Source organism: Vibrio sp. McD22-P3 (genome assembly GCF_021568915.1).
Taxonomy (GTDB): domain Bacteria; phylum Pseudomonadota; class Gammaproteobacteria; order Enterobacterales; family Vibrionaceae; genus Vibrio; species Vibrio mediterranei.
In genome coordinates this window covers 171,365-286,707 of the sequence record NZ_JAKGTN010000005.1, presented here as the reverse complement: position 1 = coordinate 286,707, position 115,343 = coordinate 171,365, and the positions used below count along the sequence as shown (strand labels likewise).

Annotated in this window: 98 protein-coding genes, 1 pseudogene and 1 other annotated feature (2 of these 100 running past the window's edge); of the genes and pseudogenes, 55 read left to right on the top strand and 44 right to left on the bottom strand. The window is 44.7% G+C overall.

The genetic code is table 11. The features are described 5' to 3' along the window. Positions 1–523 (bottom strand): annotated as a pseudogene (locus tag L2W36_RS08315) (IS5 family transposase); it reaches 385 nt to the left of the window's first position. 196 nt (positions 524–719) lie between these two features. On the opposite strand from L2W36_RS08315, the gene L2W36_RS08310 reads away from it, so the two are divergent. From L2W36_RS08310 to L2W36_RS08280, 7 genes are all read left to right on the top strand, one after another. Then, positions 720–2,216 (top strand): ATP-binding protein, encoded by a 1,497-nt coding sequence (locus L2W36_RS08310; RefSeq protein ID WP_236109780.1) that lies wholly within the window; start codon positions 720–722, stop codon positions 2,214–2,216. Further along, positions 2,213–4,918: a Z1 domain-containing protein gene (locus tag L2W36_RS08305; RefSeq protein WP_236109779.1), complete on the top strand. Its 2,706-nt coding sequence runs from the start codon at positions 2,213–2,215 to the stop codon at positions 4,916–4,918. Before L2W36_RS08310 ends, L2W36_RS08305 begins: the two co-directional genes overlap by 4 nt. After that, entirely contained in the window at positions 4,911–5,861 is a 951-nt protein-coding gene (locus L2W36_RS08300; protein ID WP_236109778.1) for a PD-(D/E)XK motif protein, read from the top strand. Before L2W36_RS08305 ends, L2W36_RS08300 begins: the two co-directional genes overlap by 8 nt. Before the next feature lie 2 nt (positions 5,862–5,863). Continuing rightward, entirely contained in the window at positions 5,864–7,930 is a 2,067-nt protein-coding gene (locus L2W36_RS08295; protein ID WP_236109777.1) for an AIPR family protein, read from the top strand. A 139-nt stretch (positions 7,931–8,069) separates the two neighbouring features. Then, positions 8,070–9,614: a DNA cytosine methyltransferase gene (locus tag L2W36_RS08290; protein WP_236109776.1), complete on the top strand. Its 1,545-nt coding sequence runs from the start codon at positions 8,070–8,072 to the stop codon at positions 9,612–9,614. Between the two features lie 154 nt (positions 9,615–9,768). After that, the gene (locus L2W36_RS08285) at positions 9,769–9,990 is read left to right on the top strand and encodes a hypothetical protein (RefSeq protein WP_236109775.1); all 222 of its coding nucleotides are present in this window, start codon (positions 9,769–9,771) and stop codon (positions 9,988–9,990) included. Between the two features lie 279 nt (positions 9,991–10,269). Beyond that, positions 10,270–11,973, top strand: a complete 1,704-nt coding sequence (locus L2W36_RS08280) for a class I SAM-dependent methyltransferase (RefSeq protein WP_236109774.1) — start codon at positions 10,270–10,272, stop codon at positions 11,971–11,973. A 92-nt stretch (positions 11,974–12,065) separates the two neighbouring features. Here the strand turns inward: L2W36_RS08280 and L2W36_RS08275 are convergent, their stop codons facing one another. Continuing rightward, complete coding sequence (locus tag L2W36_RS08275; RefSeq protein WP_236109773.1) at positions 12,066–13,646, bottom strand: diaminopimelate decarboxylase family protein; 1,581 nt, start codon at positions 13,644–13,646, stop codon at positions 12,066–12,068. 438 nt (positions 13,647–14,084) lie between these two features. Here L2W36_RS08275 and L2W36_RS08270 point away from each other — a divergent pair, with 438 nt between their 5' ends. The 6 genes from L2W36_RS08270 to aphA all read left to right on the top strand — a co-directional run bounded on the left by L2W36_RS08270 (position 14,085) and on the right by aphA (position 21,292). Then, the gene (locus L2W36_RS08270; RefSeq protein ID WP_236109772.1) at positions 14,085–15,461 is read left to right on the top strand and encodes an aldehyde dehydrogenase EutE; all 1,377 of its coding nucleotides are present in this window, start codon (positions 14,085–14,087) and stop codon (positions 15,459–15,461) included. Between the two features lie 565 nt (positions 15,462–16,026). Further along, a complete protein-coding gene (locus L2W36_RS08265) occupies positions 16,027–17,112 on the top strand; it encodes an ABC transporter ATP-binding protein (RefSeq protein ID WP_006071538.1) in 1,086 nt (361 codons plus the stop codon). Between the two features lie 22 nt (positions 17,113–17,134). Beyond that, positions 17,135–18,190, top strand: coding sequence for an ABC transporter substrate-binding protein (locus tag L2W36_RS08260; protein WP_206379135.1), 1,056 nt, complete (start codon positions 17,135–17,137; stop codon positions 18,188–18,190). Positions 18,191–18,285: 95 nt separating this feature from the next. Beyond that, complete coding sequence (locus L2W36_RS08255) at positions 18,286–19,530, top strand: ABC transporter permease (protein ID WP_236109771.1); 1,245 nt, start codon at positions 18,286–18,288, stop codon at positions 19,528–19,530. 4 nt (positions 19,531–19,534) lie between these two features. After that, positions 19,535–20,386: an ABC transporter permease gene (locus L2W36_RS08250; protein WP_006071541.1), complete on the top strand. Its 852-nt coding sequence runs from the start codon at positions 19,535–19,537 to the stop codon at positions 20,384–20,386. Positions 20,387–20,584: 198 nt separating this feature from the next. Next, on the top strand, positions 20,585–21,292 hold the full coding sequence (gene aphA / locus L2W36_RS08245; protein ID WP_006071542.1) for an acid phosphatase AphA: 708 nt from the start codon (positions 20,585–20,587) through the stop codon (positions 21,290–21,292). 157 nt (positions 21,293–21,449) lie between these two features. Here the strand turns inward: aphA and L2W36_RS08240 are convergent, their stop codons facing one another. The 8 genes from L2W36_RS08240 to L2W36_RS08205 form a co-directional block, all read right to left on the bottom strand. Beyond that, the gene (locus L2W36_RS08240) at positions 21,450–22,421 is read right to left on the bottom strand and encodes a LacI family DNA-binding transcriptional regulator (protein ID WP_236109770.1); all 972 of its coding nucleotides are present in this window, start codon (positions 22,419–22,421) and stop codon (positions 21,450–21,452) included. Beyond that, on the bottom strand, positions 22,411–23,145 hold the full coding sequence (locus tag L2W36_RS08235; RefSeq protein ID WP_236109769.1) for a copper homeostasis protein CutC: 735 nt from the start codon (positions 23,143–23,145) through the stop codon (positions 22,411–22,413). Before L2W36_RS08235 ends, L2W36_RS08240 begins: the two co-directional genes overlap by 11 nt. A gap of 77 nt (positions 23,146–23,222) precedes the next feature. After that, entirely contained in the window at positions 23,223–24,017 is a 795-nt protein-coding gene (locus L2W36_RS08230) for a transporter substrate-binding domain-containing protein (protein ID WP_006071545.1), read from the bottom strand. Then, positions 24,007–24,963 (bottom strand): N(4)-(beta-N-acetylglucosaminyl)-L-asparaginase, encoded by a 957-nt coding sequence (locus L2W36_RS08225; protein ID WP_006071546.1) that lies wholly within the window; start codon positions 24,961–24,963, stop codon positions 24,007–24,009. The genes L2W36_RS08230 and L2W36_RS08225 overlap by 11 nt, the downstream gene beginning before the upstream one ends. Next, complete coding sequence (locus tag L2W36_RS08220; protein WP_006071547.1) at positions 24,963–25,697, bottom strand: amino acid ABC transporter ATP-binding protein; 735 nt, start codon at positions 25,695–25,697, stop codon at positions 24,963–24,965. Before L2W36_RS08220 ends, L2W36_RS08225 begins: the two co-directional genes overlap by 1 nt. Before the next feature lie 10 nt (positions 25,698–25,707). After that, complete coding sequence (locus L2W36_RS08215) at positions 25,708–26,379, bottom strand: amino acid ABC transporter permease (RefSeq protein ID WP_038228041.1); 672 nt, start codon at positions 26,377–26,379, stop codon at positions 25,708–25,710. Positions 26,380–26,381: 2 nt separating this feature from the next. Continuing rightward, positions 26,382–27,047, bottom strand: a complete 666-nt coding sequence (locus L2W36_RS08210; RefSeq protein WP_110165287.1) for an amino acid ABC transporter permease — start codon at positions 27,045–27,047, stop codon at positions 26,382–26,384. Between the two features lie 376 nt (positions 27,048–27,423). Continuing rightward, positions 27,424–28,452 carry an AraC family transcriptional regulator gene (locus tag L2W36_RS08205; RefSeq protein ID WP_236109768.1) on the bottom strand — a complete coding sequence of 343 codons (1,029 nt, stop codon included), beginning with the start codon at positions 28,450–28,452 and terminating at the stop codon, positions 27,424–27,426. A gap of 167 nt (positions 28,453–28,619) precedes the next feature. On the opposite strand from L2W36_RS08205, the gene L2W36_RS08200 reads away from it, so the two are divergent. The 4 genes from L2W36_RS08200 to L2W36_RS08185 all read left to right on the top strand — a co-directional run bounded on the left by L2W36_RS08200 (position 28,620) and on the right by L2W36_RS08185 (position 34,495). Then, a complete protein-coding gene (locus tag L2W36_RS08200) occupies positions 28,620–30,101 on the top strand; it encodes a coniferyl aldehyde dehydrogenase (protein ID WP_236109767.1) in 1,482 nt (493 codons plus the stop codon). Positions 30,102–30,194: 93 nt separating this feature from the next. Continuing rightward, a complete protein-coding gene (locus tag L2W36_RS08195) occupies positions 30,195–31,757 on the top strand; it encodes a long-chain-fatty-acid--CoA ligase (RefSeq protein WP_236109766.1) in 1,563 nt (520 codons plus the stop codon). After that, on the top strand, positions 31,744–33,378 hold the full coding sequence (locus tag L2W36_RS08190) for a GMC family oxidoreductase (protein ID WP_236109765.1): 1,635 nt from the start codon (positions 31,744–31,746) through the stop codon (positions 33,376–33,378). Before L2W36_RS08195 ends, L2W36_RS08190 begins: the two co-directional genes overlap by 14 nt. Before the next feature lie 205 nt (positions 33,379–33,583). After that, positions 33,584–34,495, top strand: coding sequence for an alpha/beta fold hydrolase (locus L2W36_RS08185; RefSeq protein ID WP_124940935.1), 912 nt, complete (start codon positions 33,584–33,586; stop codon positions 34,493–34,495). On the opposite strand, the gene L2W36_RS08180 is transcribed toward L2W36_RS08185, so the two are convergent. Next, positions 34,473–35,516, bottom strand: coding sequence for an AraC family transcriptional regulator (locus L2W36_RS08180; protein ID WP_124940936.1), 1,044 nt, complete (start codon positions 35,514–35,516; stop codon positions 34,473–34,475). The genes L2W36_RS08185 and L2W36_RS08180 overlap by 23 nt on opposite strands. 219 nt (positions 35,517–35,735) lie before the next feature. On the opposite strand from L2W36_RS08180, the gene L2W36_RS08175 reads away from it, so the two are divergent. From L2W36_RS08175 to phnE (L2W36_RS08145), 7 genes are all read left to right on the top strand, one after another. Continuing rightward, entirely contained in the window at positions 35,736–37,709 is a 1,974-nt protein-coding gene (locus L2W36_RS08175) for a sensor histidine kinase (protein WP_236109764.1), read from the top strand. After that, positions 37,706–39,061, top strand: coding sequence for a sigma-54-dependent transcriptional regulator (locus tag L2W36_RS08170; protein ID WP_236109763.1), 1,356 nt, complete (start codon positions 37,706–37,708; stop codon positions 39,059–39,061). Before L2W36_RS08175 ends, L2W36_RS08170 begins: the two co-directional genes overlap by 4 nt. A 287-nt stretch (positions 39,062–39,348) precedes the next feature. Then, positions 39,349–40,566, top strand: coding sequence for a glycerophosphodiester phosphodiesterase family protein (locus L2W36_RS08165; protein ID WP_236109762.1), 1,218 nt, complete (start codon positions 39,349–39,351; stop codon positions 40,564–40,566). 238 nt (positions 40,567–40,804) lie between these two features. After that, entirely contained in the window at positions 40,805–41,845 is a 1,041-nt protein-coding gene (gene phnD, locus L2W36_RS08160; RefSeq protein WP_236109761.1) for a phosphate/phosphite/phosphonate ABC transporter substrate-binding protein, read from the top strand. Positions 41,846–41,973: 128 nt separating this feature from the next. Beyond that, positions 41,974–42,744: a phosphonate ABC transporter ATP-binding protein gene (gene phnC, locus L2W36_RS08155; protein WP_006071560.1), complete on the top strand. Its 771-nt coding sequence runs from the start codon at positions 41,974–41,976 to the stop codon at positions 42,742–42,744. Next, on the top strand, positions 42,732–43,529 hold the full coding sequence (gene phnE / locus L2W36_RS08150) for a phosphonate ABC transporter, permease protein PhnE (protein ID WP_006071561.1): 798 nt from the start codon (positions 42,732–42,734) through the stop codon (positions 43,527–43,529). The genes phnC and phnE (L2W36_RS08150) overlap by 13 nt, the downstream gene beginning before the upstream one ends. Further along, on the top strand, positions 43,529–44,332 hold the full coding sequence (gene phnE, locus L2W36_RS08145; protein WP_236109760.1) for a phosphonate ABC transporter, permease protein PhnE: 804 nt from the start codon (positions 43,529–43,531) through the stop codon (positions 44,330–44,332). Before phnE (L2W36_RS08150) ends, phnE (L2W36_RS08145) begins: the two co-directional genes overlap by 1 nt. A gap of 50 nt (positions 44,333–44,382) precedes the next feature. Here phnE (L2W36_RS08145) and L2W36_RS08140 read toward each other — a convergent pair whose 3' ends face one another. Beyond that, positions 44,383–45,165 carry an HAD-IIB family hydrolase gene (locus L2W36_RS08140; RefSeq protein WP_063605560.1) on the bottom strand — a complete coding sequence of 261 codons (783 nt, stop codon included), beginning with the start codon at positions 45,163–45,165 and terminating at the stop codon, positions 44,383–44,385. A 315-nt stretch (positions 45,166–45,480) separates the two neighbouring features. Here L2W36_RS08140 and L2W36_RS08135 point away from each other — a divergent pair, with 315 nt between their 5' ends. The 7 genes from L2W36_RS08135 to fucO all read left to right on the top strand — a co-directional run bounded on the left by L2W36_RS08135 (position 45,481) and on the right by fucO (position 53,180). Continuing rightward, positions 45,481–46,251 (top strand): DeoR/GlpR family DNA-binding transcription regulator, encoded by a 771-nt coding sequence (locus tag L2W36_RS08135; protein WP_063605559.1) that lies wholly within the window; start codon positions 45,481–45,483, stop codon positions 46,249–46,251. Between the two features lie 79 nt (positions 46,252–46,330). Then, complete coding sequence (gene fucP / locus L2W36_RS08130) at positions 46,331–47,641, top strand: L-fucose:H+ symporter permease (RefSeq protein WP_236109759.1); 1,311 nt, start codon at positions 46,331–46,333, stop codon at positions 47,639–47,641. A 29-nt stretch (positions 47,642–47,670) separates the two neighbouring features. Then, positions 47,671–49,422: an L-fucose isomerase gene (gene fucI, locus L2W36_RS08125; RefSeq protein WP_062460847.1), complete on the top strand. Its 1,752-nt coding sequence runs from the start codon at positions 47,671–47,673 to the stop codon at positions 49,420–49,422. 38 nt (positions 49,423–49,460) lie between these two features. Beyond that, a complete protein-coding gene (gene fucK, locus L2W36_RS08120; protein ID WP_107306773.1) occupies positions 49,461–50,909 on the top strand; it encodes an L-fuculokinase in 1,449 nt (482 codons plus the stop codon). Then, positions 50,902–51,342, top strand: a complete 441-nt coding sequence (fucU, locus tag L2W36_RS08115; RefSeq protein WP_236109758.1) for an L-fucose mutarotase — start codon at positions 50,902–50,904, stop codon at positions 51,340–51,342. The genes fucK and fucU overlap by 8 nt, the downstream gene beginning before the upstream one ends. Before the next feature lie 2 nt (positions 51,343–51,344). Beyond that, entirely contained in the window at positions 51,345–51,992 is a 648-nt protein-coding gene (gene fucA / locus L2W36_RS08110; protein WP_006071569.1) for an L-fuculose-phosphate aldolase, read from the top strand. 39 nt (positions 51,993–52,031) lie between these two features. Then, positions 52,032–53,180, top strand: a complete 1,149-nt coding sequence (fucO, locus tag L2W36_RS08105) for a lactaldehyde reductase (RefSeq protein ID WP_006071570.1) — start codon at positions 52,032–52,034, stop codon at positions 53,178–53,180. Between the two features lie 75 nt (positions 53,181–53,255). On the opposite strand, the gene L2W36_RS08100 is transcribed toward fucO, so the two are convergent. Continuing rightward, a complete protein-coding gene (locus tag L2W36_RS08100; RefSeq protein ID WP_031494634.1) occupies positions 53,256–54,137 on the bottom strand; it encodes a LysR family transcriptional regulator in 882 nt (293 codons plus the stop codon). A 155-nt stretch (positions 54,138–54,292) separates the two neighbouring features. Here L2W36_RS08100 and L2W36_RS08095 point away from each other — a divergent pair, with 155 nt between their 5' ends. From L2W36_RS08095 to L2W36_RS08035, 13 genes are all read left to right on the top strand, one after another. Continuing rightward, on the top strand, positions 54,293–54,691 hold the full coding sequence (locus L2W36_RS08095) for a RidA family protein (protein ID WP_006071572.1): 399 nt from the start codon (positions 54,293–54,295) through the stop codon (positions 54,689–54,691). 78 nt (positions 54,692–54,769) lie between these two features. After that, positions 54,770–56,230, top strand: a complete 1,461-nt coding sequence (locus L2W36_RS08090; RefSeq protein ID WP_236109757.1) for an aldehyde dehydrogenase family protein — start codon at positions 54,770–54,772, stop codon at positions 56,228–56,230. A gap of 82 nt (positions 56,231–56,312) precedes the next feature. Continuing rightward, entirely contained in the window at positions 56,313–57,302 is a 990-nt protein-coding gene (locus L2W36_RS08085) for a membrane dipeptidase (protein WP_006071574.1), read from the top strand. Between the two features lie 132 nt (positions 57,303–57,434). Then, positions 57,435–59,003: a BCCT family transporter gene (locus L2W36_RS08080; RefSeq protein WP_423250089.1), complete on the top strand. Its 1,569-nt coding sequence runs from the start codon at positions 57,435–57,437 to the stop codon at positions 59,001–59,003. 98 nt (positions 59,004–59,101) lie between these two features. Beyond that, entirely contained in the window at positions 59,102–60,820 is a 1,719-nt protein-coding gene (locus L2W36_RS08075) for a hypothetical protein (protein WP_236109756.1), read from the top strand. Positions 60,821–60,830: 10 nt separating this feature from the next. Further along, positions 60,831–61,562 carry a DUF3726 domain-containing protein gene (locus L2W36_RS08070; RefSeq protein ID WP_006071577.1) on the top strand — a complete coding sequence of 244 codons (732 nt, stop codon included), beginning with the start codon at positions 60,831–60,833 and terminating at the stop codon, positions 61,560–61,562. Between the two features lie 196 nt (positions 61,563–61,758). Continuing rightward, complete coding sequence (gene yhfZ / locus L2W36_RS08065) at positions 61,759–62,667, top strand: GntR family transcriptional regulator YhfZ (protein ID WP_006071578.1); 909 nt, start codon at positions 61,759–61,761, stop codon at positions 62,665–62,667. A 26-nt stretch (positions 62,668–62,693) separates the two neighbouring features. Further along, positions 62,694–63,578, top strand: coding sequence for a phosphotriesterase-related protein (locus L2W36_RS08060; RefSeq protein ID WP_236109755.1), 885 nt, complete (start codon positions 62,694–62,696; stop codon positions 63,576–63,578). An 18-nt stretch (positions 63,579–63,596) separates the two neighbouring features. Continuing rightward, positions 63,597–63,959, top strand: coding sequence for a DUF2620 domain-containing protein (locus L2W36_RS08055; protein WP_031494231.1), 363 nt, complete (start codon positions 63,597–63,599; stop codon positions 63,957–63,959). A 2-nt stretch (positions 63,960–63,961) separates the two neighbouring features. Next, complete coding sequence (locus L2W36_RS08050; protein ID WP_236109754.1) at positions 63,962–65,266, top strand: YhfT family protein; 1,305 nt, start codon at positions 63,962–63,964, stop codon at positions 65,264–65,266. A 51-nt stretch (positions 65,267–65,317) separates the two neighbouring features. Beyond that, positions 65,318–65,677 carry a hypothetical protein gene (locus L2W36_RS08045; RefSeq protein WP_006071582.1) on the top strand — a complete coding sequence of 120 codons (360 nt, stop codon included), beginning with the start codon at positions 65,318–65,320 and terminating at the stop codon, positions 65,675–65,677. 63 nt (positions 65,678–65,740) lie between these two features. Further along, the gene (locus L2W36_RS08040) at positions 65,741–66,880 is read left to right on the top strand and encodes a YhfX family PLP-dependent enzyme (RefSeq protein ID WP_006071583.1); all 1,140 of its coding nucleotides are present in this window, start codon (positions 65,741–65,743) and stop codon (positions 66,878–66,880) included. Next, on the top strand, positions 66,873–68,090 hold the full coding sequence (locus tag L2W36_RS08035; protein WP_236109753.1) for a phosphopentomutase: 1,218 nt from the start codon (positions 66,873–66,875) through the stop codon (positions 68,088–68,090). The genes L2W36_RS08040 and L2W36_RS08035 overlap by 8 nt, the downstream gene beginning before the upstream one ends. A gap of 86 nt (positions 68,091–68,176) precedes the next feature. On the opposite strand, the gene L2W36_RS08030 is transcribed toward L2W36_RS08035, so the two are convergent. Next, positions 68,177–68,674, bottom strand: coding sequence for a peptidylprolyl isomerase (locus tag L2W36_RS08030; protein WP_236109752.1), 498 nt, complete (start codon positions 68,672–68,674; stop codon positions 68,177–68,179). Positions 68,675–68,860: 186 nt separating this feature from the next. Between L2W36_RS08030 and L2W36_RS08025 the strand changes: the two genes are divergently transcribed. Beyond that, entirely contained in the window at positions 68,861–69,079 is a 219-nt protein-coding gene (locus L2W36_RS08025; protein WP_038228109.1) for a VF530 family DNA-binding protein, read from the top strand. A gap of 53 nt (positions 69,080–69,132) precedes the next feature. Here L2W36_RS08025 and L2W36_RS08020 read toward each other — a convergent pair whose 3' ends face one another. Next, complete coding sequence (locus tag L2W36_RS08020; protein WP_031495002.1) at positions 69,133–69,372, bottom strand: RNA recognition motif domain-containing protein; 240 nt, start codon at positions 69,370–69,372, stop codon at positions 69,133–69,135. Positions 69,373–69,566: 194 nt separating this feature from the next. Between L2W36_RS08020 and L2W36_RS08015 the strand changes: the two genes are divergently transcribed. Beyond that, complete coding sequence (locus L2W36_RS08015) at positions 69,567–70,097, top strand: GNAT family N-acetyltransferase (RefSeq protein ID WP_038228113.1); 531 nt, start codon at positions 69,567–69,569, stop codon at positions 70,095–70,097. A gap of 26 nt (positions 70,098–70,123) precedes the next feature. Here L2W36_RS08015 and L2W36_RS08010 read toward each other — a convergent pair whose 3' ends face one another. After that, positions 70,124–71,122: a substrate-binding domain-containing protein gene (locus tag L2W36_RS08010; protein ID WP_006071589.1), complete on the bottom strand. Its 999-nt coding sequence runs from the start codon at positions 71,120–71,122 to the stop codon at positions 70,124–70,126. A gap of 319 nt (positions 71,123–71,441) precedes the next feature. On the opposite strand from L2W36_RS08010, the gene L2W36_RS08005 reads away from it, so the two are divergent. From L2W36_RS08005 to L2W36_RS07995, 3 genes are all read left to right on the top strand, one after another. Beyond that, entirely contained in the window at positions 71,442–73,556 is a 2,115-nt protein-coding gene (locus L2W36_RS08005; protein ID WP_236109751.1) for an alpha-galactosidase, read from the top strand. A 278-nt stretch (positions 73,557–73,834) separates the two neighbouring features. After that, positions 73,835–75,208, top strand: a complete 1,374-nt coding sequence (gene melB, locus L2W36_RS08000) for a melibiose:sodium transporter MelB (protein WP_006071592.1) — start codon at positions 73,835–73,837, stop codon at positions 75,206–75,208. Positions 75,209–75,549: 341 nt separating this feature from the next. Beyond that, positions 75,550–77,046 carry an ArnT family glycosyltransferase gene (locus L2W36_RS07995; RefSeq protein ID WP_124940954.1) on the top strand — a complete coding sequence of 499 codons (1,497 nt, stop codon included), beginning with the start codon at positions 75,550–75,552 and terminating at the stop codon, positions 77,044–77,046. Between the two features lie 75 nt (positions 77,047–77,121). On the opposite strand, the gene metR is transcribed toward L2W36_RS07995, so the two are convergent. Then, positions 77,122–78,033 carry an HTH-type transcriptional regulator MetR gene (gene metR / locus L2W36_RS07990; RefSeq protein ID WP_006071594.1) on the bottom strand — a complete coding sequence of 304 codons (912 nt, stop codon included), beginning with the start codon at positions 78,031–78,033 and terminating at the stop codon, positions 77,122–77,124. A 197-nt stretch (positions 78,034–78,230) separates the two neighbouring features. On the opposite strand from metR, the gene metE reads away from it, so the two are divergent. Continuing rightward, the gene (gene metE, locus L2W36_RS07985) at positions 78,231–80,510 is read left to right on the top strand and encodes a 5-methyltetrahydropteroyltriglutamate--homocysteine S-methyltransferase (RefSeq protein ID WP_236109750.1); all 2,280 of its coding nucleotides are present in this window, start codon (positions 78,231–78,233) and stop codon (positions 80,508–80,510) included. Between the two features lie 54 nt (positions 80,511–80,564). Here metE and gspS2 read toward each other — a convergent pair whose 3' ends face one another. The 12 genes from gspS2 to L2W36_RS07925 all read right to left on the bottom strand — a co-directional run bounded on the left by gspS2 (position 80,565) and on the right by L2W36_RS07925 (position 91,632). Next, positions 80,565–80,969 carry a GspS/AspS pilotin family protein gene (gspS2, locus tag L2W36_RS07980; RefSeq protein WP_107306760.1) on the bottom strand — a complete coding sequence of 135 codons (405 nt, stop codon included), beginning with the start codon at positions 80,967–80,969 and terminating at the stop codon, positions 80,565–80,567. 9 nt (positions 80,970–80,978) lie between these two features. Then, a complete protein-coding gene (locus tag L2W36_RS07975) occupies positions 80,979–81,275 on the bottom strand; it encodes a YciI family protein (protein WP_006071598.1) in 297 nt (98 codons plus the stop codon). Between the two features lie 73 nt (positions 81,276–81,348). Further along, a complete protein-coding gene (gene yciA / locus L2W36_RS07970; RefSeq protein WP_006071599.1) occupies positions 81,349–81,750 on the bottom strand; it encodes an acyl-CoA thioester hydrolase YciA in 402 nt (133 codons plus the stop codon). 85 nt (positions 81,751–81,835) lie between these two features. Beyond that, positions 81,836–82,408 carry a septation protein A gene (locus L2W36_RS07965; RefSeq protein ID WP_236109749.1) on the bottom strand — a complete coding sequence of 191 codons (573 nt, stop codon included), beginning with the start codon at positions 82,406–82,408 and terminating at the stop codon, positions 81,836–81,838. Between the two features lie 179 nt (positions 82,409–82,587). Then, positions 82,588–83,253 (bottom strand): hypothetical protein, encoded by a 666-nt coding sequence (locus tag L2W36_RS07960; RefSeq protein WP_236109748.1) that lies wholly within the window; start codon positions 83,251–83,253, stop codon positions 82,588–82,590. Positions 83,254–83,382: 129 nt separating this feature from the next. Beyond that, entirely contained in the window at positions 83,383–84,618 is a 1,236-nt protein-coding gene (locus L2W36_RS07955) for a dicarboxylate/amino acid:cation symporter (RefSeq protein ID WP_236109790.1), read from the bottom strand. A 351-nt stretch (positions 84,619–84,969) separates the two neighbouring features. Beyond that, positions 84,970–85,788 (bottom strand): tryptophan synthase subunit alpha, encoded by an 819-nt coding sequence (gene trpA, locus L2W36_RS07950; RefSeq protein WP_006073853.1) that lies wholly within the window; start codon positions 85,786–85,788, stop codon positions 84,970–84,972. Then, complete coding sequence (gene trpB / locus L2W36_RS07945; RefSeq protein ID WP_006073854.1) at positions 85,788–86,978, bottom strand: tryptophan synthase subunit beta; 1,191 nt, start codon at positions 86,976–86,978, stop codon at positions 85,788–85,790. The genes trpA and trpB overlap by 1 nt, the downstream gene beginning before the upstream one ends. Positions 86,979–87,024: 46 nt before the next feature. Continuing rightward, positions 87,025–88,389, bottom strand: a complete 1,365-nt coding sequence (gene trpCF / locus L2W36_RS07940) for a bifunctional indole-3-glycerol-phosphate synthase TrpC/phosphoribosylanthranilate isomerase TrpF (protein WP_236109747.1) — start codon at positions 88,387–88,389, stop codon at positions 87,025–87,027. Positions 88,390–88,417: 28 nt separating this feature from the next. Next, positions 88,418–89,416, bottom strand: coding sequence for an anthranilate phosphoribosyltransferase (trpD, locus tag L2W36_RS07935; RefSeq protein WP_006073858.1), 999 nt, complete (start codon positions 89,414–89,416; stop codon positions 88,418–88,420). Positions 89,417–89,455: 39 nt separating this feature from the next. After that, complete coding sequence (locus L2W36_RS07930) at positions 89,456–90,061, bottom strand: aminodeoxychorismate/anthranilate synthase component II (RefSeq protein ID WP_236109746.1); 606 nt, start codon at positions 90,059–90,061, stop codon at positions 89,456–89,458. Positions 90,062–90,066: 5 nt separating this feature from the next. After that, positions 90,067–91,632 (bottom strand): anthranilate synthase component 1, encoded by a 1,566-nt coding sequence (locus tag L2W36_RS07925; protein WP_107306758.1) that lies wholly within the window; start codon positions 91,630–91,632, stop codon positions 90,067–90,069. A gap of 126 nt (positions 91,633–91,758) precedes the next feature. Further along, positions 91,759–91,861 (bottom strand) — a sequence feature (Trp leader region). Between the two features lie 135 nt (positions 91,862–91,996). Here L2W36_RS07925 and rnm point away from each other — a divergent pair. The 3 genes from rnm (at position 91,997) to rluB (ending at position 94,654) form a co-directional block, all read left to right on the top strand. Next, a complete protein-coding gene (gene rnm, locus L2W36_RS07920; RefSeq protein WP_062460918.1) occupies positions 91,997–92,890 on the top strand; it encodes an RNase RNM in 894 nt (297 codons plus the stop codon). A gap of 71 nt (positions 92,891–92,961) precedes the next feature. Then, the gene (locus L2W36_RS07915) at positions 92,962–93,582 is read left to right on the top strand and encodes an L-threonylcarbamoyladenylate synthase (RefSeq protein ID WP_062460921.1); all 621 of its coding nucleotides are present in this window, start codon (positions 92,962–92,964) and stop codon (positions 93,580–93,582) included. Between the two features lie 139 nt (positions 93,583–93,721). After that, positions 93,722–94,654 (top strand): 23S rRNA pseudouridine(2605) synthase RluB, encoded by a 933-nt coding sequence (gene rluB, locus L2W36_RS07910; RefSeq protein ID WP_236109745.1) that lies wholly within the window; start codon positions 93,722–93,724, stop codon positions 94,652–94,654. Between the two features lie 161 nt (positions 94,655–94,815). Here the strand turns inward: rluB and L2W36_RS07905 are convergent, their stop codons facing one another. The 6 genes from L2W36_RS07905 to L2W36_RS07880 all read right to left on the bottom strand — a co-directional run bounded on the left by L2W36_RS07905 (position 94,816) and on the right by L2W36_RS07880 (position 103,597). Continuing rightward, on the bottom strand, positions 94,816–96,171 hold the full coding sequence (locus L2W36_RS07905; protein ID WP_236109744.1) for a patatin-like phospholipase family protein: 1,356 nt from the start codon (positions 96,169–96,171) through the stop codon (positions 94,816–94,818). Then, the gene (locus tag L2W36_RS07900) at positions 96,171–97,004 is read right to left on the bottom strand and encodes a hypothetical protein (protein ID WP_236109743.1); all 834 of its coding nucleotides are present in this window, start codon (positions 97,002–97,004) and stop codon (positions 96,171–96,173) included. Before L2W36_RS07900 ends, L2W36_RS07905 begins: the two co-directional genes overlap by 1 nt. Before the next feature lie 54 nt (positions 97,005–97,058). Continuing rightward, positions 97,059–98,255, bottom strand: a complete 1,197-nt coding sequence (gltS, locus tag L2W36_RS07895; RefSeq protein WP_236109742.1) for a sodium/glutamate symporter — start codon at positions 98,253–98,255, stop codon at positions 97,059–97,061. A gap of 201 nt (positions 98,256–98,456) precedes the next feature. Continuing rightward, complete coding sequence (locus tag L2W36_RS07890; RefSeq protein ID WP_236109741.1) at positions 98,457–99,131, bottom strand: hypothetical protein; 675 nt, start codon at positions 99,129–99,131, stop codon at positions 98,457–98,459. 318 nt (positions 99,132–99,449) lie between these two features. Continuing rightward, entirely contained in the window at positions 99,450–102,509 is a 3,060-nt protein-coding gene (locus L2W36_RS07885) for an efflux RND transporter permease subunit (protein ID WP_236109740.1), read from the bottom strand. Continuing rightward, on the bottom strand, positions 102,509–103,597 hold the full coding sequence (locus L2W36_RS07880; protein ID WP_236109739.1) for an efflux RND transporter periplasmic adaptor subunit: 1,089 nt from the start codon (positions 103,595–103,597) through the stop codon (positions 102,509–102,511). Before L2W36_RS07880 ends, L2W36_RS07885 begins: the two co-directional genes overlap by 1 nt. Before the next feature lie 216 nt (positions 103,598–103,813). Here L2W36_RS07880 and L2W36_RS07875 point away from each other — a divergent pair, with 216 nt between their 5' ends. After that, complete coding sequence (locus tag L2W36_RS07875; protein WP_236109738.1) at positions 103,814–104,188, top strand: hypothetical protein; 375 nt, start codon at positions 103,814–103,816, stop codon at positions 104,186–104,188. 198 nt (positions 104,189–104,386) lie between these two features. Further along, positions 104,387–105,742, top strand: coding sequence for an MATE family efflux transporter (locus L2W36_RS07870; RefSeq protein WP_236109789.1), 1,356 nt, complete (start codon positions 104,387–104,389; stop codon positions 105,740–105,742). A 7-nt stretch (positions 105,743–105,749) separates the two neighbouring features. Here the strand turns inward: L2W36_RS07870 and L2W36_RS07865 are convergent, their stop codons facing one another. From L2W36_RS07865 to pspF, 9 genes are all read right to left on the bottom strand, one after another. Then, positions 105,750–106,700, bottom strand: a complete 951-nt coding sequence (locus L2W36_RS07865) for a LysR family transcriptional regulator (RefSeq protein WP_236109737.1) — start codon at positions 106,698–106,700, stop codon at positions 105,750–105,752. A gap of 136 nt (positions 106,701–106,836) precedes the next feature. Then, positions 106,837–108,267 carry a DUF3943 domain-containing protein gene (locus L2W36_RS27425; protein ID WP_329605666.1) on the bottom strand — a complete coding sequence of 477 codons (1,431 nt, stop codon included), beginning with the start codon at positions 108,265–108,267 and terminating at the stop codon, positions 106,837–106,839. A 286-nt stretch (positions 108,268–108,553) separates the two neighbouring features. After that, on the bottom strand, positions 108,554–109,486 hold the full coding sequence (locus L2W36_RS07850; protein ID WP_062460951.1) for a LysR family transcriptional regulator: 933 nt from the start codon (positions 109,484–109,486) through the stop codon (positions 108,554–108,556). 170 nt (positions 109,487–109,656) lie between these two features. After that, positions 109,657–110,442: a peptide ABC transporter ATP-binding protein gene (locus L2W36_RS07845; RefSeq protein WP_006073870.1), complete on the bottom strand. Its 786-nt coding sequence runs from the start codon at positions 110,440–110,442 to the stop codon at positions 109,657–109,659. Continuing rightward, positions 110,439–111,434, bottom strand: a complete 996-nt coding sequence (locus L2W36_RS07840; RefSeq protein WP_006073871.1) for a peptide ABC transporter ATP-binding protein — start codon at positions 111,432–111,434, stop codon at positions 110,439–110,441. Before L2W36_RS07840 ends, L2W36_RS07845 begins: the two co-directional genes overlap by 4 nt. Then, positions 111,434–112,321: an ABC transporter permease subunit gene (locus tag L2W36_RS07835; RefSeq protein ID WP_006073874.1), complete on the bottom strand. Its 888-nt coding sequence runs from the start codon at positions 112,319–112,321 to the stop codon at positions 111,434–111,436. Before L2W36_RS07835 ends, L2W36_RS07840 begins: the two co-directional genes overlap by 1 nt. After that, positions 112,308–113,270: an ABC transporter permease gene (locus L2W36_RS07830; RefSeq protein WP_038228144.1), complete on the bottom strand. Its 963-nt coding sequence runs from the start codon at positions 113,268–113,270 to the stop codon at positions 112,308–112,310. Before L2W36_RS07830 ends, L2W36_RS07835 begins: the two co-directional genes overlap by 14 nt. Then, the gene (locus L2W36_RS07825) at positions 113,271–114,890 is read right to left on the bottom strand and encodes an ABC transporter substrate-binding protein (RefSeq protein ID WP_006073878.1); all 1,620 of its coding nucleotides are present in this window, start codon (positions 114,888–114,890) and stop codon (positions 113,271–113,273) included. It abuts the gene before it with no gap. A gap of 140 nt (positions 114,891–115,030) precedes the next feature. Further along, positions 115,031–115,343, bottom strand: the end of a protein-coding gene (pspF, locus tag L2W36_RS07820) for a phage shock protein operon transcriptional activator (protein ID WP_236109736.1). 707 nt of this gene lie beyond the right edge of the window; only the last 313 of its 1,020 coding nucleotides appear in the window; the start codon falls outside the window, past its right edge; its stop codon occupies positions 115,031–115,033.

Genomic DNA, 115,343 nt, shown 5'->3' with positions numbered 1-115,343 from the left:
CTTCGGCGTCTGTCACACCAGATAAACTCAACTCTGCAGCAACGATCTCATTAGTGGAAGTATCGACGGCTAGGTGAAACTTGCGCCACATTCTACGCTTGCTGTCGGTGCCATGCTTTTTAACTTTCCATTCACCCTCCCCATAAAACTTCAGGCCCGTTGCATCAAAGGCTAGGTGTTGTATTGGTCCGCGAGTAGAGAGTTTGAATGAGACCTCAACATCCTTTGCTCGGGGGCTGATGTAGGTATAGTGTGGGCATATTAAAGGAACATTGGCCAGACTAAACACCGAGTCAATAAAGCCTTGTAAAGCTCTCAACGGCATAGGGAACAAACATTTCACCATAAGCGCTGTCGTGATTGCGAGGTCGCTAAATATGCGAGGTCTACCGCACTTGCCTTACTTTGATTGTTTCCAGTCTCTAATAGACTCTTCGTCGATCCAAAACGTGAGCGAACCTCGATTAATCAATGAATTGTTGTACTGCCGCCAGTTCTTGGTTTGAAAGTAGGGTTTGGGCATGAGAGCATTTTTGTGAGTGGATTTTGCTGATCTGATCGTAATATCCTGATTTAGTTCACTCGAATTGTGCAGCAAAGCTTGGGATCTCATTACAGGTATTCGCGTTGATGATATCTACCTGAAAATTTTGGTCATACGCAACAAAGGTGATAGTCTCGTTGGTGAATAATATACCCATAAAAAAAATATAAGTACTATGACGCTAAGTAAACTGCATGAAGCTCGCTATATAGATGCTGCTCCCTATGCTTCAGCACTTATTGAGGGGCACCGGGACTTTGGCTACAGTCTCAAAACTGCTTTGGCTGACATTATAGATAATTCTATTTCTGCCAGTGCTGATCGAGTTAACCTAGTGGTTGATACTATTTCAAATTCTCCATCAGTTATTATCGCTGATAATGGTTGTGGAATGAGCAAAACTGAATTAATTGAAGCGATGAGGTTAGGTAGTAAAAACCCCACGTTTGACAGGTTGCCTTCTGAACTTGGACGATTTGGCTTAGGCTTAAAAAGCGCTAGTTTTTCTCAGTGTCGCTCACTTACTGTAATAACTAGGCAAGATGGAATTACATCATGTGCTCGCTGGGATTTAGATCTAGTAGCCAAAACGAATGCATGGACATTAGAGCTGATTGAAGATTTTGAAGATGAGTTAGGCTGTGACTTGCTCGATGAGGTAGGAACGGTTGTTATTTGGAAAAAATTAGATCGACTAGTCGGTGAAATTGATACACCGGGGAAAAAAACTGAGCATATGAATGCCGAGTTCTCTCATGCTGAGAGACATTTAAGGCTTACTTTTCATCGATTTTTAGATGCTCCTAAACCACAGTTCCAACTAAGTATCAATAATCGACAACTAACCCCGCTTGACCCTATGGCTTCTTTTCATCCATCGACTCAAAAGGATCCTGACGATAACATTCGTTTATCTAGTGGTCATGTTCGTATACGCAGTTATACCATTCCACACTACAAAAAAATGAGTCAACATGAATGGGACGAGCTTGGTGGACCAGAAGGCCACCTAAAATCCCAAGGACTTTATATCTATAGAGAAAATAGATTAATTATCGCAGGGAGCTGGCTGGGACTTGCTAAGCAAACGGAGCTAACAAAATTAAGTAGAATAGCCATCGACATACCTAACACGATGGATGCGCAATGGAAAATTGATGTAAAGAAATCTTCGGCGCAGCTTCCTCTACCGGTTCGAGAGCGACTCAAGCGAATCATAGAGCGTTTCGTTGGCTCCTCTAAAAGAACATATCGAAGTCGGGGGCAAAGATTAGTTGAAGGCACGATGCATCCAATTTGGAATCGAGTTCAAGTGGAGGGCCGAATACACTTTAAACCCAATTCAGAACATCCAGTATTTCAATCTTACTCAAATTTTTTACCTCATGAATTAAAAGAAGGATTTGAGCGCTGTATTAGGTTACTTGGTGCGGGCTTACCTATTGATGCACTTCATTCTGAACTACTAGGTAACGCGGAGTCAGTTGTCGCAATGCAGACCTCTGAATCAGATTTGAATCAAGTTGTGGTTGACCTTACTGACGCATTGCTTGTTAGCAATGTTACTCCGGATAGAATCAAAGATGTTCTTCAGAATTATCCATTATTGCAATCAAACTGGGAACTTTCAGAACGACTAGTTGCAAATTATCTAAAGGAAAAAGGCTTATGAGCAGCAGACAACGAGTATTAGATATGGTAGAGGCAGGGCTGTACTGTCAGCCTCGTAAATCAGAGGATGAGCTGAGGGGGTTGGTTAAGAATATTGCTAAAGTAGTGGATAGTAATTTAGATGACACAGTGATCGAGGAAATAGCTCGTGAGATTGAGTCAAAACAGGGGATAAAAGTTGGCCTCGGTGCAGTAGTTGATAGTGTTAAGTTCAAGCCTTGGTTAGACGATGCAAAATCAGAAATAGACCCTTTTTACTGGAAAAGATATGAGAAACTCCTGCTAAACAACGGATTGCCTAGAGATGTTATTACAGGTACGGATATCGTTACAGACAAGATACTTGGCCGATTAGGAAACCCTCAAGAATATTCCTCATGGGATCGTAGAGGTATGGTTGTTGGTCACGTACAAAGTGGCAAAACACTGAATTATACAAGTTTGATCTGTAAGGCGGCTGATGCAGGGTATCGCCTAATTATCGTTGTAGCTGGCATACACAATAATCTTCGCAATCAAACTCAAATTCGAATCGATGAAGGATTCATAGGTCGGGATACAGGAAAAAACTCTGATAAGAAAGCTGGAAATGCTAAGCATGTTATCGGTGTTGGACATTTTGATTCGAATAGAACTCCAGTTAGTTTGACGAATACATCCAGAGACTTTAATAAACCTACCGCATCGACAAATACCAGTGAAATAGACTCGTATAGAGTGCCAGTCGTCTTAGTTATCAAAAAAAATCACCGAACGCTTGAAAATCTTCTAGAGTGGCTTAAGGACAACAGCGCTCGTGGTGATAAAGAAATGATTGACCAGCCAATGCTACTCATCGATGATGAGGCTGATAACGCATCAATCAACACTAAATACAGTGATAAATTAGTAACCAAGATCAATGGGCAAATACGCGACCTCTTAAAAATGTTTCATCGTAGTTGCTACGTGGGTTATACAGCAACTCCGTTTGCTAATATTTTTATTGATCCGGATGAGCACCACGATGTACACAAAGAGGACCTATTCCCTAAAGATTTCATTATCGGTCTCGATGCCCCAACAAACTACTTTGGTCCAAAGAAAATCTTTATCGACGGCCTGCCTGATGACGAAGAACCAACTTGGTTAAGGAGTATTTCGGATAATGAAGACCTTCTACCGATCAAGCATAAGATAGGTCATGAGGTCTCTCAATTACCTGATTCGCTGATGTTTGCTTTGCGTACTTTTCTATTATCTCGAGCCATTAGAAATTTAAGAGGCCAGTCAAGTTCACATTGTTCAATGCTGGTTAATGCTAGTCGATTCACTCGAATACAAAGTCAGTTAAAAAACCGATTGCATGAGGCGCTAGAAAGAATCCACAACTCTTTGAGATTAAACTCATCTTTAACCACGGCTTTGCAGGACCCAGAAATCAAATCTTTGTTTGATGTCTGGGAAACAGAATATCAAGACACTGAGTTTGAGTGGGGTGAGATACAAGAAACTATATTTGATGCAATTGCTTCTGCCAAGGTTGTAGAAGTTAACAGTAGAGCAAATGAGCTAGACTACTCGAATTCGAGTGATAGAGGGCAAACTGTCATTGCTGTCGGTGGTTTCTCTCTCTCGCGAGGGTTGACTCTAGAGGGGCTTACAGTTACTTGGTTCCTGCGCAATACCATGATGTACGACACCTTGATGCAAATGGGACGATGGTTTGGTTATCGAAATGGATATGAAGATCTGTGTCGAATTTGGATGCCTGATGATGCTACAGATTGGTATGCCTTTATCGCCAACGCAGCTGAAGAGCTTCATGATGAGCTTAAAGCAATGGAGCAGGCCAAAGCGACTCCTGAAGATTTCGGACTTGCAGTTCGCAGTCACCCTGCATCATTGTTGGTTACAGCAAAAAATAAGATGGGAGCAGGCGTCGAAGTAACCACTTTTGTTGGTCTTTCAAATAGATTTATAGAAACCGCAAAGGTTAGTGTCGACTCTACAAAGTTAGATTCGAATTTAACCATAGCTAAAAAGCTTGTTTCCAATTTGAAAAAAAACACTTTCACGATTGAAGATACTCAATGGGGGCTATTACTTCGTGATGTGCCAATCCAATATATCGATGAGTTCCTAGCGGGTTGGAGCAATGCACCTGAGAGTGTGATTACTGAAACTGGGCCAGTAAGAAGCTATCTCAGCGCACGAAAAGAAGATGAGTTGGCTCTATGGGATTTGCTAATCCCAAGTCTACAAAAAGGAGATGAAGACCATACGCTAGGGGTTAGTATCATTCCTACAAACCGTTCTATTAATCTAGATGATCTAACAGATGGGTATATGTCCTTTAGTGGCAAAAAAATGAGGGTTGCATCAAGAGGTATAGAAAAAGCGGGTGTTGAGCCAAGTAAGGCAAAATGTGCCGAAAACTCTTATGACAAGAATGGTAACTACCCAGACTCAATTTATCGGCAAGTACGAGATAAACCATTATTTATTCTGCACTTTGTTAAGCCAAAAGGTCCAAAAAACAAACAAGGTGATAGTAGAGTGGCTTTGATTCCAAGTTACCCTGTCGTTGCCTGGGGGATCAGCCTTCCAGTTTCAAAAAAAACATCGGAGAAAGTTGCTTATATCGTTAACACACAACGTTACAAAGAACTTTATGGTGAAGATGATATCGATGAGGAATATGAGGCTGAATTAAATGGATAATTCACCATGGAAAGATCTAGATCTCAGCAATGCAAGAAGAGTTAACCATAACGGGCAGTATGACTTTTTTTGGGTTGTTGTAGAGGACAAACAGCCAGCGCTTATGCTTAGATTGCCAATTGAGCCAATTAGTAAGCCTAAGCTCCCTGAACTCAAAAATCTCATAGCCAACTTCAGGATTATATCTGGTCGATGGGCATTTGTTCTTGCCCTTAAAGAAAATAGCCAAGCGGAGCTTTTTGAAACTCTCTGCAGAGATGTCGTTGAGTCAGCTGAGAAGGCTTCCGATCTGGATGAAGCCCTCTCTAGGGCGATACAGCGGACTAAAAGGTGGCATCATCTTTTACGTTCAGGACGCTCAGAAGGTCTGACGATTGAAGAGCAGCGTGGTTTAATAGGTGAATTAGCCTTTCTCCGAGAGCTCGCAACCAGTTTTGGTTCTGAAGTGGCAGTTGAAGCATGGAAAGGGCCTTCTGGGGCTCCAAAAGACTTTGAGTTAATTGGATGCTCTATTGAAGTTAAAACACGAAGAACTGCAGCAACACCTTCAATTTCTATTTCATCAGCAGATCAGCTAGCTGTCTGTGATGGTGGCCGTTTATTTCTTAGTGTTACTAATGTCGAATCTGCAATTGTACCAGAGGGTATGACACTGCATGACTATGTCGCGTTAACTGAGGCTTTATTTCAGGAAGATTGTAGTACCTATACGAAGTGGGAAGATGCAATCTACTCAACAGGTTATGACCCATTAAATAAGTACGATGATCGCCGTTGGCTGATAAGGTCCACCACTCATTATGAAGTATTTGAAGGGTTTCCTCGTGTTAATTGCCCATTACCACAAGGCGTGCAGAACGTAAGATATTCTATTTCTTTAGATGCCTGTGAGCCTTTTAAAATAAATGACAATACCATTAATTACCTCCGAGAGTTTATATAGACATGACGGAACTTGAAGATTTCAACGTTCAGTTTATCGCTGATATACAAGGTGATGCAGATGCATTGGGATTGGTGACGGTAGAGGCATTCTTTGAAAAGGTTGGTGACTTATTGACTGAGGCGGGCGAAATAGAAAGCGCCAATCGAGCTTTTTATGAAGGCTTATACTCTCGTGGGCAAGCGCAAATTGATGGATATGGTGGTGATCCTAGGGAAAATGACGGGATATTGAGCCTTATACTGTGTGATTTTACTTTAGATAGAGATATTCGACTTTTACACAAGGAGCATGTTCAACGTTTATCGCAAAAACTATTTAGGTTTCTGAATGCCGGTCTTGATGATCGGTTCCGGGAAAGGTTGGAAGAAACTAGTCCTGGGTTTGGTGTGACTGATTTGATCAAAGCAACTTGGAATAGCGTTGAAAAAGTTAAATTGATTATAGCGACCAATGGAGATTATAGAGCCAGAACAGATGCTACTAACTTTGGTGTTATTGATGAAAGGCCAATTACATTGAGTATCTGGGATATCAAACGTCTGCGGCGCTTTATGGAACAAGGACTTGTCAGGGCTGATTCAGTTATCAACTTTAAAGACGACTTTGGTGGTGGTATTCCGATATTGAAAGCATCTGGAGGAAGTAATGCTCTAGAGAGTTATTTGGCTGTTATCCCGGGAAGCCAACTTGCTGCAATTTATGATAAATGGGGGCCAAGACTACTTGAGTCTAACGTAAGAAGCTTTTTGCAGGCTCGAGGTAAAGTGAATAAGGGCATCCGTGACACAATTCGGGATGAGCCTCATATGTTTTTCCCTTATAACAACGGGTTAAGCGCTACGGCTGATAGTTTAGAAATAGATAAGACAAGCTCAGGTTATCAATTGACTAGTGTGAACAACCTTCAAATCGTGAATGGTGGTCAAACTACGGCGTCACTATTCGCGGCTAGTAAGATGCTTAAGGAACAAATACAGCAAGTGTTTGTGCAAATGAAACTAACTATAACGCCTAAAGAATGCTCTGAAGAGATTGTTCCTAGAATTTCTGAGTATGCTAATAGCCAGAATAAGGTGAACGCCGCGGATTTTTTTTCTAATCATCCGTTTCATATACGTGTTGAGGAGTTGTCCCGACGTATTTTAGCTCCCTCGGGCATAGATAGTTATCGAGAAACGAAGTGGTTTTATGAGCGAGCTAGAGGTCAGTTCGCAGACGAAAGAAGTCGAAAAACTCAAACAGAGCGTAAGAAGTTCGATGCTGAATATCCTCGGAGTCAGTTCTTTGTTAAGACAGACCTTGCGAAATATGAAAATACTTGGGCATGCTTGCCACATGTTGTTAGCTTAGGTGCGCAAAAGAATTTTTCAGAGTTTGCGAAAAAAATTGGTAAAAGTTGGGGATCGGAGGGAGCCTCTTTTAATGAACTTTGGTTTAAAAGGTTGGTAGCTAAAGCGCTCATATTTAGAGTAACCGAAAAGCTCGTCTCAAATGCTGAGTGGTATGAAGGAGGTTATCGAGCCAATATCGTCACATATGCAATTGCCAAACTTGTTAATGAGGCTGAGGGATTAGGTATGGTCATAGATCTTGACCTCATCTGGAAAATGCAATCGATACCAGAAGGTTTAAAGTTGTCTATTCTCTCATCTGGTGAATTGGCTCAAAAAGTTATAACTACTCCTCCCGAGGGTATTATAAACTACAGCGAGTGGGCAAAAAAACATCTATGTTGGCAAAGGGTTAGTGAGAGTGACTTGACGTTAGATGATGCCTTTAAGGGATTCTTAATATCTTCAGAGCTAGCAGATGAGAATGTTAAAGAAGCAAAAGCTGACAGTGCTTTAGTAAATTCAATTAATGTTGAGCTAGAAGTGTTTAACCTGGGTGCCAAGTTCTGGGGAGAGGCTAAAAACTGGGCTAAAGAGCGTGGAATGCTGAGCCCCAGAGAGATTAGCATTCTTGAAATCTGTGCAGCTATCCCCAACAAAGTACCTTCGCCAAAACAATGTAGAATCGCGTTTGAGGCGCTTAGAAAGTTACAGGGGGAAGGTTTTCATACGTGACAAGCTTCAATTCAAGCCCATTCTTAGTCATTAGATTTGAGTTAACAAGTAAATCATTAACCAGTTTTTCTAACGTCACCTATTGCTCGTCAGCTTTAGCCTGGTATGATTGCCAAGCATTTTTATTAGTGGTAGTGAAATGAAAACAGGTGAAGTTCTTGTAATCGATCTCTTTGCTGGACCTGGCGGGCTTGGCGAAGGTATATCTTCAGTTAAAGATGAGAGTGGTAATTATCCGTTCAAAATTGGCGTGTCTGTAGAGAAAGAACCATCTGCGCATAGAACATTAACAACGCGAGCGCTCTTTCGAAAGCTCAAAGAGCTGGATGGTGGGTTAGATGATTACTTCAGATATGTCCGTGGAGAACTAACTCGAGAAGAAATTTTTAGTTTGTATCCCGAACAAGCTCAATCGGCCAGTTACGAAACGTTAGAAGAGCCTAGGGCACTTGGTGACGATAATGAATTAGTTCATGCTAGAATTCGTGAGTTGTTGTCAGTTCATCAAGGACCAAAGGTCGTTATTGGTGGTCCTCCTTGCCAAGCCTATTCATTGGCTGGTCGTTCCCGGAATGCAGGAATAAAAGACTATAAGGCCGAAAACGATCACAGAAACTTTTTATACAAGGAATACCTTAAAGTACTTTCTATTGCGCAGCCTGATGTGTTTGTGATGGAAAATGTACGCGGTATTTTGTCTGCCAAAATTGATGGCAAAGTGATGTTTCCTCAGATATTAAAAGACTTGAGGAACCCGGGTTTAGTTACTGGTGATCACGGAGTCTCGAAATATAGAATCTTCTCGCTTGTAGTTAAAGCTAAGGATTCAAAGGATCCAAAGTACACCGACTCATCTGATTTTCTTATTCGCTCCGAATACTATGGTGTACCACAAGCACGACACCGAGTAATTCTATTAGGTATACGTCAAGATATACTCCGTATTCCAGACCCAATTCCTCCACATGCAGAAATAGTAACTGTTGAACAAGTTCTATCCGACTTGCCTCCTCTAAGAAGTGGCTTTTCTAAGCAAAAAGACATCCGGAAGGATTGGGAAAAGCAAATTAGAGCAAACTCACAAAAGCTGAAGCGAATATTAGAAAAAACATTTGATAGGGATAGTGTAGGTAGCTTAAGCCTAGAGCCTAAATTAGGATTAGAGCGTAAAGCTAGTCAAGTAACGGCAGTCCAGCACAATATCCCCAAACATTTAGCGAAATGGTATCTAGATGATCACCCAAATTGTGTGTTAAATCACGAGACGCGCGGGCATATGACATCTGATTTGCTACGATATGCTTTCAGTGCGTCTTTTACTAGGGTAAGTGGTGGTATTTCTCCTAAGGCGAGAGACTTTCCAGCAGAGCTCGCTCCGGATCATGAAAATTGGGCTACAGGTTCACATGCAGATCGTTTTCGTACCCAAGCCGCAAACAAATGTGCAACGACAGTGACTAGCCATATTTCTAAAGATGGCCATTACTTCATTCATTATGACCCACAGCAATGTCGAAGTTTGACGGTTAGAGAAGCTGCTCGTATACAAACTTTTCCAGATAACTACTTGTTTGAAGGTAATAGAACTCAGCAGTATGTCCAGGTAGGAAATGCTGTCCCACCATATTTAGCAAAGCAAATAGGCAAGATAGTGTTAGGTGTGTTGGATGTAGATCAAGTCTGAATTCGTACTAAACACATACTGGAACTGTCTTTTGTAGAGAAGGTAGCGAGTCGCTAAGAAACCAGCTTTAGCCTCGTTCATTGGGGCTAGATTATTTTTAACCGCCTATTACGGAACAGGTCGGTTTTGGAAAGAGAAAAGATTAACTGAAAAGATGAATCCAGCTCACCAAACAAATAGCCGTCTAAATGATTGTTTGGATTGTTTAGATCCTGAATCTACTTATTCAGCATTTGCGCAATGGTTGAGAGTTGAAACGGTTGCAGACTATGAAAGAAAAATGCAAATAATCGAGGAGCATGGTCTTGAAGGTACAGTTGTTCATGGCTCTACAATTAGAGGAAAGCTTTTAAAAGTCATTACTAGCGCACAGTAATATCTATGGTAATACTTAGCTATTATCTTTTTGTTGTTTAGTTTAAAGTTCAATGGTTTATTGACTTAGGTGTGCTGTCTCAATCCCACCATATTCGAATCCCCAGCAGAAATGCTGGGGCTTTTTCATTTCATCTAATTGAGGGAAAGATTAGGACTAGTAAGACCTAAATCCTCTAACCGAGATTCACCTCAAACCATCTAATACTATTCTAAGACCTTCTAGCATTATGCAACTCTGCCTTATATTATGGGAGCAACCCAATAAAAGGCTCTCACAATGTCCATAACATCCTCTTTCTACGACAAAAATGCAGACTCGTTGGCTGAGCAGTACAACTCACTCAAGTTTGAGGAAGTTCACGCTTCTTGGAAAGCATATTGGCCTATTGAAGGGGATACGGTTTTGGATGTGGGTGCGTCATCGGGCCGAGATGCAAAATGGATGATGCAACAAGGAGCGGAGGTTTTTGCGTTGGAACCGTCGCTAGCAATGAGAGAAACAGGTGAGGCGAATACTGGTGATGACGTAACGTGGTTACAAGATGAATTACCTAGTTTAAAAGCTGCACAGAGCCTTGGAATTCGGTTTGACTTAATTTTGGTGAGTGCTGTTTGGATGCATGTCCCGCCGAGTCAAAGAAGTCGAGCGTTTCGTAAGCTATCAAACCTCCTTGCTCCTAGTGGAAGATTGATCATCACTCTACGTCATGGCCCCTTTGACGATGAGCGAATTGGCTACCCAGTTTCAGCATCAGAATTGGAGCAATTTGCCAAAGACACGGCTTTACTTGTTAAAGCTGTGAGTGATTCGGGTGACTCATTAGGGCGTAGCCGTGTATCTTGGCAAACCGTGGTCTTAAGCTTACCCGACGATGGCTCTGGCGACCTAAGTAAGGTACGACATATCATCGTCAATGACAGTAAGAGCGCAACCTATAAATTGGCGCTACTGCGAGTACTTTTACGTATAGCCGATGCTCACCCTGGATGCGTGTCAGATAGAACTGGCGGTGAAGTTGTCATTCCTATGGGATTGGTGGCGTTATATTGGGTTAAAGCCTTTAAGCGTCTAATCGATATCGGAAAATTACAGCAGAATAGCAACCCCAATAGTGGATTGAGTTTTGTGACAGAAGAGGGTTGGCATCAGCTCAAACATTTATCAGCGGATGATCTTGCTGTCGGTAGCCTGTTTTGGGGAGACGAAGCGAAAGCGTTGCAGAAAACAATTCAGGCGTCGATTAAAGCCATGAAAGAAGGGCCAATCGCCCATATCTCTACTGGAACAAAACAAGACAAGAAACACGAGTTCTCAACCTTAGCGCCAGCCAAACGGCGTAGAACACAAAGTAATGTGTATCTAGATACTCAGTTTTTCGAAAGTTATGGTTTCTTTGTTCTTAAGCAGAGCCTTTGGGAGTGCTTCAGGCTCTATAATTCTTGGATAGAACCGTTGGTAGTCAATCAGTGGGTGATGCAAATGCAGCGTTTTGAGTTGAACCGGAAAAACAATATATCGCTGCAAAGCTACCATGACTGTCTGGTTTGGTTGGATAAGGATCACGATACACGAGAAGTGCGGAAAAGGGTGGGTGAGTTGCAGCGAGAGAAACATCGCGTGTCGAGCGTTTGGAGCAATACCAAACTAACTAAGTCGTTTCATGTTGACCATTGTTTACCTTTCACTTATTGGCCAAACAATGATATGTGGAACTTGCTCCCCACGACCGAAAACGAAAATACTAGTAAAAGTGACCGTTTGCCAAGCAAGAAGCGGTTAGTCGAATCTAGAAATCGTATCGTGAACTGGTGGCATCTTGCTTGGGGAGAGCAAGACCAACATAGACAGCGTTTTTTCACTGAGGCCACTCTGTCGCTACCTAACCTTCCTCCTAGATGTCAGGATTTTGAAGAAGTTTTTGATGCGATGGGACTACAGATTCGGGGTGTGAAGAGTCGTCTGCTTATCAATGAATGGTAGTGAGTGACCAAACACAAAAAAAGCTCCCTACGGGAGCTTTCCAATTACCAATTCTCAATTCAAACCACCAAGCTCAAAACTCAGTAACCTGCTTATTTCGAATAACTCGGCGTTCTTGCCACGCGGCGTTTAGTTGCTGCCTTTTTACCAGCTGGCTTCGCCATTTTCTTCTCAATTTCAGCTTTTGCTTTTACAAAGCGCTCTGGAAGAATTTGCGTTGCGAATACATCTTCAACCGTTTCAGCGCGTTTGATGAGTTCCGCTTGGCCGTCTTTCACTAGCACCGTTGCTGGGCGTGGTAGTGAGTTGAACTGGCTCGCTTGAGACTCAGCGTAGTGACCGACATCCATAATCGCTAGCACATCTTTTGGTTGTAGAGCTGGTATGCGTGCGCCGCTTTCCCAGATAGATGGGATACAGATTGGGCCTGCGATTTCAGTGGTTCTCTCTACCAATGGTTGGGTCATTTTGTTTGCTGGAAGAACTGGGTTCTTCGACTCTTGAGACTCGACCAATGTAGCTAGGTAAGTCGATGCATCAACCATGGTATAGGTGTAATCCATCTCTTGATCGTCTTTCACAACGTATACCGATGTAAGTAGCGTGCCGATGTTACCCGCGATATAACGACCTGGTTCTAGCCATAGTTGTGGTACTTCGAAGCCTTCTTTAGTGAACTCTTCTAGCATGCCCGCACACACTACTTTTGCGTAGTCTTCGATGGTGTTCGGGTTCATCATGTGTTCTTTGCTACGACACTCAGGCTCACGCTCACGTGGCCAGCCGCCGCCTAGGTCAACTTGGAAAGGTTGAACGCCACACTCACGAGATATTTCGATAATGTTGCGTGCGTATTCGCGGTATAGCGCGTCCCAACCTTCAGGCTGTTTAGAGAAGCGGCCTAGGTGAGTGTGGAAACCGTAGAATTCGAAAATGTCGATTTCTTTTACGCGGTTGACGATCTTTTTCGCTTCTTCTTTTAGTAAGCCGAATTTGATCCACTTCATCGCGCCGATAAAGTTAGGGAACGGGTAAGCATCTGGTTCGAAGTCATTGAAGAAATCTTCAGGGATAACTTTTAGACGAACCGCGATGCGTACTTTTTCCGCTGGATTCACTTCGCGAGCGATGCGTTCTACGATTTCAATCTCTTCGTAAGAATCTAGGTGAATCGCGTAGCCATATTCAATTGCTTTACGGATAGCAAGTTCAGGCTTAACGGTACCGTTCAGTGCGATGGTTTTTGGGTCTGCGCCAGCAATGTATGTCGCTTCAACTTCACCTGGACCAAAGCAATCACCGCCCACGCCTTCTTCGTTACAGATAGCTCGAACCGCGAAGTTGGTGTTCGACTTGATAGCAAACATCACGTTAACTGGTTTTGGCCAGTAGTTGCCAAACGCGTTTTTCACACGGCGCAGGTTGTTACGAAGCGTGTCTTCGCTCAACACGAACAGCGGGCTACCGTATTGCTCGATAAGATCAGTGGCTTTGCAACCACCAATCAATAAGTCGTCACCTTGAGTGGTTAGCTCGTCGGTTGGAGTCAGAATGTTCTCAAGACGCTCAGCATAGTTCTGGTTAGCTTTGTGCTCAGCTAGAAGCTGTTGCTGTGTCTCTAAAATAGTGCTCAGTTGCTTTACAGACTCTTCTAAAAGCGCTTGATTTTTCATATTCATTCCTCACGAAGTGTTCGTAATTGGGTATCGATTTGATGAACGCTAGTCTAGCTTGAGGTCAAAAATGCAGCATGTCACTGAGGGTCAATTTATTTTACACTTAGTGTTAACGTTTTGAATTAATGTCGCTTTTGTCAGATAGGAGAGGTTGGGATTGGGCTGATAGGTTAACAAACTACGGTTGTGGGTGAACTAACGTATTGTTTGCTATGAAGTGAAAGGTGATGAGGGGTTACGTAATGAGTCAAGTTATCGCTGTGGGTTATTTGCGTTAATGGGTCAAATAAGCTGACACCCAGTGACATCGTGTTGATGAGTGTCTGGGTTAAATTATAGCCATATTAGGTGAGGAATTAGCCTTACTAAACATGTCGAAAAGAACTGGCATAACGCCTAGTTCTTCACAATACCCAATTTTACGAGGTAATCACTATGTCTTTTGATATTAACAACGCTAAAGGTGTATTCGCGACAGTGGACGCTGCGATTGAAGCTACTCATAAAGCTCAACGAGAGTTCTACGTAAACTGTACCAAAGAAGGTCGTGAAGCCATCCTAACTGCTATTCGTGAAGCAGTATTAGCGCGAGCAGAAGACTTCGCAAAAATGGTTCGTGAAGAGACAAAACTGGGCCGCGTGGAAGACAAAATCGCTAAGCACCACCTTACGGCAATGAAAACGCCGGGTACGGAAGTACTGGATACTAAAGTATGGTCTGGTGACAACGGTATTTCTCTTGGTGAGCGCGCACCTTATGGTGTTATCGGCGCGGTAACGCCTGTGACTAACCCAACAGAAACCATAGTGAACAACGCAATTTCGATGCTTGCTGGTGGTAATGCGGTTACGTTTAACGTTCACCCATCGTCTAAAGTGGTTTCTGCGGTGATGATTGACTTGTTAAACAAAACCATCGTAGAAGCAGGCGGCCCAGAGAACCTAGTGACCATGGTAAAAGAGCCAACACTAGAAACACTAAACGAAATTGCTCAGTCACCACTGATTAATATGCTTGTGGGTACAGGTGGTCCTGGCCTTGTTAAGGCTATCCTACAATCTGGTAAGAAAGGTGTTGGCGCAGGCGCTGGTAATCCACCAGTGATCGTAGACGCTTCTGCTAACCTAGAGCTAGCTGCGGCGGGCGTATACGGCGGTGCGTCTTTCGATAACAACCTGCTGTGTATTGGCGAGAAAGAAGTTTTCGTTGAAGAAGCTGTAGCAGATGCATTCCTTGATAAGCTAGAAGAAGCTGGCGCTTACGTGCTAACAGCAGAAGAAGCTGAGCAATTAACCGAGCAAATTTTGACGCTAGATGAGTTTGAAGGCGCGAAGCCGTGCACAGCCCATGAAATTGCTCGTGTTTGGCACCCGGTGAAAAAACACGTCGGTCAAGATGCAGGTGAAATCCTAAAATCAATCGGTGTTGAGTCTGATACTCGCCTTGCCGTAATGCTGGTAGAAAACGACCACCCATTGGTTCACGTAGAGCAAATGATGCCTGTGCTTCCTGTGGTTATCTGTAAAGATATCGATGAAGCCATCGACCGCGCAGTGGCGGCTGAGCGGGCCAATAAGCACTCGGCATGTATCTACTCGGGTAACATCGAGAACGTGACTAAGTTTGGTGCTCGCATCAACACCACTATCTTTGCGCACAACGGACCAACGCTGTCTGGTGTGGGTTATAACGCAGAAGGAACGTCTACGTTCACTATCGCGGGTCCAACGGGTGAGGGTATTACTAACGCGTTATCGTTTACTCGTGCTCGTCGTTTTGCTATCGCTCAAGGTGGTCTGCGTATCGTTTAATCGATGGTGTGATGACCCGTCTTGAGATGAGTTGAAAGCCGGAGCGTTTGCTTCGGTTTTTTTGTTTGATTGCCGTAGGAACGTTTCCTCTGAGAGATGCGCGGGCAGTAGACATCGACGGCTTTAACCAGAATAACGCTGTTATTTTAGTAGGTTAACGATTTTATGAAGTCAAATAGCATACTGATTAGGCCCATATTCCATCTAAGTATCACAATGTAACAGCGCTTGTAGTACGTTGATATTGCTAAATTTGTTCTAACAGGGCGTGTTGATACGAAGATCAAATTTAACGACTGATTTATCAAATAAGCAGTTCCTTCCATTTATTTCTATGACACTGATATTTTTATCTAGTAGATCTTCCTAATTCACACCTTCATTCGAGCTGAGCTTAATTTTTGCACAAGTTGCAACATTTCGTAATCCCTCTTTATGTCTGAAAAACAAAGGATAAATCACACTTTCTAAAATCAAATGTTGCTCAGTTGTTAATCAAAACTAGGTTTTTGAATAGCGCTCAGTTTTTGAGGTTGAGCTTGAAGCAGAGGGATAGGCAGTAGAAATGGACAGTCGTTACGTACAATTCAAGAATGTAAAAAAGAGTTATGACCGACACAATTTTGTGGTGAAAGACTTTAGCCTCGACATCGCTAAAGGGGAGTTTGTGACACTGTTGGGGCCTTCTGGCTCTGGCAAAACCACATGCTTAATGATGCTCGCTGGGTTTGAAGATGTAACCAGCGGTGGGATAGAAGTCAACGGAGAACTCATCACTAACGTTGCGCCTTATCATCGCAACATCGGCATGGTATTTCAGCACTACGCATTATTCCCTCATATGACGGTGGCAGAAAACCTCGCTTATCCCCTTAATGTTCGCAAACTTCCCAAAGAGCAAATCAAACAGAAGGTTCAAGAGTTTTTAAAACTGGTGGAGCTCGAACACTTTGGTGACCGCTATCCGGGTCAGCTCTCCGGCGGTCAAAAGCAGCGTGTAGCACTGGCGCGCTCGCTGATTTTTGAGCCTTCGATTGTTCTTATGGATGAACCTTTAGGTGCATTGGATAAAAACCTTCGCGAGCAGATGCAATTTGAAATTAAGCGCTTGCACGAACAGTTAGGTTTTACCGCCATCTATGTTACCCATGATCAGACCGAAGCACTTACTATGTCTGACCGTATTGCAGTGTTTGAGGACGGCGTAGTTCAGCAGTGTGCGGACCCTTCTACGCTGTACGAGCGTCCAGCCAATGCGTTCGTCGCCGATTTTCTCGGCGAGAATAACCATCTTCCGGGGACTTTAACCAAAATTGACGGCGACCACGCTCATGTTGAATTGAGCGATGGGACTCAAGTCGTGGCGACTGCGATAAATGTTCCTGAAATTGGAGAGCGCTGTATGTTGGCAGTGCGCCCAGAAAACTTCTTTATCGGAGACAAGGACGAAGTGAACAGTAACCAAGTCTCCGCTACCTTTGTCACCCGATTGTACGTTGGTGACTTCATTCGTTACTTCTTTAAGTTGCAAGACGGCAGAGACGTGATGGTGAAGCTCCTCAATGACCAACAAGCACCGACCTTCAAGGCCGGTGATGTAGCCAGCCTAACGTGGTCCATTTCTGATGGGTTAGCGCTTGATCACCCTTAGTCAAGGAAAGAAAGGATATATGATGACGAAAATGAAAAAGTGGCTTCCTATTGCTCTTGCGCTTGGACTGAGCAACGCAGCAATGGCCGACCAACTAACGGCAGTGTCGTTTGGTGGTGCTTACGGCGATGCCCAAAAGAAACACATGCTTGATCCGTTTACTGAGAGTACCGGACACAAGGTGCTGTCTGAAAACTATTCAGGCGGTATCGCAGAGCTAAAAGCCCAAGTAGAGAGTGGCAACGTGCTTTGGGACGTGATTGACGTTGAGGTTATCGACCTTGAGCGAGCCTGTTCAGAAGGTTTGCTAGAAGTATTCCCAATGGATACCTTGCCTCCTGGTGATGACGGTACGCCAGCCAAAGATGACTTCAGCAAAGAGGCGCTCGCTAATGAGTGTGGGGTAGGTAACATCGTTTGGACGGTCCTTTTCGCCTACAACCACGACACCATTCAGGGTGGCAAACCAAGCTCGATTCAAGATCTTTTCGACACCAAAACGTATCCAGGTAAACGTGCTTTTCGTAAGCGTCCTCAAGTGAACTTAGAGTGGGCATTACTGGCTGATGGTGTTGCTAAAGAAGATGTGTATGACGTGCTAAGTACCGATGAAGGCCAAAAACGCGCGTTCGCTAAACTCGATACTATCAAAGATGACATTGTCTGGTTCGACAGCTGGTCGCAAGCGCCTCAACTGCTTAACGACGGTGGCGCGGTCATGGTTCAGTCGGCGAATGGTCGCTTCTTCGATGCCATTCAACGTGAAGGTAAACCGTTTGAAATGGTCTGGGATTCGCACGTTTACGATCTCGATGTTTGGGCGATTGTAAAAGGCACTAAGAAGAAAGCGTTAGCGGAAGAGTTCATTCGCTTTGCAACGGGTTCAAAACCACTGAGTGGTATGCCTGAAGTGGCGTATGGTCCAACTCGTAAATCCGCTTATCAGTATGTGGATCCTGCGGTTATTCCAAAACTGCCATCATCTCACCTAGATGAAGGAGTGAAAGCATCGGGTGATTTCTGGGCTGATTACGGTGAAACACTGGGTGAGAAGTTTAACGAGTGGTTACTTCAATAGCCTCAATTCTATAAGCAAAAGTTGGGCTATCTAAATGTATTAGATAGCCCATTTAATCGAGTTTTTAAGCGTTTAGATTCAAGGATGAAAACAGAATGGCGAGTGAAAATACGCTAACACTGACAGAGCTTTCTGAGAGTAAGAAGAAGCATCGCAGCAAACAGTTAATGCTGTTTTTGTTTACTTTGCCACTGCTGCTGTTTGTGTTTCTTTCCTTTTTAGCGCCGATCACCACCATGCTTTATCGCAGTGTTTATCATCCGACGGTTGCTCAATTGGTACCAAACACCTTAGAGGCGATGGCATCATGGGATGAGTCAACCGGAGCCATGCCGCCTGATGAGGTTATTCAGGTATTCACGTTAGAGCTTCATGAACTGGCACAGGAACGCCGCTCCGGAAAATTGGCCGAGGAAATCAACCGCTCATTGCCGGGCTCTTCAAGTCTTATCAAATCCACTGCACGAAAAATCAAAAGAATGCCGATCGAAGAGCTGCGTCTCGAAGGCACCGATATTCTATTAGATAAACATAAAAAGTGGCGCTCCCCCGACGTGTGGGTAGCGATTAAAGTATCGGGTAACAAATGGACAGAACGTTATTATCTAACGGCATTGGATCTGAAAAAGTCCTTGCAAGGTGATATCGAAACCAGAGACACAAAAATCTACATCAAACTATATTGGAAAAGCTTGAAAATCGCCCTGTACATTACTTTGCTTACCGCGATTATTGCGTTTCCATTGTCGTACTATCTATCTACAGCCTCACCGAGCAAAGCCAATAAGCTGTTGGTGTTTGTATTGCTGCCTTTTTGGACCTCATTATTGGTTCGAACCACATCATGGATTGCGCTTTTGCAAACCAACGGGGTAGTGAACAGCACCCTAAAAGCGATAGGCATTATTGATGAGCCACTTGATCTACTATACACCGAGTTTTCGACCATCATTTCAATGACTCATATTTTGCTGCCTTTCATGATTCTGCCGCTCTACAGCGTAATGAAGAACATTGACCCAAGCTATTATCGTGCGGCGCTGTCTCTGGGTTCTAAACCCATGCCTGCGTTCTTTAAAATCTATTTCCCAATGACATTACCCGGCTTAAGTGCAGGGGCTCTGCTGGTGTTTATTATTTCTATTGGTTACTACATTACGCCCGCGCTGGTCGGGGGTACGGACGGGCAAATGATCAGTAATATTATTGCGTTCCATATGCAGTCATCCAATAACTGGGAGTTAGCAGCGGCATTAGGCAGCTTGCTACTGGTTCTGATTTTGGCGCTCTATTGGTTATATGACCGCTGGGTAGGCGTGAACAACATTAAGTTAGGGTAACGGTATGAAGAGATTTCCAAGCTATTTTACGCCTCTACAAAAACTAGGCTCACTGTCTCTTTCTGCTAGTGCGTATTTGACTCTGTTTTTTTTGATGATGCCGATCTTGGTGATCATTCCACTCTCTTTCAATGCCGAGCCTTATTTTAGCTTTACGCCAGGGATGCTGGCATTTGAAAAAGAGGCCTATTCGCTCGAATGGTACGCTGAGATTTGGCATGATGATAACTGGCTGCTCGCCATCAAAAACAGCTTTTTAATAGGTATTTGCGCCACGATTATCGCCACAGTATTAGGGACATTAGCCGCAATAGGGCTAAGTAACTCAGCGATGCCAATGCAGCGCATCATAATGGCGATTTTGTTGTCTCCGATGATTGTGCCTTTGATTATTACCGCTGCGGGTATGTTTTTCTTCTATACCCAACTCAACTTAGCGGGCACGTTCTGGGGCGTGGTGATTGCACACGCAGCTCTAGGGACGCCATTCGTGATCATCACAGTGAACGCGGCATTAGCGGGTTTTGATTATTCGCTTGTGCAAGCCTCATTGGGAATGGGCGCAAGACCGGTTTATACCTTTGTTAAGATCATTATGCCGCTAATTAGGCCAGGAGTGATTTCGGGGGCGTTGTTTGCTTTTGTGACCTCGTTTGATGAAGTAGTAGTCGCGCTATTTTTGGCAGGACCGGAGCAAAAAACAATTCCGAGACAGATGTTCTCGGGACTAAGAGAGCAAATCAATCCAACCATACTGGCCGTTGCTACCTTATTGGTCGTCTTGTCGGCTATCTTGTTGTTTACCATTGAATATTTGCGCGCCAGATCGGAGCGCATCAAGATCAATAGTTGGTAATTCATTTCTATCGCAGTCTATCTTTGAACGATAGGCTGTTGTCTCTTTACCTTGCTTTCTTAATCTTGTTTTGTGTGTTGATTTTGGGTCTGTACTTGCTTGAAAACTGTGAATTATCTTTAACTTTCAGAACGATAGCGGCGGGTGTACCGTAGTTGGGTTTTTCGTTTGTTTAATCCAAGTATCAAGGACCCTAAGATGAACATTAAAAGTTCGCTGAAGCTTATTACTCTCTCTGTACTTCTTGCCTCTCCACTGTCATTCGCTAAAGTCTACACCACCACCGATATGCAGGCTGTCAGCCATCAAGCGCCACAAATGGAAGTCTATAAAGACATCAATTGGGTGTCAGTATCTGACATTCAGAAGCAGCTTCCTGACCATCCAATTACTGTCGGTTTGGATATCGACGACACCATGCTGTTCTCTTCACCGGTGTTCTATCGCGGCCAGCAAAAATACTCTCCGGGCTCGAATGCGTATCTTAAGAACCAAGACTTCTGGAACGAAGCAAGCACAGGCTGGGATGATTTCTCACTACCTAAGCATTCAGCGCTTGCCTTAGTAAACATGCACCTAGCGCACGGTGACACTATTTACTTCATCACCGGTCGTAACGCTCCAGAAGGCAAAGAAACATTAACCAGCACCATCCGCCATCTGTTCCCTAAAGATCGCCGTGACCAAATCAAACCTGTGGTCTTCGCTGGTGGCTTAGAAAAAGAGAAACAACTCAAACAAGCTGGTGTTGAGCAATATTACGGTGACTCAGACTCCGATATCACTAGCTCAATGCATGTGGGCATCAAAGCAATCCGTTTCCTTCGCAACGAACAGTCAACCTACGTCCCTATGCCGCAAGCAGGCAAATACGGAGAACCTGTTTTGATTGGCTCTAACTACTAGTTAGTCACACTAAAACAAAAGGGCGCAGCCAAAAGCCGCGCCCTCAAACACTTAGTCTTCTTATATATCGTCCTCAAAGGCGCCCGTCATTCCTGCCCCCGAGCAGGAATCTACTCAAAGCGCCTACCGCCCTCAAGTGTGGCACTCAATCCCAATCTCAATGGCAATTAAAAAAGTTACGAATGTACTTTTCACCAGAGAGATTCTCCTTATCCGACGATAAGGAAATCAACTCCAACACAATATCAATCAGCTCTTCCTTTGAATAACCAATACTTGGGAATTGGTAAGAGCCAAAATGAGAGAAGAAAGTATTATCAAACCCAATAATTACTGGACGGTCATCTTGGTTACCAAAGCTGTCCACCGCTGCCATCGCCATGGCATCAGAGGTACAAATCACACCGTTGTTTGGTTGAACAATGTCGTTTGAATTGCCGATGAGATACTGCTTCGCCTCATTGTACTTGTAGTTGCAATAGGCGATGTTTTTCAGGGAGATATCGTGGCGTTCGAGGTTGTCTTGGTAGAGAGCAAGTCGACGTTCTTCAACGGCAGAGCTTTGTCGTCCGGCAAGTAAATGAACTTCTTTAACGCCGGATTGAACTGCATAATTCACCGCATCCTGAATGGCGTGTTCTTCGTCGAGTAACACCGACCATGTATTGTCCCAGTTTTGCCCGTTAAGGTTAATCACTCGCGGAGTAAGAAACAGCTTTGGCATGTCTTTAGGTTCAATGAGATCCGAGAAAATGATCGCAGCGTCTACGCGATGAACGAACGCGTTGTCGGTAATTGATGCAATATCCTGCTCGGTTTTGATGCGAATGAAGATCGGCAGCTTGCCTATTGATTGCAGTCCTCGTAGTAAATGATCAAACAGCTCAAGGTCGCTCAAATCACTAATGTGGTTGACCACAATGGCGACGAGTCCAGTGGTATTACTATTCAAACTTTGCGCGAAGGGATTCATGACGTAACCGAGCTCTTCGGCGGCTTGCAACACGCGCTGCTTTTTTACTTCAGATATGGGTTTTTTCTCTTTCGAAAAAGCCCGAGAAGCAACCGCTTTTGATACGCCTGCTCGATCTGCTACATCCTGCAATGTAGGTAGCGTTTTAGTACTCATTCACAAATAACCTCACGATTTTCTTCACTTTATCATAGTCTGTTACCGAGACCCAATCATCGCAACTTTCTGTTCCCATGGAGATTTGTGAGGACTGTTGAATCATATTACTAGGGCGCTGACCTTTACCAGAAAGGTGCAGCTCGGTGATGCCTGTGTCAGCCAGTGAAAGCGCATTGCTGTCGTTTACTCCAGAGCCCGCCATAATGGATAGGCGACCCTGAGCGGTGTCGACTAACTGTTTAATCATCGCTTTACCTTCTGGCGCAGTCGGCTGGAGACCTGAAGTTAAAATTCTTTCAATCGGGTAATGGAAGAGGAGCTCTAAACTCTCTATCGGGTTGGCAACTAAATCAAATGCGCGATGAAAAGTGATTCCGATACCTTGAGCGGCGTTTGTCCATCGACGCAGGGCATCTTCGTTGATGGTAGCGTCGGGATTCAGTGCACCAATAACTACGCCATCAACGCCAAGCAACTTGTAGCTGAGTATTTCCTGCTCCATAAAGTGGATTTCTTCTTCACTGAAGACAAAGTCACCATCACGAGGGCGAATCATCACGTAAATAGGAATGGAGGAAACCGCGACAGCCTGAGTTATTAACCCTAATGAAGGCGTTAGGCCGCCCAGTGACAGAGCGCTACACAATTCGATTCGGTCGGCGCCTGCCTCGATGGCAGTGTGCAGTGATTCAATATTATCGATACAGACTTCAATTTTCATACAGCTCGCTCATTGAAACTTATGGAAAGATAGAGAGGAAAAAAAGGCCCGGGGGAAAGGGCCTTTGAGTTATCGGTTTACCAAGTACCCGCTAGTTTAGGTGGGTTAGCATCCGCACCCCACCATTTGTGGTAAGACGCTTCATAAGCACCAGAGTTAATGTAGTCAGAGACAAACATATCCATCCAGCGTAAGTACTCGGCGTCGCCTTTTCTAACTCCAATAGCGATAGGGTCATTAGAGTGTAAGCCTGGCAGAGTCACAAGATTTGGGTTGTTGGTGGCTAGGTAATCAATCAGAGAGCTGTCTTCGATACCCGCATCTACACGGCCTTGACGAAGCAACAATACACCGTCTGGTGCGAAGTTATCGGTATAAACTAATTCAGCTTCTGGCACTTCACGTTTCAAAAAGGCTTCGCCTGTTGAACCGCGTCCTACAACAACGCGTTTGCCTGCAAGATCCTGCAGTGAATTAATATCTTGGTCTTTTTGATGAACAATACGAAGACCAGCACGTGCATAAGGAATGGAGAAATTCACCGATTTAGCACGTTCTAAGGTCGCTGACATGTTACCAATGACCGCATCTAGTTGGTCAGAAAACAGCATGGAAACACGAGCGTCACCATGTACATCAGTGAAGCGTGCCTCAACGCCAAGTTTTTCTGCTAGGCGTTTCGCTAGATCAACGTCATAACCTGCTGGGTTATTCTTTTGGTCACGGAATCCGATAGGTTCGCCACCAAGTGATACACCGATTTTGATGTAGCCGCGCTCTCGAATGTCTTCGAGTTTGCCAGCAAACGCTGAGGTGGAGCTGATTGCGAGTGCACTTGCCAATATGGTGGCAACCAATGCCTTAAATTTCATTGTGGTTCTCCATTTCATTTCGTTTATCCATATAGCGTCTTTCCGCTATTCTTTGTTCAGGTTTACTCATTCCAGATTTGTAAACCCAGTATTTGATGTCCTCTTCACATCCAAAATTGATTACTCGGTAATTGTCATCTTTATCGATTGCATGAATGACAACGCCAGCCAAAAAGCCTGTTCTAAGCGAATTTAATTCTTCAATGGCCATATCCACCGCTTGATCGAGCGAAAAGCCAAGACGCATCGCCATTACGATGGAGTAGGAGGTATTGGCTCTAATGGTCATTTCGCCAGTATGAGTGCAGGCCGCCGCGCCATATCGGCTATCGGCATAAAAGCCAGCGCCGACAATAGGTGAATCGCCAAGGCGTCCTGGGTATTTCCATGCCCAGCCTGAGGTGCTAGTGGCTGCATAAATACTGTCTGTACTGTCTTTGGTGAGAAAGACGGTGGTATCACGGACTTTCTCTGGGTCAGTGATCATTGAGTTGAGGTGTGCAAGCGGACGAGTCGACATATCGGGGTTGTCTTCGCCAGTAATTTCTTGAAGCTTCTTAAACCACACCTCTTTAGAGTCTTCTAGTAGAGGGTTAGGGCACTCAAAACCCATTTCATAGGCAAAGCGTGTAGCACCTTCACCTACGAGGATCTCGTGGTTCAGCTCTTCCATCACTTTTTTGGCAATGCGCGTGACGTGAAAATGATCTTTGACGGCCCCAACGGCACCGGTTCGAAGCGTGTTGCCGTCCATTACTGCACCGTCAAATTCCATATCACCCAATAGGTTAGGCCAGCCACCGTAACCAACACTGCGAATTCTTGGTTCTGCTTCGACTTTTTCAATACCACAAATGATCGCATCGAGACCATTGTCGCCGTTATTAAGCATACTTACCGTGTCGTCGATTCCCGGCCAGGCTTCTGAATTTGATAATACAATCATTACTTGCTATCCATTTTCTCTAAAAATCGTCTAATTCTTTCGTCTTGCTTACCGCCCTCATCGGAGAAGAAAGCATCTTTGTCCATGTCAGCTCTTACTACCCCTTCGTCGAGGAAAACAATGCGATTGGAGATCTTTTTCGCGAAGGCAATTTCGTGAGTGACAAAGATTAATGTTGTGCCTGATTTGGCAAGGTCCGCGAGCACGTCAAGCACCTCTGAGGTCATCTCTGGATCAAGTGCACTGGTTACTTCGTCTAGTAGCAAACACTCCGGCTTCATCGCTAGAGCGCGACAAATACCGATACGCTGTTTTTGTCCGCCAGAGAGTTGAGCTGGGAAGCTGGTCTCTTTGTCCGCTAAATCAACAAGCTGCAACAGTTCTCGCGCGGTGCTTTCAGCTTGCTCTTTGCTTTGCCCTAGCACTTCAATAGGTGCGAGGGTGATGTTGTCTAAAATGCTCAAATGCGGGTAAAGATTAAAGTGTTGGAACACCGTCGACACTGACGTTCGGATCTTTTGTAATTCCGCTTTGTTGGAGACCGAGAGGTCGCGGAAGGTGATGTCACCGTCATTAATCGCTTCTAGTCCGTTGATACAGCGCAGTAGGGTAGATTTTCCAGAGCCACTTGCACCTAAGATAGAGACCACATCGCCTTGCTCAATATTTAGGCTGACCCCTTTTAATATGTCGTTGCTTCCAAACGACTTCTTTACGTTGTTAATTGAAATCATGGGGTTCACCTTATGCTAAAGACCAAGTTTGATGTTTTCGTAAGTAGAGCTCGAGCTTTCTGCCCAGCTTGGAGATGGCCATCGACATGGCGAAGTAGGTCAGCCCGATGACAGGCCAAACAATAAATGGCTGCCACGTACGTTGGTTCAAAATGGCGCCGACTTTGGTAATGTCCATAACCCCGATAACGGAGACCAGTGACGTTACCTGAAGTTGGTTCACCGCAAGACCGACGAGTGGCGCAATGGCAACTAGCAGTGCTTGAGGCGTGATGATTTTCTTCAAAATTACCATCTCGGAGATTCCAAACGAGCGTGCAGCTTCAATCTGACCTTTATCAACCGCTGCCATTGCGGTAACAATAATGACGGAGACAAATGCAGCCGTATTGCCAGTCAGCGTGATTGTGGCGGCTAGTTCCGCTGACATGTCCATGGAGAGGAAAATCGGCAGGCCGAAGTAGATCAGGAACAGCTGAACCAGAACTGGAGAGTTTTTAAGAAACTCGCTCACAAAAACAGAAAGCTGGCTCAATAGAGGGAATCGATAGTGACGAAAGAGCGCGAGCCCTAATCCTAATAGACCGCCAAACAAGCTTGAAACCAAGAACACCTTTAACGACACGCTGATGCCACTAAGCAGAACAATAAGGTCATAGGGGACAAATTCATTACTAGACATTGCTATGCTCCCGCTTCAGAAAATCGATTTAGTCGCTTGTGCGCTAAAGTGATAAGAATGGATAAGATGTACGTCAGCACGCAGTAGAACAGTAATAAGAAGAAGTAGACTTCAAATGGTCTAAATGTTTCCGCCGCAATGATTTTTGCGGTTCCTGTGAGTTCGTTAAGTGTTACTGTCGATAAAATAGAGGTGGTCAAAATTAGGTTCACGAAGATCGAACCTAACGGTTTGATCGAGTTGCGCAACGCGATAGGAAGAATGATTTTTCTATAGATAGTTAAGCGTTTTAAGCCGAAAGATTGAGCTGCTTCGATCACGTCTCGATCAACCTGCTGAACTGCTGCGCGCAGCACGTCAGCACAATAAGCACCAACTGCAATAGAAAGCGCCAACACTCCCGTGGTGTAGGGATCAATGAAAATGCGTAATTCAGGTAGGCCATAAAAAATAAAGAACACCTGAACAATAAAGGGAATGTTCCTAAACACGTTTATGTAGGTATAGCCCGTTTTAGACAGCACTTTCGACTGACTAATACACGCAAACATCACCAGCAAACCAATACAAAAACTACCAATAATAGAAGCGACGCTAATACTAGCGGTTATCGCAAATCCTTCTATAAACGAGTCTAAGTATCGATACATTATCGAGATATCAAACACGGAAGCTCCTTCTAATTGAAACTAGTTTCAATTTACGTGCTGATTCTTTTTTACGCAATGCCATTTAGTTAAAATTGAAACCGGTATCACATTGTTAATAACAACATGCTTAATTAGAGGTTTGGTGGTCTAGAAGGCATTAATGAGGGTGTTTTTCATACTAGAAATTGCTTCAAGTGCACGTCATTCCTGCCTCCGAGCAGGAATCTACTCCCAGCGCACACCGACGTCACCGTTTTACTCCATTCAAACAGTTTCAGCACAGCTCAAACATTCGTTTTCTTTGTGAGAATAAGGTAGGGGAGTCACTTGTGGCAGGAGATTTCCTTTTTCAAGGAAATGACGGGTTGTATTAAGGCGAACAACAGTAGAGCACCTATTGCTCACCTGCCTTACGAAACTCCTTCGGCGAACACCCGCTCCATTTCCTAAATGCGTGCCGAAAATTGGCACTGTCAGAAAAACCAATTCGCTCTGAAATCTCTTCCATGGTGATTTGTGTAGTAAGCAGGTAGTGGCGGGCCAGTCGATAGCGCACATTATCAAGCACCTGTTGATAGCTGGTCCCTTCTGCTTTCAAATGACGGCGCAGCGTACGTGATGACATGCCCAACTCGGAAGACAAGACTTCAATGGATGGATAGTTGCCCAGACGTTCGATAAATATCTGACTGATTTTTTCTTGCAAACTGGTACCGCCTCCGGCTTTTTCCAGCATTTCATCACAAGATTTCAAACACATTTTCAGCGTCATTGCATTGGCAGCAGGCAGAGGCTCGTAAAGTACCGTAGCGTCAAACTGCCATTCCAAACAATCACTTTCGAACTCAATGGGGCAATGAAAAACCTGTTCGTATAGATGACCATATTCTGGCTCAGGGAAGGGAAACTTAATCAGTGTTGAAGGGAACGGCTGCTGCATCACCTCTTCACACAAATTTTGAATGGCAGTGAACCAGTACTCGGAGCAAAACGGCAGCAGTTCGTCTAAATCGATAAGTTGCTCGGCGCGAAAATAACCGACATTACCTTCGACCCACATCTTCTTTTTAAGCACAGGGCCGGCCAGACGAAGGTATTTAAACCCCATCATAAGAGCATCAAGCATGGTGTTGCTGCTGAACACCGCATAGCCCAACACTCCAAAATCACTGAACCTTGCTTGCTTACCCACTTGGAGCCCTAAACCCGCTTCATTTGTCTGAGTGAGTGCGTTGCTGAAGATAGCCATCTTTTGAGCAAAAGTGAGCTGTGTATCTGGCTGATAGAGTTGAGAAGAAGTGACGGTCGTACCCTCAAATAATGATTCGGTGGCAAAGCGACTGTCGAGATAACGCGCCATAAGCTGAAGATCTAAAATCCCGCAAGCTTGAGTATCTGGCTCATAAACTGCCGTGTATTGCATCCAACTTCTCCAAAAAGGTTAATAGGCGACTTTCAATAAGTTAGCGTGATTGTGGGATCTCAATGTCTGAACAATGTCCGAATTTCACCGCTTTTTGTCTCAATGTAACCTGTGCTCAATGTTATCAGAATGTTGTAATGAGGCAAATTTCAATGCGAGATTAATAAATGAGTGAAATGATTGATTGGGTAAAAGATGTAAGTTCTGAATGCGAAAGTGTCGAAGTGAGCGAGCTTAATACTTGGTTTTCTGAGCTTCAAACCGCATACCAACAAGAGACCAACCCTTCACTTGCCGTGCGAAAACAGCGATTGCAGGCTCTTAAAACACAGCTAACGCGATATCAATCGGTGCTAGCGGAGGCAATGAGTGATGACTTTGGCGGGCGCAGCCATACCGAGTCATTAATGGCTGACGTGTTAGCACCTATTCTCGATATCAACCATGTCAATCGCCACTTGAAAAGCTGGATGAAATCGAAAAGTCGCCCAACGGAATGGTTGTTTAAAGGCAATAAGTTACAGGTTCGCTATCAACCAAAAGGTGTGGTGGGGATTATCTGTCCTTGGAACTTTCCGCTTTATCTTTCTATTGGCCCGATGATTACCGCGTTGGCAGCAGGTAATCGCTGCATGATTAAGATGCCGCCTAACTGTCCGGCAACCACAAAGGCTCTGCGAAAAATGTTGGCCGAGATATACGCGCCAGATCTAGTCAGAATTGTTGATGGTACGCATCCAGAAGCGATGGAAATCTCTCACTTGCCGTTTGACCATCTGGTCTTTACCGGGTCACCAAATAGCGGCAAAACCATAATGGCCAATGCGGCGGCTAACCTAACGCCTGTGACGTTAGAGTTGGGCGGAAAGTCTCCGGTGGTGGTTTTTGATGACTACGATATTGAGAAAGCAGCAAGCCGTATTGCTCATGGCAAAGGCTTTAACTCAGGACAGATTTGTATCGCTCCGGATTATGCGTTTGTTCCAGAAGGCAAGGTCGATGCATTTGTAGAAGCGCTCAAAAAAGCTCACATCAAGATGTACGAGGAGATCGAGGGTAACGCTGATTACACATCTCTAGTGGATGATGCACAGTATCAAAGGTTTGCTGCTCTAGTCGAAGATGCGCGAATTAAAGGGGCGACGATCACTCAATGTTTGTCTCAAGGCGAAGGTCGAAAAATGCCGCTCTTTATCGCCACTAATCTAAAACCGAGTATGCGAATTTGCCAGGAAGAAATCTTTGGGCCATTACTACCAGTTCATAGTTACCAGTCAATTGACGATGTGGTGCAATACATTATTGAGCGCCCCAGACCGTTAGCTTGTTACCTATTTAGCCATAACACGCAGCAACGAGAAGCGCTGCTAAATCAAACTCATAGTGGCGGTGTCACCATAAACGATTGGGGCTGGCATGTACTTAACCATTCGGTGCCATTTGGTGGTGTGGGTAACTCTGGTATTGGTAACTACCACGGCGAAGAAGGTTTTCGTGAGTTGAGCCATGCACGCACAGTGTTGCAAATGAGAGAGTGGTTTCCTATCCAGCTCTTTTCTCCGCCTTACGGCAATCTTGCTCAGAAGTTGGTGCTGCGCGTATTTGTTGGTAAGCCAGACCCAGACCTCAAAACCCATTCCTCAAAATAACACTAATAACCTAATCCACTAACAACGGACCATTTTAAGAATCTTCGGCGCGCCAGTATTTACTGGCGTGGTACACCTACAAGGAGACCTAGGATGCATAACCTTGCTGTTAATCTTGAGCGCAGTGCTGCGCTCTTCCCGGACAAAACTGCTCTCAGAATGGGCGCAGAGGAGATCAGCTATCAACAACTGGAGAGTGCGGCTAGCACTGTTGCTCACAACCTCAAGCAACTTGGTTTGGAACAAGGAGACAAAGTGGCGCTTTCGTGTCCTAATGTTACCTACTTCCCCATCGCTTATTACGGAATTTTAAAGGCAGGCTGCGTGGTCGTGCCGCTCAACACGCTGTTTAAGAACCGGGAGATCGCCTACCATCTGCAAGACTCTGATGCTAAAGCGTATTTCTGTTTTGAAAATCAAGACATGGATCCAAGTGAGCAATACGGACGTTTGGGCTTTTCTCAAGTGGACAGCTGTGAACACTTCATACCCATGATGACAGTTGATGAGAGTGAACACTCATTAGAGCAGTGGTTGCAACAACCGCCGCAAGTGTTTGAATCTGCAGCAATGCAAGGGGACGATACTGCAGTCATTCTTTATACGTCGGGTACGACAGGACAACCGAAAGGCGCAGAGCTTTCTCACTCAAATATGCTGGCAAACGCAATGTCCTCTCAGTATTTAATGCGACTAGAGTACAGCGATACCACGATGGCGACCCTACCTTTATTTCACAGTTTTGGTCAAACCGTCATGATGAACGCCAGTGTGCTTACGGGCTCGTCGATTGTGCTCATTCCTCGCTTTGACCCTAAGTTGGTTATTCAACAAATCATCGACCACAAAGTCAGTGTCTTTGCGGGGGTACCCACCATGTATATCGCTCTGTTGACGGTGGGCGAGCAATTACCAGAGCAATCTGAACAGGTTAAACATAGCTTGAGACTGGGCGTTTCTGGTGGGGCGTCCATGCCAGTAGAGGTGATTCGTCAGTTCGAATCGCGCTTTGAGTTACCTGTCTTGGAAGGCTATGGCTTATCGGAAACGGCGCCCGTTGCTACTTTCAATCATATCGACGGTGACCGCTTACCAGGTAGTGTAGGTCAGCCGTTATGCGGTCATATGATTAAGATATCTGATGTTCAAGGTAATGCGCTGCCTGTTGGCGAGTTGGGTGAAGTGTGCATTAAGAGCCCGAGTGTTATGAAAGGCTATTACGGCAGAGCCGAAGCCAGTGCAGAAGCGTTACGTGATGGTTGGTTCTGGAGTGGTGATATTGGACGACTTGATGAGCACGGCAACTTATTCATTGTCGATAGAGTGAAAGATATGATCATTCGCGGTGGCTATAACGTCTATCCACGTGAGATTGAAGAAGTACTGATGTGTCATCCGGATGTAGAAATGGTGGCTATTGTCGGTGAGCATGATGAGCGACTTGGTGAGGAAATTCATGCTCACGTAGTGTTGCATGAAAACTGCACCAGTGATGGCGAAACCTTGGTAGCGTGGTGCCGTAGTCAACTTGCTGATTACAAATATCCACGCCGTGTATTTATTCGAGCATCACTGCCAATGACGGCAACAGGAAAGATCTTGAAACGCGAACTGCATCCATTGGATGTGATGGAGGCAGTCGATGGACAGCTATGATTTCATTATTGTCGGTGGTGGCTCAGCAGGTTGCGTGCTTGCTTCAAGGCTATCAGAAGACCCTACTGTGAATGTTTGTTTGCTAGAAGCCGGAGGTAAAGATACCAGTCCGTTTATTCATACGCCCGTTGGCTGTGTTGTGATGATGCCAACCAAAATCAACAACTGGGGGTTTGAAACCGTTCCTCAGCCTGGACTCAATGGTCGTAAGGGTTATCAACCCAGAGGGAAGACCTTGGGTGGTTCGAGCTCAATCAATGCCATGATGTATGCACGTGGTCACCGTTATGACTATGATCTTTGGGCATCATTAGGGAATGAAGGCTGGAGCTACGATGAGTGTCTACCGTATTTCAAAAAAGCAGAAAACAATGAAGTTCATCACGATGAATTTCATGGCCAAGGTGGGCCGCTGAACGTCGCTGACTTGCGATCACCTAGCCCAATGGTGGAAAGATACCTATCAGCGTGCGAGTCAATTGGCGTGCCGACCAACCATGACGTGAACGGTGCTGAACAGTTCGGTACTATGCAAACGCAGGTGACACAATTAAACGGTGAGAGGTGCAGTGCGGCAAAAGCTTACTTAACGCCAAACCTTAATCGTCCGAACTTAACCGTGCTCACCAAAGCCACCACGCATAAGGTGTTGTTCGATGGAAAGCGAGCGATTGGTGTAGAGTATGGAATGAAAGGGCAGCGTTTCCAAATTTACTGCAATAAAGAAGTCATTCTAAGCGCTGGTGCGTTTGGTACTCCGCAAGTGCTATTGCTATCAGGAGTCGGTCCTAAGCAAGAGCTAGACAAACATGGTATCGACCAAGTGCATGACTTGGTGGGAGTAGGTAAGAACCTGCAAGACCATATCGACTTGGTGCACTCATACCGAACTACGGCCAAACGTGACACCTTTGGTGTATCCCTAAAAATGGCGTCGGAGGCCAGTAAAGCAGTGCCTCAATGGTTCAAACAGCGTCAAGGCAAGCTGAGTAGTAATTTCGCCGAAGGTATCGGGTTTTTGTACTCTGATGATGACGTCGATGTGCCTGACTTAGAGTTTGTCTTCGTCGTAGCGGTGGTGGACGATCATGCTCGAAAAATCCACATGAGCCATGGATTCAGTTCTCACGTAACGCTACTTAGACCGAAAAGTACCGGCACGGTAACCTTAAATAGCGCCGATCCTTACGACGTTCCAAGCATTGACCCTGCCTTCTTCCAAGAACCTGATGACATGAGAGTGATGATCAAAGGTTGGAAAAAACAGTATCAGATGCTGCAAAGCGAGGCGTTTGATGACGTTCGCGGAGCGAGTTTCTATCCTGTTGACCCGGACGATGACGCCGCGATTGAGCAAGATATCCGCAATCGCGCCGATACTCAGTATCACCCGATTGGTACCTGTAAGATGGGGACTTCGGATGATCCTGAAGCGGTGGTAGATAGTGAACTGTCCGTATACGGGATGGATAATCTACGGGTGGTTGACGCATCTGTGATGCCGACGTTGGTGGGTGGCAATACCAATGCACCCACCATCATGATCGCCGAAAAAATAGCTGACGTGATCAAAGCAAAATACTCGATTTGTCATCCTGCTGATGCTTCAAAAGTCAGTTAACCAGTGAGCACAGACCAAGCCATCATGGCTTGGTCTGTGTATCAAATAGCTCTTTCCCTTGACCTCCTTCGTTGTGTTGTTCCTCACTAAAGTCAAATGAGTCCTAAGAACGCGATGTTGCAACCTTATGACCTATTTCTTACCACCATAGTCTCTACACTCAAGCTTCTAGAATGGAAAGTGCAGTATGTAGGGAGAGGGAAATATGAATTGGAATGTGGCACCAATGATGGCTTTGGTCATGTTGCTGCAAGGATGTGGCGCACAAAATAGCTCACAAGCCATTGAACAGAAATACACAAATCACGCCTCGAAATTTACCACTGTGGAAGGTAAACGAGTGCATTATCGAGATGAAGGACAGGGTGAGGTGGTGATTTTACTGCATGGCACTTCATCGTCACTTCACGCGTGGGAACAATGGACGCAAATCCTCAAACAAGACTATCGCGTCGTACGTATGGACTTACCGGGTTTTGGCTTGACCGGGCATCTGCCTCAAAACCAGTACGAAATCGCTGACGATATTGCTTTTTTGAGCGCTTTTATTAGAGAACTCGACATCGAACAGGCACATTTTGTTGGTAGCTCTTTAGGAGGGCGCATCGTGTGGGAGTTCAGTTTGCAACATCCAGAGCAGGTTAAAACCCTTACGTTGATAAACGCGTTAGGGTATCCGCAACAATCGTGGCCACCAGGCATTGAGATGGCCCAGTGGCCAGTCATCGATAAAATAATGGAACATGTCACTCCAAGGTTTATGTTCGAGGATGGGCTTAAAGAGGTTTACTTCGACCCGCAACTCGTGGATGCGGCGTTAATTGATCGATACTACGAACTGACCACCTACCAACAAAATCGACAGGGATTTACACGTCGCGTCAAGGCATCGCTGGATGAGGACTCGGATAAGATAACGCAAGTTGCTAAGCCGACTCTTATTCTGTGGGGGAAGGAAGACCGTTACTTTCCAGCTGAAAATGCGCGAAAGTTTGAGCGTGATATTCGGGGCTCTTATGCTGTGGTGTATGACGACGTGGGACACTTACCGATGGAAGAGGTCCCAGAACGATCAGCACAGGCATTTAAACAGTTTATCTCGAAAGGTAAGCCTTAGGACTAACCTGATACCAGCGCTTGAACGCTTTGTAGAAGCTGCTGGTATCTTTAAAACCAAGACGATAGCTCAACTCGGTCACGCTTGGAGGCGGGGTTTGAGTTAGCCAACGGGCTGCTAGCTGCTTTCTAGTATCATCAAGAATACTCTGGAAGGAGGTATGCTCTTTTTCCAGTTTGCGGTAGAGCGTTTGTCGGCTGATGTGTAATTGCTGCGCAACCTTGTCTACGCTGAATAGTTCTCCATTTTCTAGTCCGTTTACTACTATGGTTCTGACCTGCAGCTGGACAGGTTGAGTTTTCGTTAGCGTCTCAAGATGACTTCGTGCGGTTTTTGCCATCATCGTTTTCAGATACTCACTACTTGTCACAATAGGAAGGTTGAGCCATTTCGATTCAAATATCAGCTGGTGTTCAGCACAGTTAAATTCAATGGCTTCTCCAAAGGTTGGTTGATATTTATCCACATAGTTCGGAGCCAAATACCCAAACTTAGCTTTGGTTAGCGGGAAGGATTGGGCACTCAGCATTCTCGCCCACGTCACCATCGCACTCATACTACGTTCGATGGCGGCTCTAGGGTAGTTATGCAGTGATTCAATGGAGAGGGTTAAGCGGCACTGCTGCCCATCGTCTTCTACTTGCCAACTCTCCGAAGCATTCATCAGCAAAATATTACTTTGGAACGTGTTAAAGGCATCTCTTAACGTCGCGCATTGGCTCACCCAACTTGCTAGTACACCTTTTGATTCAGGGGATATGGTTCGCCCAATGATGAGTCCAATGTCGGGCGATGGATGGTGCTGTTCGAGCAGTGACCACAAGGCAACCATTTGGCTTTCTGGAAGCCGGTCCGATGGCGATAGCTTGGCGCTATTTTGAATAGCCTTTAGCGTAATAGCGTCAAGGTGATTGGATGTTTCTACCTGTTCGCGCAAAGCGGCTGGCAACAGTGGATAGGCATTTACCAAATCAATGACAGAGGCGAATGAAACGGATTTTTCGATAGAGTTATCTGCCATGAGTGTTACCAAAATTTTAAGTTATAGCTAACTAATATCGCAATTTTCCTCGTCTATCAATCTAGAGTGCTTGTAAAAAATGGTTAGTTCATAAGATGTTAGCTAATTGTGCCTATCAACCACTCTCTCAAAAAGCGGACTATGTCCTTTATTTAATTATTGTTATGGTGTTTTATATGGCTTGTTAATGATTTGGTGGTGTAGAGGGCAAATCAGTCAATGGAAATGATACGTGAGTTACGTGAACACTCTAACCAAAGCGTGGCGGCGAGATTTCGTCGTGTGGTTTCTTTGATGCGCCAACAACGCTGGATGAGATTGCGAGGTATAGAACTGCGCCTGATTCTGGCACTCGCTATGCTCGCGTTCACTACATTAATCCTATCTGTGGTTACCACTTATACGTTCAATGACCTTAACCAACGTCTTATTGTTCTGAAAGAGAACAAGATCCCAGCCTTGGAGCAGGCCGCTCTGCTCAATGACAAAGTTCGATCGATCATTACCACCTCTTCTCAGCTTAGTGAAGCGGACTCGAATTTAGAGCGAAAGCAGGCCATGCAGAAGATAGAGCGTGCCATTGATGAGATGGATCAGATTATGATCCAGTTTCCGGATTATCACTCGTATTACAAAGAAATGATTGCTCAGGTCAGTAATAGCTTGAGCTTATTGCATCAAAGCGAAAACGAATCACAACAACTCAATCTAGAGCTGCGAGATTTGCTAGAAGGTTTCTACCCGCTATTGAAACAAGCTACTCAGTCACTGGACCAGTTGCCAACTGCGGCCAAAGCTCAAATTCAATACACACAGATGAAGTCGTTGCTGTACTACCAACTTGGGCTGGTGGAAAAGCTCTATAGCGATGCTAGCTTTAACGAGCTTGATTACACCACTTACCGAATTGAGCAAATTGGTCAAGAGTGGTGGACGTTATGGCAACAAAGTGGCGTGAAGTTACAGTTTCCTGAGATCGACCAAAAACTCTCGATTATTTACGACTTGTCTTCTAGCTCGAGCCGCCTGTATACCCTAAAAAACAAAGCACTGGATCACCGATATCAAGAGCAGTATTTCTTGCAGAACAGTCGCGACCATTTGAACCAGTTAACGGTGCAAATTGAATCTAATACCAATAAGGTTAATCGTAACATCGACAACTCCATCGCTGTAGTTCAACAGTCATTGCTTTCAAACCAACAGTTATCGTTAGCGCTGTCTCTGTTTAGTGTGTTAGCGGCGGTGGGTATCTCATGGTTTTATGTACGTAAAAACATTCTTGAACGACTTACGCAGCTGAAACACAACATGTTCGCTATCTCGACGGGACATTTAGATACTGAAGTGGCGATTCGTGGAAATGATGAAGTGACGCAAATGGCTAAATACCTCAAAGTGTTTCAGTCAACGGCGAAAGTGGTGAAGCAGACCAACCGACGCTTGGAAGCGGAAGTGGTGGAGCGTACGGCCGCAGAGGAAAAATTACGTATTACCCAAAACGAATTGATTCAAGCAGGGAAACTCGCGGCGTTGGGACAGCTCAGTGTCGGGATTACTCATGAAATCAATCAGCCATTAACTGCGGTTAATAGCCATGTCCGAAGTGCACAGCGGTGGCTTGAAAAAGAGCGCCCCGATAAAGCTATAACCAACCTTCAAAAAATCGAAGTGCTATTGGAGAAAGTGGCAGCAATTACCAGACACCTTAAAGCATTTGCTGGAAAAAGTGACGGTAGGCTTGAAAACGTACCGTTAAACAAGGTGGTGGAAGATGCTCTTGAACTCTTTGATAACCGAAGAGAGGGGGTATCGATTGTGTTCGAACAGCAGCCGGACTGTTTGGTTCGAGCCAACAGCATTAGATTGGAACAAGTTTTGGTGAATTTGGTCAGCAACGCCTTAGACGCTGTGGAAGGGAGCGCTGAACCACTATTGGTGGTTTCCATTTGGAGCGACACCAAAACAGTTTCAGTTTCCGTCCAAGACAATGGGAAAGGCATACCTGCCGATGAGTTACCCTATCTTTTTGACCCATTTTATTCCACTAAGCGTTCAGGTAAGGGGCTCGGGCTCGGGCTCTCTATTGCATACAACATTATTCAAGATTTTGGAGGGACGATTCATGTCCAATCCGAGATTGAACAGGGCACTGAGTTTATTGTGACTCTGCAACAAGGCAATCCATCATGACACAACAAAAACACATCGTCCTCATTGACGACGAACACGACGTAGTAGAAGCAGTAAGTGAAATGCTAGAACTTGAAGGTTTCGCAGTTACAGCGTTCACTGACCCAAGAAAAGCGCTACGATCACTTACCAATAACAGTCGGTCGGTTGTGTTGTGTGACGTCAGGATGCCCTCGGTCGACGGACTGACATTGTTGAGCTCAATTCAACATCGCGCGCCACAAGTGCCGGTTTTATTGATGAGTGGTCATGGGGATATTCCGATGGCTATCGAAGCAATGAAGTTGGGGGCGTTCGACTTTATCGAAAAGCCGCTTAATGCCGATGAGGTGATCGCCAAGCTCGATTTAGCTCAGTTACAAGCGCAACAAACTCTCGTTAGTACCCAATCTCTGGAGTTGACCGACAGCGAAGCGATTGAATCCGTGATTATTGGTCAATCTAAAGCGATGGAAACCATACGTAAGCAAGTGCTCGCGCTCGCTAACACAGGGGTGGATACCATCATTAATGGTGAGACAGGAACAGGAAAAGAAGTCGTAGCAAGAGCACTTCACCAGTTTAGTCGCCGACAAGCCAAACCATTTGTCGCTATCAACTGTGGTGGAATGACCGAGAGTATTATTGAAAGTGAGCTGTTTGGTCATGAAGCGGGGTCGTTTACCAGTGCCAATAAAAAGCGCATTGGCAAAATTGAGCAGGCTAATGGTGGTACGTTGTTTCTTGATGAAATAGAGAGTATGCCCATAGCGGTACAGATAAAACTACTGCGCGTTATTCAAGAGCGAGTCATTGAGCGTGTGGGCGGGAATGAGTTAATACCAGTGGACATTGTTGTCGTAGCGGCCAGTAAGGCAGATCTTGCAGCATTAAGTGATACTGGCGAGTTCCGCTCGGATCTTTTCTATCGCCTTAATATCGCCAGTCTTAATCTGCCGCCATTGCGTCAACGTAAAGAAGATATCCAGAGTCTATTTAGGCATTTTGTTGGCCAGGCGAGTCAGAAATACAAGACTCGACCTTCCACGATTTATTCGGAACAGATTCAACAGCTATCGCGTCATGAGTGGCCGGGTAACGTGAGGGAACTACGTAACGTTGCGGACCGTTTTGTATTAGGTATCGTTGGTGATGGCTTTGATTTGCAAACGCCAATACAAGACGCCAGTGAGACTGAGTTTGCATTTGAAAAACAGATGGAACAATACGAACGCAATGTATTGACTGAGGCGTTAATTGAATCGGCTGGCAACATAAATGATGTCTCTAGCAAATTGAACTTACCGCGTAAGACGCTCTATCGGAAAATGAAAAAGCACCACTTGGATAAGGACGATTTTAAAGTGACCTAAGGCTTGAAGAGTGATGGAGATAATGGCAATTCGCTTAGTGAGTGGTGAAGGACAATAGTGACCCAATAGCCAGTGTTCTTTGTAAGTGGAAGTTCTAATTAACTGAAATTAAATAGTTTTATTGTTTTGGCATGAAGGGTGCAAATCACGTGCTTGTGATAATTTTGTCACATCCTTCACGGTAAAATAGGGTGTAGAAAACCAACGTTTTCGTTCCTATAAACGATAAACCGTGACCACTAACAAGGATTGATTCTCGTAGAGTAACGAGATGAAAGGAGAACTAAATGAAGCACATACTCACAGCAGTGGCAGGCGTCCTGATGGCGGTAAGCTCAACAAGTGTTTGGGCTGATGAACCCGCCAACTTGGGGCCAAGACCGGCGTATCTGGTGAATAGCATGGATGATAGCCCTCTTAAAGATAAGCTACTGAGTTGCAGTAATGGCGCGTTTGAGCGCAGTGATTTCTCTATCGGACACCGTGGTGCTGCGATGCAGTTTCCTGAACATACTAAAGAGTCTTATCTAGCGGCGATTGAGATGGGAGCGGGTGTACTGGAGTGTGATGTTACCTTCACCAAAGACAAGCAACTGGTTTGTCGTCACTCTCAAAGTGATTTGCACACAACAACCGATGTATTGGCACACCCAGATCTTGCAAAAAAATGCACCATACCTTTCCAGCCAGCTGATCCATCTACCGGTAAAGACGCACAAGTTGAGTGCCGCACATCAGACTTTACTCTGGCGGAGTTTAAGCGTTTGAAAGGCAAAATGGATGGCGCTAACCCGAAAGCGACCACTATTGAAGAATACATGCAGGGAACGCCAAGTTGGAGAACGGATCTGTATGCACAAAGTGGTACGTTAATGACCCATGCAGAGAGCGCTGCTCTGTTTAAGAAGCATGGGGTCAAAGTGACGCCGGAGCTAAAATCTGCAGCGGTTGAAATGCCGTTTGATGGCTTTAGCCAAGAAATGTACGCGCAAAAATTGATTGATGAACTCAAAGCCGCGGGTTTTGCGCCTTCCGATACCTACGTTCAGTCATTTAACCTAAATGACGTGAAATATTGGATTGCCGAGACTCCGGAGTTTGGCGAGCAAGCAGTGTATCTTGATGACCGTGTCTATGAGCAGAAAGACTTTGTTGCTTCTCTAGAGAACATGAAAGATCTGCATAAGCAGGGTGTCAATATTATCGCCCCACCGTTGTTCGCGTTAGTGCAACTTGATGACAAAGGACAAATAGTGGCATCTGATTATGCGAAACTGGCCAAGCAAGCTGATTTAGACATTATCGCTTGGACGCTGGAACGTTCTGGACCATTGAACAATGGCGGTGGATGGTACTATCAATCAGTCAAACCAGCTATCACGAAAGATGGTGACATGATGGTCATGCTAGATGTACTAGCCAAAGATGTAGGTGTGTTGGGTGTGTTTAGTGATTGGCCGGCAACAGTGACCTATTACGCTAACTGTATGGACATCGAATCGTAGATTTTTGAAGGTAGAGTAAGGGCCTTCGGGCCCTTTTTTAGTGGCGTTAATCTTTGCAAAAAAAGTTGGGACAAAACTGACTCAAATGACGGTTTGTTTAATGGACACTTTTGACCCATTTAGCTAACGTGTTTGAGTGGTGTAATTTAACTAATTGAATAATAAGAATAAAATTGTTGGCACGTCGCATGCAATATGTGACGTGATTACAACAACAACGTGAAAATAAGGTTTGAATATGAAAATCAGTGTTAAAGGACTGTTAATCGCCACCTCGCTGCTTGCACCTTCCCTCGTTCTAGCAAATGAATGCTCTAGCCGCGGCGTACTTGACGATAGATACTGTGATGAAAACAACGATTTGGTCGCTGACTCTCCGAAAAATGCCGATGAGTGGATTGACCCAAGTACCTTAGTATTTACCTACACTCCAGTAGAAGATCCGGCATTGTACAAAGATGCGTTTGCTGACTTCCAAGCACATTTGAGCAAGATTACTGGTAAACGCGTAATTTACTACACGGTGCACTCAAACTCTGCTCAGGTTGAAGCGATGCGTTCTGGCCGACTTCACGTCGCAGGCTTTTCGACAGGTCCTACAGGTTATGCAGTAAACTTGGCAGGCTATGTCCCGATTGCAGTAAAAGGTGACGAAGCTGGCTTCCAAGGCTACAACCTGATTACTATTGTTCGCAAAGACAGCGGTATTGACGACATGTCTGACTTAAAGGGTAAAAAGGTTGCTCACACTTCTGCTTCATCCAACTCTGGTAACCTAGCACCACGCGCACTTTTCCCTGCTGAAGGACTTGTACCTGACCAAGACTACAAAGTGCTTTATTCAGGTAAACATGACCAATCTATTCTTGGCGTCTACAACGGCGACTATGATGCTGCGCCAGTCGCGTCAGACGTCTATGACCGCATGGTTGCAGCGGGTCGTGTTGACGATTCAGAACTAAAAATCATCTACCGCAGTCCTCGCTTCCCAACTTCAGCATTTGGTTACTCTTATAACCTGAAACCAGAACTGGTTGAGAAAATCAAAGAGGCATTCTTTAGTTACCGCTTTACCCCAGAAATGAGCGCTTCGTTTAAAGGCGCTGACCGTTTCTCACCAATCACTTATCAAGAGGAGTGGGGCGTGATTCGTGATATCGCACATGCAACGGGTACGGCTTACACCAAGGCGGGTCTGAAGAAGTTGGCTGAGAAAGATGCGGCGAAGCGTGCTAAGAAGAAAGCTGCGGAACTAGCAAAGCAAGCTAGCACTCAATAACTCCCCCCTAATTTAAACCATTAGATCTTTGTTAACTATGCCCTCAAAGGTAGGGCATAGTTCATTCAAAATTTGCCTAAGACGCTGAACAATCGAGAGCGAATTAGGGTAAGCACAAGGAAAGCAGTATGGCTGTAGCAAGCTACGACGGAATCAAAATCAATAACCTATTCCATGAATATGTCGCAGGTAAGCCAATCCTAAAAGGGATCGATATCGATATCGATGAACCGGGGATTATCGCGATCATTGGCCCATCTGGTACTGGTAAAAGTACCTTACTTCGATGCATCAATCGTCTCAACGACCCAACATCCGGTGAAATCCTGTTTGAAGGAGAAGACCTAACCAAGCTAAAGGGGCAAGAGTTGAGAAAGCAGCGCCGACACATAGGTATGGTGTTCCAAGAGTACAATTTAGTTGAACGTTTAACGGTTATTGAGAACGTACTAAGCGGCCGTTTGGGGTACATGAGTGCTTGGAATGCGTGGCGACGTAAATACTCTTCAGAAGATCTTGCTAAAGCATTTGAACTGCTCAATTTTGTTGGTTTACAAGATTTTGCTAACCAGCGAGCTGATAGTCTGTCTGGTGGTCAGCGTCAGCGCGTTGGTATCGCAAGAGCTGTGATGCAAGACCCTTATATTCTGCTTGCCGATGAACCGACTTCGTCTTTGGATCCAAAAACCGCTGTGGAAATCATGGAGCTGATGGAGACCTTTGCTGAGCAGAAGAATATTCCGGTGCTGGTTAATATCCACGATGTGAACCTAGCGAAGCGATTTGCAAAACGCATTATCGGCATGTGTAACGGCAAGGTACATTATGACGGCAGCCCTGAGGGAATTACCGAAGAAGATCTGAAGATCATTTACGGAGGTGAGTCATGGCTGGACTAACTCCGAATGCAAAAATCAATGTTGAAAACCCATTCAAACCGTCGTGGACAAGTCGCGCGATTGTTGTTGCGGTCGTGGCGTATCTGTTTTACAGCGTCTCGACGTTGGGTCTGACATTTGACCGATTAATAATAGGTTTTGGTGAGAGTGAACGACTGATCTCTCGTATGATTCCACCTGATTTTTCTCGCACTAACTTGTTATTGAGTGGTTTAGCGGAGAGCTTGCAGATAGCTATCATTTCGAGCTTTTTCGGCATCGTTATTTCGCTCTTTTTGGGTCTACTAGCTGCGCGAAACCTGATGCCTTTGATTGTGTCCACTCCGGTGCGAGGCTTTATCGCATTATGCCGTTCGTTCCACCCAGTCATTATTGCCATCTTGTTTGTTAAAGCGGTTGGGTTTGGCGCATTGGCGGGTATTTTGACGCTGGTATTCGCGTCAATAGGGTTCATTGCCAAGCTATTTGCTGAGGCGATTGAAGAGATTTCCTTTAAGCCTGTAGAGGCGATTAGAGCAACCGGAGCAAGTTTTGCCAGCGTGATTCTATACGCGGTAATGCCACAAGTGTTTACTCGCTTCATCGGCTTTGCCAGTTATCAGCTTGACTCCAACTTACGTAACTCAACCATGGTCGGGATCGTTGGTGCTGGTGGACTTGGTGGTACCTTGTTCTCTGCATTCCAACGCTTTGATTATGATTTCGTTGCTGCCATTCTCATCACCATTATTGCACTCATTTTGGTTGGCGAGTTCTTGTCTAATATCGTGAGGAGAATCTTCTAATGACCACAGCAGCTATTGATAAAGAGTGGCAACGCTTTACGCCCAATGAGCGAATTGCGCGTTTCGCCGTGTATTTGTGCCTCGTATCTGCCATCGTCTGGTCATGGCAAACGGTGGAAGTGATTCCTGAGTTTTTGTATGACGCGCCAGCGCAATTTGCCGACATGTTTCAGCGTATGGTGCCTTTGGATTACGCTTTCTACCCGCAAACCATTCATGCGGCGATGATAGAAACGCTGCATATCGCAACACTGGGCACACTATTTACTTTGATTTTTGCAATACCTCTCGCGCTGCTTAATGCACCGAATATTACACCAAGCAAAACATTAAACTGGATTGCTCAGGTCTTCTTGGTATCTTCGCGCTCAGTGAACTCATTGGTTTGGGCGTTATTGTTTATTGCGCTGTTTGGCCCCGGTGTTCTGGCTGGCATTATGGCGATTGCGATCCGCAGCGTCGGTTTTGTAGGGAAACTGCTGTCGGAAGCCATTGCTGAAGTGAACATGGGGCCTATCGAGGCATTACGAGCGACAGGTGCGTCTTGGATGAGCGTGATTGTCAAAGGCTATTGGCCTCAAGTAATGCCCGCTTTTTATTCGATTGTGTTGTTCCGTTGGGACATCAACGTACGTGAATCTGCAGTGCTTGGCTTAGTTGGGGCTGGGGGGATCGGCGTAGTTCTTAACGATGCTCAAAACCTATTCGAATGGCAGAAAGTCTCAATGGTGTTAGTGACGATTTTCGCAGTCGTTATTATTGCTGAAGCCTTAGTCATTCACATTCGAAACAAGTTAATCTAGTTGATTTATAGCCAATAAAAAACGGCCGTTATGGCCGTTTTTTATTGCTATTAACTTTGCTTGAGCGCAATCAGTTTCTCGGCAAACTCTGCAAATCCGAAGCCACCCGGCTTAGTCATCACAAGGCTAGGCTTATGTTCTAGCTTATCCCAATAGTGCGTAATGTTGGCCACACCCACGGTGAGAGGTAAGCGCTCAAACATCAATTGATCATTAAGAGAGTCCCCTACGTAGCAGCACTGCTCATCAACCTTATGGCCCTCAATGCCTTTGCCTTTCAAGAAGCTGAGAGATGAGTGGCGTTTAGAGTGGTCACCATACCAAGCATTAATATGAATAGAACTTGCAGTAGCATGCGCACCCAAAGCATGGATTCGAGTCAGTACCTGTTGAACAATGTTCGGATCTACAGGCTCACGGTTCTGACCAATATCAATGGCAACTTCGCATAATCGATAGGATTGGTCGAGAGTTAACGCTAAATCAGGAAAATCGCTCAATATATCCAGCACTTGCTGTTTGAGTTTGGCTTGATCTGCGCGAATCTGATTCAAAGGTCGCTCGGTGGTTATTTGCAACGCGCCATCTTTCTTTTCCAACAAGAATGCACCATTTTCACCGAGTACCGCATCCACTGGCCACAACTGAGCAATATGGTCACACCATCCTGCACAAGCACCAGTCACCGCCACCACTTTGATGCCATTATCTCGCAGAGACTGTAGGGCGATGAGAGTGTCAGGAGGCAAGGAGCCATCCCACGTTAAGGTGTCATCAACATCGGTCAGAACCCAGTTGATCTGCTTCCATTCTGAAGAGAGTGGATTGGTCATACTTTCTATTCTCAATTGTACTTTTTATCGTGTTTTCAATAGTACCAAAACGGCAAAATTATGCAGTGACGTAGGTAGATTTAGCTATGCCTATATGACGTTTGAAGCGTTGGAACACACTCAAATGTCACAATGTATGTCTGGTTTTCGCCGCTTATGCCCGTTTCCCACAGTCAATGCCCGTTTTTTTGTGTGGTAAACCAAACAATCGGGCAAAAGTGGTCACTGAAAAATCTAGTGTGAGCTGGGTCGTAGTTTTTTTGGCCTTTTCGATTAATCTGTTAATAACAGCAAAGCAGTTGGTAGTAGGAAACGATGCAAGCAATTACCAGAGCGAATTTTATCTTGGGTTTAATTTCAAAGGTTGGTCAAGTTTCAGTTCAAGACCTGGCATCGGAATTAAATGTGTCGGTGGAAACAATTCGTCGAGACCTTAAAACGCTAGATAAAAAAGGTGAATTAATTCGTACTCATGGTGGCGCTATAAGTAAGCGTTATATTGATGAAGGAACGTCGTTTACTAATCGAGCCTCAAGCAATATGCAAGACAAACAAGATTTGGCTAAACAGGTTATTGAGCATATTTATGAAGGTGCTGTTATCGGTTTAGACGCTAGTTCTTCAAGTTGGCTAGTTGCTCAAGCATTACCTGATATTCGTTGTACGATTGTAACCAACTCGTTGAATAATATTAGTGTCCTATCTGGGAAAAAGAATATAACGATTATTAGCTTAGGTGGTCACTACTCAGAAAAATACAAATCATTCTATGGTTTGATTGCCAAAAATACTTTGCAGGAAATGGCGCTTGACCTGAGTGTAATCTCGTGTGTGGGCTTTGATGAACATAGTGGTGTGTGGGATTCGAATGAATACAATTACGAGATAAAAAAGACGCTCATCCAAGTGTCGAGCAAGAATATTCTTATTGCGGATAAGAATAAATACAAGAAACGAAGTTTATTAAAAATATGTAATTTTTGTGAAATCGATATATTGATTTCCAATGCGGAAATTGAAAGTGATATTCATGGTGATATGAATTCAATTTCAAATCCAAATAAGTGCATGATAACACCAATATAAAATAATTAGTTTAATCCAATAACGTGAAACAGTATCCAACATTAATTTGGAGGGTACAGTATATCTAAAGGAAAAGAAAATGACCGACGTACTAATATCCACCACGGACCGTGGATCAAAGAAAGGAAACTCTGAAGTCATACCTAAGAGTATTTTAATACCGTTTATCTTGCTTACCTCATGTTTTGCTTTATGGGGACTGGCAAACAATATGACCGACGTATTGATCGCTCAATTTAGAAAGGTCTTTACATTAACCGATATGCAATCAGGATTGGTACAAACTGCCTTTTACGGAGCCTATTTTGTACTGGCTCTTCCTGCTGCTCTTTTTATTCAACGTTATAGTTATAAAGCGGGAGTGCTACTGGGACTAGGTCTATTCGCCTGTGGAGCCATCCTGTTCTACCCGGCAGCACAAGCAATGCAATACCTACCATTTTTAATGGCGCTGTTTGTGCTTGCGAGTGGTCTATCCATCCTTGAGACCAGTGCCAATCCTTACATTATCGCGATGGGACCGGAAGAGACGGCAACACGACGTTTAAACATTGCTCAAGCCTTTAACCCTGTGGGCTCTATTACTGGGGTAGTGATCGGTAAGGTGTATATCTTATCTCAATTGAATCCGGCAACGGATGTAGAACGCGCCGCTATGAGTTCAGCAGAGTTGTCTGCGATTCAAACATCTGAGCTGAACGCAGTAATGATGCCATATCTCATGGTGGCGGCGGTGATTGTCTTTGTTTGGTTAGCGATTGCGTTCACTAAGATGCCGGCAGCAAAAGACACGGTTGCTGAGAGCGACTTAGACATGTCTATCCGCGCCACATTTGGTCGCCTGATGCAGAAAAAACACTTTGTCAAAGGCGTGATCGGTCAGTTCTTTTATGTTGGTTGTCAGATTGGCTGTTGGTCGTGGACGATTCGTTATGTGATGACTCAAGTCGGCGGCACTGAAGCGGAAGCATCCACTTACCTGTTGGTATCAATCATTACTTTTAGTGTCTTTAGATTCGTATGCGTTGGTTTAATGAAGTACATCGCACCGGAGAAACTATTAGCAGCACTCGCATTGGTAGCCTCTGTTCTAGTGCTAATGCTGATGACTGTTGGTGGCGTGGTTGGTGCTTACGCTTTAGTTGGTATCTCAGCATGTATGTCATTGATGTTCCCAACCATCTTCGGTCTATCACTTCGTGACCTTGGCAGTGATTCAAAATTCGGAGGTAGCTGTCTGATTATGGCTATCTTAGGTGGCGCAGTACTCACCGCCATTATGGGACAGATTTCAGATTCGATGGGTATTCAAGCTGCCTTCATTATCCCTCTAATTGGCTTTGCATACCTTATCTACTTCGGCCTTAACGGCTACAAAATTAAGCAGTAATTCAATTTAACGGAAACGAGAACAAAATTATGACTACAACCCTAACAAGAATTGGTATTCGTCCAACCATTGATGGTCGCCAAATGGGCGTTCGCGAGTCTCTAGAAGTTCAAACTATGAATATGGCGAAGAACCTCGCTGCTTTCATTGAAGAAAACATTAAGCATGTATGTGGCACTGCGGTTGAATGTGTTATCGCTGACAGCACGATAGGCGGTGTTGCGGAAGCAGCGGCGTGTGCAGATAAGTTTCGTCGCGAGAATGTAGGGGTTTCAATTACTGTTACACCTTGCTGGTGCTATGGTACAGAAACTATTGATATGGACCCACATATGCCAAAAGCGATTTGGGGCTTTAATGGCACAGAACGCCCAGGAGCAGTGTACTTAGCCGCGGCCATGGCTGGACATTCTCAGCTTGGTTTACCCGCTTTTTCTATCTATGGGCAAGAGGTGCAAGACGCTGATGACACATCTATTCCTCAAGATGTTCAGGATAAGATTTTACGTTTCTGCCGTGCTGGCTTAACAGTAGCAGCCATCAAAGGCAAGTCATACCTGTCCATGGGCTCGGTCTCGATGGGTATTGCAGGTTCGGTGGTCGATCCAGATTTCTTCCAACGTTATTTGGGAATGAGAAATGAATATGTCGACATGACTGAAATTAAGCGACGCTTGGATCGTGAAGTCTACGATAAAGATGAGTTTGAGTTGGCATTAGCATGGACAAAAGAAAACTGTAAAGAAGGCAAAGACTATAACGGCGAAGCGTTGCTTGAAGAGCAAAAGCAGCAAGATTGGGAAACCGTCGTTAAGATGACGATGATCATGCGCGATCTCATGATAGGTAACCCTAAACTAGCGCAGTTAGGCTTTGGCGAAGAAGCAATGGGACACAACGCCGTAGTGGGCGGCTTCCAAGGTCAACGCCACTGGACTGATCATTTGCCAAACGGTGACTTTAGCGAAGCGATCCTTAACTCGTCTTTTGACTGGAATGGACTTCGTGAACCGTTTGCTCTAGCTACAGAGAACGACAGTTTGAACGGCGTAAACATGCTGTTTGGCAAGATGCTTACCGGTCAAGCTCAGGTTTTTTGCGATGTTCGAACCTATTGGTCTGATAGTGCGGTAGAACGAGTGAGTGGCTACAAGCCAGAATCTGGTTTCATTCATCTTGTTAACTCCGGTTCCGCTGCGTTAGACGGCAGCGGCGAAGCAAAAGATGAGCAAGGCAAACCTGTTATCAAGCCTCATTGGGATATGACGGTTGAAGATGCGCAACAATGCCTAGATGCTACTCAATGGCCACCTGCAATAAGTGAATACTTCCGTGGGGGCGGTTTCTCTTCGAACTTCCTAACACATGGTGACATGCCATTCACTATGCACAGAATCAATCTCATTAAGGGTGTTGGCCCTGTGTTACAAATTGCTGAAGGGCACTCCATCACGCTTCCTGAAAATGTTCACAATACGTTGAATGAGCGTACCAACCCAACATGGCCAACGACGTGGTTTGTTCCAAGACTCACTGGCACTGGTGCATTTAGAGACGTGTACTCGGTCATGGCTAATTGGGGTGCGAACCACTGCGTTATCACTCATGGTCATATCGGGGCGGATCTCATTACCTTAGCTTCCATGCTACGTATTCCGGTGTCTATGCATAACGTTGAGTCGAGCGAGATTTTCCGCCCGCATACTTGGAGCGCATTTGGTCAGGATGCGGAAGGTCAAGACTACCGAGCTTGTGCCAACTTTGGCCCTCTATATAAGTAACTAGGTAAGGCGGGGAAACCCGCCTATAGGATCGCGTTATGTCAGTAGTAATAGTTTTGGATTGTGGCGCTACCAATATTAGAGCCATTGCCGTCTCCGATAACGGACAAATACTCGCGTCGCACTACATCAAAAACAACACTCAGTTATCGGGTTCTGAAAACCAATACCATGTGTGGGATTTTGCAGAGATATGGAGCAAGCTGGTCAGGTGCTGCGCCGCGGTTACTAGCCAACTGAATGCAGAGCAGATAGTGGGGGTGACAGTAACAACGTTCGGGGTTGATGGTGCACCGTATTCGAAAAGCGCTCAACAAATATATCCAATTATTTCTTGGAAATGTCCGAGAACGGTACCTGTGATGTCGCAAGTAGAGACAGAGACCGACAGACTCGCCCTCTACCAAAGTAATGGGGTTGGCGACTACAGCTTCAATACGCTCTACAAGCTTCGTTGGCTTAAAGATAACGAGCCGAAGATCTATCAATCGATGGACAAGTTTGTGTTCATTTCCTCGATGCTAACTCACAAGTTAACCGGAGAACTGACCACAGATCGAACCATGGCTGGTACCTCAATGCTAACAAGTCTAGGTGATGGTAATTGGGATGATAAGACATTGTCATACCTAGATTTAAGTGCTGAGCACTTTCCGAACCTAATAGATGCCGGTTGTCAGGTTGGGTTGGTACTCGATGAGGTGGCTGAGCTGTTGGGATTACCAAAGTCGACTCCAGTCGTTTCTACCGGACATGATACTCAGTTTGCGTTAATTGGTTCTGGTGCTGAACAAGACCAAGCGTTTTTGAGTTCAGGTACATGGGAAATTCTCATGGCTCGTTCGTCGAAGCCCAAGGTGGATAGAGACTCTCTTGAAAAAGGATTAACAGTCGAATTGGATGCGGTTCAAGGGGTATACAACCCGGCTATCCAATGGTTGTCCAGTGCTGTTATTGAGTGGGTTGTTAACCACTTTTATCAAGCGGAAAAAGACAGCAGCGAACTTTATCAGATCATGATTTCAGAAGCTGAGTCCGCCGGCCCTGGGGCAGGGAATGTTCGCTTTAATCCAGATTTTTCTGTCGACGCTGGAGGGCAAGGTAACGGTGCCATTGAAGGTTTGTCTATTCACACCACGAGAGGACAAATTACCCGAGCTGTTTTTGAAGGATTAAGTCTGCAGTTCAAACGTAACTTTGATTACCTTGCAGAGCGTTGCCATTTAGGAATTTTACCCGTTATTGCCGTAGGTGGAGGGACAAAGAATACGCTCTGGAACCAATTGCGTGCCGATGCCATTCAAAAGCCACTATTAATCGTCGACCAAGCAGAGGCGACGGTAACTGGAGCTGCAATGGTGGCGTTTTACGGTGTTGGTCATTTTAACTCGTTATCTGAGGCTCAAAATGCCATGAAATCGCCGACAACGAGAGTCGAACCACGTAATCACGTAATGAGCACAGAGAAGGAGCCAGAATATGCTTAAAGGAATTCATCCGACGTTATCTCCGCAGTTAATTGCAACATTAGCAGGCATGGGACACGGAGACGAAATCTTACTTGCAGACGCACATTTTCCGGCTGCGAGCTTTAACTCCAACGTTATTAGGGCTGATGGTATTCGAGTTAGCACGCTACTAAGCGGCATCATCCCACTATTTGAATTGGACCAATATGTTCAGCAGCCCTTGGCGATGATGCAGGCTGTTGAAGGCGATACGTTAGATCCTTCGGTTGAGGATCGCTATCTAACCGCGATAAACACTAACAACATTGATGCAACCATGATTGAGCGTATCGAACGATTTGCTTTTTATGAACGCGTGAGAAGTTGCGCTGCCGTCGTCGTTACTGGCGAAACGGCAAAATACGGCAACATCATTCTTAAGAAAGGCGTAACAGAATTTAAGGAACTATAAGCATGAACAGACAACAACTTTCGCAACAAATCATCGACACTTGCCTTGAAATGACAAGACTTGGGTTGAACCAAGGCACTGCTGGAAATGTCAGTGTTCGTTTTGATAACGGTATGTTGATCACACCAACGGGCATCGCATACGACAAACTCACCCCCGATCATATTGTGTATGTCACTCATGATGGGTTCTTTGAGGAAGGCAAGTTACCGTCATCAGAGTGGCACTTCCATCTGACTTGTTATCAAACTCGTGAAGACGTTAACGCGGTAGTTCACAATCACGCCATTAATTGTGCGGCGGTATCCATTCTGAACAAACCAATCCCAGCGATTCATTATATGGTTGCTGCGTCGGGTGCGACAGAGATCCCTTGTGTCCCTTACGCTACTTTTGGCAGTCACGAACTAGCCGATTATGTCAAAGAAGGGATGGCAAACAGCAAAGCCATTTTGCTGCAACACCATGGACTTATTGCGGGTGAGGCTAATTTAGAAAAAGCACTGTGGCTAGCACATGAAGTCGAAGTATTGGCTGACCTCTATCTGAAAACAATGGCGATTACACCAGATGTCCCTGTGCTTGACGATGCTGAAATGCAAAAGGTCTTGGGCAAGTTCAAGTCATATGGACTGAGAGTTGAGCAGTAGTTACCAATAACCTAATTGAAGATGTAGAGGGAAATGACCATGGCTTTTTCTTTAAATTTACCCAAGTTGAGTTTAGCTGGGGCTGGCGCTATTAATGATGCGGTACAAGAGATCCAAGCTCAATCGATTAACACTGCGCTTATTGTGACAGATGCGAATCTGGTTAAACTGGGAATTCTTGATTCATTACTGGCTCAATTGGAGCAGCTCAGCATTGATTATGTGTTGTTCGATAAAGTGACACCAAACCCAACGGCTGCGCTAGTAAGAGAAGGGGTCGAGCTGTACCAAAAGGAACAGTGTGACTGTTTCATTGCTGTAGGTGGAGGTAGCCCTGTAGATTGTGCTAAAGCTATACGCATAGTGACCTCAAATGGCGGTGACATCTGTGATTATGAAGGTGTAGGCAAAGTGCGAGTTGTAGGTGACTACTTTGTCGCGGTTAATACGACAGCAGGGACAGCGGCAGAAATGACCTCTAATTCGGTTATTACTGACGAAGAACGGCAAGTAAAAATGGTGATTATCGATGCCAAACAGATCCCTGATTTGGCGGTTAATGACCCTGAGCTTATGTTGGGATTACCAAGCAGCGTAACCGCTAGCACGGGTATGGATGCGCTCACCCATGCCATTGAAGCTTATGTTACACCCGGTGCACATACACTAACTAAACCGACGGCTTTAGAAGCAATTCGCCTTATCAATAAATGGTTACCTGTTGCGGTAGATGATGGCCAGAATCTAGAGGCGCGTGAACAATTAGCTTGTGCTCAGTTTCTTGCAGGTATGGCGTTTAACAGCGCAGGTTTAGGTTTGGTTCATGCCATGGCTCATCAACCAGGTGCTACACATAACCTTCCTCATGGTGTTTGTAATGCTATCTTGTTACCGGAAGTGTGTGAGTTCAATGCTCAAACACGTCCGCAACCGTTTAGAGCGATTGCCGAAGCTATGGGTTCGAGTACTGCGGACTTAGATGATGAATCTGCGGCGAAAGCTGCGATAGCGAGAATTCGTCAGCTTTCACAGCGCGTGCAAATTCCAAATGGCTTAGCAGAGCTAGGCATTCAAGAAAGTGATTTTGCTCTTTGGTTAGATAAGACTCTGGCTGACCCATGTCTTGGAGGCAACCCTAGAGTTCCGACGCGAGAAGAAATCCTTAAGCTATTTGCTCAAGCTATGTAACGTAATGAAAAACCTAGCGCAATGCTAGGTTTTTCTGAACATCCTTTTGAATGTTGCGTAGGTGCTTGATGTCCGCTATTCGTCATAATTCAAATAAGTCACACATAAGTCATGGAATGCTTGTGCTTGAGGGGAAATCGTTCGCTCAGTAAGGCGAAATATCCCGATTTGCCTTTGTAAAGGTGGGTCGATCAGAGGAAGCCAGACTAATCGAGTTTCATTAGTGGGAAAGGCAAGTTTTGGCAGTGTGGTAATGCCAATACCAAGCTCCAATACAGAGAAAAGAGAGGTGATATTTTCGACGGAATACAAAGCCTGCTCGCTGAGAGCTCTGGCTGGTGTTGGGTCTAGGAGCTTACAAGTACCATTTCTGATAAACGGCTGTTGTAACAGAGTTTGCCATTCGATGCCTTCGTTTTGAGAAGCAATAGGGTTGTCTTTCAAACAGACGACACCAATAGGATCTGAGATAAGCGGCGTAAACTCGATAGCGCCATCCTCAAGGTGTGAGCTGTTACCTAGGGCCAAGTCGACTTCCCCTGACAATAGTCGTGCTTCGACACCAGCGGCGTTATCATCAATCAGACTTACCTCCACATTAGGAAATTGTTCGCAAAAAGCACCCAATACACTGGGAATCAGCTTAGCAGCGACAGAGGGGACACTGGCGATTCTGACTCGTCCCTGTTGTCCCGCGGCAGCGGCTCGTAAATCATTATCTAATGCACTATAGACGTTAAGGAACTGGATTACTTTGGGCAGACATATCTCGCCAAATGGTGTGAGTTTAGATTTGTTCCCGGATTCAAACAGCGCCTGACCTAAGTTCTTTTCAAGTTCTTTTATTGATGTGGATAATGCTGCTTGCGAGCGGTTGGCTCTATTTGAGGCCGCTCTGAATCCACCTTCTTCGACCACCATCACAAAATGCCGCAATTGTTGAAGTTTGATACTCATTAGACCACTTCCTTAAGCCCTTTTGTCACCGTATCTTTTGTAAGGTGATAGATTTTACTTATCAAATGTAAAAAATTTACCGTTAGATTTATCAAATATCAAGTAGCATTATTTAACCACTAAGAAACATAGTTGTTACAAATGGTGGATTGCTCGTGAATTTTCAAACCCAAAAGTCTCCAGTTAAAACTTCTCTATTTGCTTCAAAGGCGCCACTTGAATGGGCGATCGTCAACAATGGCACATTATATACCGCGCAGATCCCTATCGATGATACTGGAGCTGTTGTTGATGGTGGCATTGAAGCACAAACCCGTCAGACATTTAGCAACCTTTCTCACACACTGGAATGTGCAGGTTCATCTCTAGATTCAGTTCTGCAAGTGTTGATCTACGTGACAGACCGAGAGTACCTCAAAACCGTCAACGAAGTTTATGCAGAGTATTTTGAAGCACCTTATCCAAATCGCGCAGCTATGGTCGTGGCGGGGTTAGCGAGAGAAGAAATGCTGGTGGAGTTTGTTGTGTACGCAGCCGCGCCGCAACCAGAGTAACAACAGTTTACTAATCAACTAAGCAGAATATTGGCGGCTAGATCTCATCTAGCGAGCTACAGAACAAGGAAAGCACAAATGACTCAACAACTTACTATTCCAACTGAAAATGCCTTGTACATCGCAGGGGAGTGGCAGTCTGGTGTGAGCACCATCGCCAACATTAACCCATCAGATATTTCTGAAAATCTAGGTCACTTTGCTCAAGCAAGCCAAGTGCAGGTTCAGCAAGCCATATCCGCAGCTAAACATGCACAGCCAGAGTGGGAAAAAACGCCTATTGAACGCAAGCAAGCGGTACTTCAAGCAATTGGAGACGAACTGATAGCACGCTGCGATGAACTTGGTACCTTGCTTTCTCGCGAGGAGGGCAAGCCATTTTTAGAAGGTCGTGGTGAAATCTATCGAGCTGGTCAATTCTTCCAATACTTCGCGGCTGAGGTGTTACGTCAGATAGGTGACAGTGCTGATTCAGTGCGTCCGGGCGTTTCGGTGGAAGTGACTCGTGAAGCCGTTGGTGTGATTGCGATTATTTCCCCTTGGAACTTCCCAACAGCAACGGCGGCTTGGAAGATTGCACCTGCATTGGCTTTTGGTAACAGCGTCATTTGGAAACCTGCGAATCTTACTCCAGCGAGTGCAGTGGCTTTAACGGAAATTATCCATCGTCAAGGCATACCTGCTGGCACGTTTAACTTGGTGTTAGGTAGTGGTTCTGAAGTGGGTAACACTTTGATCAATTCAACAGATGTGAACGGCGTCAGCTTCACGGGTTCTGTTGAAACGGGACGTAAAGTGGCAGCCGCAACCGCCCCGAATTTTGTTCGTTGCCAGTTGGAAATGGGTAGCAAAAATGCTCTGGTCATTGCCGATGATGCTGATATTCAGATTGCAGTAGAGGCGACGATTGCTGGATCTTTCTCTGGCGCAGGCCAAAAGTGTACCGCGTCTTCTCGTCTTGTGGTGATGGATGGCATTCATGACCAATATGTTGAAGCACTCATTAAGCGCATGAGCGAACTAAAAGTAGGCCACGCACTTGAAGAAGGCATCTTTATGGGACCTGTCGTCGATGGCAACCAGTTAGAGGCAAACTTTGGGTGGATTGAAAAAGCTCGTCAAAGTGGAGCAGAGCTAGCATTTGGCGGAGAACGTCTGAATCTTGCGCATGAGGGTTACTACATGTCACCAACACTGTTCTTGAACACTAAGAATGAGTGGGAATTGAACCAAGAAGAGGTGTTTGCGCCTATGGCGAGCGTTATTCGAGTTGCCGACCTTGACGAAGCAATCGCAACAGCGAACGACACACGATTTGGATTAACGGGTGGCATCATCACACAAAGCCTGCGAAACAGTGCCATCTTCAAACAACAGATCCAAACCGGTTGTGCCATGGTGAACTTGCCAACAGCAGGCACAGATTACCACGTACCGTTTGGTGGTCGTAAAGAGTCTAGCTTTGGTCCTCGTGAGCAAGGTCAATATGCAAAAGAGTTCTATACCGTAGTAAAAACAGCGTACCAACGCCCTTACTAATTATTACACGACGCCGAGAGAGTGACGTTGTGACGTCACTCATTTTGAACACCAATTCAATGAGTACAGCAAGAGGTGGGGTATGTACCAGCAAGGGATTGTCATAGACGGATTGCAATACTGCAATTGGGACAGAGAGTATTTTCAAACGCTCAAAGCCAGCGGCATTACCGCTGTTCACGTTACTATCGCTTATCACGAGAATGCACGTGAGACACTGACTCGATTTGCCGAATGGAACCTTCGTTTCGAGCAAAACGACGACCTCATTATGCCGGTTTATTCCATGGCAGATGTCGAGCTTGCAAAGGCATCGGGCAAGGTTGGCATTTTTATGGGGGCGCAGAACTGTTCTCCGATTGATGACGAAATTGGCTTAATTGAAGTCATGCGCCGTCAAGGGCTGCTCATCATGCAACTGACCTACAACAACCAAAGCCTATTAGCGACAGGGTGTTACGAAAAGCACGACACAGGCATCACCCGTTTTGGTAAGCAAGTCATCGAAGAGATGAACCGTGTCGGCATGATCATCGATATGTCACACAGCGCCGAACGTTCAACGCTGGAGGCGATAGACCTTTCTGCTCGTCCAATTTGTATCAGTCATGCCAATCCAACGTTCGCTCATGATGCACTGCGAAACAAGTCGAACACGGTGATCAAATCCCTTACCGAGCGTGGCGGCCTGATTGGATTTAGCCTTTATCCATTTCATCTTCCCAATGGCAGTGAGTGTTCATTAGAGGATTTCTGCCAAATGGTGGAGAAAACTGCGGATATTGCAGGTATCGACCACATTGGTATCGGTAGCGACCTTTGCCTGAATCAACCTCAACAAGTTTTGGAGTGGATGCGCAACGGACGCTGGTCAAAAACCATGGATTATGGCGAAGGCTCGGCTGCTAACTCAGGTTGGCCTGATGCTCTTCCTTGGTTCAGCGGCAGCAAAGGAATGGAAAACATCTACAACGGATTAGTCCGTCATGGCTTTAGTGAAGTCGAGGCGGGGAAAATTATGGGTGTTAATTGGTTTGACTTCTTACAACAAGGATTGGAGCCAAATCTATAGCGTACACCCGAACATGGAAGAGCTCGCCAATACAAAAACAATAGGTGAGCGTTAAACACAACATAGGTTGCTTTCCCCAAGGCGAGCAACACAAACTTCTGGAGTCAGAGTATGTCTGATCTAACCAATAGCATGAACACAGCACCACCGTCTTCTGCAAGCGCGGAGATAGAACATCAAAGTAAACTCTCTTCATCGGATAAGTTGGGGTTGAGTAACCCTGCATTTTGGTACAGTGGCGGCTTTATCGCTCTGTTTGTTGCACTTGCGCTTTATGATGGCGAGCTGCTTTCTTCTCTAGTCAATGCTGGTTTTAGCTGGTCAGTAAAAGTTTTTGGTCCTTACTGGCAAATATTACTACTACTCACTTTTCTTATTGGTCTTGGTCTCGCAGCAGGGCGAACAGGCAAAGTGATTTTGGGCGGTAACGTGAAACCAGAGCTAGACTCATTTCGCTGGATGGCTATTCTATTCTGTACCTTACTGGCAGGGGGCGGTGTATTTTGGGCAGCAGCTGAGCCTATTGCGCACTATGTGAGTCCTCCTCCTCTGTACGGTCCCCAAGACAGCGTTATGCAAACAGCGATTAATGCTTTATCGCAGTCATTTATGCACTGGAGCTTCTTGTCATGGGCAATTGTAGGTAGCTTAACCTCTATTGTTATGATGCATTTGCACTATGACAAAGGCTTACCTTTAAAACCTCGAACCTTACTGTATCCAGTGTTGGGAGAGCGTGCGTTGAAAGGTCATACCGGTGCTCTGATTGACGCATGTTGTATTGTAGCAGTCGCTGCAGGAACCATCGGACCTATTGGTTTTCTGGGGCTGCAAGTGAGCTATGCATTGAACGCACTGTTTGATATTCCAGATGGCTTTACCACTCAGCTGATCATTATTCTGTTCGCGATAGTGCTATACACGCTATCAGCACTCAGCGGCCTTAATCGCGGAATGCAGATGTTGAGCCGTTATAACGTCATCTTAGCTATTGCGCTGATGGTTTATATCCTACTGTTTGGTCCAACTAACTTTATCTTCAATGGCTATATCCAGGGTATGGGTACCATGTTGGATAACTTTATTCCAATGGCGACATATCGAGGCGATGAAGGGTGGCTGAGCTGGTGGACGGTATTCTTCTGGGGCTGGTTCTTAGGTTATGGACCACTAATGGCGATTTTTATTGCTCGTATCTCACGTGGTCGAAGCATTCGCCAAATCATTTCTATTATTAGTATTGCGGCGCCATTCGCGACTTGTTTCTGGTTCACCATCGTTGGTGGGACTGGACTTGCGTTCGAGATTGCCGACCCTGGTAGTGTTAGTAAAGCATTCGAAGGGTTTAACCTTCCGGGAGCGTTACTCGCAGTAACACAGCAGCTACCTATGCCAATGCTAGTTTCCATTTTGTTCTTAGTGCTTACCACCATATTCATCGTCACCACGGGAGATTCGATGACTTACACCATCAGTGTTGTCATCAGTGGTGAAACGGAGCCAAATGCCATCGTCCGTACCTTTTGGGGAGTAATGATGGGGGTGACGGCAATCATCTTAATATCACTGGGATCGGGCGGTATTTCGGCACTGCAGTCCTTTATCGTGATAACCGCGGTACCAGTATCCTTAGTACTGTTGCCCTCACTATGGAATGCTCCGCAAATCGCGATGAAACTGGCAAAAGAACAAGGCTTATAAACACAACAATAGTTCTTCAATAACGTGAATGCTGTGTGGGCTTAGGTTCACACCCCACGCAGCTCCAATCATTCTTATAATTAAAACAGGTGAGCAAAATGGATGTACATCGTTCAACTTACACTGAGACTCCGCTTCGTAGCGTTGATGTGGTAATGAATCCACAACGACTTGGCGCTATGCATCAAAATCGAATCAGTTTTGTGCGCAGCTTAATCCGCAAAATGGCACAGCAAAATTGGCAGGTGAGTAAGCATGAATGGCAGCTGTCGCCGCAAGGGTATGGACACGTCATTTACCGTCTCGCAACACCTAAGCACGTTTATCATCTAGTGGTATTTTGTGACCAGATTGCTGATGAAGAGCGCAATGATCGCGTGATTGCAGAGAAATGGGATGTGACATTCGCCCTAGTGTATGGAGATGTTGATGTGTCTCTGTTGGAAAAGCTGCGTGCCAATGTGCCGCTTCAAGAAGCAGGGCGCAATACCAACGATGTTCTTGTATTGGCTCGCGCCAATAAGAGTGTTCGAGTCTTCGAACATATTGTTTCTCACCTTGCCAAGGGCACTCAACCAGACGCGAAAGAGCTTGCTGAGGTTGGTTATATTCTGCGTACAACGGCAGTTTACGGTAATGGTAAGTTCGGCATTGCTGACTTTAAGTTACTGGAAGATAACGATGACTTTAGTCAGTCATTCAGCGCCCAAATGTGCGCGGTGTATCTGCTACGCGAATTCAGTTTGGATTGGGTGCATTACTTGGCGACGCAACAAGGCGGTGATAAAGCGATATCATTAGATCGCGGTTTGCAGCGATACTTGGGCGTTGGAAATGCGACTGGGCTTGGTATGGCGCCATATTTGATTAATCACCCATGCATCGTTGACCAGTGGATGACGTCACGAGAAAAAGCACTCGCGATGGTGTTGGCGCAGCAAACTAATAAAGATAAGTTGCCGCAACTTAAAGTTCTGCTTAGCAAAGCGACTATGCACTTGGCGCAAGTAATAACGATTAATGAGGTGCAAAACAGCTTGAATCAGCAGGCGCTTGATGAATTGTCTTTACTAGTAGACGACCTAGCTACACATCTTGAAAATGCCTCAACTTGGGGTGATTTGCTCGAACAAAATCAGTCAATGAATATGGAAGCCCAAGAAATCCTCATTGCGTGTCTGATGGAGCTCTACCCAGAACAAGTTGATGTATTTGCAGATCAGATGAATACGGATGAAACGCTGTACCTGCCAACGGGTAAAAAAGTCAGTGATTTGATTTCGTTATTGGAAACTCGTTATCAGTGGGCAGTTAGTACTGACTTTTCGATGCCAGAAAACAACTATTGGTTCTGGTATCGGTCACAGGACAAGGAAGAGCCACGCTTAGGTGTTCGTGAGGAAGAACAAGGTGCAGATAAAGAACTAACGCTTGATATTGGTAGACAAGCGTATTACCTGTACAGAGCGTTAGAGCAACAATCTCAAGAGATGTCGATTGCGCAATTTCTGCTGCATTCTCCTCAATATCGAGCTATTGCAAGAAGGGTATGGACGCTAGGTAATCGCGTGATGGGAGACATTCAAATGAATGTTCTCCATAAACAGTCACTACCTATGCATTTATTGCGTTGCAAACTCGCCATCTTTGGGGCGACGAAGTTTGATCCTCGATCTGACCGCTGGGTCCGAGTCACCTTTTTCCAAGGTGCCCCATTGCTAGACGAAATCGGCGATGAGAATTACCAAGATAATTGGATCTTTCCATTGTTGCCTAGTGAGCAATCTATGACTTCCATTAACTCTATTACGCCATAAGGACGTTGGTATGATCGTATCTCACAATGAATTAGTCGCTGCAGTAAACAAAGCTTTTTTGGGAATGAAACGCTCCTGTGGCGAAGCGGACGTGATTGCTAATATGGTTGCGGACCTGCAAATGGTTGGGCTTAATGGGATTCGCCATTTTAACAATGCATGTAACTACCTAGGTCTCGAACAAGACTGCGCAGTTCAAATCAATAAGGTTGAACCAGGTTTACTGGAGGTGGACCTCCACCAAAATAGCGTAGCGTGCCATCTGCCTGTGATCTTAGATTTCGCACTTGAGTCGATGGTTGGGCAGAAGCAGCTCAAAATGACATTATTGAACTGTCACAATCGCTGGTTGGCGTATAGTGAATTGGTAAAACTGGCAGCGAAGGGTATTGCTTGTAGAGCATATTGGAGCAATGGTAGTCAGCCCAAACGCACTCTTTATGTACTCAACCGAGGATGTGTTGCACCTGAGCTCTATTTTTCTGACACCGACCTTGTTGAAGACGACCTTCACTCGATGACGATTGAACTGTCGATTGAGGACTTTAACCAGACAGAATTAGCGGGTCAATACAACACCCATATCGATAGCACTGAGCTTTCTAGCTCGCAGCAAGCCGCTTGGGTAGAAGGCATTTTTGTTGATGATGCCGAGTGGGCAATGTTAAAGCAGACGGCAACGATATTCTTAGTAGAAAACAGTCAGCGCTCACTGCAAGGAGCGGGTGAATTGGTGGAGTGATAATCAAGCCCACACTGATCTTATAAGGTTAGCAATAGATGAAAGTGCCGAGTAATCCGGCACTTTTTTCATGTTTGGTGACTGGCAATCCAGTTTTAATGCTTTTTGTCAGTAGTTAATAAGAGTGTGACGCGCTTTGCTTTTCTTATTGTTCTGGTATGGTTAAATTAAATCCTCAAAAAAATGAAGAATAAAAATGAGTAGTCAAAACTATATCAAGAAAAACGGAGCGGCCATTATTCATATCGCCCGTTATTTATTAACGACTGAGGCTGGAGATAGACTCAAGACGATTGATGAGCTGTCGATCGACATCGGTTGTTCCGTTGGATATGTAGCAAACGCGATTAAATTTATCGAAAAGGAAGAAGCGGTCTACCTAAGCCGACAAGGGCGTAATGGTACCATTATCTCTTCACTAAATTTCAATAAGCTGGTGGGTATTTCCGAGATTGGTAATATCGTTTGTGCGATGCCGCTGCCGTATACAAAGCATTACGAGGGATTGGCCTCTGGTCTTAAGCAACAGATAGACAACGTGCCCCTGTATTTTGCTCATATGAGAGGCGCAGGGGTTAGGGCGGAATGTCTTAGTGACGGTATCTACGATATCGCTATCATGTCCAAACTGGCGTCAGAAAAGTATGTTGCAGAAGGCGACTTGGAGATTGCAGTAGAGTTGGATGCGCACAGTTATGTACCAGAACATCGATTGATTTACAGGCAGTCAGAGCGTAATAACATTAAACGAATCGGTGTTGATGCTGAATCGCCAGACCAAAAACTGCTTACTGAAATCTACTTTAAAGATCAAGAAATTGAGGTGGTTCCAGTACCTTATAACGAATGTCTCAAACAGATTGTCAAAGGGGAGATCGATGCTGCAATCTGGTATGCCTCACGAGAAGATTCTATTGAGGCGATGGGCCTTAGCGAAGAGCCGCTCACGTCTATTCCGGATTTTGAAAAGGCGTCGATTGCAGTGTTGATGGTTAGAAAAGGTTCGGACTATCTAAAGGCTATGCTAAAGAAATTCGTCAATAACGAGAAGTTACTAGCGCATCAAACGGACGTGATATCCGGTAAAGTGATTCCAACTTATTAGGTTCTAGCTAACAAGGAGAAAATGAGATGTCATTCGACACAACCGGTTTTACCTATTGCCATGAGCATCTGCATATCGATTTATCTCCTCAGAAGGGAGATATTGATTGCAAACTTGATCAATTTGAATTGATTAAACAGGAGCTTATCTCGCTTAGGAAACTTGGAGTACGGAATATCGTTGAGGTGACTAATCGTTTTATGGGTAGAAATCCTCAATTTATTGAGGATTTAATTAAGGCGTCAGAGATGAATGTTGTTTTGTCGACTGGCTATTACATCGAGGGTTTCTTTCCGGATTTCTTAGCGAATCTGTCGATTCGAGATATTGCCCAAACCATGATTGACGAAATTGAACAGCCTCTGGATGGCACCTCTCTAAAGGCGTCTGTGATTGGTGAGATTGGGAGCAGCGAAAACCAATTCTCCCCACTAGAAAAGAACGTCTTCTTAGCTGCGGCCATTGCTCACAAAGAAACAGGCGCGCCTATTTCAACGCACACCTCATTTAGCACGATGGCGAAGCAACAGATCCAGTTACTTGGTGGTGAAGGTATCGACCTTAGGAAGGTGACGATAGGACACTGCGACCTTCGAGATAACCTTGATGACTTGCTCTACTTGTTGGATCACGGGTGTTACGTGCAGCTCGATACAATTGGTAAGAACAGTTACTACCCAGATGAAAAGAGAATTGAAGTGATTAATACCCTAATCGCTAGGGGATACGTCGAGCAACTTATGTTGTCGATGGATATAACTCGACGTTCGCATTTAAAAGCGAATGGCGGGTTAGGTTTTAGCTACTTGATGGAGGAGTTTGTTCCTCGACTGTTCGCTTCTGGTGTAAGCGAAAGTGATGTCGAAATTATGCTCAAACACAATCCAAACCGATTTTTCAATAACGGATAAACATAAAAGGAAAGCAGAATGAAAACGATCGCAATCGCGGGTTTACAACGCGAACAAATTAAAGCGCAGATAGAAGAGGCGGCACCAGGAAAGTTTGAGTGCCACATTCTCAACGACATGGATGCCGCGATGAAAGTAAAAGCAGGAGAACTTGATTACTACGTCGGGGCTTGTAATACAGGTGCGGGCGCTGCACTTAGCATGGCTATTGCTATTATTGGCTTCAATGAGTCGTGCACGATTGCGAAGCCTGCTATTCAAGCTAAGGAAGAGCAAATTGCTCAATTTATTACCGAAGGCAAAAAGGCATTTGGATTATCAATTGAGCACGTAGACCACGCCGTTCCTATGTTAGCGACATTGCTAGCGAGAGAGGTGTAGTTATGGATATCACCAACATTGCTCTAATTGCGACCTTGTGTGCAATGACTGCTTTAGTCGCACATATGTCGGCCGCCGTATTTCACGACGGGATACGACCCATATTGCCGCAGTTGATTGAAGGCAACATGACACGCCGAGATGCTGGTTCCGTTGCTTTTGGCTTGTCTATCGGTTTTGTCGCGTCTGTGGGTATTTCTTTTACCTTATCGACAGGCCTTCTTAACCCGTGGCTGCTTTTCTTACCGACGGACATCATAGGTGTTATGGCAACGAGCCGCATTATGGCGATGCTTGGGGGCGGCATTTGGGGCGTATTAGTGGTTACCAGTCTGGCTGGTGTTAATGCGGTTCTGACAGGTCTTCCAATTGATGCGCTGGGTGCTTTGGGTGAGTTGGGTACACCTGTCATGTCGGCGTTTGCGTTATTCCCATTGTTAGCTATTTTCTACCAGTTTGGATGGAAAGCAGGGGCTGTTGCAGGTGTTGTGATACTTCTATCACGACTGTTTGTTATGAAGTTTACGGGTATCTATCCTGAGTCGATTCAGATCTTTGTTGGTATGGTGATGCTTGTGGCTATAGCGATTCGTAAAGATGTTCAAGATAAAGCGAACGGTATTACCCCTCCAGATATGAGTGGTATGCGAAGCTTGTTTGAAGAGCGAACTAAGCGAATTTTCAAGAACATGCCTTACTTAGCTGTTGTCGGTGCACTGATAGCCGCCGCCGCTGCGTCGGGGATCTTTGCGGGTTCAGAAGTCTCTATTTACTCGTTAGCAGATGCCTACAAAATAGAAGACCCTGTTGCTCAAAAAGAAGCATTAAACCAAGTCGCTTTGTCTGAAATGATGCGTGGTTTAGGCTTTATTCCACTGATTGCCACTACGGCACTTGCTACTGGGGTTTATGGCGTTGTTGGCTTTACGTTTGTGTTTGTAGTGGGTTATCTCTCACCAAATGTACCTGTGGCAGCAGTACTTGGCGCGATTACAATTTGCATCGAGATTTTCTTGCTTCGTGGTATTGGTCGCTTCTTAGAGCAGTTCCCTTCAATTCGAAATGCTTCGGACAATATTCGTAATAGCATGAACACGCTAATGGAATTTGCTTTGCTTATTGGGGGTGTGCTTGCAGTGATGAAAATGGGTAGCACGACAGGGTTTACGATCTTTGCAATGTTGTATTACTTGAACGAAGTAATGGGTCGTCCAATTTTGAAAATTGCAGCGCCTGCAGTAGCGGCAATACTTACCGGTGTGGTGTTAAACCTACTTTACGTCTTTGGGCTTTTTGTTCCTGCATAAATACGCGTACAGCTTTTTTCATACCTATCTGTACAGAGATTTGGAGAAATTATGAAACAACGAATGTCTCTTCTTTTGGAGCATAACGTAATCAGTCAAATCGCGTTTGATGCGACCATGAGGGCTGTCGGAATCTTGATGATTGAATGGAATGTGAAAGAGGATTCAGAACAATTTCAGATGGCGATGACTCATTTTGCACGTGCTATTGATCGAGTACTACAAAGCAATCCTATTGTAGAAGGCTTGGACTCTGAGATTCTAAAAGAAATGCAAGATGACGACGTATTTTCAGACATTGTCAGTATGAACAATCAGTTATGTTCGGCGTCTGGCGTACCAGAGATGCCTGAGACGGAAATCAGTTTTCTTTTGAGCAATCTGTACGCAATCAAACTGAGTGTGTCGTAACTGGATTTTTTTGGAAATTAATCTTCAAAAAAATGAAAATAAATTGAGTGGATTGAAAAGTATATGTATTTAAATGCTTTGCAACATCAAAACGACGCACTGATTCAGGCTACCCTTGCTCTTTATGAGCAGGGGAACCTGTTACCGGATTCGTACGTCATTGATGTCGAACAATTTACAGCAAACGCCAAAGTTATAAGGCAGCGTGCTAGCGACCTTGGGTTAAAGCTGTATGGCATGACCAAACAATTTGGGCGTAACCCATATTTAGCACAGCTTCTTCTCGAATTAGGCTATGACGGTATTGTTGCTGTGGATTTCAAAGAAGCGCGAGCTCTGCATTTAGCGGGAGTCAAGGTTCAACACGTGGGTCATTTAGTCCAGCCTCCGACGGCTATGGTGGAACAAATCGTGGCAGAGATGAAGCCAGAAGTTATGACCGTCTATTCGCTAGATAAAGCACGTCAAATCTCAGATGCAGCCTGCAAGTGCGGCAGAGTGCAACCTGTGCTAGTGAAGTTTTATGGCGACGAAGACAGGCTTTATGTCAACCAAGAGGCAGGATTTCCGATTGCTGAACTCGACTCTGTGTTAGAGGCACTTGGTCAAATGAAGGGGATTCGCCTAGAAGGAGTGACTCATTTCCCTTGCTTTTTGTTTGATGGTGAGCAGCTTGCAGCAACAGAGAATGTCGACACGCTGCATCAAGTCATCGAACATTGGCCAGAGGAGGGGGGGCCTCACCAAGTCAATATGCCTTCAGCGACATGTTTTAACACTTTAACCATGATTAAACGGCTAGGGGGAACTCATGGTGAACCGGGTCATGCTTTGACTGGTACATTTCCAGCTAACATTGATGGCAGTCAGCCTGAAAAAGTTGCGATGCTGTATTTATCAGAGATTTCTCATCAGTTTCAAGGTGCATCGTATTGTTATGGCGGTGGTTACTACCGTCGTGGTCAACTTGAACATGCATTGATTGATGGTTCGGTGTTCCCTGTTAGCAATGAGGATGTGAACGCTATCGATTATCACCTAAAAGTATCTGGGATCCATAAAATAGGTACACCGATAATCATGGCATTTCGAACTCAGGTCTTTGTCACTCGTTCCGATGTGGTTTTAGTTGATGGTATTCAATCTGGGAACCCAAGGGTTATCGGGCGCTATGATTCATTGGGAGGGGCGATAGATGGGTAGATTTATCGTTATTGTCTTGGACGGATTCGGTGTTGGTGCCATGGATGATGTCTATGAAAGCCGAACCAAAGATATTGGAGCGAATACCGCATACAAACTACTGGCCTCTTATCCCAATAGAGATTTACCAACTCTCGCGTTATTGGGACTTAATAATGTTGTTGATTGCAACGTATCGCGCCTTAAACAAAACCCTAACGCCAACACCGGTACCATCAACCTAAAACACCAAGGATGCGACACATTTGCTGGACATCAAGAGCTTATGGGAACGCTACCTAAATTACCAAGGGTCAATCCATTTCATAACTCCATTGATACGATTCAAGAGTCCCTTGAAGAGGCGGGGTATTTCGTTGAGCGGGTAAAGAGAGGAGAGCTTGCTGTACTGTTGGTCGAGCAATCTGTAGTGATTGGCGACAATCTGGAAGCTGAATTAGGTGAGGTGTATAACGTTGCTGCAGATTTAAATCGTATTGAATTTGATAGTTTATTGAATATCGGTCGAATTGTTCGTGCAAATAATCATGTAGCAAGAAACATTGTATTTGGAGGGCGACTTGATGCGACCGAACAGCTTATTAATTCGATAGAAGTCCGTGGAGAGTGCGTTGGAGTTAATGCGCCTAAATCTAAAGTGTATGAAAGAGGGTTTCAGGTCGCTCACTTAGGGTACGGGGTTAACCATTTAGTGCAAGTTCCCCATTTACTCGCCAATGTTGATTGTGAAACTGTTTTGGTTGGTAAGGTGGCCGATATTGTAGAAAACAACCATGGTGTGAGTTTCAAAGGATTAGTGGATACGGAGCAGATCTTATCTATTGCTTATCAGGAAGTTGATAAGCGAAAACATGGGTTTATTTGTATCAATGTACAGGAAACCGATTTGTCAGGGCATCGACAAGATCCAGATTTATATTGGAAAGTGTTGGAAAAAAGCGACGTTGGAATCGCTAAAATTATGCAATTGATGAACGATGAGGATGTTTTGGTGGTCACGGCCGACCACGGGAATGACCCTTATATTGGTCATGGGCAACACACTAGGGAAAAAGTGCCGTTATTGCTTCATAAAAACGGCATCAATGGCGCGTGTTTGAGTGAGCGTGCGACGCTCGCCGACATAGGGGCGAGCGTCGCGGAGTATTTCGGGGCAGATTTACCCGAGAGCGGAGAATCGTTTATTGAATTGCTTAAGCCGTTTGATTGAAGTGGTATAGATGAAGTGTGCTAGAGAGCTGAAACTGGTTGGCGCTCTAGTAATCTTTCCATTCAAAAAAACTGAATCGTCAGTAGTTATTTCACTACTACATCAGTAATTATAATTGACTTACAAGGTACGTCATCATGCCCTTTGTAGGAATGCGTTGCTACTTTTCCAATGGCGTTGACCACATCCATGCCAGCGGTCACTTTGCCGAAAACCGAATAGCCCCAGCCACGGTTTGTGGTGGCAGTGTGATTAAGGAAGTCGTTGTTGGCTAAATTAATGAAAAATTCCGATGTTGCAGAATGAGGAGCTTCAGTACGAGCCATCGCTATAGATCCTGTAACATTTTTAAGTCCTCGATTGGCCTCGTTGACGATAGGTGCGCGCCCCGGCTTTTCTTCAAGGTTTTGGTTGTAACCGCCAGCTTGTATCATGAACCCGTCAATGACACGATGAAATACTGTTCCTTGGTAAAAACCTTCTTGGCAATATTTAAGAAAATTTTTGGCACTAACAGGGGCTTTTTCGATATTGAGCTCAATGTCGATATTGCCGACGTTCGTTTCCAAAGTGATAGTAGTCATGGTTAAGTCCTGAGTTTTCATTCTAAAAAGTAAGAAGTTTGCTATTGATAATGTAACTGTAATACTGAGTGTAGTAGTGACATAAGACGATGTATTGAAAGACAACAGCAAATGCGATTGCTTTCTGGCTAGAGCCTATGATGAAATAGCGCCGCATTCCACCCACACACTATTTTGGAACTTTTAATGAGCACTGAACAACCAAACAACCCGCTACATGGTCTAAAGCTGGAGAAAATTCTTACTCAATTGGTGGAACATTATGGGTGGTCTGGACTACACGATATCATTCGAGTGAACTGTTTTTCGAATGATCCTTCTATTAAATCATCGCTCAAGTTTCTACGTAGAACGCAATGGGCGAGGGATAAAGTAGAGCGTCTGTATATTGAAACGTTTTGCTAGAAAATGTTAAGGCCAGTCTTAGACTGGCCTTATTGGTCTTGGTGACCTGCAAATTAGTGACCTGCAAATTTCACGCGAATCTTGCTGCCATTGAACATGGTAAGGTTCAGTTCTTTGATCGCCACTTTCGCTTCATCTTCGTTTGGCATATCTACGAACGCAAAGCCTTTGGACTTACCCGTTTCCTTATCCAACACCAGTGTACACTCAACAACGCGGCCGTAGCCTAGAAACAGTTTTCGTACGTCGTGTTCTATTGTGTCACGGTCAAGGTTTCGAACTAAGATTTTCATAATGAGCCATTTGATATAAGAATTACCGGCGGATTGTCTCAGGTTATGCGGCGTAAACCAAGTGATTCTGTGGAAATATCAGTCCCGCAAAAATCTGATAATTGTGAAATCTCATTAATCAGGTATAACTAGACCACTATTAAAGGAAAAGATTCTGATTAATCTGTTAGTTAGATGTTGAAGGGAGACTTGTGGTGTTCACTCTAAAAGTTGATAACGAAATTGAGCTTGCGTTGGTACAACCTTCTTTTGCAGAACAGTATCTGGAGATTGTTAACGATCAACGTGACTACTTAGCGCAATGGTTAGCGTGGCCACCTCATGCCGACTCAGAAGCTTTTTTCCAGCGATTTATTACCCAGTCACTGCACGATTACGCGGATGGTAAATCTTTGGTGTGTGCCATGATCTATCGTGGCGAGTTGGTAGGAAACATTAGTTTTAACGCTATCAACCTGTCGCTGAAGAAGGTGGAGTTAGGTTACTGGCTGTCATCAAAGGCACAAGGTAACGGGATTGTAACGCGCAGCGTCGGTAGGCTTATCGATTATGCATTTAATGAGCTTGGTATGGAGAAGGTTCAGCTGTGTGCTGCTACGGAAAATACGGCTAGTAGAAATGTGGCGGAGCGTTTGGGCTTCTCGCTGGAAGGGATAATTACGCGCAACGAGAATTTAAATGGCAGGGTTGTTGACCACGCTGTCTACGGATTGCTGCGCTCTTGAGTAGCGCAGCACCGATCTAACTCCAGTTATCTTCTGCTTACCGAAGAGCGTTTTACTAATATTGGCGCAAAGAGGTTTTGTGCTCTTTCAACGTCTTTCCCGCTGGCTCTTTGCAATGCTTCTAATACAGCTTGTTTAGCCATCACCTGAATTGGGTAACGAATAGTTGTCAGTCGAGGGTAGATAAAACGAGCGATCAATCCATCATCGAATCCAATAACCGACATATCTTCCGGAATTCGAATACCATTTTCTTGGATTAATGCTAAGCAGCCTGCCGCCATATCGTCGTTATAAGTAGCAACGGCTGTAATCGATAGATTCTTGGCGAGTAGATTCACCATGGCCTGTTCACCGCCAATCTCATCCGGTTCACCATACTCAATAAATTCTTCATTGGGCTCGATGTTGTGATCTTTGAGTGCTGCTAGGTAACCATCTCTACGATCATGAGCATCATCGATGTCGTGGCTGGAGGCGATATAACCTATTTTCTCGTGGCCGTTTTTAATCAAAAACTCAGTGGCCAAATACGAACCTTTGAAATTATCGAGTGCAATGCAGCGATCTGCGATTGCCGGAACAGAGCGATTAATGAGCATCATTCCAGGTATTTCGTCGGCCAGTTCTGTGAGCTCTTCATCTGACAGTCCTTTACTGTGGATGACAAGTGACTCACAGCGACTGCTAATGAGCAGGTTGATGGCATTTCGCTCTTTGACTGGGTCGTGGTATCCGCTACCAATGAGAATTTGTTTGCCTTGTTCTGCAGCAATGGTATCTATGGCTTTAACCATAGCCCCAAAGAACGGAGCAGATACGTCGTGTACCAAAATCCCTACAGTATTGGACGATTTGCTAACCAGCGCACGCGCGTTTGCATTTGGCCGATAGCCAAGCTTTTTCATGGCAGCTTGAACTGCAACGATAGCGGCCTCACTGGTGTGGGGCGCATTGTTTATAACTCGGGATGTGGTCGCGATTGAAACGCCAGCTTCTTTTGCGACTTCTTTGATTGTGGCCATGACGCTCTCTACATCTTATTAATCATTTTATTAAACAATGCTTAAGCAAATATGACAAACGCTATTAGTGTGCGTGAACCCCCATTTTTAACGATTAGAGTAATCGTTTCCAAAAATGTCACTGTGAATAAAGTTTAACTCTATTTGACCGTCTTGTTTGAACACAACTTTACGTTCCGTCGCTTTATATTCCTATGTTCAGAAAACACGCTTTGAATATATCATAATTGTAAACGTTTCCATGATTATGCAGTGCCTCACAGAATTTCTATGATTTGAAGCTATTATGTAGAGCAAATCGTTTCTGAGGTTAGAGTGAATGACAAATAAAACGCTGATTGAACTTAAGGGCACCAACACACAGATGCTTCTTGAAGTCGGGGAGTTAGCCGAGATTTTACACTGGGGTAAGAACATCGATGTGTCTGACCCTCAATCACGGTTGGCGTTGCATCGCCCAGTTCCTTATGGGCGCTTGGATGATGATATCGCTATGTCTTTAACTCCGGAGTTAGCTCGCGGGTTATTTAGCAGTCCGGCCATAGAGGGACACCGCAACGGCCTAGATTGGGCGCCGGCTTTTACCATTTCAGAGACTCTCCACAAGGATGGTCAGCTTACCTTAATCAGTGAAGATGCTACTGCGGGGCTAACGTTAACCACTGAACTGCATCTGGATCAGTACGATGTGGTTAAGGTTCGCCATTCACTCACGAATACCAAGTCGGGTGCGTATCAAGTAAACCGATTAGCCAATACTCTGATGTTGCCAGAACGAGCCAAAGAGTTGATGAGCTTCTTCGGGCGCTGGGTCCATGAATTCCAAATGGTACGCCAGCCATTATTGCAAGGAGGCTTCCAGCAAGAGAACCGCCGTGGGCGGACCTCTCATGAGCATTATCCAGCAATTATTGCGGGTACCAGCCATTTTGATGAAATGTCTGGTGATGTGTGGGGTTTCCATTTTGCATGGAGTGGGAACCACAGGTTAAGAGTTGATGTGAAAGCTGATGGCCGCCGTTATGCTCAGGCTGAAGTTATCTACCTGCCTGGGGAAGTGACTCTTGAACAAGGTGAAAGTCTAACTACTCCTTGGCTGTATGCCAGTTACAGCGATAAAGGGTTGAATGGCATGAGCCAGCAATTCCATGAACACGTCCGTCACTCAATTTTACCTTCTGAGTTTGTGAATAAACCTCGTCCAATTCACTTGAATACATGGGAAGGCATCTATTTCGACCACGATCCTGACTACATTATGTCTATGGCGACACAGGCAGCCCAGATGGGTGTTGAGCGCTTCATTATTGACGACGGGTGGTTTAAGGGTCGCGACGGTGACAAGGCTGCGTTAGGGGATTGGTTTTTAGATGAATCGAAATATCCTAAAGGTTTGCAGCCTGTTGTTGAGCATGTAAACAGTCTCGGAATGGAGTTTGGCCTATGGTTTGAGCCGGAAATGATCAACAAGAATTCTGATCTTTATCGTAGTCACCCTGACTGGCTGCTGGCAGTTGATGGCTATCAACAGCCTACTGGGCGCAACCAATATGTCATCGATCTTCAAAATGATGCAGCGTTTGAATTCTTGTTTGAGCGCTTGGATTATTTCCTATCCACATACAATATCGGCTATATCAAGTGGGATATGAATCGTGAAGTGGTGCAACCCGGACACAGAGGTAAAGCGGCCGGTCATCAACAAGTGGTTCGCTATTATCAGCTGGTTGATAAAGTGCGAGAAAAACATCCTAACGTAGAAATTGAATCGTGTGCAGCAGGTGGTGGGAGAATCGATTTTGAAGTGTTGAAGCGTACCCATCGCTTCTGGGCATCAGATAATAATGATGCGCTGGAGCGACAGTCTATACAACGAGGTATGAGCTATTTCTTCCCACCGGAAGTCATGGGGAGCCATATCGGCGCGAGCCATTGCCATAGTACCAGACGCCGTCACTCTATTGAATTTAGGGGCCTCACCGCCTTGTTCGGTCATATGGGAATCGAACTTGATCCAGTCAAAGAAAGTGACATTGAAAAGCAAGGATTTGAGCGCTACATCAAGTTGCATAAATCATTGCGATCGTTGCTACACAGCGGGGATTCATGGCGTCTTGAAACCGATGATAACGCTCATCAGATCTCAGCTGTTATTGCCAAGGACCAGTCTCAAGCGGTTATCCAGATCGCTCAGTTGGCCATGCCAACGAATTCGTTAAGTGGGCATCTACGGATACCAGGATTGGATCCTAAAGCAAGGTACAAAGTTTCCGTGATTGATAAACCTGCTTTGTTTGATGACATCGTTAACTACCAACCACCTTGGATGGAAGAAGGATGTGAGTTAACCGGAGAATGGTGCGAAGAGATTGGGCTGACGATGCCGATACTAGACTCAGAATCTGCGGTTCTAGTGGTGTTACAGCGACTCTAAACTGTACTGATTGCAATAAGGCTGCATGACTTTATCTTGCAGCCTTTTTTATTGGTTTATTTGTAATCGTTTCCGGATTATTTTTACTCCTTAAAGCTAGTAATAGATGTATTTGATCACATTTAATTTACATATCGTTATGTTTTACTGTTTTAGATCTCATTTTTAAATATGTTAGTGTAAACGTTTCCAGTTATGGTTATGGATCACAGAAAGGCGACGCTTCTGTCAGTAGGATTGCGCTCAGACCAATAAATTAAAGAAACTAAGTGTAACCTATGTCTGAACAACTGACTCTTAAAACTAAACTCTCATATGGCCTAGGTGCTTTAGGTAAAGACTTTGCCTGTGCGCCTATCTACATCTTCCTTATGTTCTACTTTACAGACGTCGCAGGATTGTCCGCTGCGTTTGTCGGTTCAATCTTCCTTGTGGCCCGAATTTTCGATGCTGTGACTGACCCTCTTATGGGCGTGATCGTTGACAACACTCGTTCAAAAATGGGTAAGTTTCGTCCGTGGATTGTTGTTGGGACGATTCTAAATGCGGTTGTGCTGATTGCGTTGTTTAGTACTCATATGTTTGAGGGTACAACCTTATATGTATATGCTGCGGCAGCGTACATCTTATGGGGACTGACCTATACCATTATGGATATTCCTTATTGGTCAATGATTCCAGCGCTGTCTAGCTCTAGACAAGAACGCGAGAAGTTGGTCGTATGGCCTCGTCTATTCGCTAGCTTGGCATGGTTTATCATCGGTACTTACGGCTTGCATATTGTTGGTACGTTAGGAGACGGCAATCAAGGAGACGGTTTCTTCAATCTATCAATCCTAATCGCGATTCTATTTGTGTTAAGTGCTTTCTTGGTAGCTCGCAACGTAAAAGAAGATACCAACATCAAAGCAAATGCAGCGGAGAAGTTTAATTTCAAAGATGTCATGGTAATTATTGGTCAAAATGACCAACTAAAAGCACTGATTGGCACGGTATTATCTTTCCAAATCGCTAACTTGTTAGTGGGCGGATTTGCTATCTACTACTTTTCTTATGCACTAGGAAATCCTGAACTTTTCCCAATCTATATGATGGTTGCTGGTGCTGCGGAAGTCGCGGGTGTTTTCTTGTTCCCACGCATTGCTGCTAAGTTGCCTAGAAAGAACTTGTGGTTTATCGCCTGTGGTTTCCCGATACTATCATGTGGCCTGTTACTTGCGATGAGTGGCTTGGCTCCGGGTAACGTGGTGCTTATCGGTCTATCAGGTGCAGCTATCAAATTTGGTATCGGTATTGCGAATGCACTACAAACAGTAATGCTTGCTGATGTTGTGGACTATGGTGAATATAAAACTGGTCGTCGCAGCGAGAGCGTTATTTTCTCAGTTCAAACCATGTTGGTAAAATTCGCGGGTGCAGCTGGTGGCTTCATCGTTGGTGTGGGGCTGTCATTAGTCGGCTATGTACCGAACGTAGAACAAACTGCGGATACAATTTTTGGCATTGAGTTCATGATGGTGGGCTTACCTGCAATCTTAATGGCGATTAGTGGCATTGTTTACAAACGCTATTATCATCTGCACGACGGGTTTTCTGAGAGTGCGGTTAAGCACATCGAACAGGTGGAACCTCAAACGGTTAACGCGCAATAATTCAACATCTCTCTAATTATTATGAATCACACGGTTTAATGCAGTTTGTACAGAATGTATTGAATGGTGTGATTCATAAATAGAATCAGTCACTTCTCGTTTTACTCTTCCGATCTGAAGGTACTCTTCTGTCCCTTCGATGCTGACATTTCATTACAGCTCTTGACTATCTATCCATATAGACTATTCATATTATAAGTATCATTAATTTATATAACTTATTAATAACTAAGATATTTACAGAAAAATGACTTGAAGCCATTTTGTGATGCACTTCAAGTTAGTAAAGTCTATCGCCAAAACCTTCTATTTTGACTTTTTAGGGGAGCCCTTTTTAGCCAATGTTTTCAACTATTCTCAGTTTTGACCGAGCATCCACGAGTTCAACAGATGTGCAGCGTTCGCATCGCTTTGCATTTATGTGGTGTTTTTTCTATGCCGTCGCTTGGTCTTTGGTGTCTTATCACCTAGATCCAACCGTACCTTATGACGCAGTGGAAGCGTTGAACTGGGCCAGTAATGGTGAATGGGGAAGTCCGAACAATCCGTGGTTTGTAGGCTTTTTTGCTCGTATTTTACTGGTCTCAGATACCACAGAGTTTGCGTCAGCATTTTGGTACGTAGGACACTTCTCTGTTATCGCATTGGGTATGCTGGGTTGCTACAGACTCGCTTACAAACTCACAGACTCAATAGCCTTAGCTTGGTTGGGGCTGCTAACTCTGAACTTATCAGGCGTTATCAACTTTGAAGCCATTCCATATAACGACAACTATTTGTTGTTCGGTTCTTGGTCATGGATTTTATTGTTTTTTGTCAAAGCTGTTTATGAAAACGCGAAGTGGTGGTTGCCGTTTGGTGTGTTAGCTGGTTGCTCTGCAATGGCTAAATACACGACCTTCGCACCAGTTGCGATGGTATTTATACTTAGCCTTACGGTGCCAAGCGTGCGTCGCTTTTGGAAAGAACCGTATTTCTATGCCGGTATTGTTGCATTTTTAGCTTTAGTAACGCCAAATTTCTTTTGGATGTTCGCCAACAACTTCTCGTCAGTGAAGTGGGTGAGTGGTCAAGTATCGGCGCAGTTGAGTCCTGGTAGTTGGTTAGCGCTGTTGTCGGTATTCTATCCGTTTGTTTTGTTAGCGGCGCTGCTGGGAAAACGAGCGCTGAAACTGACTAAAGATGTGCCTGAAAAAGTATGGCTAACAACGTTTGTTTTATTGGCTCCTCTGGTACTTATCATGGCTTGGTTTACCTTCCATAAAGGTAATCGCCTTGTAGAATGGTTGCACCCGTTCTTCATGCCTGCGCCAGCTGTGTTGGTCGCTTATCTAGCAAAAGATGTGGTAGGTAAACTATCGAGACCATTTAAAGTGTTGTCAGTCATGGCATTGGTTATGATTGCTGGCTATGCCTCGGTTATGCTCTTTAACGTTCGTAATGCGGGACAGAACTTTAGCGGGATTAAGACGTTAAGCAGCGAAGCAGAGCAGTTTTGGTATCAACATAATGACAAGCCGTTGACATTAGTTGGTGGAACACCGCTTTCTCAATGGTTTACCTTCTATATTGCACCTCATCCAAAAATGACGAATCAGTGGAGCAATGAGACGCTACCCAATGTTTACAACCGCCATATCACAGCCGAGGCGATTGAGCAGCAAGGTGTGTTGTTGATGGGTAATGTGGGGGCAGGATGTAAAGAAGGGGTATTTGCTCGCTTTACTAATGAATGGCCGCAGTTTGTACCAGATATCCAGCAAGAAGTGATTTATCAAGAGTCTCCTCAGGACAAACAGCAAGCAGTATGTTTGGGAATCGTGAGTCCACGTTCTTAAGCAGTACTGCGTTATAACGAAGTAAGCCCTCCACTACGGAGGGCTTACTTTTTGAATGGACTATTACAATAGAACTTAAGCTATCTTGATACCTTCCAGATGTTGCTGACATTGCGTTCTTGCTGTGCCGAAAAATGCCTGCAGATAGTGTTTATCCTTTTCTCCATTTCTCACCGCAGCAAAGAGTCTTCGCCAAAGCCCTTGTCCCAGTGGCTTGCTGGTAATTAATCCTTGACGAGAAAACTCACTCACTGCCCAGTTAGGTAAAGCAGCGACCCCTAAACCCGCCGAAACCATTTGTACCAACATTAAGGTGTTGTCAGCTTGCTTCCATTTCTTTGGTTCTATCCCTGCTGGGGTTAAGAAATGTTTGACTATATCAAGACGTTGCTTTTGAACCGGATACGTCAATAAGGTCTGCTCTGATAGATCTTCGGGTTCAATTACAGATTTTTCTGCTAATGGGTGAGAGATGGACGTGACTAAACGCATCTCGAAATCGAACAGGGGTTCATAATGAATTTCAGATCGCGGCTGAATATCAGAGGTAATCACCAGATCTAGCTCTCCAGCAACCAAAGCAGGAATAGGCTCAAAGCCAAAGCCAGAGGAAAAATCAAGCTCTACATGTGGCCAAGCGAGTTGGTACTCTTTCAAAGCGGGCATCAGCCACTGAAAGCAAGAATGACAGTCTATGGCCATGTGTAAACGACCGTTGATGTCTTCCTTGAGACCCGCTAAATCACCTTCTGCTTGCGCGATGCGTGGAAGAATTTCGTTCGCGAGGTTGAGTAGTATCTCACCTTCTGAGGTAAATCGAACTGGACGTGTCTTGCGAATAAACAACGGTGAACCGATACGCGCTTCTAAGTCCTTTAGTTGATGAGAGAGGGCGGACTGAGTTAGGTGTAGCGATGTGGCGGTCGCAGTTAGTGATCCTGTATCTCGTAGCGATGCCAATGTTTTTAAGTGCTTTAGCTCTATCATGAATATCCCTCATCCTGTTCCCTTAACTATTAACTTAACGTGATTTATAAGATGTGTAAACATCTAGACGTCCAAAAGTGTTTTCTATCTGTTGTTGAATTAATTTCATATTCAATGTGAATAATTTGAGATTGTTCATATTTATTGGCTGGGGGATAGTTTAGCCATCCAGACTGCTTCAGATAAAGGACATCAACATGACAGTAACGCACATTCTTGGCTATCCACGCATCGGTGAAAAACGCGAACTCAAATTTGCTCTAGAAAAATACTGGAAAGGGGAGAGCGACCAAGCTGCTCTCAAGCAAACTGCAAGTAACATCAAACAGAATAACTGGGCGCTGCAACGCGACAATGAACTATCTTTCGTGACAGCGGGTGATTTTGCTTGGTATGACCATGTACTTAGTACCAGCCTACTACTAGGCCATGTACCAAAGCGACATGCTAAAGGCTTTCCTGACCTTGATACGCTTTTTCGTGTAGGGCGAGGTCAGTCACAGGCTCAGTGCGGTTGCAGTGGCGAAGCAGCGTCAGACATGACGAAGTGGTTTAACACAAACTATCACTACATTGTTCCTGAGTTTTCCTCTCAAGATAGTTTTCAAGTAAGTTGGACCCAGTTATTTGATGAAATAAATGAAGCTCAGCAAAACAGCAGTAATGTGAAACCTGTGCTTCTAGGCCCTTTGAGTTACCTTTACCTTGGTAAAGAAGTCGAAGACGGTTTTGATAGACTCACGCTGTTGCCACGTCTTTTGACAGCCTACCAAGCTATCTTAGCGAAGCTAGAAAAACTGGGTGTAGAGTGGGTACAAATTGATGAGCCAATACTATCTCTTGAGCTTCCAAAGCCATGGCTAAGTAGTTTTAAGCTGGCTTATCAGGTAATTAGAAGTGATGTGAAGGTGCTACTGACAACCTATTTTGACTCGGTTGTTGAATCGTTAGATGTGATTAAGCAACTAAGTGTTGATGGCCTGCACATTGATGTGGCTGCGGCTCCTGAACAGCTAGATATCGTGGTTGATCAATTACCAGAAGATTGGGTGTTATCGGTCGGTACTATCAATGGTCGAAATGTATGGCGCGCAAATTTACACAGTAAGCTCCAACAATTGCAGCCAGTAAAAGAAAAGCTTGGTGAACGCTTGTGGGTGGCCACCTCATGCTCTTTGCTACACAGCCCGGTTGATTTAGAACTGGAAACCAAACTTCCAGAAGGGACAAAAAACTGGTTCTCTTTTGCCAAACAGAAGGTTAGTGAAGTGCAATGGTTGGCTAAGGCATTAGATGGCGATGAAGATGCAAAACAGTATTGTGCTCAATACAGTCAACCCATTATAGAGCGTGAGCTATCGACTTGGGTAAATAAGCCTGAGGTTCAAAAGCGTGTTGCCGCTTTGGGCCAAACCAACGGTGATCGCTGCGCACCTTATGATGAGCGAGCCCATCATCAGAAAGAAGTATTGAAGCTTCCTTTATTGCCAACTACGACGATAGGTTCGTTCCCGCAAACCTCTGAAGTTCGACAAACACGTGCGGCGTACAAACGTAATGACATTGATTTCCCAAGTTATCAAACTGCTATGCATGCGTTTATCAAAGATACGGTAGAGCGACAGGAAGCCACCGGATTAGATGTTTTGGTGCACGGTGAAGCTGAACGTAATGATATGGTGGAGTATTTTGCAGAGAATCTTTCAGGCTTTCAAACTACTCAATTTGGTTGGGTACAGAGTTATGGATCGCGCTGTGTTAAACCTGCCATCGTGGTTGCTGATATCGAACGTGACAAGCCAATGACAGTCGAGTGGTCAACCTATGCTCAGTCGTTAACCTCAAAACCAATGAAAGGTATGTTAACGGGGCCTGTGACCATCTTATGCTGGACGTTCCCTCGTGAGGATGTGACGCGAGAAACGATAGCCAATCAGCTTGCATTAGCACTTCAAGATGAAGTTAATGATTTGCAGAACGCTGGAATTAATATCATTCAGATTGACGAACCTGCAATTCGCGAGGGTTTACCGTTAAAACAGCGTGACCATAAAGCATATTTAGAGTGGGCGGTGAAAGCGTTCAAAGTGTCCGCGGCAAGTGCTAAACCAGAAACTCAAATACACACTCATATGTGTTACAGCGAGTTCAATGAAATCATTGAATCTGTGGCTGCGTTAGATGCAGACGTGATTACCATTGAAACTTCTCGTTCAAATATGGAACTGCTAAATGCGTTTGAAGAGTTTAACTATCCAAATGAGATTGGACCGGGGGTTTACGATATCCACTCTCCAAACATTCCGACCGTTGAATGGATTGAGCAGTTGATTGAGAAAGCAGCTGAGCGCATTCCTGCAGAGAGACTCTGGGTGAACCCGGACTGCGGCTTAAAAACACGTAACTGGGAAGAAACGGAAGTATCATTAAACAACTTGGTGAAAGCAGCGAGTAACTTACGTAGAAAGCTAAGTTAATCGGTGGAAAAATAAAAAAGGCTTGCAGATGCAAGCCTTTTTTGATGATTCGAATTAGTTCGCAGGCGGCTTGTCGCAATAGTCTTTTGTGACAAGCTGGTCTACCATAAGTTGACCGCGCGAGTTGCGAATTTTGATCCGGTAGGCCAAGCCCATATCCAGATTTGCCTTCACTTCACGGTCGGTACAGTAATAGTTCATGCTATTACGCAATACCGTATCAAGCGGTTTAGCGCCTTTAGCATCGGTATTGTAGATCATCATAATCTCAACCGTACCTTTGTTGGCAGAGGCCTTCATGATGGACAACGGGCCCTGTTCGATCGGCAAACCAGAAGACAACACGCTAGCGCGGCTTTGAGCTAGCATTTCTATCTGACGCTGTTGGTCATCGTTGGTGCTAGAACAGCCCGCTAACACGGTCACTGCCGTGATAGCCATCCAAAGAGATTTTTTCATCGTTCGCCTTTAGAATACTTTCTTAAATGGTTTAACGATAACGTTCGCATAAACACCAGCTTCAATGTACGGGTCGGCATCTGCCCATTGTTGCGCTGCCGCTAACGACTCGAACTCAGCAATAACGGTTGAGCCTGTAAACCCAGCATCTCCCGGATTATCACTGTCAATGGCTGGCATTGGGCCTGCGGTGAGCAATCGACCTTCATCTTGGAGTGTTTGAAGTCTTTCCAGATGTTGTGGGCGAACGCTGAGACGTTTTTCTAGCGAGTTCTCAACGTCTTGTGAAAAAATAACGTACCACATATTTGTTTCCTTCAAATAGTCATGTCCTCTTAAGATGTCATTTTTTCACGGAAAAGTCATCGCTAGAACCGCTTTAATTTGGATTAATTGGACGAGGGCGTCCATTTGCATCAATGGCAACGTAATGGAAGGTAGCTTCACATACTTGGTAACGGTCACCGACACCCTCTAGACTTACTGGTTTAACCCATACTTCTAGATTGATAGTCATTGAGGTGTTACCAATTTTGGTGCATTCACCGTAGCAGCAAACCACATCGCCAACTTTTACGGGGTGCTTGAACGTGATTCCTGAAACTGAAACCGTTACGATACGGCCATGAGAGATCTCTTTCGCCAGGATACCGCCGGCTAAGTCCAATTGAGACATAATCCAACCACCAAATATATCGCCATTCGCGTTGGTATTCTCAGGCATAGCCAGAGTGCGAATTATAGGTTGGCCTTTAGGTGTGTTTGATGTTGTATTGGTCATGGTTATAGTCTTCCTGAAACAAGACAGCGACCCGTAGGTCGCTGTTTTCAATTATCTGCGGAGTATACAAAACTTCCGCCTTGAATCAAGATGTATGATCGTGGTTCTCATTTTTGGCAGGTTTGCCTTCTTCATCTTTCGGAATATGTTTGTAGATATACACGCCAGTAAGAATGGTGAAGAGCAGGGTAGCTGCTAATAGGCCGAAGACTTTAAAATTGACCCAAACGTCGAGTGGAAGGGAGTAAGCGACGTAAATGTTCAAACCCGCGCAGAAAGAAAAGAAGCCGACCCACGCATAGTTTACTTTGGCCCAAACCGCGTCAGGTAAGGTGATTTCTTTACCCAGCATACCTTTAATAGCGCTTCGCCCCATCGCATGACTAACCGCTAGACCTATCGCAAATATCACGTAAACAATAGTTACTTTCCATTTTATGAAGTTGTCATCGTGCAAGAATATCGTCATGCCACCAAACACAGCGACCATTAAGAATGTAATGACCTGCATTTTTTCGACTTTCTTATATAGGAAATAGGTGACGACGATTTGAACTGCGGTTGCGACGATTAATGCGCCCGTTGCCACGTAGATATCTTGCATCTTATATAGAACGAAAAAGATAATCAGTGGAATAAAATCAAGTAGTTGCTTCATGTTTATCGCAAACCTTTCAGTGATGATTCACGACAGTGTAACCAAAACTTTGCCAATACAAAACAATTTGAACAAATTGGTGATGAAGATGCTCGGGACCAAGGGAGGTGTGCCAGTGACGAGACGAGTTAGAAAGACCCGAAAAGTCGGGCCTTTGTTAATCTTCTATTCCTAATACACTATTCGGTGATAGGTTTTTTTAAACCAGAGATCGATGCGCACTGAGGGGGATTAAGATCCTGCGGTTTTATTTGCACTCTGGCATCACTGGCTCGGCAGACACCATCGGTGAAATTGCCGCCACGGATGTACTTGTGTATGCCATCAAATCCGTTTTTATAGTAGGAGTCGAGCTTTCCTCTGTAACCGTAGTAAGTACATTTATCGTAGCCCCAGCCATACATATAATCAGCAAGAGCTTGAGCGAAGCTTCGCTGAACATTTACCCAGGAGGCACTGTTACAGTTATAGCATTTGATTTTGCCTGTAAAAGTCTTTGGAAGGCCATTTTCTTTTAGTCGGTCGACGACAAACCTGTGACCTACGACAGTACCCCAGCATTTAGCCATGGTGATATGTTCTTTCCCCGGGAATCCATGTCCACGGATATATATTTGATCATCATTAGAAATATTGACTAGCTCGTTAATGGTAACGCCTTTTTGATACCAGATCTGAATGGCTTCTTTATCTTTGGTCGTAGCAAGATGTTGTATCCAGCGATGGTTTTTGCGATGCATTATGTTGTCAGAGAAATTGCCATCCTCGTCGGTCATTTCACCATACTCCATCCAAGCTCGAGCGTCAGAGGTTGGTGTCGGCATATAAAAGATTATCTTTCCCATGGGTACGTCAAACTCCTTTTGTTTGTAACCATAGATAACCTAGTAGAAAAATCATATTAAAACAGTTTTATATAAAAAAGGGCTATCACTATAAAGTGACAGCCCGTGAAACCGGTTTTTTGGCCTAAGTTACGCTTGCTGTTTTTGTAACTCAGCCTCTTGTGCTTCTTCTTCAACCAGAGCATCAACGATGACCGCACAAGCTGCATCACCAGTGATGTTTAGAGCAGTACGAATCATGTCGAAGATACGGTCTAGAGCGAATAGCAGAGGTAGGCCTTCAATAGGAATGCCTGCCGCCAGTAGTACCGCTACGACAAGGAATGACGGACCAGGAACACCGGCTTGACCAACCGCACCTAATGTCGATGTCACGATGATAGCAATGTATGCACCCATTGAAAGATCGATATTGAATAACTGTGCAAAGAAGATAGCTACCAAACCATAGTAAATTGCGTTACCAGACATATTGATGGTCGCACCAAGTGGCAGTACGAACGACGCTGTCGAGTTCTTAACACCTAACTCTTTTTCTACTGTGTCCATAGTCACAGGCAGTGTTGCCATTGAAGAAGCCGTCGAAAGCGCAACTGCTTGAGGCTTTTTCATTGCACTAATGAACTTCTTCGCTGAGGTCTTTGTAAACACTTGAATCATTAGAGGGTATACAACAAAGCCGAAGATAAGAATGGCTGCGATGTAGACGACGAACAGCTTGAATACCACCATTAGCGCACCAAAACCGAAGGTGCCAACGGCTTCTGCCATTAGGCCGAATACGCCGATAGGAGCGATGATCATCACTTTGTTGATCATCCACACCATAACATCAACAATTGCGTTCACGCCATTAAGAAGAGGGTTGCGACGGGTTTCTTCTAGTTTAGAAAGGCCGATACCAAAGAATAGGCAGAACACCAAGATCTGTAGGATGTTTGCTTCATTTAAGGACTGAAAAACGTTGGTCGGGATCATACCTGTAATGGTTGCCCAGAAAGAAGGTAGGTCGCCCTTAGAAGCGTATTCAGCAGAGAACATGCCCTCGATGCCTACTGTATCGATATTAATACCTGGTTGGAACACTTCACCCATAACAAGCGCTAACGCCACTGCTAGAGCTGAAGTTAAACCAAAATAAGCTAGTGTGGTGACACCAACTTTACCTGCGTTACTACTGTTGCCAAGACCTGCAGCACCTGAAATCAGAGCTACAGCAACCAAAGGAATGACTAACATCTTAATTAAATTAATAAAGATAGTACCCAATGGGGCAAACATAGACGCAGATTCACCCATTACGGCCCCGATTAGGGTACCTAGGATCATTGCAATCACGACTTGGACGCCAATATTGTTTAGCATCAACTTTTCTTTTAACACTTCCTTAACTCCTGTGCTAATAAATTATAAAATCCTAGCATAGTCTTCCAGATGAACGGCAAATGTTAGACTAATGTTCGTTGGAGTTTTTACACTTTATTAGCACTGTTAGCAATAGATAGAAATCAATTAGAGGTGATTTAGATAAGAATATTAGAAGGAATGCTGTTCTATTGACCGATAGCAAACGTTTGCTTTGAATTTGGTTAATAATTACTTACGGATTGAAAGATATTGATAATAGTTGTGAAGGTTGAGATGTAAAAAAAAAGTTGCGCAATTGGCGCAACTTTTTTGTTATGAAAGGGCAAAATAAACTGTCTAAAAAAACGCCTATTTTTGTGTCGCTGCTTTCATCGCTTTAACAAATTCAGCAAGTTTGTTTAGCATTTTTTCTGGCTCTGCCAAGTTGTTTTCGATGATTTTAACGACCGCAGAGCCAGAAATAGCTCCTGCAGCACCAGCAGCCAATGCTTCAGAGACTTGCTTCGGCTCAGAAATACCAAAACCAAGTAATGATGGCGGAGCATCATGTTTAGTGAGTTTATCTAGCTGTGTATTCATAGGCATATTAGCTTTAGTTTCAGTACCAGTTACCCCAGCTCTCGAAAGCAGGTAGGTATAGCCGCCGCCTAGTTTTGCCACTTGCTGAATGGTTTCTTCACTCGCTGTTGGTGGCGCAATAAAGATAGGGTGAATACCGTGCTTATGAGCCGCTTCAACAAACTCTTTGCTTTCGTTAGTTGGAACGTCAGCGATTAGTACTGAGTCGACGCCCACTTCCGCGCATTTCTTATAGAAAGTGTCAACGCCACCTGAATAGACGAGGTTTGCGTACATGAGCAATCCAATTGGAAGCTCAGGGTATTTTGAACGTATTTTTGCCAGCAGCTCAAAACATATAGTGGGTGTGGTTTTTGAGTCCAAAGCACGAATGTTTGCGCCTTGAATAGTAGGACCATCAGCTTGAGGGTCTGAAAACGGCATGCCAAGCTCTAGCGCATCAGCGCCAGACTCAACTAAGGTTTCGATGATTTTTAGAGACAGCTCTGGATTCGGATCTCCCATTGTCACGAAAGGAACGAAAGCGCCTTGATTCTTCTCGCCTAGGCGTTGAAACATTTCTTTGTAGCGATCTTGATTCAGGCTCATTACATAACTCCTTTTTCTTTTAAGATATCGTGAACGGTGAATATATCTTTGTCTCCGCGCCCTGATAGGTTAACAACGAGAAGTTGTTCCTTCTCTGGGTTTTCGCGTGCCATCTTTAACGCGTAAGCCAGTGCGTGTGAAGACTCAAGAGCTGGGATAATACCTTCTCCGCGCGCTAGCTCTTGGAATGATTCGAGCGCTTCGTCGTCAGAAATAGACTCGTATTCTGCTCGACCAATACTATTTAGATAAGCGTGCTGTGGTCCAACGGATGGGAAGTCGAGACCTGCAGATACGGAATAAGACTCTTCTATTTGGCCATGTGGATCTTGCATAAGTGGTGCTTTCATGCCGAAGAAGATACCAGTAGTACCATGCTTTAATGGCGCGCCGTGTTGGTCTGTATCAATCCCTAGTCCAGCAGGCTCTACACCGATTAGGCGAACGCTCTCTTCTTCAATAAAGTCTGCAAACATGCCAATGGCATTTGAGCCTCCGCCGACACAGGCAATAACAGCGTCAGGAAGAACCCCTTCACGTGCTAGGATTTGATTTTTGGTCTCTTCACCAATCATACGTTGGAATTCACGTACAATAGTTGGGAACGGGTGAGGGCCTGCCGCTGTACCTAGTAAGTAGTGCGCATCTTCGTAGCTGGCTGACCAGTCACGTAGAGCTTCATTACAGGCATCTTTTAGTGTTGCTGAACCAGAATGAACAGGAATTACCTCAGCACCCATCAGACGCATGCGGAAAACGTTAGGGCTTTGACGTTCTACGTCTTTTGCTCCCATATATACTCGGCATTTTAGTCCAAGCAACGCACAAGCAAGTGCTGTTGCAACCCCATGCTGACCAGCGCCTGTTTCGGCAATAATTTCGTTTTTACCCATACGTTTGGCAAGCAAAGCTTGGCCAAGTACTTGGTTGGTTTTGTGAGCTCCACCGTGAAGTAAATCTTCACGTTTAAGGTAAAGCTTCGTCTTAGTGCCTTTGGTGAGGTTGCGAGTTAGTGTTAGCGCCGTTGGACGCCCTGCGTATTCTTGCAGTAGGGACATAAACTCTGAACGAAATTCAGGGTCATCCTGAGCGTCGATAAAGGCTTGCTCTAGTTGATCCAGTGCTGGGACAAGGATCTGTGGAACAAATTGTCCACCGTATTCGCCAAAATAGGCATCTAATTTAGACATGGTAAATTCCTTAAGTTGAAACTTGTTACTCGTACTAGAGCAAGTTTTAGTAATCTCGAATTAATGCGAAGGCTTGGTTGAGTTTTTCGGCATCTTTCTTACCCGGTGCGGACTCAACGCCCGAATTGAGATCTAAGCCGATACATCCAAGCTCACTAGCTTGCTTAACATTCTCAGGAGACAGTCCTCCAGCTAGCATAATGTCAGTGGTGTTATTTAATAATTGCCAATCAAAGCTCTTTCCGGTACCGCCTGATTGTTCACCCACCTTGGCATCTAATAAGTGGCGGTCAACATTGATGCTGTTTAGGTCTGGCAGCTCATCGGTGACACCGTGTGCTTTCCACACTTTTATATCTTCATTAAGAAGAGGTTTGAGTGTATCTACGTAGGCTTGGTCTTCGTTACCGTGCAGCTGTACCGCAGACAGTTTCAGTTGATTTGCTGTATCTGCGACAAACTCCGGGTTATGGTTTTGAAATACGCCAACAAACTCAAGTGGAGCGCCACTCATGACCATGCGAGCTGATTCTAAATCGATGTAGCGCGGAGACTTTTCTACGAAAATCAAACCACCTTTTACTGCGCCAGCCTGGTAAGCTTTTGCCGCATCGTCTGCTTGGGTCAGGCCACACACTTTGTTTTCTCCGAACAGCACTTTACGAACGGCAAGTTCTAAGTTGTCTTCTGCCATGAGCGAACTACCGATTAGAAAGCCATTAGCAAACGGACAAAGATCTCGAACTTGCTGGTGGTTATAAATACCAGATTCAGAGATGATGATGGTTCCTTCAGGAAGTTTTGGAGCAAGCTCCTTAGTGCGTTCAAGATTCACCGACAGGTCACGAAGGTTGCGGTTGTTGATACCGACAACTTTCGCCTTAAGCGCAATAGCTCGCTCTAGTTCTTCTTCGTTACTTACTTCGGTGAGAATACCAAGGTCGAGAGACTCTGCAACGGCTGCAAGCTCACGATATTCGTCATCATTGAGTACTGAAAGCATCAAAAGAATAGCGTCAGCATTGTAGTGGCGAGCAAGATAGACCTGATAAGTGTCAATCATAAAGTCTTTACACAGCACTGGCTGTTTAACCTGACGACGAACTTGGGGTAGGAAGTCAAAGTTACCTTGGAAATACTTCTCATCGGTCAAAACAGAGATCGCGCTTGCGTGGTTGTTGTATACCGAGGCTATGTAGTCCAAGTCGAAATTGTCGCGGATTAACCCTTTAGATGGGGACGCTTTTTTGCACTCAAGAATGAAGGCAGCTTTTCCTGTAGACAGCGCTCCATAAAAGCTGCGATCTGATGGCACTAGATCGGCCTTAAAGCTTTCTAGCGGTTGAGACTCTTTACGAGCCGCAACCCAGATTTTTTTGTCTTCGACGATTTTTGCTAATACCGTTTCCATTTTCTTTTCCTATGTTGTCGTCGATGGTTTATCCGCGCTCAGCGAGTTGCTGGACGAGTTGATACGCTTTACCTGAATTCATTGCGTCTATCGCTTGTTGAGCATTGGACTTAAGGTCGTCATGCCCAAATAGTTTCATCAATAATGCAACGTTGACAGCAACAGCGCCAAGTTGAGCGTCAGTCCCTTTTCCGGTCAGCATATTGGTGATGATTGCGCGGTTTTCTTCTGGCTCACCACCTTTGATAGCCTCAAGTGGATGAGCATCTAAGCCGAAATCTTCTGGTGTTAACGTGTACTCGGTAATTTTCCCGTCTTTGATTTCTGCTACTAGCGTTTCGCCATGAATTGCTACTTCGTCTAGACCGCTACCGTGTACTACAGCTGCACGTTTCATCCCCATTTGTAGCATGGTTTCTGCGATAGGACGAACCAGTTTCGCGTCATAAACGCCCATCAATTCGATGTTTGGTCTTGCTGGGTTAATCAGTGGACCCAAAATATTGAAGATAGTACGAGTTTTCATGGTTTGGCGAACCGGCATTGCATGACGAACACCACCGTGATATTGCGGTGCAAATAGGAACGCAACACCAATATCATCAACGGCTTTGCGTGTGTCCTCGGCAGACATCGCTAGGTTGATACCAAAAGAGTCGAGCAGGTCAGAAGAACCAGATTTGCTCGACACACCGCGGTTACCATGCTTCGCTACTTTTAGACCACAAGCTGCGGCAACAAATGCCGCGGTTGTGGAAATGTTGATAGTGTTGGCTCCATCGCCGCCAGTACCCACGATATCTGCGAAGTCATAGTCAGGACGGGGGAAGGGATTAGCATTGGCTAATAGCGCTTTGGCTGCACCTGCGATCTCCTCTGGGGTTTCCCCTTTGATTTTCAGAGCGGTTAACGCGGCAGACATCAAAATAGGGTCAAGTTCCCCTTTAATGATAGTGTCAAACAACTGCTGGCTCTCTTGTTGAGACAGGTCTTGTTGGTCGTAAAGTTTATTAATAATAGTTTCCATGATTACGATTCCTTGAATTTGTTTCAGTTGTTTGAATGATTAAAGCTGTTTCGTTGCCCACGCAATAGCGTTACTTAACAGCGTTGCACCATACGTCGTCATGATCGACTCTGGGTGATACTGAAAACCGCAGACGCGGTCTTGTTCATGCGCTACAGACATAACCAAACCATCGACCTCTGCAGTGATATTTAAGCTGTCAGGCACTGTTGTTGCGACCAAGGAGTGATAACGTGCGATGGCCATTGGTGACGGCAGTCCTTGATAAATGCTGTGGTTATCGTGAGCCATCATCGAGACTTTGCCGTGAATGATTTCTCCAGCACCAGCTACCACACCACCGTAAGCTTCTACGATCGCTTGGTGACCTAGACAAATACCGATCATGGGGACTTTGCCACGCAGTGTTTTGATGAGTTCTGGCATGCACCCGGCATCTGCTGGCGCGCCTGGGCCAGGAGAAAGTACAACCACCGGATTGTCCAATTCAAGCACCGCGTTAGCTATGACGTCTGCGGTAATATGATTACGATAGATTTTTACGTTGTGGCCTAAACTACGGAATTGGTCGACAAGGTTGTAGGTAAATGAATCGAAGTTGTCGACAAACACAATGTTGGCTTTGCTGGAAATAGTAGTAGACATCGTGATTACCCCTTGTGCGCCGTTTTGATTGCAGAAATAACAGCTTGTGCTTTGCCTCGTGTTTCGTCTGCCTCAGACTGCGGGTCGGAATCAAATACAACACCTGCGCCGGCTTGAACCTGAGCAATACCATCCTCCACATAGGCGGAGCGGATTACGATACACGTATCAAGATCACCAGCACCATTCATGTAACCAACTGCTCCACCATAGCTACCACGTGTTTGTCCTTCAAATTGACGAATGAGCTGCATCGCACGAATCTTTGGTGCGCCTGTAAGTGTTCCCATGTTCATACATGCTTGGTAGCCATGAAGGGCATCGAGATCACCACGGAGCTGACCAACAACACGGGACACCAAATGCATGACGTGGCTATAACGGTCGGTTTGAAGCAGATCGGCGACATGCCTAGTACCGGGTTCTGCGATACGCGCAACATCGTTACGAGCTAAGTCGACCAGCATCATGTGCTCAGCGTTCTCTTTCATGTCGCTACGCAGTTCCAGTTCAATGCGGCTGTCGAGATCTTTGTTGATGGAGCCATCGGCGTTTTTACCGCGACGTCGTGTGCCGGCAATAGGGTAGATTTCAATTTGATTGGAGTCAGAACCGTATTTGAGTGCACTTTCTGGTGATGCACCAAAGAGGGTGAATAACTCGTCCTGCATATAGAACATGTATGGACTTGGGTTGCTTTGCTTCAGCTCTTTGTATGCTGCAAGCGGAGAAGGGCATGGCAGAGTGAAACGGCGTGATGGAACGACTTGGAAAATGTCGCCACGAACGACGTACTCTTTTAAATCTCTTACTATCTGGCAGAAATCTTCATCAGAGATACTAACGCTCTCTTCGATACCTTCAACTTTCTTCGCCTCTGGAACAAGTTTTAGGTCATCGCATTGCTGACTGATTTGTAGAATCCTTCCTCGGATACGAGCTAATTCATCTTCATCATGATTGAACAACGTTGTATGCAAGTCGCAGGATTCTTTTTGGTGGTCAACAACAAGTAGGCTCTCTGCAACGTAAAATACGAAGTCTGGACATTGGTTTGATTGTTTAGCATCACCTAGTGGTTCGAAGTTGGCAACGATGTCATAAGCGAAAAGCCCACCCATAAATAATGCATTTTTATCTTGGCCTGTCAGGTCGAAACTGTGTTGTACAAGACGAAGTGCATCAAAAGAAGAGGCTTCACGAAGTCTAGAATCTTCGTCAAGCGTATCATCAGGCATCTCAAACTGAACGACCAACTCACGTTCTTGTAGGGTAAATTCAATGCCTTCAGCAAGATTCTGAGCAATGATATTGAGCAAGTTAACGCCGTTTGTGGTTAGGGCTTCGTAGCGAACTTTGTGACCCTCACAAACAATTCTTACCGCTGAATCAACGATAAGCAGACTTTGGAGATCTTGTTTAGAGTCAATCTCAGCAGACTCAAGCAACAGACTGTCTGTTTTGTTTTCACATAGCGTATGAAACAGTCGAGTCGGATCTTGGGTATAAGGTACTTGCAATGACAGTACTTCCAAACGACCTTGCTTTTTGATGGTAATGGCTTTGTTCACAAAACCTCCTCTAAATTCTTTGAATCTGCTTTTGCAACAATCTTGATACATACTCGCATAATTAAAACGTTTGCCCAACGTTGAATAGGTTCAATTTGTTGCTTAATTAATCAGTTAAATCGAAAAACAAAAAAGCCCACTCGTTTGAGTGGGCTTTAATCAAATTAGGTTTTGATTATGCACGCAAAAAAGCCCACTCGGATTGTGTCCAAGTGCGCCACCAACCTTGTAGAGAATTAACCATACGGTTTAAAGGTTTTTTGATTGTATGAATATCTAGTAACATACGTGCTTAACTCAAATAATGTATCTGCGTACTAGTTAACTAGTTCGCCGTGCGAAAGTCAACCGAAATTGTGAAAAAATGAAGATAGATTTACATAGCCATACCACAGCCTCAGATGGCCGACTATCGGTTGCCGAACTTTTAGACAGAGCAATTGGCTTTGATGTCAAGGTTCTTGCCATTACTGATCATGATACTTTGGATGCGATTCCCGAAGCGCTTGAACTTATTGAGCAAAAATCACTGCCGATTGAGTTGGTTAATGGCATCGAAATCTCGACCGTCTGGCAGAACAAAGACATTCATATTGTGGGGCTGGGTGTGTCACTTGATTCTCCTGAACTGTTAGCGCTTATTGAAGCTCAGCAAGCAAGACGTGTTGAGCGCTCCGAACTCATTGCACATAGGTTAGAAAAGGCTACTCGTGAAGGTGTTCTCGAAGAAGTAAAGCTTATCGCGGGAGATGCTCCAATCACTCGAGCACACTTTGCAAAGTGGTTGGTGGATAATGGCTATGCTAAAACCATGCAACAAGTGTTTAAGAAATATATGACGCGCAATAATACCGGTTATGTGCCGCCCAACTGGTGTTCAATGCAAGAAGCTGTTGCGGCGATTCATAGTGCGGGAGGAGTGGCAGTTCTCGCTCATCCAGGGCGCTACCAATTAACCGCAAAGTGGCTCAAGCGACTGCTCGCTGCATTTTGTGAGGCCAACGGTGATGCAATGGAAGTAGCACAGCCACAACAAAGTCTTCAAGAAAGACGCAACCTTGCCGATTATGCGATACAATACAATCTATTAGCTTCACAAGGGTCGGATTTCCATTACCCGTCACCCTGGATGGAGTTAGGCAGGAATTTATGGCTTCCATCTGGAGTAGAACCAGTATGGGACCAATTATCATTAAAGACAGCAACCTCTCTGGACAACGCTACACTAGATAGTGGGGATGCTGCACGCAGTAGTTAAGAGATCGCTCTTGAAGTCGAACAACATGGAAGGTTGTACCGAGAGCACCCTAAAAGCTTGAAGGAATAACAATGAGTCAATTTTTTTACGTACACCCAGAAAACCCACAAGCACGCTTGATCAATCAGGCTGTTGCCATTGTTCGAAATGGTGGTGTGATTATTTATCCAACCGATTCTGGTTATGCATTGGGGTGTCAGCTTGAGAACAAACAGGCGCTAGAGCGTATCTGTCAAATTCGTCGTCTAGATGACAAACACAACTTCACGTTACTATGTCGAGATTTGTCCGAGCTATCTCTCTATGCTCGAGTAGACAACACAGCTTTCCGTTTGTTGAAGAACAATACTCCTGGCCCTTATACTTTTATTTTTAAAGGGACTAAAGAAGTTCCACGTCGTTTGATGAATCCTAAACGTAAGACAATAGGTATTCGTGTTCCTGACAACCAAATCGCTTTGGATCTGTTAGAAGCTTTAGGCGAGCCTTTAATGTCAACGTCATTGATTTTACCGGGCAACGAAGTAACAGAATCGGATCCAGAAGAGATTCGCGACCAACTGGAACATGCGGTTGACTGTATATTGAATGGTGGTTATTTGGGTGAACAACCAACCACAGTAATCGACTTCAGTGATGATGACGCGAAGGTCCTAAGAACCGGGGCTGGTGACCCAACGCCATTCCAATAATAGGTCAATGTTTTCTTACTAATAAAGGTAAGAAACTTGGTGCGTCTAACAGAATTCTTTGCAATAATGTGCGACCGCGATTTTTAAGGTCGCATTATCTGGTTTCGACGTCTGTGAAGACGACATTATAGGTAGGTAAATGAGCGAAAAATTACAAAAGGTGCTTGCTCGCGCAGGCCATGGTTCACGCCGTGAACTTGAAGCCCTAATTAAATCTGGGCGCGTGAGTGTTAATGGTCAGGTAGCAAGACTGGGTGAACGTCTAGAAGACGAAAATGCGGTTATCCGTATTGATGGTCATACTGTTCCTGCCAAAGCACAAGAAGAAGTGGTTTGTCGAGTGCTGGCCTATTATAAGCCGGAAGGTGAGTTGTGTACTCGTCACGATCCTGAGGGTCGTCGCACAGTATTTGATCGCCTACCTAAGATCCGTGGTTCGCGCTGGATTTCTGTTGGTCGTCTTGATGCCAACACATCAGGTCTACTTCTTTTCACTACTGATGGTGAGCTAGCAAACCGTCTAATGCACCCAAGCCGTCAAGTTGAACGTGAGTACTTGGTACGTGTATTTGGTGAAATTAACGAGAAGAAAGTTCGCAATGTGGTAAACGGCGTAGAACTTGAAGACGGTATGGCTCGTTTCGAAGATGTAGTTTATGCCGGTGGTGAAGGTATGAACCATACTTTCTACGTAGTTATCAACGAAGGTCGTAACCGTGAAGTTCGTCGCCTTTGGGAATCACAAGAAACGACAGTTAGCCGCTTGAAACGTGTTCGCTATGGTGACATCTATCTTGATAAGAAACTGCCACGTGGCGGATGGATGGAGCTGACACTGAAAGAGGTGAACTATCTTCGTGAGCTCGTTGAATTACGTCCTGAAAAAGAAACCATGCTAGACCTTAGCCAGAACACGTCACGTCAACGTGAACGTTCTCGTAGCCAGAAAATTCGTCGTGCGGTACGTCGTCATGAAGAACGTGCTAACGCACCTAAAGGTCGCAGCAACCAGCAACGTCGCAACAAAAAGTCTGCTGGCGAGCAAAGCGCTCGTTCAAAAACAAGACGTTAATTAGGTGTATTGTTTGATATATTATAGAAAAAAGACCTAGGTTTAGGTCTTTTTTTTTGATTTTTCCGTAGTTGAGCGAACAAAGTTTATTTTTAATCTTAATGAGTTAGGTTTGTCTAATGACAAATCTTAAACTATAAATGTGGCAGTCCCCACGGCTGTCAGCTCTTCAGATTCGCCAAGCATTGAACCATTTTCTCATGTAAACCCAGCTCTAGTATATCCCAATCAAACTTCTCAATGTGTTTAACGACTTGATGCGATGCAGAGGGGCCTTTAGCTTCATTTTGTATCTGCCAATAGTCAGGTGGGGTATCTTCCCAGTGCTGATAGTCAAACCCTCTAAGATAGCCGTAGCAATACAGATACTGCATATAGCCCGCGTTAAATGGTTCATCCGTTTGGGCCTCGGGGATTAAATGTGGCAGGTAACTATGGCGAAACTCGCTCTCCGTTTCCTGAGCTTGACGATAGATTTGGGCAATATTGTTGCGTCGTTGATATTTGATCATAGTTTGTATCGAACGTCCCATGATACCCGTGAACGAAGGCGTCGTTTCACTCCACTTCGCACCCAAGCGCGTGTTACTGATAACCCATACGTGACTGTTGATATGCGTCTCTTCTGTGAACTCAAGTCGTTCAATCAGTTCTCGAGTATTATCGACAGCCTCTGAGGCATCAAAATAATCAGGCAGAAAAAATACTTGGGACACTACGCCGCCATCAACATGCATCTCGTCATATTTAACACCATCAATATTTACCGAAAGTAACACTGGGTTAAAGACACCGGGTATGGCCGCTGAAGCAATGATGACATCCTGAAACAGTTCTATGGATTTATCTCCCGGATGTAAGGCGATTTCCCCCATATTCCAGATGACTAAGCGCTGAGCATCTAAGTGAGTTGTTTTAACCAAAAACAATCGTCCTCGCAGATGTTGCTCTCTTACCTTATCTAACACATCTTGATCTATAAATGCTCTCACCATCTGTTCAAACGGCGTGGTATCAATGAGAGATGGGCTGTGAGTGAGAGCCCACAAACCTCTCTTATTGTAGATGTCTTCGTCCGATGTTTGGGTATACAGTTCTCTCAGTGCCGGATCAAAGTCTTGCCCCAAAAATGCATACAAACCGATGATCGCTCCAGTACTAATGCCTGTCACCAAGCGGTATTCTGGTCGCTGTCCACTATCAGATAATCCGTTGAGTAAACCCGCACCATAGGCGCCTTCTGCACCACCACCAGAGATACTCAAATGATCTAGGGATTTGGTTTGATTCCCCATATCATTCAAGATGCTTTTGTCTAGCTGTGTATGGAGCAAATGCGCTCCCTGCTGCCCGATATCATAATTATGAGTTAAGTCCCCCCAAGTACGAATACTGGGATCAAACATCGCCTCATCAGCAACCGCCATATCAGGTGTGAGCGCATTTCTTTGCATACTAGGCGCACAGGCCGTCAGCAATGTGCAGCACCCAGTTAAGAGAAGCAGTCTGAGTTTCATCAAAAACGTCTCCCCAAAGATACAAAGGCGGATTTACGTTGGCCAAACCCAGCTTCTGCCAATATATCCCAATCACGGTTGAGCGAGTATTGAAAGCCCGCCAGTGCATTCCATTTTTGTTCGCTTCGTTGGCTGACCTCAAATCGTGTATCGTCGATTAAAAAGTTCATGTCACCCAAGTCCAGCCCGAGTGCTTTGATATCTCCAGAGAGATGTTGCTGAACATCTTGATACATGGCACCGACAAACACTCTGAGTTCTCGTCCTCCTGTATATTGCCAGCGATGTCCTACTCTCGGCGCAGCAACAAACGTCTTAATACTGCCATCAATAGCATCAATGTCGGTGTAGGTGTAATTCAAATCCAGAAGTGCAAACCAATTATTGATACCACCAACAACCGTAGTCCCGACGCCATAAGTAATACCACTCATATCCAGAGTGAACTTGGCATCTTCTACAGGAATAGGAATACCGATTATGGAGATAGAATCAATGTCTGCGGTACTTTGCGCTTGTGTATACCCCAAAATTCCATACACATTCATAAAAGGCAGTAACCAAACATCGCCACGTAGGGTGACATTAGAGCCTTCAAACTGCGCCTGTTTCGCGTCTATATCAATGATATCACCAACCCCACCAGCCAGATTGATGTTATCGATAGTGACTGGGTTACTTATGTCCATATAAGAGAGCGACAAGCCATAGGGCTTTGGTAGCGTGTAGCCACGCTGCGCCGCTTGCTCTCCCCAAATTGGGAAGATTGAATCCTGAGCCAAGCTGGTTGATGACAGCGTTAAAACTGTCACCAAAACAATGAACGGTTTCATTTTGTTACCTTTCTGATATTTAAATTTAAAACGTGAACGGTCTAACGATGACCGTTACAAAAATTGCAAAAATGTATTTATAATTAGGGCGTTGGCAATGTCGATAAAGAAACCACATACCAAAGGTACGATAATGAAGGCCTTATGAGCCGCACCATATTGTTGTGTTACTGCCGTCATATTAACGATGGCTGTGGCTGTTGAGCCTAATGTGATCCCGCCAAAACCAGAGCTAATAACCGCCGACTCGTAATCTTTCCCCATGAAGCGAAATACGACAAAGAGGGTGAACAAAATCGATGCTGCAACTTGGAACAACATAACAGTACCGATGAACAGCATGGTGCTCTGTAGTTGCCAAAGCTGAAGCCCCATCAGTGCCATGGTTAAGAACATTCCCAGACAGATGTCAGAAATCAGAGTTTGACCTAACTGCGCGTTTTCACTAACTTTCTTTTTAAGAACCAGAAGCTTAAAGTTACCAATTAGAATGCCCGCAACTAGGCAAGCCACGAACATTGGCAGTTGCAACCCCATCTTGCTAAGCCCCATGTCAATAAAGTAACCAAGGATCAAACTGAGGTTCAGCATCAGCCATGCGTAGAGATAACCAAAGTGATCGAGCTTTACGGTTTGGTTATGGCAAATACCGATGTCCAGTTGTGTATCACCTTGTGACTGAAGACGATGTTTTTTGATTAGATAGTTGGCAATCGGGCCACCAATTAAACAGGCAAAGATCAATCCAAGAGTATTGCTTGCGAGTCCAACTTCAGCGGCGCTCTCTAGACCCATCTCATTGAAGCTCGGCGCCCATGCCATCGTGGTACCCACGCCGCCGATAAGTGAAATAGAGCCCGCCATCAGACCCAAGACTGGCTCTAGGCCAAGCATGGTAGCAACGCTCGCTCCAATACCATTCTGGATAGTGATATAGACAACGCTTAATGCAGTAAGAATTAATAATGGCTTACCGCCTTTAAGCAATGTTGAGAAATTTGCGCTCAGACCAATACCAGCAAAGAAATAAAGCAGCAACGCATCACGCATGCCTAAATCAAAACTAATTGTGGTATCAAACAAGGCATAAATGACAGCGACGACAATGGCACATGCGAAGCCACCAATCACTGGCTCAGGTATGCTGTATTTCCTTAGTATTTCGTACTTTTTTGTCATTAACTTACCGACAAAAAGAAGAACAATGGCGAGAGTGAAAGCAAGGAAGCTATCCACTTCAATAATATTCATTTTATTTACCTTGGTGTATTTCTGTGTTTTAAATAAGGGACTAAGAGAACTTAGCTGCCATCACGTAAAAGAATGTTAAATAGAGTGAGAACATGAAAGCAATATGAACATATTTTTTAATGCTGTGACCTTTCATAAATAAATGGCTTGGCTTATTTCTAATAGAAATAATGAGGCCTGAATAATCAGGCCTCATTAAAATTAGAATCCAAATGAGTATTTAATTATTGATAGGTTGTCACCGTGTTCACGCTTATATTCGTAAGCCAAGCTGTGATTGTTCATAAATGTGTAACCTAAGCTCGCTTTTACATCCCAACCTCGTAGGCTCTCATTACCTTGGTTGGTTTTTAGGTCGTTATAACTGTAGCTATATGTTGGTGCTACGCTAGCCCACAGGCCTGACGATGTATTGTAAATTGCGTTCAACGTTAAATCACTGTAATACGCACGGTTTGACATTTCATTATGGGTCATTGATCCTACAGAGAGCTCTGGCAAGAATGAGAATCCAATGTTATTGCCAAACATGTAGTGCACTGATAATTCGGTGGATTTTGCCGTCAAACTCTCATTCTTATAGTTCTTGTCGTGGTCATAAGCCAGTGTCCAGCCTAGACCTGTCTTGCTAATTGCACTAAGAGAAATGTTGTGATTATCGAAGCTATCTTCCGTCGTGTACTTACCCAGCAAAGACCAGTTTCGTGACATTTGAGTATCAAATTGAGCCGCTAGATACGCGCCATCAGAACCATAACCAACAGAAGCACCAGTATAAAGCTCATAAGGGTTAGCAAAATTCACACGCTCTGATGCAATTGCTGAAGCAGACATTACGATAGAAGCGGCAATAATAGTTAATTTAGACTTTTTCATTTGTGTATCTCTTTTAAATAAATATTGAATTTGTGTTTTTTCTGATTCCCTTCAATGAGGATAAGTATACGGATTTCATTTTCTAGAGGAATGAATAAGAGCTATTCATATTTGCACTAAGGGGATGAAAAATGGGTTAATCACCAGTATTTGACTAACCAAAAGTAACAGAGTGTGTATGTGGCTTTCACAATGTGATTATTATGGTCTTAAAAGTGCAATCAAAGAGGAAATAATACCAAGTTTGGTTTAACGCATGAGAAAGCAATATTGAAAATAAAAAAAGCCTGAGTACTTGACTCAGGCTCTCTGCGTAACTTAGTTCGTTTGTGGTTCGGTTGGCTGCTTGATTCTGAAGAACAGCGCATAATTCAGTGGAATCACCAGCAATGTCAACGCCGTAGCGAACAACAAACCAAACATGATCGTGACGGCCATACTCTTGAAGAACGGGTCTACAAGCAGAGGAGCGACACCCAATATCGTCGTAGCAGCGCCAAGAATAACCGGTCTAGCACGGCTCATTGCTGCCGATATAATGGCCTCATAAGGCTGCGTACCAGAGGCTATCTCCTTGTCAGCTTGGTCGACCAAAACTATGGCATTTTTCACCATCATACCTATCAAGCTCAAGAAACCCAGTGTTGCCATAAACTCGAAAGGTGTCTGGAAGGTCACCAGTCCAATTGCCACACCACACACGGCTAAAGGTACCGTACACCAAATAACCAGAGCCTGACGAATACCGTTAAACATAAACACTACGGCCAAAACCATGGCGGTGAATCCGTAAGGTGCAGATATCTTGAGTCCTTCATCTGCTTCTTTCGCATCTTTGTACTCACCGAACCATTCCAGTTCATACCCTACAGGTAATGGCATGTTTTCAATATCTGCACGAACCATTTCCATCGCTTCTGACGTTAGAATACCAGTCGCTGGGTCTGCTTGTGCCATAATAGTTGGCACTCGGTCAATACGGCGCAGCATTGCGTCCTGCCATTCAACGCTTGAGCTTTCAACCAGTTGCTCTACCTGAATAAACTGTCCAATTGCGGCACTATATACTTTGGTATTCTCAATCACACGATCATGGTGACGCTCTGATTCTGGAGAACGAACCACAATCGGAATAAGATCATTGCCTTCACGGTAAACACCCACATTGCGACCTGACAAGGTTTGTTGAATCGCTTGATTTAGCTCTACCGTTGTCAAACCAAAACTCTGCACTTTTTCTGCTGAGTAGACTGGCCTAATGACTGGCACTTGTTGACGCCAATCATCCTGAATCGCTACTAATGCAGGTGACTGCTCCATAATCTCTTTTGCTTGTTCAGCCAGTTGTCTCAGTACTTCACTGTCAGGACCTTTAAAAGCAACCTCGATTTTTTTACCGCCGCCAGGGCCAAGCATAAACTTCCAAGCATTAATTGAAGCATCGGTATAACGTTCATTCAGTTCAATTTGTAGCTCAGCGACTAACGTTTCTATGACTTTGTAGTCATCCACGTCCACCAACATTTGCGCATAGCTCGAGTTTGGTGGTTCCGGGGAGTACGTCAGCATAAAACGAAGCCCGCCCGAACCGATGAAGCTTGTCGTGCCAGTGATATTGGCTTTTTCCCATACGTCTTTTTCAATCTGCGCAACGATCTCATGCGTACGCTCGATGTCTGTTCCCTGTGGCAGACGAATATCAATAGCAAACTGCTCTCTTTGTGACTCTGGCATAAAGCCTGGAGGTACGTGACTGAAAGTGACAACACCAACAGCAAACAGACCAACAACAACGACTAAGCTCTTTTTCTGATTGTTTAATACCGCTTGCAGTACACGCTGATACGCAGCACTGATCTTACTTGGCTTTGATACTTTATTCGCATTAACTTTCAGATAATCGTGGCAAAGCATTGGCGTAACGGTTACCGCAAGCACCCAGCTAAGCATCATCGAGTACAGAATTACCCAGAACAGCGACCCTGCATACTCACCCATGTTCGATGGTGAAAGGCCAATAGCGCTAAATGCACAGATACCAACGATTGTACCGCCGAGCAGTGGCCACTTAGTTTCGTTGACAATATCGGCAACGACTTTATTGCGGTCAGCACCTGGATCTTTCTGTAGACGAGTGAGGACGCCATCCGTTACTACGATTGCGTTATCGACCAGCATACCAAGAGCAATGATCAAAGCACCCAGTGAAATACGCTGCATCGCAATGTCATCAATCAACATGATGATCAGCGTACCTGCCACGGTGAGCACCAGAACAAAACCAATGACGAGACCCGTTCTTACCCCCATAAACAGCAGCAGAACAACAAACACAATAACAACTGCGGCAATCAGGTTATTAATAAATTCAGAAACTGAGTCACGTACTGAATCAGACTGAATCGAAATTTCATGCAGTTCAATCCCGTGAGGACGCTGACTTTCTAGTTCAGCAATACGCGCTTTTACTGCATCGCCCATTTCCACTACGTTGCCACCAGCAACGTTTGATATTCCGAGGCCAACTGCACGTTTGCCGTTGTAACGCATAAGCACTGATGATGGCTCTTCGTAGCCACGAGTGATGCTGGCGACGTCCGACAGCTTCATGATCGTATTGTTATCACCAACGGCAATTTTCAGATTTTTCAGTTGTTCAAATGAGCTGATGCTAGACACTGGAGTGATTGCAACACGCATCGTATTCGTGTTGATAGTGCCCGCGGTAGAAACCATGTTCTGACGCTCTAATACGTTGTAAACCTGGTCGGCAGACACACCAAGCTGCTCAAGGCGGTCACTGGCAATCTCAACAAAAATAACTTCATTTTTTTCTGCTAACGTAGCCGTTTTCGATACACCCGGTACCAAAGCCAGCTCTCGGCGTAACGTATCTACGTAGTCCTGCAACTGCTTATCGCTGTGACCTCGGCCAGTAACAGCATAGAACTGGGCGAACACATCGGCGAAATCATCATTGACGATCGGTGCCCCTGTGCCAGGAGGCAGGGAACGCTCGGCATCACCAATTTTGCGTCTGACTTTATCCCAAACCTGCTGCAACTCCGCTTCGTTATTGGAGAATGCGCGTTTGATCTCAACCGTGACTTCTGACATGCCTTGTTTCGACACAGAAGTGATTTCCTTCACCTCTTGCAGAGACTGTAAAGCCCCCTCAACAACGTCAGTAACCTCATCAGAAACTTCTTGTGCGGTAGCTCCTGGGTATGGGGTGACAATCACGGCTTGGCGAATAACAAACTCTGGGTCTTCAAATCGACCAAGCTTTAAGTAGCTGATGTATCCACCGATAAGAGTCAGCGCGATTAATACCCAAACGCTCGTGCGTTTGGCTATGGTGAAATTTGCGATGTTCATTATTCTGCTACCTCAGTTGCCATTGGTCTAACTTCTTGCCCTTCGGACAAGCCCAAAGTGCCTGCTGTAATAACCTTCTCTCCAGAGTTGAGCTTTGATAGTACTTCCACGCGATCTCCTGCAATGGAGCCCATTTCAATCACTCGACGATGAATAATATTGTTACTATCCACTACCCATACGTACTGATTCCCACGGTTATCCGGCGAAATAGCAGAAAGTGGAACAGTAAGCATGCCGTTTTCTTTTTCGGTTGAAACAGAAAATACTTGTACTGTCATGCCAGGAAGTAAAGCCGCCTGTTGCGTATCTTCAAATTTCAACGTGACACCATACGTTCGCGATGTTGGGTCTGGTTCGGTTTCAAATGTCTTCACAGACAAGTCAAAAGTTTTACCCAGGAACAAAGACGAACTTGCTAGCACTTTTCGAGCACCATTGGACTGCGCCATAATTCGCTCAGGAACCTGAATCATTACTTCTAGTTGGCTCAAGTCATGGATGGAAACAATCGTTTCATTACCTTGAACTTGAGTATAATTGTCCACCATTTTACGGCTAACCATGCCGTCAAATGGCGCTCTCAATGTCATGTCTTCTAGGCGACGTTGAGCATCTTCCAACTTGCTCTCTGATAGCTGATAACGAAGTTTAATTTCATCTAATTGGCTTTTTGAGATCGCTTGTTTACCGTTATATAGCTGCAAAGCGCGTTGGTATTCTGTGTGCGTGTTTGCGAGCTCATTTTTGGCTGCAGTTAACGTGATCTCTGCATCAACAGAATCAAGCTTTGCAATCACTTGTCCCTTAGAAACCTTATCCCCTTGCTGAACCAAAAGTTCATCAAGACGACCAGAGGTACGAAATGAAAGCTCTGCGCGGTTAGAAGACTGAACCACACCATTAAAGTACAAATCTGCTACGGCCTGAGCAGTAACAGTTTCAGTGAAAGCTGGACGAACGACAGGGGCAGTTTGCTCTGCAGCCTGCTCGCTCTTGCATCCGGTGAGTAATACCGAAGCGGAAAGTCCAACTGTCACAAAAAGAGGTTTGGTATTAAAAAGGGCTGACAACATTGGGCGATTCACGGTTCTCTCCAAAAATTCTTTAAAGTGTCGAATAAGATTTAGACATTTTTGTCTGTTGGCTGGCAGTTTAAAGAATTCCCTTCACCACGCTACGTTTAGCAGTTATTCATATTTGCAACTTGGCTTTTTGCAATAATGAATAACTCTTATTCGTTCAATTTGTGGAGGTTACTCAGTAGGCTTACAGTGAAAATTTGACTGTATTACGAGGTAAAAATGAGCAGTAGGCACCCACTACGGCAAACCTACTATCAAGAGTCCATCCATCTCAATGACAGGCCTTATGGCCTATTGGACATTGGGGACGGAGCTTGCAAAGTGATTCTTGTAGCGGGAATAAATGAAGCTGACTACAGCAAAAACGCGAAACTTGGCCGAAGAATTATAATCGATATTTCAAAAGCTTGGGGTCATGGGAGCCAATTGCTAACTAAGCAAGAACTTGAACAATTGGCCGATGATATTCACCTACTATTGGACGTATTCTGGCTAGATTGTGTGATATTTGATACGACACTTGATGGCCTGGATCTGTCTTTTATTGAAAAACGACTTGCGGTTCGTCAGTGTGGCGAAATCTGTGTGAATTGAGTCAAGTAAAGAATGTAGCCGCGCCAAAAAGCTGAGCCTTTATGAGGTTCAGCTTTTATTTTTAGTACATGGCAACTAATAATCAGACTTTCCAGCAAACCTCCTTAACATAAAAACAACAAACACTTCTGCGCTGTGATAGGGTTAAGAATAGCCACTCAGATATAGCAAGGATCGCCTCTGGTGTTGTTAAATTTAATGAATGCTCTCTCACTCCGTAGCCATTTCATCAGAAAGATGATACTCATCGCTCTACCTATTGCCTTCCAGAATGTACTTTACTCAAGCCGAGGGCTTATCGACGTCATCATGCTTGGTCATTTGGGAGATATAGAATTAGCAGCCATTGGTGTGGCAGCACGAACCATTTTTGTTACCACTATCATGATAGTGGGCACTACGACGGCAGGCGCGTTAATAACAGCTCAATATTGGGGCACAAAGAATGAGAAAGGAGTTAGAGAAAACACAGCCCTGACCTGGGTTGTATCGAGTATTCTAGGGGTAATTTGCGCATCAGTATTTCTACTATTCTCTACTCAGATAGTGTCACTAGTGACTGAGGATAACTCAGTTATCAAACTAGGGAAGTTATATTTATCTATTGCCGCGCCAAGCATGTTAAGCGTGGCCTTCATAACCACGATGCTGTTTGGCTTGAGAGCGATGCACAAGCCCGGTGTCAGTACCTTTTTTAGTGCCGTAGGCTTGGTGATTTATATATTTCTCAATTGGGTACTCATTTTTGGACATTTGGGCTTTCCTGAACTCGGGTATAAAGGCGCGGCCATTGCAACTCTATTAAGTGGGATCGCCGAGTTCCTTTTGCTCTATATGTTCATCTACAGTAAAAAATATACGGTTGCTTTTAGTTCTCGAGATGTAATTAACTGCATTCAAGCCAAACAGCTATCTCACTTTATGAAGATATCTGCCCCTACAACTCTGAATTTCCTAGTGTGGGCTGCGGGGTTATTTGCCTGCCACGCCATCATGGGACAGACTGGAGTCTTAGGGCTCGTTGCTCTATCTGTAGTGGCGCCAATTGAATCATTTGCTCTCTCTGTCGTGATAGGACTCTCAAGTGCTGCTGGTGTTTTAATAGGTAATAACCTTGGCGCTAGAAAGTACAAGAGCAGTTGGGTCTATGCCAAAAGCGCAATGGTGCTCAATATCAGTTGCGCTACTCTCGTCGCACTGACGGTTTATCTATCTCAAAATCTACTGCTCTCAATGTTTCCCGCGCTCACCGAAGAATCGTACGACTTGGCAAAGCATTTCATTCTTGTTTTGTGCTTGGGGATTGTACTTCGTTCTATTCCTATGATGGCAATTACAGGAGTTTTACGCGCAGGAGGGGATGTCAGATTTTGCCTCTATCAAGATATCGTTGCACAATGGCTAATAACGATACCGATATCATTTCTCGCAGTTTATTACACCGATGTAGAACCACTGTCGATCTACTTGCTATTTTTGCTTGGAGAGCTCATAAAGTGTATGAGCTCGTTTCTAAGAATAAGAAGTAAGAAGTGGGTTCAGGGTATCACCTGATATCAAACTAGGTTTTGTCTAGCCCTATATCTGGTTGAAGAACTTTGTTAAAAAAGCTCTGTATTGTCTGATGTAAATACTGATTGAGAGGATAGCCACGCTTGGCTTGCAAATAACCACCAACAACGGACACGCTCCTTAACTCTTTGGGCATAATCGGAAGTGGATAGCAGGAGAGCTCGTCGCTGTGCGTGAGCAAGTAACTACTACTAAACTTGAATGCATCCGACTTAGTTAGTTTATCAACTGCGATAGGGATACTGTGTGTATTCAGCACAATATTAGGCGTGTAACCTTTTGAAGTAAAAAGTGCATTTGTATAAGGATCACTCTTAGCACTCACAGCATCCGAAAAAAGCTTAACCATTGGAAGCTTATGAATAACCTCCCAGTCAGAAGTCTGACTCAATACAGGATGGTTTTTTCGTGCAACTAGGTTGATTTTAATATCAGATAAATGATGCGTATAGATGTCTTGAGGCAACGAGTAAGGCTCAAAATGAACCAGGTAGTCGATGTGACGATCGAGTATTTGGGAAAGTGTGTCCTGCTGCCAGTAAACCATAGACAAGCTTGCCTTAGGCAAGGCATCGGCTAAAGCTTGGTATATCCCTCGTCCAAATATCTCAAGCAAACTTAACTCAAATGCAATTACTATAGAGCCTTCGTAACTATGAGGATCAAAGGTACTATAAGCATCTAGCACTTCAGTAAACGGAGTCAACATATTGTCTGCAGCTTCTGCTAACTTTTCAGCAAGCTCTGATGGCTCTACACCGTGCGCCTTACGGATAAAAAGTTGATCGCCAAAAGTCTCCCTTAACTTTGCCATGCCGCGACTAACACTGGTTTGAGAAATCCCAAGGATTTCACCTGCTTGAGAAACATTACGTGTTTCAACAACCACTTTTAAGAGAGTTAAGAGATTTAAGTCGAGATCTTTTATTGATTTGCTCATCCATGAAGCCTTTCTAATGCCATCCATCAAACTTAAAAGTAACATTTGGCAACATAGCCATCAACAACTGGGGGAATCTATAGGAAATCACACCAGAACAATACAAGTATTCTGGTGCGTTTTCGTTAAGCTAGAACTACATCTGCTCCCCTTTACTAAACCGATAGACCAATCGACCTGTCGCTATGTTCTCGCTCGCTTTTGCTGAAGGTCGCCCTGAGTGTCTCCACTCGGCTTGCAGAGCCCAGTTTGGGTGAAGTGCATAATGCAACCCTGCTCCTGCGTTTAGCTTGAACTGTTTGGTTTTAGTGTCTTCATTTTTCATGCTTTCACCAAAGCCAGCTGTCACAAATGGGCGTAGTTTGGAATCCGTATTAAAGTAATAAAGGCCATTCGCACTGTAGCTTTCATAGGATACAGATTGACGAGTGTTTCTGTCATTCAGCGACGCTCGAGTGTAGGTTAGGTGTCCAGACAATGCAGGGCTGAAGTGTAAGCCCACTGTAAAGGAGGCACCCATACCTGAATCTAGCTCCCAGTAATCCGATGGTTCAACATAACTCGCTCCCGCCGAAACTCCAACGATACTATACGTCACAGGGTCTTCGCTGCTTTGAGAGTGGTAGCTCTTTCTAGTTCGTGACGAGCCTGAAGTCGCATCGAGAGCGTACTGCACTTCAAATCTAAATTGACGCTCGGAAACACCATTCGGCGTGTTGACATTTTGTACCCCAATGAACCCGGTACCTGCTTTTACAATCTCTTTTCCTGCCAGATGGTTAACGCCATTTCCAAGACCATCAACAGGGTCAAGTAAGAACAGCGATATGTTACCCAGTGACTCTGAGCCCCAGACCGTTCCCCCTGTCAGTCGGATTTCTTGCTCTTTATTGTAGGCCCACTCGCCGTATACCCAACCTAGGATAGGCGTAACAAAAAGATCCTGAATAGAAGGGACCTCAGCAAAGGCTTCGATGCCATATTCCCAATAGAACGTCGACATCATGGCTGAGTATACAAACGAGTCCCACTGTCGATAACCAGATTTACGAGCAGCTTGATAGTACACCCCTCCAAAATAAGGGTGGCCGATATAGTTGATAGCCCAGTCGTCGCGATCCCAAGTAGGACCACTGCTAACGTTATCAACCCATTTACTAAACAGATCGTCCCCGCCTTTTTCCCAATTTGTGATGGACTCTGGCATGAGAGCTAAAGCACCCGCTACACCTACACCATAGGCAGCAATTGACTTTGTTTGCGACCATAGCCTAGCGCCATCTTCACCATTTTGAGGAGAGAATAAAGACACACGATAAGGGTTGCTGTAAACGTGGTTAGTGTCTGAAAGCTCTTCCCATGCTGTATTGGACTTCTCTGGGTGAGTTCGGATAGCAAAATCTGAACTCTGAGGTTGTGCGATCTCTGAGAATTCGGTCAATGACGCTTCCCAGTGTTCGATTAGCTGAGACTGCTGTTGGTCACTATCTAGTGGCAGTGCATTGGATAAAACAGGAGCGCTTAATATTACCGATGCGGCAAGCGCAGGTCTGATTAGAGTATTCATTATAGTGTTTCTGCTTCTGATATATGTAATTTATGTCCATCCTTTGCGAGCTCTGAAATTCATATTCCTTAAATTTCGTCGTCATCAATCGCTTCTCAATTAATGAAACGTGATGTTTTGTTGGGAGGGAGTTTAAAGTCGTTATAGAAGCAAATGAACGTATATCAGAAATTCAAAATTGATGTATCAGAAAGCTGATATATTAAAGAAAATGAAGGCCTGTTGACAGAGAGGGGAATTAGACCTGTGCGAGCCCCTATTAGAGTACTCGCTATACCTTAGGTTGTTAGAAGGACGGCTGCTCAATAGAGTTGAAAAAAGTCTCTAGTGTTTGATGAAGAAACTGATTGATTGGTTGCCCACGTTTTGATTGAAGATAGCAACCGGAAACACTGATCTTTCTCATGTCTTTCGAAATTTTTGGTAGTGGGTAGCACTCGAGTTGATCATTGTGAGAAAGTAAATAACTACTGCTGAACTTGATTGCATCCGAGCTTAGAAGCTTCTCTACTGCAATAGGCACGCTGTGAGTAACCAAGCAAACCTTGGGCTCATAACCTTTACTAAGATACATCTCATCATACGGGTCATGCTTGGCTTTCATCGCCTCTGCTACCAATTTAACGAGAGGAAGGTGGTGAATATCTTCCCAGTTCGTCGATTTACTGAGGACTGGGTGATCCTTTCTAGCAACAAGGCTAATAGCAATCTCCGAAAGGTGATGAACATATATGTCTTGAGGAAAAGGCATCAAAGTATAATGAATCATATAATCTAACTGTCTGTTGAACATATGATGAAGTGACTCTTCTTTCCAATACACTACTCTTATTTGCGCATTTGGTAATGCTCGATTGAGTGCTCTGTATAAACCCGGTCCAAAGATCTCGAGTAGACCAAGTTCCACCGCAATAGAAACGCTGCCATTGTACTCTGAAGGGTCAAATGTCTGATAGGCTTCTAACACCTCACTGAACGGCTTTAACATATTTTCCGCGGCTTCAGCCAGTTTCTCCGCTAGCTCAGACGGCTCTACACCATGTGCTTTGCGAATAAACAACTGGTCACCAAAGGTTTCTCGCAGCTTTGCCATACCACGGCTGACACTAGTTTGCGAGATTCCCAAGACTTCCGCAGCTTGCGAGGTATTGCGAGTTTCTACAACGATACGAAGTAGCTTTAGTAGGTTAAGGTCAAGTTCCTCTAGTTTGGATTGCATACCAAGCACTTCCTTATAAATCTTTGTTATTACTATAATAGTATAGAAAAAAACATCGGCCTGACTAAGGACGCTCGATGCTGCAATTTGCCTAACGGCTAGCGTTGATTGAGGAATAGTTACAAGTATCCCATAGTAGACGTTTGAGTGATTTCGCTAAATGATAACTGCTACCTGTGCATTGGAGTTTTACGGAAATGGCTTTCCACCATACGCTGAGTCACAATATGTTGTGGGTTGGTCATGATCTCGTTCGTGTTGCCATATTCCACTACATCGCCTTCGTGCATCACCATGACCTTGTCGGTAATGTGTTTGATAATGCCTAAATGTTGTGACACGTAAACGAACGCAACTCCCATCTCTTCTTGAAGTTCTAAGAATAGATTAATAATTTGCGAGCGCATCGCCATATCGAGGCCGTTTAGCGCTTCATCTGCGACGATAATGGATGGTTGAAGAATCAAAGCACGAGCAAGGCAGACACGCTGTTTTTGACCGGTTGCCAGCATCTGAGGGTAGAAGTAAGCGTGCTCTGGAAGTAAACCGACGCGAACCAGAGTATCTTTTACTCGTCGCATACGTGCTTCTGGAGGCATATTGGTATTCCGTTTTAGCGGGCCTTCCAAAATACGACCAATCTGAATTCTTGGATTCAAAGACGTGTTTGGGTCTTGAAAGATCATGCGAATCAGTTTGCAACGGGTGGAGTAATCTTCGTGTTCAAGTAAATCGCCATTGACTCGAATTTCTCCCGCGGTTGGTTCAACTACACCCGCAAGCATACGAGCTAGTGTGGATTTACCAGAGCCATTCTTGCCAATAAAGCCGATAGTTTGCCCAGCCTCTAGGTCAAAGCTCACCGGTTTGACTGCGTGCTGAACTTTCTTCTTAAATAGCTTAGATCGAGTTACAAAGTCCTTTTTTAATCCGGAGACTTCTAACAACGCACTCATGCTTTTTTCTCCGTATTAAGAGGGAAGTGACAACTGTATTTATGATTCTTGATGCGTTTAGCGCTAGGGATTTCCACACATTGTCTTTGCGCATAGGGGCAACGAGGCCCAAGGCGACAGCCAATCGGTAAGTGCTGCAATGGTGGAATAGAACCTGGTAAAGATTGCAGCTTCTCTTTGTGTGGAATCCAATCGCCAAAATCCGGCATTGCCTTGAGCAGCGCCACTGTATAGGGATGCTTGGGTTTTGCGAGTAGTTTTGCAGTATCCGCCGATTCGACCGATTGACCACAGTACATCACTGTAATTCGAGTCGCCCACTGAGTAATGGTCGTTAAGTCATGACCAATCAGAATGATGGTGGTGTTATTTAACTGATTCATACGACTTAAAAGACGCAATATTTGCGATTGAGTAATTGGATCCAAGTCGTTGGTTGGTTCATCGGCAATCAGTAGCTTTGGCTTGGTTGCAATTGCCATAGCGATCATGATTTTCTGACATTCGCCATCAGTCAGCTCGTAGGGGTAGCTGTTCATGATACGGGTATGGTCTTTAATGCCAACCTTATGAAGTAACGCGATAGCTTGCTTTTTACGCCACTTAAATCGCTCCCACCATTTACCTTCAAAGGAACGAGAAGGGATCGATTCTATAAGCTGCTTGCCTACCTCATCAGACGGGTCTAGACAGGTTGAAGGTTCCTGGAAAATCATTGCCACGTCGCGAGCAATAACACGTCTGCGTTCACGAGGCGTGAGTTGTAGTAGATCGATATTGCCTAACCGCATTCTATCTGCAGTCACGCGCCAGTTGTCCTTACAGACACCAACAATGGCTTTGGCAACAAGACTTTTTCCTGAACCGGATTCGCCAACCAAACCTCGAATTTCACCTTCATTAATGGTGAAGCTCATGCGATCCACCGCTTTGACGAGACCTTGTGGTGTCTCGATTTCGATGGTTAAGTGTCGAATATCTAAAACTGGCATTATTCGATCCCCGCGTTTAGTGCGCTGCGCACACCTTCACCAACAATATTCACCACGACAACGGTAAACAGAATAGCTAAACCAGGAAGGATAACGGTCCATGGTGCTAAATAGAGCAACTCGGCGGCATCACCTAACACTGCTCCCCATTCGCTGCTTGGGGCTTGTGCGCCAAGGCCAAGGAAACCAAGTGCGGTAATGTCTAAAATGGCGATGGATAACGCAAATGTCACTTCGGCTGCAATGACCGTTAGTATATTAGGCAATATAGAGTTCCATAGCAGATAAAAGTCGTTCGCACCGTCTAAACGAGCAGCCATGATATAGTCTTTTTCAACTTCGGTATGAACCGCAACATAGATTGAGCGAATGAATCTAGGAATGAGCGCTAAACATATTGCTAATAGAATGTTGAACTCACCGGGACCTAAAAACGCTACGAAAATGATCGCTAGTAGTAGCGATGGGATTGACATTACGGTATCGAGAAGGTGGTTCAGAGTACTCGAGAGCAGGCCACGTGTCATTCCTGCTAATATACCAATCAAGCATCCTACTGCTGCTGCAATGGCTGTAATGATAATTGCTGCGCCAAAAGATAGGCGAGAGCCATCGATAATGCGTGACAAAATATCGCGACCTAAATCGTCAGTTCCAAAGAAGAAATCGACGGTACCTTGAGGATCCCAAGATGGTGGAATCAACAAATAGGAGCTCTGCGCCATTGGGTCGTAGGGAGTGATAAATGGCGATGCAATAGTGATGATAATGACAAAGACCAAACACCAAAGGCCAAACATTGATAGGCTATTCGAGCGGTAACTACGCCAGAATCGCTCAAGCTGAGTAGGAATGCGCTCTTCTTGGTAGACGTTATCTGACAGCATACCATTCCTTCCTTACTAAAGGGTTGACCATCGCACCCAACAAATCTGACAAAATGCTTGCTGCTAAGACGATAGAAGCCACGACCAAGACGCCTGCTTGAATTGATGCGTAATCCTGATTGGAGAGCGCATCCAGCAGCCAACGTCCAATACCCGGCCAGTTAAAAATAGACTCGGTCATAATGGCAAGTGTGATCATACTTGAGAGCTGAACTCCAAGTTTAGGAATAATAGGTGGAATGGCATTTCGTAGCACATGCTCAATGACGATTTCATAATTCGACAAACCTTTAATTCGAGCAGCTCGAATGTAGTTTTGTCCCATTACTTCGGTTACTGAAGTACGCATCATACGGATAACTTGCATTGTTGGTGAGAGTGCTAGCACTAAACACGGCAAAATCATATGTTCAATAACGCTTTGTAACGCCTCTTTCCGATAAGGTGCGTCCGACAGCAGAGCATCAATGAGTGCAAACCCTGTGACATGATCAATTTCATAAAGTAGGTCATAGCGTCCTGCAACAGGGAACCATTGATAATTCAGCGAGAAGTACATAATCATCAATAACGCAATCCAGAATAAGGGGGCGGCATAACCCACCATGGATGAGAACGAAATGATGTTATCCAACCATTTACCCTGTCTCATACCGGCGATGGTGCCAGCTGGAATACCCACAAACACAGATATCATAAACGCCGCAAAACACAGCTCTAGAGTTGCAGGAAGTACAGCTGAAAGCTCTTGGGTAATGGGTACACCAGCTTTAGTCAGTCCAAAATCTAGACGAGACAATTGAGCGACATAATCAAGCCAGCCAGGGAAAAACGCTTGAGTAGTCCAGAAAGAATCAGGGTCAAGTCTGACTAAGCTATAGCCGACGAAAGTCAGGATCAATAACGTAATGACAAATAGATTTAGTCTGCGGACAGAATACCAAAACATCTACTTCAACCTCACAACTTGATCAAACGGTTGGGCGTTGAATGGACTGGTTCTAAAACCTGTCAGGCTATCGCTATGTGCTTGATATTTTTGACCGTGTGCAATAGGCAACACAGGAACTTCCTCATTCAAAATGTTTTGTGCTTGTCGATATAGATTGAGTCGATATCTTGGTTGACTCACTTCAAGCGCCAGATCTAACAGAAAGTCAAAGTCATCATTACACCACATAGATAGATTCAAACCTTCACGTTTTGACGTGCAAGATAACAAAGGACGTAAGTAGTTATCTGGGTCGCCAGTATTTCCCACCCAACCTGTGAGCAGTAGATCAACGGACTCAATATTCGATAGCTCTTGGCGATCGACTCGATCATCGGTGAGTAGGTTAAGGGTAATCCCCACATCGGCTAAGTTAGCTTGGATAAGTTCTGCCGTTTTACGTGGACTCGGGTTGTAGACTCGTGGCTCAAGAGGTACCGCCATAGTGAGCTCTAGACCTTTCTCATAGCCAGCCTCTTTTAGCAGCGCCATTGAATAATTACGGTCGTAGCGAATTTGAGTGGCATCTTTCTGGTGTGCCCAAGAACTTGGTGGAAGAAGGCTATAAGCTTTCTCTCCGGTGCCAAAATAAACTGCTTCGAGAATGTTGTCGCGGTTTATCGCGAGATTCAGGGCTTTACGAACTCTAGGGTCACTAAGTGCTTTATGCTGAGTATTGATAGCCACAAAAGCCACGTTCATGGCTGGTTTGGCTTGTAGAACTATGGACTCTTCATTCAATATCACAGGGATTTGGCTCGAAATAGGCGAGTTCAGGACATCGCACTCATTTCTTAATAGTTTAGCTAAGGCGCCAGCTCCGCGATGAGAGATATCAAATACGACTTGTTCCATATCTACTTTGCCACGCCAGTAGTTTTCGTGACGCTTTAGGCGAACTAAATCTGCGACTTGGTATTCGTCTAGGTAGAAAGGCCCAGTACCAACAGGGTAAATATCAATATCGAGTTTATGATCGGAAAAGACGAGTTGATCAGCATATTCAGCAGAATAGATTGGTGCGTGTGCCGTCGAAATGTTGGAAAGGAACGAGTTGTCTGGCCTCGATAGAGTAAACTTGACCGTATTGTCATCCAATGCTTCAACTTTCTCGACCAAATTTGCGAAGTCAATGCCTGCGAACCACGGATAGACACTGCCGCCTACGTCGTGGAACGGATTGTTAGGGTCGATAATACGCGTGAAGCTAAATACAACATCGTCCGCATTCATCGGACGTGTGGGAGTAAACCATTCAGTGGTTTGGAACTCTACACCTTTGCGCAGAGTGAACGTGTACTCTGTGCCTTCCTCGTTAACTTGCCAAGATTTTGCTAAGTTTGGAACGGGTTGGTGAGTGCCTGGGTTTAGCGTCAGTAGCGTATCGAATAACTGCGGCGCAATGGATTCGACAGTGATGCCACCGTCTACTAATTGCGGGTTAAAAGTACTAGGACGACCTTGGTCGCAATAGACGAATCCGTCTTGTCTAACTTTCGAGTGATCGACTTTTTCTTCGCAACCTGTCAATAGGATGAGACCGCAAAGTCCAAGCGATAAATTGATTAATGCCTTCATAAACACGCTACATTCATTTTAGCGAACGTAATATCTGTATTGAGATCAGGGTAATTTACCACTAAATCGTCAGCTAAACCAATAATCACAAGTACTTATCGTGCAATTGGTTAAAAAGTGTGGCAACTGTCTGACCCTGCTCAAACCAGTTTATACTTTCGCACTAAACCTCTTAGCTGATCATAGCTCAAGCTTAGCAGCTTAGCAGCACCGCGTTGATTGTATTGAGCTTGCTTAAGTGCTTCATTAATCAACTTTATATTTTGTTCATCCTGCCATGTTTTAAAATCGAGTGGAAAGGTAAACGCTTCTTCAGTTGAAGGTTGAGAGGACTGAGACTCTTGTTCAGAAGGCTTCTCACTATGTTCCGCTCTCATTGATGGGCGTGCACCGAATTGACCTTCAAATGGATTGAATATTAATGACTCAATGGGCTGTTCATTGGTCCCTTGT

What these genes read in the sequence shown, in the direction of transcription:
- L2W36_RS08285 (WP_236109775.1), top strand. Translation starts at nt 9,769, where the DNA reads ATGAATCCAGCTCACCAAACAAATAGCCGTCTAAATGATTGTTTGGAT.
- L2W36_RS08075 (WP_236109756.1), top strand. Translation starts at nt 59,102, where the DNA reads ATGGATGTACATCGTTCAACTTACACTGAGACTCCGCTTCGTAGCGTT.
- L2W36_RS08225 (WP_006071546.1), bottom strand. Translation starts at nt 24,963, where the DNA reads ATGATTGTATTATCAAATTCAGAAGCCTGGCCGGGAATCGACGACACG.
- yhfZ (WP_006071578.1), top strand. Translation starts at nt 61,759, where the DNA reads ATGAGTAGTCAAAACTATATCAAGAAAAACGGAGCGGCCATTATTCAT.
- trpCF (WP_236109747.1), bottom strand. Translation starts at nt 88,389, where the DNA reads ATGGAAACGGTATTAGCAAAAATCGTCGAAGACAAAAAAATCTGGGTT.
- L2W36_RS07975 (WP_006071598.1), bottom strand. Translation starts at nt 81,275, where the DNA reads ATGTGGTACGTTATTTTTTCACAAGACGTTGAGAACTCGCTAGAAAAA.
- L2W36_RS08200 (WP_236109767.1), top strand. Translation starts at nt 28,620, where the DNA reads ATGAGTGAAATGATTGATTGGGTAAAAGATGTAAGTTCTGAATGCGAA.
- gltS (WP_236109742.1), bottom strand. Translation starts at nt 98,255, where the DNA reads ATGAATATTATTGAAGTGGATAGCTTCCTTGCTTTCACTCTCGCCATT.
- L2W36_RS07905 (WP_236109744.1), bottom strand. Translation starts at nt 96,171, where the DNA reads ATGAAACTCAGACTGCTTCTCTTAACTGGGTGCTGCACATTGCTGACG.
- L2W36_RS07840 (WP_006073871.1), bottom strand. Translation starts at nt 111,434, where the DNA reads ATGCCAGTTTTAGATATTCGACACTTAACCATCGAAATCGAGACACCA.
- fucA (WP_006071569.1), top strand. Translation starts at nt 51,345, where the DNA reads ATGAACAGACAACAACTTTCGCAACAAATCATCGACACTTGCCTTGAA.
- L2W36_RS08270 (WP_236109772.1), top strand. Translation starts at nt 14,085, where the DNA reads ATGTCTTTTGATATTAACAACGCTAAAGGTGTATTCGCGACAGTGGAC.
- L2W36_RS08220 (WP_006071547.1), bottom strand. Translation starts at nt 25,697, where the DNA reads ATGATTTCAATTAACAACGTAAAGAAGTCGTTTGGAAGCAACGACATA.
- trpD (WP_006073858.1), bottom strand. Translation starts at nt 89,416, where the DNA reads ATGGAAACTATTATTAATAAACTTTACGACCAACAAGACCTGTCTCAA.
- L2W36_RS08085 (WP_006071574.1), top strand. Translation starts at nt 56,313, where the DNA reads ATGTACCAGCAAGGGATTGTCATAGACGGATTGCAATACTGCAATTGG.
- phnE (WP_006071561.1), top strand. Translation starts at nt 42,732, where the DNA reads ATGGCTGGACTAACTCCGAATGCAAAAATCAATGTTGAAAACCCATTC.
- gspS2 (WP_107306760.1), bottom strand. Translation starts at nt 80,969, where the DNA reads ATGAAAAAATCTCTTTGGATGGCTATCACGGCAGTGACCGTGTTAGCG.
- L2W36_RS08140 (WP_063605560.1), bottom strand. Translation starts at nt 45,165, where the DNA reads ATGACCAATCCACTCTCTTCAGAATGGAAGCAGATCAACTGGGTTCTG.
- L2W36_RS07870 (WP_236109789.1), top strand. Translation starts at nt 104,387, where the DNA reads ATGAATGCTCTCTCACTCCGTAGCCATTTCATCAGAAAGATGATACTC.
- rnm (WP_062460918.1), top strand. Translation starts at nt 91,997, where the DNA reads ATGAAGATAGATTTACATAGCCATACCACAGCCTCAGATGGCCGACTA.
- L2W36_RS08090 (WP_236109757.1), top strand. Translation starts at nt 54,770, where the DNA reads ATGACTCAACAACTTACTATTCCAACTGAAAATGCCTTGTACATCGCA.
- L2W36_RS07900 (WP_236109743.1), bottom strand. Translation starts at nt 97,004, where the DNA reads ATGAAACCGTTCATTGTTTTGGTGACAGTTTTAACGCTGTCATCAACC.
- L2W36_RS08310 (WP_236109780.1), top strand. Translation starts at nt 720, where the DNA reads ATGACGCTAAGTAAACTGCATGAAGCTCGCTATATAGATGCTGCTCCC.
- L2W36_RS08300 (WP_236109778.1), top strand. Translation starts at nt 4,911, where the DNA reads ATGGATAATTCACCATGGAAAGATCTAGATCTCAGCAATGCAAGAAGA.
- L2W36_RS07850 (WP_062460951.1), bottom strand. Translation starts at nt 109,486, where the DNA reads ATGCAATCCAAACTAGAGGAACTTGACCTTAACCTACTAAAGCTACTT.
- phnC (WP_006071560.1), top strand. Translation starts at nt 41,974, where the DNA reads ATGGCTGTAGCAAGCTACGACGGAATCAAAATCAATAACCTATTCCAT.
- L2W36_RS08135 (WP_063605559.1), top strand. Translation starts at nt 45,481, where the DNA reads ATGCAAGCAATTACCAGAGCGAATTTTATCTTGGGTTTAATTTCAAAG.
- L2W36_RS08250 (WP_006071541.1), top strand. Translation starts at nt 19,535, where the DNA reads ATGAAGAGATTTCCAAGCTATTTTACGCCTCTACAAAAACTAGGCTCA.
- metE (WP_236109750.1), top strand. Translation starts at nt 78,231, where the DNA reads ATGACAGTAACGCACATTCTTGGCTATCCACGCATCGGTGAAAAACGC.
- L2W36_RS08280 (WP_236109774.1), top strand. Translation starts at nt 10,270, where the DNA reads ATGTCCATAACATCCTCTTTCTACGACAAAAATGCAGACTCGTTGGCT.
- L2W36_RS07835 (WP_006073874.1), bottom strand. Translation starts at nt 112,321, where the DNA reads ATGCTGTCAGATAACGTCTACCAAGAAGAGCGCATTCCTACTCAGCTT.
- L2W36_RS07885 (WP_236109740.1), bottom strand. Translation starts at nt 102,509, where the DNA reads ATGAACATCGCAAATTTCACCATAGCCAAACGCACGAGCGTTTGGGTA.
- L2W36_RS07930 (WP_236109746.1), bottom strand. Translation starts at nt 90,061, where the DNA reads ATGTCTACTACTATTTCCAGCAAAGCCAACATTGTGTTTGTCGACAAC.
- L2W36_RS08030 (WP_236109752.1), bottom strand. Translation starts at nt 68,674, where the DNA reads ATGACTACTATCACTTTGGAAACGAACGTCGGCAATATCGACATTGAG.
- L2W36_RS08215 (WP_038228041.1), bottom strand. Translation starts at nt 26,379, where the DNA reads ATGTCTAGTAATGAATTTGTCCCCTATGACCTTATTGTTCTGCTTAGT.
- L2W36_RS08290 (WP_236109776.1), top strand. Translation starts at nt 8,070, where the DNA reads ATGAAAACAGGTGAAGTTCTTGTAATCGATCTCTTTGCTGGACCTGGC.
- phnD (WP_236109761.1), top strand. Translation starts at nt 40,805, where the DNA reads ATGAAAATCAGTGTTAAAGGACTGTTAATCGCCACCTCGCTGCTTGCA.
- L2W36_RS08060 (WP_236109755.1), top strand. Translation starts at nt 62,694, where the DNA reads ATGTCATTCGACACAACCGGTTTTACCTATTGCCATGAGCATCTGCAT.
- L2W36_RS08020 (WP_031495002.1), bottom strand. Translation starts at nt 69,372, where the DNA reads ATGAAAATCTTAGTTCGAAACCTTGACCGTGACACAATAGAACACGAC.
- fucK (WP_107306773.1), top strand. Translation starts at nt 49,461, where the DNA reads ATGTCAGTAGTAATAGTTTTGGATTGTGGCGCTACCAATATTAGAGCC.
- phnE (WP_236109760.1), top strand. Translation starts at nt 43,529, where the DNA reads ATGACCACAGCAGCTATTGATAAAGAGTGGCAACGCTTTACGCCCAAT.
- L2W36_RS08260 (WP_206379135.1), top strand. Translation starts at nt 17,135, where the DNA reads ATGACGAAAATGAAAAAGTGGCTTCCTATTGCTCTTGCGCTTGGACTG.
- L2W36_RS08170 (WP_236109763.1), top strand. Translation starts at nt 37,706, where the DNA reads ATGACACAACAAAAACACATCGTCCTCATTGACGACGAACACGACGTA.
- L2W36_RS08055 (WP_031494231.1), top strand. Translation starts at nt 63,597, where the DNA reads ATGAAAACGATCGCAATCGCGGGTTTACAACGCGAACAAATTAAAGCG.
- rluB (WP_236109745.1), top strand. Translation starts at nt 93,722, where the DNA reads ATGAGCGAAAAATTACAAAAGGTGCTTGCTCGCGCAGGCCATGGTTCA.
- melB (WP_006071592.1), top strand. Translation starts at nt 73,835, where the DNA reads ATGTCTGAACAACTGACTCTTAAAACTAAACTCTCATATGGCCTAGGT.
- L2W36_RS08070 (WP_006071577.1), top strand. Translation starts at nt 60,831, where the DNA reads ATGATCGTATCTCACAATGAATTAGTCGCTGCAGTAAACAAAGCTTTT.
- L2W36_RS08185 (WP_124940935.1), top strand. Translation starts at nt 33,584, where the DNA reads ATGAATTGGAATGTGGCACCAATGATGGCTTTGGTCATGTTGCTGCAA.
- L2W36_RS07965 (WP_236109749.1), bottom strand. Translation starts at nt 82,408, where the DNA reads ATGAAGCAACTACTTGATTTTATTCCACTGATTATCTTTTTCGTTCTA.
- L2W36_RS08265 (WP_006071538.1), top strand. Translation starts at nt 16,027, where the DNA reads ATGGACAGTCGTTACGTACAATTCAAGAATGTAAAAAAGAGTTATGAC.
- L2W36_RS08190 (WP_236109765.1), top strand. Translation starts at nt 31,744, where the DNA reads ATGGACAGCTATGATTTCATTATTGTCGGTGGTGGCTCAGCAGGTTGC.
- L2W36_RS08005 (WP_236109751.1), top strand. Translation starts at nt 71,442, where the DNA reads ATGACAAATAAAACGCTGATTGAACTTAAGGGCACCAACACACAGATG.
- L2W36_RS08165 (WP_236109762.1), top strand. Translation starts at nt 39,349, where the DNA reads ATGAAGCACATACTCACAGCAGTGGCAGGCGTCCTGATGGCGGTAAGC.
- L2W36_RS08010 (WP_006071589.1), bottom strand. Translation starts at nt 71,122, where the DNA reads ATGGCCACAATCAAAGAAGTCGCAAAAGAAGCTGGCGTTTCAATCGCG.
- L2W36_RS08235 (WP_236109769.1), bottom strand. Translation starts at nt 23,145, where the DNA reads ATGAAAATTGAAGTCTGTATCGATAATATTGAATCACTGCACACTGCC.
- L2W36_RS08045 (WP_006071582.1), top strand. Translation starts at nt 65,318, where the DNA reads ATGAAACAACGAATGTCTCTTCTTTTGGAGCATAACGTAATCAGTCAA.
- L2W36_RS08295 (WP_236109777.1), top strand. Translation starts at nt 5,864, where the DNA reads ATGACGGAACTTGAAGATTTCAACGTTCAGTTTATCGCTGATATACAA.
- fucO (WP_006071570.1), top strand. Translation starts at nt 52,032, where the DNA reads ATGGCTTTTTCTTTAAATTTACCCAAGTTGAGTTTAGCTGGGGCTGGC.
- L2W36_RS08050 (WP_236109754.1), top strand. Translation starts at nt 63,962, where the DNA reads ATGGATATCACCAACATTGCTCTAATTGCGACCTTGTGTGCAATGACT.
- trpA (WP_006073853.1), bottom strand. Translation starts at nt 85,788, where the DNA reads ATGAGCCTGAATCAAGATCGCTACAAAGAAATGTTTCAACGCCTAGGC.
- L2W36_RS08035 (WP_236109753.1), top strand. Translation starts at nt 66,873, where the DNA reads ATGGGTAGATTTATCGTTATTGTCTTGGACGGATTCGGTGTTGGTGCC.
- metR (WP_006071594.1), bottom strand. Translation starts at nt 78,033, where the DNA reads ATGATAGAGCTAAAGCACTTAAAAACATTGGCATCGCTACGAGATACA.
- L2W36_RS08195 (WP_236109766.1), top strand. Translation starts at nt 30,195, where the DNA reads ATGCATAACCTTGCTGTTAATCTTGAGCGCAGTGCTGCGCTCTTCCCG.
- L2W36_RS08040 (WP_006071583.1), top strand. Translation starts at nt 65,741, where the DNA reads ATGTATTTAAATGCTTTGCAACATCAAAACGACGCACTGATTCAGGCT.
- L2W36_RS07955 (WP_236109790.1), bottom strand. Translation starts at nt 84,618, where the DNA reads ATGCTAAACAATATTGGCGTCCAAGTCGTGATTGCAATGATCCTAGGT.
- L2W36_RS08205 (WP_236109768.1), bottom strand. Translation starts at nt 28,452, where the DNA reads ATGCAATACACGGCAGTTTATGAGCCAGATACTCAAGCTTGCGGGATT.
- L2W36_RS07995 (WP_124940954.1), top strand. Translation starts at nt 75,550, where the DNA reads ATGTTTTCAACTATTCTCAGTTTTGACCGAGCATCCACGAGTTCAACA.
- aphA (WP_006071542.1), top strand. Translation starts at nt 20,585, where the DNA reads ATGAACATTAAAAGTTCGCTGAAGCTTATTACTCTCTCTGTACTTCTT.
- L2W36_RS07825 (WP_006073878.1), bottom strand. Translation starts at nt 114,890, where the DNA reads ATGAAGGCATTAATCAATTTATCGCTTGGACTTTGCGGTCTCATCCTA.
- L2W36_RS27425 (WP_329605666.1), bottom strand. Translation starts at nt 108,267, where the DNA reads ATGAATACTCTAATCAGACCTGCGCTTGCCGCATCGGTAATATTAAGC.
- trpB (WP_006073854.1), bottom strand. Translation starts at nt 86,978, where the DNA reads ATGTCTAAATTAGATGCCTATTTTGGCGAATACGGTGGACAATTTGTT.
- L2W36_RS08305 (WP_236109779.1), top strand. Translation starts at nt 2,213, where the DNA reads ATGAGCAGCAGACAACGAGTATTAGATATGGTAGAGGCAGGGCTGTAC.
- L2W36_RS07845 (WP_006073870.1), bottom strand. Translation starts at nt 110,442, where the DNA reads ATGAGTGCGTTGTTAGAAGTCTCCGGATTAAAAAAGGACTTTGTAACT.
- fucI (WP_062460847.1), top strand. Translation starts at nt 47,671, where the DNA reads ATGACTACAACCCTAACAAGAATTGGTATTCGTCCAACCATTGATGGT.
- fucP (WP_236109759.1), top strand. Translation starts at nt 46,331, where the DNA reads ATGACCGACGTACTAATATCCACCACGGACCGTGGATCAAAGAAAGGA.
- L2W36_RS08100 (WP_031494634.1), bottom strand. Translation starts at nt 54,137, where the DNA reads ATGAGTATCAAACTTCAACAATTGCGGCATTTTGTGATGGTGGTCGAA.
- L2W36_RS07960 (WP_236109748.1), bottom strand. Translation starts at nt 83,253, where the DNA reads ATGGGAAAGATAATCTTTTATATGCCGACACCAACCTCTGACGCTCGA.
- L2W36_RS07915 (WP_062460921.1), top strand. Translation starts at nt 92,962, where the DNA reads ATGAGTCAATTTTTTTACGTACACCCAGAAAACCCACAAGCACGCTTG.
- L2W36_RS08240 (WP_236109770.1), bottom strand. Translation starts at nt 22,421, where the DNA reads ATGAGTACTAAAACGCTACCTACATTGCAGGATGTAGCAGATCGAGCA.
- L2W36_RS08175 (WP_236109764.1), top strand. Translation starts at nt 35,736, where the DNA reads ATGGAAATGATACGTGAGTTACGTGAACACTCTAACCAAAGCGTGGCG.
- L2W36_RS08025 (WP_038228109.1), top strand. Translation starts at nt 68,861, where the DNA reads ATGAGCACTGAACAACCAAACAACCCGCTACATGGTCTAAAGCTGGAG.
- L2W36_RS08275 (WP_236109773.1), bottom strand. Translation starts at nt 13,646, where the DNA reads ATGAAAAATCAAGCGCTTTTAGAAGAGTCTGTAAAGCAACTGAGCACT.
- L2W36_RS08080 (WP_423250089.1), top strand. Translation starts at nt 57,435, where the DNA reads ATGAACACAGCACCACCGTCTTCTGCAAGCGCGGAGATAGAACATCAA.
- L2W36_RS07875 (WP_236109738.1), top strand. Translation starts at nt 103,814, where the DNA reads ATGAGCAGTAGGCACCCACTACGGCAAACCTACTATCAAGAGTCCATC.
- L2W36_RS08180 (WP_124940936.1), bottom strand. Translation starts at nt 35,516, where the DNA reads ATGGCAGATAACTCTATCGAAAAATCCGTTTCATTCGCCTCTGTCATT.
- fucU (WP_236109758.1), top strand. Translation starts at nt 50,902, where the DNA reads ATGCTTAAAGGAATTCATCCGACGTTATCTCCGCAGTTAATTGCAACA.
- L2W36_RS07890 (WP_236109741.1), bottom strand. Translation starts at nt 99,131, where the DNA reads ATGAAAAAGTCTAAATTAACTATTATTGCCGCTTCTATCGTAATGTCT.
- L2W36_RS08255 (WP_236109771.1), top strand. Translation starts at nt 18,286, where the DNA reads ATGGCGAGTGAAAATACGCTAACACTGACAGAGCTTTCTGAGAGTAAG.
- L2W36_RS07865 (WP_236109737.1), bottom strand. Translation starts at nt 106,700, where the DNA reads ATGAGCAAATCAATAAAAGATCTCGACTTAAATCTCTTAACTCTCTTA.
- L2W36_RS07830 (WP_038228144.1), bottom strand. Translation starts at nt 113,270, where the DNA reads ATGTTTTGGTATTCTGTCCGCAGACTAAATCTATTTGTCATTACGTTA.
- yciA (WP_006071599.1), bottom strand. Translation starts at nt 81,750, where the DNA reads ATGACCAATACAACATCAAACACACCTAAAGGCCAACCTATAATTCGC.
- L2W36_RS08230 (WP_006071545.1), bottom strand. Translation starts at nt 24,017, where the DNA reads ATGAAATTTAAGGCATTGGTTGCCACCATATTGGCAAGTGCACTCGCA.